The sequence below is a fragment of the Clostridium septicum genome (assembly GCF_003606265.1).
GTDB lineage: Bacteria > Bacillota > Clostridia > Clostridiales > Clostridiaceae > Clostridium > Clostridium septicum.
This window is the reverse complement of record NZ_CP023671.1, coordinates 1,095,759-1,211,101: the sequence shown is the minus strand read 5'-3', so window position 1 is coordinate 1,211,101 and position 115,343 is coordinate 1,095,759. Positions and strand designations below refer to the sequence as shown.

General features: G+C 27.6%; 88 protein-coding genes, 3 pseudogenes and 1 riboswitch (2 of these 92 cut by a window edge). Of the genes and pseudogenes, 73 read left to right on the top strand and 18 right to left on the bottom strand.

Translation table 11 applies throughout. The features are described 5' to 3' along the window. The 3 genes in view from CP523_RS05330 to srtB are tightly spaced (at most 58 nt apart) and all read left to right on the top strand, a layout consistent with a single transcriptional unit that may run on beyond the window. Window positions 1–4,851: the 3' portion of a M60 family metallopeptidase gene (locus CP523_RS05330; RefSeq protein ID WP_120140612.1), read on the top strand. It extends 234 nt beyond the left edge of the window; the window shows 4,851 of its 5,085 coding nt (coding positions 235–5,085); its start codon lies beyond the left edge, outside the window; its stop codon occupies window positions 4,849–4,851. Window positions 4,852–4,876: 25 nt separating this feature from the next. Next, window positions 4,877–5,713 carry a hypothetical protein gene (locus CP523_RS05325; RefSeq protein ID WP_066676278.1) on the top strand — a complete coding sequence of 279 codons (837 nt, stop codon included), beginning with the start codon at window positions 4,877–4,879 and terminating at the stop codon, window positions 5,711–5,713. Window positions 5,714–5,771: 58 nt separating this feature from the next. Then, window positions 5,772–6,479 (top strand): class B sortase, encoded by a 708-nt coding sequence (gene srtB / locus CP523_RS05320; RefSeq protein ID WP_207666557.1) that lies wholly within the window; start codon window positions 5,772–5,774, stop codon window positions 6,477–6,479. A 63-nt stretch (window positions 6,480–6,542) separates the two neighbouring features. Here srtB and CP523_RS05315 read toward each other — a convergent pair whose 3' ends face one another. After that, the gene (locus CP523_RS05315; protein ID WP_162925950.1) at window positions 6,543–7,268 is read right to left on the bottom strand and encodes a CPBP family intramembrane glutamic endopeptidase; all 726 of its coding nucleotides are present in this window, start codon (window positions 7,266–7,268) and stop codon (window positions 6,543–6,545) included. A gap of 22 nt (window positions 7,269–7,290) precedes the next feature. Next, window positions 7,291–7,707, bottom strand: coding sequence for a YrvL family regulatory protein (locus tag CP523_RS05310; protein ID WP_066676272.1), 417 nt, complete (start codon window positions 7,705–7,707; stop codon window positions 7,291–7,293). A 171-nt stretch (window positions 7,708–7,878) separates the two neighbouring features. Between CP523_RS05310 and CP523_RS05305 the strand changes: the two genes are divergently transcribed. From CP523_RS05305 to CP523_RS05290, 3 genes are all read left to right on the top strand, one after another. Then, the gene (locus CP523_RS05305; RefSeq protein ID WP_066676270.1) at window positions 7,879–8,682 is read left to right on the top strand and encodes a Cof-type HAD-IIB family hydrolase; all 804 of its coding nucleotides are present in this window, start codon (window positions 7,879–7,881) and stop codon (window positions 8,680–8,682) included. Window positions 8,683–8,990: 308 nt separating this feature from the next. Next, a complete protein-coding gene (locus CP523_RS05295) occupies window positions 8,991–9,575 on the top strand; it encodes an AAA family ATPase (RefSeq protein ID WP_066676268.1) in 585 nt (194 codons plus the stop codon). Between the two features lie 166 nt (window positions 9,576–9,741). Next, window positions 9,742–10,383 (top strand): histidine phosphatase family protein, encoded by a 642-nt coding sequence (locus CP523_RS05290; protein ID WP_066676266.1) that lies wholly within the window; start codon window positions 9,742–9,744, stop codon window positions 10,381–10,383. Between the two features lie 114 nt (window positions 10,384–10,497). On the opposite strand, the gene CP523_RS05285 is transcribed toward CP523_RS05290, so the two are convergent. Both CP523_RS05285 and CP523_RS05280 read right to left on the bottom strand, forming a co-directional pair. After that, window positions 10,498–11,283: a DeoR/GlpR family DNA-binding transcription regulator gene (locus CP523_RS05285; RefSeq protein WP_066676264.1), complete on the bottom strand. Its 786-nt coding sequence runs from the start codon at window positions 11,281–11,283 to the stop codon at window positions 10,498–10,500. Between the two features lie 18 nt (window positions 11,284–11,301). Beyond that, the gene (locus tag CP523_RS05280; RefSeq protein ID WP_066676263.1) at window positions 11,302–12,099 is read right to left on the bottom strand and encodes a hypothetical protein; all 798 of its coding nucleotides are present in this window, start codon (window positions 12,097–12,099) and stop codon (window positions 11,302–11,304) included. Between the two features lie 451 nt (window positions 12,100–12,550). Here CP523_RS05280 and ulaG point away from each other — a divergent pair, with 451 nt between their 5' ends. From ulaG to CP523_RS05225, 11 genes are all read left to right on the top strand, one after another. Beyond that, window positions 12,551–13,615: an L-ascorbate 6-phosphate lactonase gene (gene ulaG, locus CP523_RS05275; RefSeq protein ID WP_066676261.1), complete on the top strand. Its 1,065-nt coding sequence runs from the start codon at window positions 12,551–12,553 to the stop codon at window positions 13,613–13,615. Window positions 13,616–13,706: 91 nt separating this feature from the next. Further along, complete coding sequence (locus tag CP523_RS05270; protein ID WP_066676259.1) at window positions 13,707–14,150, top strand: PTS sugar transporter subunit IIA; 444 nt, start codon at window positions 13,707–13,709, stop codon at window positions 14,148–14,150. A 95-nt stretch (window positions 14,151–14,245) separates the two neighbouring features. Then, a complete protein-coding gene (locus CP523_RS05265) occupies window positions 14,246–15,700 on the top strand; it encodes a PTS ascorbate transporter subunit IIC (RefSeq protein WP_066676257.1) in 1,455 nt (484 codons plus the stop codon). Window positions 15,701–15,913: 213 nt separating this feature from the next. Beyond that, complete coding sequence (locus CP523_RS05260; RefSeq protein WP_066676251.1) at window positions 15,914–16,204, top strand: PTS sugar transporter subunit IIB; 291 nt, start codon at window positions 15,914–15,916, stop codon at window positions 16,202–16,204. A gap of 107 nt (window positions 16,205–16,311) precedes the next feature. After that, entirely contained in the window at window positions 16,312–17,349 is a 1,038-nt protein-coding gene (locus tag CP523_RS05255; protein WP_066676249.1) for a hypothetical protein, read from the top strand. Window positions 17,350–17,385: 36 nt separating this feature from the next. After that, window positions 17,386–18,078: an L-ribulose-5-phosphate 4-epimerase gene (araD, locus tag CP523_RS05250; RefSeq protein WP_066676247.1), complete on the top strand. Its 693-nt coding sequence runs from the start codon at window positions 17,386–17,388 to the stop codon at window positions 18,076–18,078. A gap of 21 nt (window positions 18,079–18,099) precedes the next feature. Beyond that, window positions 18,100–18,951: an L-ribulose-5-phosphate 3-epimerase gene (locus tag CP523_RS05245; RefSeq protein WP_066676245.1), complete on the top strand. Its 852-nt coding sequence runs from the start codon at window positions 18,100–18,102 to the stop codon at window positions 18,949–18,951. 391 nt (window positions 18,952–19,342) lie between these two features. Beyond that, complete coding sequence (locus CP523_RS05240; RefSeq protein WP_066676243.1) at window positions 19,343–20,149, top strand: transketolase; 807 nt, start codon at window positions 19,343–19,345, stop codon at window positions 20,147–20,149. 13 nt (window positions 20,150–20,162) lie between these two features. Then, window positions 20,163–21,089, top strand: coding sequence for a transketolase family protein (locus CP523_RS05235; RefSeq protein ID WP_066676241.1), 927 nt, complete (start codon window positions 20,163–20,165; stop codon window positions 21,087–21,089). Window positions 21,090–21,243: 154 nt separating this feature from the next. Next, the gene (gene fsa / locus CP523_RS05230) at window positions 21,244–21,894 is read left to right on the top strand and encodes a fructose-6-phosphate aldolase (RefSeq protein ID WP_066676240.1); all 651 of its coding nucleotides are present in this window, start codon (window positions 21,244–21,246) and stop codon (window positions 21,892–21,894) included. 162 nt (window positions 21,895–22,056) lie between these two features. Further along, window positions 22,057–22,140, top strand: a riboswitch (cyclic di-GMP riboswitch). A 70-nt stretch (window positions 22,141–22,210) separates the two neighbouring features. Then, window positions 22,211–22,654, top strand: coding sequence for a hypothetical protein (locus tag CP523_RS05225; RefSeq protein WP_066676238.1), 444 nt, complete (start codon window positions 22,211–22,213; stop codon window positions 22,652–22,654). A gap of 306 nt (window positions 22,655–22,960) precedes the next feature. On the opposite strand, the gene trxB is transcribed toward CP523_RS05225, so the two are convergent. Then, a complete protein-coding gene (trxB, locus tag CP523_RS05220) occupies window positions 22,961–24,631 on the bottom strand; it encodes a thioredoxin-disulfide reductase (RefSeq protein ID WP_066676235.1) in 1,671 nt (556 codons plus the stop codon). 119 nt (window positions 24,632–24,750) lie between these two features. Next, the gene (gene ahpC / locus CP523_RS05215; protein ID WP_066676233.1) at window positions 24,751–25,314 is read right to left on the bottom strand and encodes an alkyl hydroperoxide reductase subunit C; all 564 of its coding nucleotides are present in this window, start codon (window positions 25,312–25,314) and stop codon (window positions 24,751–24,753) included. Between the two features lie 334 nt (window positions 25,315–25,648). Here ahpC and CP523_RS05210 point away from each other — a divergent pair, with 334 nt between their 5' ends. From CP523_RS05210 to CP523_RS05190, 5 genes are all read left to right on the top strand, one after another. Continuing rightward, a complete protein-coding gene (locus CP523_RS05210) occupies window positions 25,649–27,244 on the top strand; it encodes a peptide chain release factor 3 (RefSeq protein WP_066676231.1) in 1,596 nt (531 codons plus the stop codon). A 320-nt stretch (window positions 27,245–27,564) separates the two neighbouring features. Further along, window positions 27,565–27,876: a DUF6442 family protein gene (locus CP523_RS05205; RefSeq protein ID WP_066676229.1), complete on the top strand. Its 312-nt coding sequence runs from the start codon at window positions 27,565–27,567 to the stop codon at window positions 27,874–27,876. 5 nt (window positions 27,877–27,881) lie between these two features. Beyond that, a complete protein-coding gene (locus tag CP523_RS05200; protein ID WP_066676227.1) occupies window positions 27,882–28,091 on the top strand; it encodes a helix-turn-helix transcriptional regulator in 210 nt (69 codons plus the stop codon). Window positions 28,092–28,332: 241 nt separating this feature from the next. Then, window positions 28,333–28,749 (top strand): MaoC family dehydratase, encoded by a 417-nt coding sequence (locus tag CP523_RS05195; RefSeq protein ID WP_066676225.1) that lies wholly within the window; start codon window positions 28,333–28,335, stop codon window positions 28,747–28,749. Between the two features lie 219 nt (window positions 28,750–28,968). Next, entirely contained in the window at window positions 28,969–30,366 is a 1,398-nt protein-coding gene (locus CP523_RS05190) for a sigma-54 interaction domain-containing protein (protein WP_120140610.1), read from the top strand. A 202-nt stretch (window positions 30,367–30,568) separates the two neighbouring features. Here CP523_RS05190 and CP523_RS05185 read toward each other — a convergent pair whose 3' ends face one another. From CP523_RS05185 to CP523_RS05170, 4 genes are all read right to left on the bottom strand, one after another. Further along, window positions 30,569–32,380 carry an ABC transporter permease gene (locus CP523_RS05185; protein ID WP_120140609.1) on the bottom strand — a complete coding sequence of 604 codons (1,812 nt, stop codon included), beginning with the start codon at window positions 32,378–32,380 and terminating at the stop codon, window positions 30,569–30,571. Further along, window positions 32,377–33,060, bottom strand: a complete 684-nt coding sequence (locus CP523_RS05180) for an ABC transporter ATP-binding protein (protein ID WP_120140608.1) — start codon at window positions 33,058–33,060, stop codon at window positions 32,377–32,379. The genes CP523_RS05185 and CP523_RS05180 overlap by 4 nt, the downstream gene beginning before the upstream one ends. A 72-nt stretch (window positions 33,061–33,132) precedes the next feature. Next, window positions 33,133–34,170 (bottom strand): sensor histidine kinase, encoded by a 1,038-nt coding sequence (locus tag CP523_RS05175; RefSeq protein WP_120141046.1) that lies wholly within the window; start codon window positions 34,168–34,170, stop codon window positions 33,133–33,135. Between the two features lie 8 nt (window positions 34,171–34,178). After that, a complete protein-coding gene (locus CP523_RS05170; protein WP_066676217.1) occupies window positions 34,179–34,865 on the bottom strand; it encodes a response regulator transcription factor in 687 nt (228 codons plus the stop codon). A gap of 454 nt (window positions 34,866–35,319) precedes the next feature. On the opposite strand from CP523_RS05170, the gene CP523_RS05160 reads away from it, so the two are divergent. The 3 genes from CP523_RS05160 (at window position 35,320) to CP523_RS05150 (ending at window position 44,354) form a co-directional block, all read left to right on the top strand. Next, on the top strand, window positions 35,320–36,867 hold the full coding sequence (locus tag CP523_RS05160) for an acyl CoA:acetate/3-ketoacid CoA transferase (RefSeq protein WP_066676215.1): 1,548 nt from the start codon (window positions 35,320–35,322) through the stop codon (window positions 36,865–36,867). Between the two features lie 98 nt (window positions 36,868–36,965). Then, window positions 36,966–38,141 carry an L-lactate MFS transporter gene (locus CP523_RS05155; protein ID WP_162925949.1) on the top strand — a complete coding sequence of 392 codons (1,176 nt, stop codon included), beginning with the start codon at window positions 36,966–36,968 and terminating at the stop codon, window positions 38,139–38,141. A gap of 549 nt (window positions 38,142–38,690) precedes the next feature. Beyond that, window positions 38,691–44,354, top strand: a complete 5,664-nt coding sequence (locus CP523_RS05150) for a beta-N-acetylglucosaminidase domain-containing protein (RefSeq protein ID WP_120140606.1) — start codon at window positions 38,691–38,693, stop codon at window positions 44,352–44,354. Window positions 44,355–44,704: 350 nt separating this feature from the next. On the opposite strand, the gene CP523_RS05145 is transcribed toward CP523_RS05150, so the two are convergent. Together CP523_RS05145 and CP523_RS05140 are read right to left on the bottom strand one after the other, a co-directional pair. Further along, complete coding sequence (locus CP523_RS05145; RefSeq protein ID WP_066676212.1) at window positions 44,705–45,538, bottom strand: Cof-type HAD-IIB family hydrolase; 834 nt, start codon at window positions 45,536–45,538, stop codon at window positions 44,705–44,707. 141 nt (window positions 45,539–45,679) lie between these two features. Continuing rightward, window positions 45,680–46,264, bottom strand: a complete 585-nt coding sequence (locus tag CP523_RS05140) for a sigma-70 family RNA polymerase sigma factor (protein WP_066676205.1) — start codon at window positions 46,262–46,264, stop codon at window positions 45,680–45,682. A gap of 176 nt (window positions 46,265–46,440) precedes the next feature. Here CP523_RS05140 and CP523_RS05135 point away from each other — a divergent pair, with 176 nt between their 5' ends. The 24 genes and pseudogenes from CP523_RS05135 to CP523_RS16295 all read left to right on the top strand — a co-directional run. Continuing rightward, window positions 46,441–46,647: a DUF1659 domain-containing protein gene (locus CP523_RS05135; protein WP_066676204.1), complete on the top strand. Its 207-nt coding sequence runs from the start codon at window positions 46,441–46,443 to the stop codon at window positions 46,645–46,647. Window positions 46,648–46,668: 21 nt separating this feature from the next. Beyond that, window positions 46,669–46,887: a DUF2922 domain-containing protein gene (locus tag CP523_RS05130; RefSeq protein ID WP_066676203.1), complete on the top strand. Its 219-nt coding sequence runs from the start codon at window positions 46,669–46,671 to the stop codon at window positions 46,885–46,887. A gap of 360 nt (window positions 46,888–47,247) precedes the next feature. Next, window positions 47,248–47,787, top strand: a complete 540-nt coding sequence (locus CP523_RS05125) for a sigma-70 family RNA polymerase sigma factor (protein WP_066676201.1) — start codon at window positions 47,248–47,250, stop codon at window positions 47,785–47,787. 399 nt (window positions 47,788–48,186) lie between these two features. Next, a complete protein-coding gene (locus CP523_RS05120) occupies window positions 48,187–48,864 on the top strand; it encodes a YveK family protein (protein WP_066676200.1) in 678 nt (225 codons plus the stop codon). A 12-nt stretch (window positions 48,865–48,876) separates the two neighbouring features. Next, the gene (locus CP523_RS05115) at window positions 48,877–49,527 is read left to right on the top strand and encodes a CpsD/CapB family tyrosine-protein kinase (protein ID WP_066676199.1); all 651 of its coding nucleotides are present in this window, start codon (window positions 48,877–48,879) and stop codon (window positions 49,525–49,527) included. Continuing rightward, on the top strand, window positions 49,528–50,301 hold the full coding sequence (locus tag CP523_RS05110) for a tyrosine-protein phosphatase (protein ID WP_066676198.1): 774 nt from the start codon (window positions 49,528–49,530) through the stop codon (window positions 50,299–50,301). It begins immediately after the preceding gene. Between the two features lie 98 nt (window positions 50,302–50,399). Then, complete coding sequence (locus CP523_RS05105; RefSeq protein ID WP_066676197.1) at window positions 50,400–51,062, top strand: sugar transferase; 663 nt, start codon at window positions 50,400–50,402, stop codon at window positions 51,060–51,062. A 27-nt stretch (window positions 51,063–51,089) separates the two neighbouring features. Beyond that, window positions 51,090–52,250, top strand: a complete 1,161-nt coding sequence (wecB, locus tag CP523_RS05100; RefSeq protein WP_083089466.1) for a non-hydrolyzing UDP-N-acetylglucosamine 2-epimerase — start codon at window positions 51,090–51,092, stop codon at window positions 52,248–52,250. A gap of 29 nt (window positions 52,251–52,279) precedes the next feature. Next, the gene (locus CP523_RS05095; RefSeq protein WP_066676193.1) at window positions 52,280–53,509 is read left to right on the top strand and encodes a nucleotide sugar dehydrogenase; all 1,230 of its coding nucleotides are present in this window, start codon (window positions 52,280–52,282) and stop codon (window positions 53,507–53,509) included. A gap of 55 nt (window positions 53,510–53,564) precedes the next feature. After that, the gene (locus CP523_RS05090; RefSeq protein ID WP_227909572.1) at window positions 53,565–54,290 is read left to right on the top strand and encodes a WecB/TagA/CpsF family glycosyltransferase; all 726 of its coding nucleotides are present in this window, start codon (window positions 53,565–53,567) and stop codon (window positions 54,288–54,290) included. Window position 54,291: 1 nt separating this feature from the next. Further along, window positions 54,292–55,341 (top strand): glycosyltransferase family 4 protein, encoded by a 1,050-nt coding sequence (locus tag CP523_RS05085; protein ID WP_120140604.1) that lies wholly within the window; start codon window positions 54,292–54,294, stop codon window positions 55,339–55,341. An 11-nt stretch (window positions 55,342–55,352) separates the two neighbouring features. Continuing rightward, window positions 55,353–56,912, top strand: a complete 1,560-nt coding sequence (gene murJ, locus CP523_RS05080) for a murein biosynthesis integral membrane protein MurJ (RefSeq protein ID WP_120140603.1) — start codon at window positions 55,353–55,355, stop codon at window positions 56,910–56,912. A 1-nt stretch (window position 56,913) separates the two neighbouring features. Beyond that, window positions 56,914–57,849, top strand: coding sequence for a DUF6625 family protein (locus tag CP523_RS05075; protein WP_120140602.1), 936 nt, complete (start codon window positions 56,914–56,916; stop codon window positions 57,847–57,849). 13 nt (window positions 57,850–57,862) lie between these two features. Continuing rightward, window positions 57,863–58,303 carry a serine O-acetyltransferase gene (locus CP523_RS05070; RefSeq protein ID WP_120140601.1) on the top strand — a complete coding sequence of 147 codons (441 nt, stop codon included), beginning with the start codon at window positions 57,863–57,865 and terminating at the stop codon, window positions 58,301–58,303. 20 nt (window positions 58,304–58,323) lie between these two features. Next, window positions 58,324–60,168, top strand: coding sequence for an alginate lyase family protein (locus CP523_RS05065; protein WP_120140600.1), 1,845 nt, complete (start codon window positions 58,324–58,326; stop codon window positions 60,166–60,168). A 72-nt stretch (window positions 60,169–60,240) separates the two neighbouring features. Beyond that, on the top strand, window positions 60,241–61,563 hold the full coding sequence (locus CP523_RS05060) for a phenylacetate--CoA ligase family protein (RefSeq protein ID WP_120140599.1): 1,323 nt from the start codon (window positions 60,241–60,243) through the stop codon (window positions 61,561–61,563). Between the two features lie 33 nt (window positions 61,564–61,596). Beyond that, the gene (locus CP523_RS05055) at window positions 61,597–62,724 is read left to right on the top strand and encodes a hypothetical protein (RefSeq protein ID WP_120140598.1); all 1,128 of its coding nucleotides are present in this window, start codon (window positions 61,597–61,599) and stop codon (window positions 62,722–62,724) included. Between the two features lie 320 nt (window positions 62,725–63,044). Next, the gene (locus tag CP523_RS05050; RefSeq protein ID WP_120140597.1) at window positions 63,045–63,251 is read left to right on the top strand and encodes a hypothetical protein; all 207 of its coding nucleotides are present in this window, start codon (window positions 63,045–63,047) and stop codon (window positions 63,249–63,251) included. Window positions 63,252–63,304: 53 nt separating this feature from the next. Then, window positions 63,305–63,487, top strand: a complete 183-nt coding sequence (locus tag CP523_RS05045; RefSeq protein WP_120140596.1) for a hypothetical protein — start codon at window positions 63,305–63,307, stop codon at window positions 63,485–63,487. 121 nt (window positions 63,488–63,608) lie between these two features. Continuing rightward, window positions 63,609–64,814, top strand: a pseudogene (gene istA / locus CP523_RS05040) (IS21 family transposase). Between the two features lie 46 nt (window positions 64,815–64,860). Then, entirely contained in the window at window positions 64,861–65,109 is a 249-nt protein-coding gene (locus CP523_RS16460; RefSeq protein ID WP_279221614.1) for a P-loop NTPase family protein, read from the top strand. A gap of 88 nt (window positions 65,110–65,197) precedes the next feature. After that, entirely contained in the window at window positions 65,198–65,524 is a 327-nt protein-coding gene (locus CP523_RS16455; protein WP_279221613.1) for an ATP-binding protein, read from the top strand. 62 nt (window positions 65,525–65,586) lie between these two features. After that, on the top strand, window positions 65,587–65,772 hold the full coding sequence (locus CP523_RS05030; protein ID WP_120141045.1) for an IS3 family transposase: 186 nt from the start codon (window positions 65,587–65,589) through the stop codon (window positions 65,770–65,772). Window positions 65,773–65,819: 47 nt separating this feature from the next. After that, window positions 65,820–66,055, top strand: a pseudogene (locus CP523_RS16295) (hypothetical protein); the annotation flags it as partial. 212 nt (window positions 66,056–66,267) lie between these two features. On the opposite strand, the gene CP523_RS05020 reads toward CP523_RS16295, so the two are convergent. Then, a complete protein-coding gene (locus tag CP523_RS05020; protein WP_120140595.1) occupies window positions 66,268–68,301 on the bottom strand; it encodes a triple tyrosine motif-containing protein in 2,034 nt (677 codons plus the stop codon). Between the two features lie 253 nt (window positions 68,302–68,554). Between CP523_RS05020 and CP523_RS05015 the strand changes: the two genes are divergently transcribed. From CP523_RS05015 to CP523_RS05005, 3 genes are all read left to right on the top strand, one after another. Beyond that, window positions 68,555–71,086 (top strand): dockerin type I domain-containing protein, encoded by a 2,532-nt coding sequence (locus tag CP523_RS05015; RefSeq protein ID WP_120140594.1) that lies wholly within the window; start codon window positions 68,555–68,557, stop codon window positions 71,084–71,086. A gap of 185 nt (window positions 71,087–71,271) precedes the next feature. Then, window positions 71,272–73,782: a leucine-rich repeat domain-containing protein gene (locus CP523_RS05010; protein WP_120140593.1), complete on the top strand. Its 2,511-nt coding sequence runs from the start codon at window positions 71,272–71,274 to the stop codon at window positions 73,780–73,782. Between the two features lie 203 nt (window positions 73,783–73,985). Beyond that, window positions 73,986–75,359: a leucine-rich repeat domain-containing protein gene (locus tag CP523_RS05005; protein ID WP_162925948.1), complete on the top strand. Its 1,374-nt coding sequence runs from the start codon at window positions 73,986–73,988 to the stop codon at window positions 75,357–75,359. A gap of 354 nt (window positions 75,360–75,713) precedes the next feature. On the opposite strand, the gene CP523_RS05000 is transcribed toward CP523_RS05005, so the two are convergent. Next, complete coding sequence (locus CP523_RS05000; RefSeq protein ID WP_083089438.1) at window positions 75,714–77,186, bottom strand: dockerin type I domain-containing protein; 1,473 nt, start codon at window positions 77,184–77,186, stop codon at window positions 75,714–75,716. Window positions 77,187–77,373: 187 nt separating this feature from the next. Between CP523_RS05000 and CP523_RS04995 the strand changes: the two genes are divergently transcribed. The 12 genes from CP523_RS04995 to CP523_RS04940 all read left to right on the top strand — a co-directional run bounded on the left by CP523_RS04995 (window position 77,374) and on the right by CP523_RS04940 (window position 98,207). Continuing rightward, entirely contained in the window at window positions 77,374–78,300 is a 927-nt protein-coding gene (locus CP523_RS04995) for a cohesin domain-containing protein (protein ID WP_120140591.1), read from the top strand. Between the two features lie 23 nt (window positions 78,301–78,323). Next, window positions 78,324–80,249 carry a glucosaminidase domain-containing protein gene (locus tag CP523_RS04990; RefSeq protein ID WP_120140590.1) on the top strand — a complete coding sequence of 642 codons (1,926 nt, stop codon included), beginning with the start codon at window positions 78,324–78,326 and terminating at the stop codon, window positions 80,247–80,249. Window positions 80,250–80,433: 184 nt separating this feature from the next. Then, window positions 80,434–81,432, top strand: a complete 999-nt coding sequence (gene galE, locus CP523_RS04985; RefSeq protein ID WP_066675718.1) for a UDP-glucose 4-epimerase GalE — start codon at window positions 80,434–80,436, stop codon at window positions 81,430–81,432. A gap of 417 nt (window positions 81,433–81,849) precedes the next feature. Continuing rightward, window positions 81,850–82,527, top strand: a complete 678-nt coding sequence (locus tag CP523_RS04980; protein WP_066675720.1) for a YveK family protein — start codon at window positions 81,850–81,852, stop codon at window positions 82,525–82,527. A gap of 27 nt (window positions 82,528–82,554) precedes the next feature. Beyond that, the gene (locus tag CP523_RS04975; protein ID WP_066675721.1) at window positions 82,555–83,205 is read left to right on the top strand and encodes a CpsD/CapB family tyrosine-protein kinase; all 651 of its coding nucleotides are present in this window, start codon (window positions 82,555–82,557) and stop codon (window positions 83,203–83,205) included. A gap of 296 nt (window positions 83,206–83,501) precedes the next feature. Further along, a complete protein-coding gene (locus tag CP523_RS04970; RefSeq protein ID WP_066675723.1) occupies window positions 83,502–84,059 on the top strand; it encodes a VanZ family protein in 558 nt (185 codons plus the stop codon). 598 nt (window positions 84,060–84,657) lie between these two features. Then, window positions 84,658–86,793 carry a leucine-rich repeat domain-containing protein gene (locus CP523_RS04965; RefSeq protein ID WP_120140589.1) on the top strand — a complete coding sequence of 712 codons (2,136 nt, stop codon included), beginning with the start codon at window positions 84,658–84,660 and terminating at the stop codon, window positions 86,791–86,793. A gap of 501 nt (window positions 86,794–87,294) precedes the next feature. Beyond that, on the top strand, window positions 87,295–90,810 hold the full coding sequence (locus CP523_RS04960) for a beta-N-acetylglucosaminidase domain-containing protein (RefSeq protein WP_120140588.1): 3,516 nt from the start codon (window positions 87,295–87,297) through the stop codon (window positions 90,808–90,810). A 145-nt stretch (window positions 90,811–90,955) separates the two neighbouring features. After that, complete coding sequence (locus tag CP523_RS04955; protein WP_066675729.1) at window positions 90,956–91,369, top strand: hypothetical protein; 414 nt, start codon at window positions 90,956–90,958, stop codon at window positions 91,367–91,369. A gap of 535 nt (window positions 91,370–91,904) precedes the next feature. Beyond that, the gene (locus CP523_RS04950) at window positions 91,905–93,191 is read left to right on the top strand and encodes a hypothetical protein (RefSeq protein WP_120140587.1); all 1,287 of its coding nucleotides are present in this window, start codon (window positions 91,905–91,907) and stop codon (window positions 93,189–93,191) included. A gap of 174 nt (window positions 93,192–93,365) precedes the next feature. Further along, window positions 93,366–93,905 carry a hypothetical protein gene (locus CP523_RS04945; protein WP_120140586.1) on the top strand — a complete coding sequence of 180 codons (540 nt, stop codon included), beginning with the start codon at window positions 93,366–93,368 and terminating at the stop codon, window positions 93,903–93,905. A gap of 393 nt (window positions 93,906–94,298) precedes the next feature. Next, complete coding sequence (locus CP523_RS04940; RefSeq protein WP_120140585.1) at window positions 94,299–98,207, top strand: glycoside hydrolase family 84 protein; 3,909 nt, start codon at window positions 94,299–94,301, stop codon at window positions 98,205–98,207. A gap of 178 nt (window positions 98,208–98,385) precedes the next feature. Here CP523_RS04940 and CP523_RS04935 read toward each other — a convergent pair whose 3' ends face one another. Beyond that, on the bottom strand, window positions 98,386–98,721 hold the full coding sequence (locus tag CP523_RS04935) for a DUF3784 domain-containing protein (protein WP_066675734.1): 336 nt from the start codon (window positions 98,719–98,721) through the stop codon (window positions 98,386–98,388). A 519-nt stretch (window positions 98,722–99,240) separates the two neighbouring features. On the opposite strand from CP523_RS04935, the gene CP523_RS04930 reads away from it, so the two are divergent. The 4 genes from CP523_RS04930 (at window position 99,241) to CP523_RS04905 (ending at window position 108,337) form a co-directional block, all read left to right on the top strand. Then, complete coding sequence (locus CP523_RS04930; protein WP_162925947.1) at window positions 99,241–99,600, top strand: hypothetical protein; 360 nt, start codon at window positions 99,241–99,243, stop codon at window positions 99,598–99,600. Window positions 99,601–99,862: 262 nt separating this feature from the next. Continuing rightward, window positions 99,863–103,630: a beta-N-acetylglucosaminidase domain-containing protein gene (locus CP523_RS04925; protein ID WP_120140584.1), complete on the top strand. Its 3,768-nt coding sequence runs from the start codon at window positions 99,863–99,865 to the stop codon at window positions 103,628–103,630. A gap of 1,632 nt (window positions 103,631–105,262) precedes the next feature. Then, a complete protein-coding gene (locus CP523_RS04910; protein ID WP_066675746.1) occupies window positions 105,263–105,679 on the top strand; it encodes a hypothetical protein in 417 nt (138 codons plus the stop codon). A 219-nt stretch (window positions 105,680–105,898) separates the two neighbouring features. Beyond that, complete coding sequence (locus CP523_RS04905) at window positions 105,899–108,337, top strand: S24 family peptidase (RefSeq protein ID WP_120140583.1); 2,439 nt, start codon at window positions 105,899–105,901, stop codon at window positions 108,335–108,337. Between the two features lie 273 nt (window positions 108,338–108,610). Here the strand turns inward: CP523_RS04905 and CP523_RS04900 are convergent, their stop codons facing one another. Next, a complete protein-coding gene (locus CP523_RS04900) occupies window positions 108,611–109,063 on the bottom strand; it encodes an immunoglobulin-like domain-containing protein (RefSeq protein WP_120140582.1) in 453 nt (150 codons plus the stop codon). A 123-nt stretch (window positions 109,064–109,186) separates the two neighbouring features. Here CP523_RS04900 and CP523_RS04895 point away from each other — a divergent pair, with 123 nt between their 5' ends. Together CP523_RS04895 and CP523_RS04890 are read left to right on the top strand one after the other, a co-directional pair. Further along, the gene (locus CP523_RS04895) at window positions 109,187–110,209 is read left to right on the top strand and encodes an IS6 family transposase (RefSeq protein WP_120140473.1); all 1,023 of its coding nucleotides are present in this window, start codon (window positions 109,187–109,189) and stop codon (window positions 110,207–110,209) included. Window positions 110,210–110,844: 635 nt separating this feature from the next. After that, window positions 110,845–112,177 (top strand): annotated as a pseudogene (locus CP523_RS04890) (aerolysin-related pore-forming alpha-toxin). Window positions 112,178–112,347: 170 nt separating this feature from the next. On the opposite strand, the gene CP523_RS04885 reads toward CP523_RS04890, so the two are convergent. Continuing rightward, window positions 112,348–112,638 (bottom strand): hypothetical protein, encoded by a 291-nt coding sequence (locus CP523_RS04885; protein WP_066675759.1) that lies wholly within the window; start codon window positions 112,636–112,638, stop codon window positions 112,348–112,350. 102 nt (window positions 112,639–112,740) lie between these two features. Here CP523_RS04885 and CP523_RS04880 point away from each other — a divergent pair, with 102 nt between their 5' ends. Beyond that, window positions 112,741–112,926, top strand: a complete 186-nt coding sequence (locus CP523_RS04880; protein WP_120140581.1) for a hypothetical protein — start codon at window positions 112,741–112,743, stop codon at window positions 112,924–112,926. Between the two features lie 186 nt (window positions 112,927–113,112). Here CP523_RS04880 and CP523_RS04875 read toward each other — a convergent pair whose 3' ends face one another. After that, a complete protein-coding gene (locus CP523_RS04875; RefSeq protein WP_066675761.1) occupies window positions 113,113–113,394 on the bottom strand; it encodes a hypothetical protein in 282 nt (93 codons plus the stop codon). A gap of 248 nt (window positions 113,395–113,642) precedes the next feature. Here CP523_RS04875 and CP523_RS04870 point away from each other — a divergent pair, with 248 nt between their 5' ends. Next, complete coding sequence (locus CP523_RS04870) at window positions 113,643–115,010, top strand: PTS transporter subunit EIIC (RefSeq protein ID WP_120140580.1); 1,368 nt, start codon at window positions 113,643–113,645, stop codon at window positions 115,008–115,010. Between the two features lie 79 nt (window positions 115,011–115,089). Beyond that, a protein-coding gene (locus tag CP523_RS04865; protein ID WP_066675764.1) for a DUF871 domain-containing protein crosses the window boundary here: on the top strand, window positions 115,090–115,343 show its beginning. 817 nt of this gene lie beyond the right edge of the window; only the first 254 of its 1,071 coding nucleotides appear in the window; it begins with the start codon at window positions 115,090–115,092; its stop codon lies beyond the right edge, outside the window.

The following is a 115,343-nucleotide window of genomic DNA, read 5'->3' as shown; positions in this document are numbered from 1 at the left end:
GAAGTAATTACTATTCCGTTAGGAAATAATAAAGCAAATAGTAGTAACGGAGATATTACCTATGAAACAAAAACTTTAGGATATAGCTTAGATGAGATATCAGAAGGTGATGTATATTACTACAACACATTAATTGAAAATATACCAGTTGGAGTTTATACATTAGAAGTTAATGGAGAGGGGTTTGCCCCAATAATATTAAAGGAAAATATTGAAGTTAAGTCTTATTCTAAAAGAATTTATATATCTAATGATAGACCAGTTGCTTTAAAAGTTGATGTTGATGGAGATAGTAAGACAACTAAAAATGATTATGATTTAGTTTTAAATAATATTGGTACAAATAATACTTTATATGATTTTAATAGAGATGGATTAGTTGATATTACTGATTTAGCCTATGTTAATGAAAGTATAACAAAAGAAGTTATAAAGGATGTATCTATAGTGGATACTAAAGCTATAGTAGATACAAGTAAAGTAAACATAGTTGAAGCTGAAAGTAAAGGAAATATAATTGGAGAGGTAGCAAGTATCTTTAATGATTCTGAAAAAGGAATTACTTTAGAACCTGATAAAAATTCAGAAGCTCAAGTATCAATAGCTCTTCCTAATATACGTTCTGAGCAGGTATCACTTGATGTTAAGGGAATAGCTGCAGGGCAGGTTTTAGTTGAAACAGATAATGGACAAGTGATAGTACATAATATAGGAGAAAGTTTTGCTGTAGAAGCTAGAAGTGTCAAAGCTAAAGAGAGTGAAAAGGTTGTAATTAATTTAGGTAAACAAGTAGCAGTTAAAAAAATTACAATAAAAGTATCAGCAACAGATCCAACTAATAATAATCTTGCAGAAATAGGTAAAGTTGAATTTGTAAATGACATATATAAAGAAATACCAAAGGTTGAAAATACAGCACCTACTATAACAGAAGTAGAAACTTCAGATTCAGAAATAAAACTTAAATGGACAAATCAAGTTAATATTGATGGATATGAAGTTTGTTATAAATCACCAAATGGTAAAGATACTACTGAGAAAATAGCTAAAAGTGGGACAAACTCTATAGCATTAAAGGAAGTAGAAAACTTTACAGAATATGAAGTTAAGGTAAGAAGCTATAGTGGTGATGATTGGAAAGGTGATTGGTCAGAAGTTGTAAAGGCTACTCCAGCACCTAAAAAAGCTCCAGATGCACCAGAAAATATTATTATTACAGGAGACTATAAGTCTTTAAATATATCTTGGAAAAGTATGAAAGGTGCAGAAGGATATAATCTTTTCTATAGAAAGAAGGGAGAAAGTGATTATAAAAAGGTAGAAAAAATCACAGGAACATCATATCAATTATTTAATTTAGAAGACGAAGTAGAGTATGAAATATATTTAACATCTTATAATGCTTTTGGAGAAAGTGGAAAGTCTAAGGTGTATTTAGGTGCAACTGTAAGTCTTAAAGGACCTACAATTACAGAATATAATCTTATAAATAGACCAAAAGAAAACTTTAAAGCAGGAGAATCTCCTACAGAAGGAATAGTTAATGTTGAATATCCAAATTACAGCAATAAAGAGCATCCAAATGGTGTTGAAAAATTTGCAGTTGTCGATAATGATTATACAACAAGCTGGACATCAACTACATGGAATACAAGTCATGGAACAGGCCCATTAGTTACTTTTGATAAAGAATATACAATGGATACCGTAAGACTTGTTACTCGTTTAGATAATGGATATGGCGGAGCTGCATATGATTATGTTCCAATTAGATATTATGATAGTGAAACAAATAATTTTGTTAATATGAATGGACGATATATTCAAAAAACAAGTAATGGAAAAATATATTATGAAATAAAATTCCCTAAACCTATTACAACTAACAAAATTCAAGTTTGTTTAAGAATACATCCGGCATACGTCCCTCTATCTAGTATAAGTGAAGTTAAATTTTATAAATATGATAGCATCGAAGATGATGTAAGAAACTTGTTTACAGATGATTTACTAATAGATATAAAAGATGATGTAACTCAAGAGAAAATAAATAACCTTAGAGAAAGAGCTAATACAAAGGATAGTGTAAGTGGAGAATATCATCCAAATCAAAATATAATTTTAGAAGAAATACAATTAGCAGAAGATATTTTAAATGATAAAAACATTGATAAAAATATATTAACTGTTAATCAAAATATCAATAATTGTGGAAATAATTTAGGATTAAAAAATGACTATCAATCTTTAGGATATACAGCTAAGGCTGGTGATGAAATAGTAGTTTATGTTGGAACAGAAGGTAATATATTACCAGAGTTAGCATTTACTCAACATTATGCTGAAAGTGGAAAATTTATTAAAACTATTAAGTTAAATAAGGGTAAAAATGTAATAGAAGTACCTGAAATAAGCAACTTAGATGTTGAGAAAGGTGGAGCTATTTATGTAAGATATCCAAGTGCATCACCATCTAATAATCCTATTAAAATAAGAATAAGTGGAGCAAAGAAAATACCACACCTTAATGTTTATGGAAAAATAAATGATAGTAGCAAAGAATCAGAAGTTAAAGAGGAAATTAGACAATATATTAGAGAGTTAAAAGATCATGTTGAAACAATGAAGGATGAGTATCCTAAAATATTTACTAATAAATCTAATAATGAATATAGATATGATGATGCAACTAGTATATTAAATGCAACTGATATTGAAGGAGATAAAGTAACTCTTAATATGCCAGCTAAAGCAATTTTAGAAGGAATTACAACAGGTTTATCTAGTGAAGATGAAGAAGTAGATAGACTATATAATAGCTTATTAGCATGGGAACAACTTTTAGATTTAAAATACGCTGAAAGAGGAGTAGCTGAAATTTCAGATTCCGATAAAAGACATTCAATTCCAAAAAGTCGTCTTCATGTTAAATATCAAAGAATGTTTGCAGGAGCATTTATGTACGCTTCAAGTCATCATGTGGGAGTTGAATATGGCTCAGTAGCAGCTCTTGTAAAAGGAGTTCCATATACATTTAATGAAGATGGTACAGTTAAGGATTCAGGACAATTATTTGGATGGGGAATAGCCCATGAATTAGGTCACGTTACAGAAATACCTGGAATTGCAAAAGCTGAAGTTACAAATAATATAATAGCTCTTTTAGCTCAAACATTAGATGACAAATCAAAATCAAGATTAGAAAATGACGGAAGATATGATGATGTCTATAGAAAGGTTACATCTGAAACAGTGGGACTTCCAGGAAATGTATTTGTTCAACTAGCTATGTTCTGGCAATTGCATTTAGCTTATGATGAGAATCCAACTGCATTAATGCTAAGAACAGATAGAGATAATGACCATAATAATGATTCTTTTTATGCAAGATTATCAAAGATAGCTAGAGAAGCAACGAATGAAGATAAGGGAGAAAACATGGAACAAAACCTTATAAGATTTGCTTCAGATGCAGCAAAGAAAGATTTAAGGGATTTCTTTAATAAATGGGGAGTAATTGCAGATAGCAGTACTCTAGAGTATCTTGATTCAAAGGGATATGAAAAAGAAACTAGAGATATTCAATATTTAAATGATGAAGCTAGAAGAAAGAAATTAGAGGGAGTAGAGGCTATGGCTTCTGATACAAAAGTAAAAGCTTCATTAGAATATGATGACTCTACTAAATCTAAGAAAGTTGAACTAACTTTAGGGACATATAAGGATAGCGATAAAATCCTTGGATATGAAATATACAGAAATGGTAAAGTAATAGGATTTACTACAGAAGCTTCTTACAATGATTATGTATCAGTTAATAATAGAGTACTTACTTATGAAGTTGTTGCATACGATTATAATTTAAATAAGACAGAAAAAGTTACTTTAAATCCAATAAAAATATCTCATGATGGTAGTTTAACTAAAACATCATGGAGTATTAATAGTAATATGAAATCGTTAGAAGATGTAAATGATGAAAATAACACAACAGGGCCAGTTTCAAATCCATCAATAGAAAAAATTAAGGATTATGATAATAGTACAATCTATAAAGGGTTAAAAGAGACAAATGAAAATCCTTATTTAATAGTAGAACTAGAAGAAATGCAAAATATAGTTGGATTTAAATATACAGCTGGGGTAGAAGAAGGAAAATTATCAGAAGATACTATTAAAGATTATGAAGTTTATGTAAGTAAGGATAAAGAAACGTGGACATTAGCTAATAAGGGACAACTTAATGTATCAGTAGATAAGCCAGAAGAAGTAATTTACTTTAATAAAGAAGGTTCTTCAGGAGGTAAGCAACTATGGGCATATGATACAGCTTATGTTAAAATTGTTGCGCCAAGAGCTAAGGGCATTTCAATGGCAGAGCTTGATATAATAGCACCTCCTGGTGATAATATTGACTTAAAAAATAATGGAATTGGCAAGTTATCAGAGGATTTTGTATATGGTAAAAATCCAGAAGATTTAATACCTAAAGGATCAATAGTATTTACTGGTGAATATAGAGGAAATCCTGTATTTAACGCAATACTTTTAAGAGATAGAGATAATAATGTACTTTCAGGAGAACAATTACTATTTGCGGAAATACCTGAAAATGGTGATTTAGGTGAAATAAGTAGTGGTACTTGGATATTCTTTATAACTCCAGAAAATTATAAGGAAATTGGACAATTACCAAATGATATAAGAGCAGAGTTATACAGAGTTAATGATGCAGAAACATCAGAAGGTCAAAGGTTAGTAAGTGATACATTATATGTAGATATTCCAGAGGAACTACCAGAAATGTCTATTGATGGTGGAATAATTCCTGAGAATATGAAAACTAACTAAAACAAAGTAGGAAAAGGAGGCAAATATGAAAAGGATAATAAAAGGATTAGCAATATCTTTAGTAGCTGGAGTTATATTTTTATCTCCTGTAAGATCAGTTAGTGCTTCAACTGGTATAGTTTTAGAGAGAGTAGAAAAGGAAGCTAATGTTGTAGAAGTATCTATTGATAATTTTAATTATGAAGCAAAATCATTTCAGTTAGAATTAAAAATTGTAGGTGATGTAACTTTAGCTGATTTAAAGTGGAGTGAAGCTTTAAATAAAAGTGTAGTGAATAAAAATTATATTTATAATAAAGATAAGAACACTATAAATATTTATGTAACATCAAAGGAAAACTTAGTTGAGTTTAGTAAATTACCAGTTTGTACTTTAACAGTTAATGGAGAGGCTAACACAACTTATAACATAGTTAGTGGGAAATCTTTTAAATATATTTATTCTAATAAAAATAAAGAGGGAAAAATAGATGAAATTCCTTCAGATTCAGAAGTGAATTTTAATTATGTTTATAAAGATAATAATACAGAAAAACCAGATGGAAGTGAAAAACCAGATGGAACAGAAAAGCCTGATGAAGGGGAAAAACCTAGTGGAGATGAAAATCAAGAAAGTGATGGGAATTTAGAAAACCAAGGAAAGCCTGAAAATACAGGGGGACAAGGAAATTCATCAGAGAATGGAAATTCAAATAGTAATAACTCTTCAAATAAATCAGAAGTCAAGAATGAAGATGAGTCAAAAGATTCAAAAGGGTTATATACAGGAGATATAATAGGTGCAGTTGTAGCAATATCTGGAGTATCTTTAGCAGGAGCCTATGTTTTTAGACCTAAGAGAAAAAATGAATCTAAAAAATAAAGGATATAATAAAATTCTCAAGAGAAAACTATCTTTACTAGAATATATAAGATTTTTTATGTTTTTTATATGTTTAGTCACCTTTGTAATATCATCATTTATTATAATAAAAAGATTAGTTGAATATAGGGAAAATAAAAAAGTATATAATGAGATGAGAGTGTACTCACCAGAAGTTATGAAAGATAATGAAAGTAATAAAAGAGGGTTTTTAGAAGAGGATTTTAAAAAACTTAAGGATATAAATAGTGATATAAAAGCATGGATAACTATACCTAATACAGAAGTTAATTATCCAATAACACAAGGAATCAATAATGAATACTATTTAAATCATAATTTTAAAAAGGAAAAAAATAATGGAGGCTCTATACTTATAGAATATGATAACAAAACTCCTTTTAATAAAGGTAATACTGTAATACATGGACATAATATGAAAGATGGAAGTATGTTTGCTGATTTACTTAAATTTAAAGAAGAAAATTTCTTTAATAATAACAATAAAATATATATTACATTAGAAAATGAAGTAATTGAATATGAAATTTTTTCTATATATGTTGAAGAGTTAGACAAAGAACATTATAATAACCAGTTCTATTATAATGGAGATTATATTAGGTATTTAAATGATTTAAAATCTAAATCCATATTTAATAGTAATGTAGAGTTAAAATCAGATAAGGATATAATAACATTGTCCACATGTGATTTTTCAATACATGATGGTAGATTAATAATTCATGCTATAAGAAATAATTAAATAAATTTATAAATAGAGTCTTTAGGAAAAGCAAGTAGATGAACTACTTGCTTTTTTTATGTGTTATTTCTTATATAAGAAATAACTTAAAGTAAGTCCAATTATACCTATAGAAAGTAAAATTACTATATTAGTATTTGTCATTAAAGTTTGGAATATTAAAACTAAAAGATTATAAATAATATGAAGTATTATAGGAAAGGTTAAATTATCAGTTTTATAATATATATAGCAAAATACAATTCCTGATAATGTAGCAAGAAGGCTTTGTGCTATATAACCACTAACAGCTCCATGAAGAAAACCAAAAATTAATCCTTGAACTATAATTGCAGTATATACATTTACAGATTCTTTTAATTTTAAAAATATAATTCCTCTAAAAAGTATTTCTTCAATTAGTGGAGCAAGTAAAATTAAATGAAATATAGCAAGTATATTAAGATTTGCATGCAATATTTCTGTACCTTGAGATGTCTTTAAAGAAATATTATTTAAGCTAGTATATATACAAAAGTAACTTATGGAAAATATAAGTATTAAAAGAATAGATCTACTAGTTATTTTTATTTTATTTATTTTTACATAGCGAAATAAATTTTTTTTCTCTTTTTTCAATAAAATATAATAAATAAAAAGAGTAGAGATTAAAGCAATAAAAACACCTAAATCATTATTTTTTATATCAGTAACATATTGTAATATTCCTACAGTTATATTAACTAAATATAGTATGAAAATATATTTTAATATATAAAAGAAATTTTTAAAAAAGTTTTTTGTTTTCATAAATAACACCACCATTTATACGCTACTCTTCTAACTTTTTATTTAAAAAGTAACCTATAAAATAGTAGGCTATTGAAAATAAAATTATTGTTAAAACAGGCATATGTATTCCACTTATGCTAGAGCTTATAAGTCCAAGAATTAAAATTTGTATAGGAACATCCATGAAAAAATAAAGAATATTATATTGAATGTCACTAAGATCTTTAACTTCTTTTATTGCAGTTGCAAGAGGTTCAAGTATATTGTCTATAATTAAATCAACAACAAAATAAATAATAAAAAATTTTATTAATACTTTTATTGAAGAGTATTTAAGACCAAATAGTAACATTAAGGTTCCACCACAAAAAAATGAAATAAGAAAAATTATTAATAACAAAAGGCTTGAAAATATTGCAAATATAATTAAATCTTTTAATTTATGTTCTTTCTTCATTTGTTCCTCCAGCTAAGCTCTAAGTCGTTTATAAATTTATATGATTATTATAACATAATAGGTAAAAAAGATTTATTAGAATTATCTAGGAGAAGTTTTGTCTAAGGAATATAAGAATGGTATAATAGGAAACAATGGCTTAATATTTACATAAGATTTTAGGAGGATTAAATGAAGGATTGTAAAGGAATAGTATTTTTTGATGTAGATGGAACTCTTATAGATTGCTTTAAGGGGATAAGTGCTCCTACTGAAAGTACAAGAAACTCTATAAAGAAATTAAAGGAAAATAAATTTTTAACTATACTTGCAACTGGAAGACCTAAAAGCTGTATTGATGAAAATTTACTTAATCTAGGTCTTGATGGTTACATAGCTTCCAATGGAGCATATGCAGATTTTAAGGAAGACATAATATTTGATTATCCTATAGATAATGAGAAACTTAATGAAATATTAGATTACTTTAAAGAAAATAATATTGATTATATGTTAGAAGGCCATGAAATGAATTATATTTCAAGTTATGAAAATAAGAAATTAATGGATTTACTAGAGGGTGCAAAACTTAATATGGATTATATCACTGATAAGTGGGATAGAAGTAAAGTTAAGACAAGTAAGATAATAATAGTTAATAATGAAAATAATGAAATTTTTGAAAAGGTATCTGAAAAGTATAAGGATGGTTTTACATTTATGAAGCATCCAATGGGTGTTTCTTTTGAAATGTATTTAAGTAAGTATACTAAAGGTTATGGAGTTGAACAATTAGTAAATAAGTTAGGTATAGATATGGACAAGACCTATGCTTTTGGTGATGGTGAAAATGATATTGAAATGTTCCAAGTTGTAAAACATGGAATTGCAATGGGTGGATATCATGAAAAGCTAGAAGCAGTTGCTTATGACTTTACAGAAGATGTAGAGAATGAAGGAATAACAAAGGGATTAGAAAAATTAGAGTTAATCTAATATCATACTTTTTTGATGTAATTAACTACAATAAAATATTAAATGAGAATCTTAAAAAGCATATATATAAAGAAGGGAAAATAATCTTTCAAAAGTAGTAGTAGACTAAGTTTAAAGGGAAAGTTTCTACTTATTATACATTGAAATAAATGGCGATGATTGGTATAATATAATCTCCAATAAAAATGAAAATTTTGACGAATATTAAAGTGATTCTTAAATTTAGTGTTGGTTTTTGTAGTAAGGTTGTTTATAACTAGATTTTTGATGAACTTATAAATTTTATGGAAATCTGGAGGGGGAAACCAATGCCAAAAAGAATAGCTATTTTAGGTGGACCGAGATGTGGTAAAACTACATTAATACAACAATTATACGTAGAAATGAAAATCAGAGATTTAAATGTAGGAGTTGCTACTGAATATAGTACGGATTATCTAAGAGATAAAGGGATGATAGAAACTATATCAGAACAATATGGAATATATTTAGGACAACTTCATATAGAAGAAAGTCTAAATTCTTTTGATTATGCATTAACTGATTATGCTACATTTGTTCCTTACATATATGGAAGATTTATGTTGGGGGATAAAAAGAGAAGTATTAAAGAAATAGAAATATTAAAAGACCTTTATGTTCTAGCTTTAAGAGATTTACCTAAATATGATCATATATTCTTTGTACCAAGAGAATTTGGATACTCAAAAGATGGAGTAAGATGGCAAGATGAAGAAATAGCAAAGGCTGTAGATAAAGCTATTTTAAGTTTCTTAGAAGCTGAAAATGTGAACTATACAGTAATAACTGGATCAACTAAAAAGAGATCAGAAAAAATTCTTGAAATAGTTGGAATAGTTGATAAGGAAGAGAAAAAAGTAGAAGATAAATAGAATTAAATATAATAGTTAATAAATCTGGTACATTTTAGATAAATTATGCTTTAAATTAGGTGTATATCTTTTATGTATCAGATTTATTGCATTTAATTATAGAAAGATAAATAAGGGAGGTGACTTTAGTTAGGGTATTTTAGAAAGGCTTTAACTAAGGGAAATAATGACTAAATTATATTTAACAAGACACGGGGAAACAGAATGGAATATTCAAGGTATAATGCAAGGATGGGGAGATTCTCCTTTAAGTGAACTTGGAATTAAGCAAGCTGAATGGTTACAAGAAAGAATAAAAGATACTCCTATTGATGTAATATATACAAGTCCTATAGGTAGAGCATACAATACTGCAAAGATAGTTAGAGGAGATAAGGAAATAGAAATAGTTCCTCATGATGGATTAAAAGAAATTAGAGTAGGAAATTGGGAAGGATTAAACCAAGAAGAGCTTAAAGAGTTAGATATAGAAAATTATGATAACTTTTGGAATACACCATCTAAATACATACCAACAGGTAATGGCGAAACATTTATGGAAGTTAAGGAAAGAACTTTTGCAGCAGTAAATGAGATATTACAAAAAGAAAAGGGGAAAAATATTTTAATAGTAACTCATACAGTTGCTTTAAAAACATTTTTAGTAGCTTTAGAAAGTAAAGATATAGATACTTTGTGGGAACCACCATTTATTAAACAAACAAGCCTTACAGAAATAGATTTTAATGATGAAGGATATGAATTTGTATTAACAGCATGTATGAAGCATCATAAATATTCTAAAAAAGAATATAACGAATTTAAATAAAATATATTATAAAAAAGTAAGCCTGGAATATAGAAAGAGTACTTTAACTCTATATTCTAGGCTTTTTAAATATAATAAAGATAATCTAGCTTAGTAATAAGTCTACTTGGGTTTTTATTCCGTTTTTACGGTTTTAATAATTACACCTTTATTATTTAGAAGGCTTAATTGATTTGGATCAGCATATATATCAGTAACTAAATGTGAAATATCACTAATTAATCCACTAGAAAAATTATGTTCCTTTCCCACTTTAGAACTATCTGCAACTATTATTTTTGCACCGGTACATCTTCTTAACATAGTTTCATTTATTGTTGTTTCTTGAAGAACAGAAGTACCTATACCATATTCAGCACTAATTCCACTTACACCAAGAATACATTTATCTGCTGTTATTTTATTTATAATATGGGTGGCAAAGTCTCCAACCATAGTCTTCTTTCTTTCATTAACCTCTCCACCAGTTAAAACAAGCTCTACATTTGGTGATTTTGCAGCAACTAAAGCATTACCATTATTAGTTATAACAGTAACACGTTTATTTTCTAAATATTGAAGAGCTAAAAGAGCAGTAGAACTAGAATTAATAAATATAGTATCACCATTTTCTATTAAGCTAGCTGCATATTTTGCAATAGCTTCTTTTTGAGATAAATATTTATTAGAAGAATCAAGTAAGGAAGGATCATCATTTAATGCTCCTTCTATTAAAGTAGCTCCACCATAAAATCTTTCAACTATTCCCTGATCTTCGAATAGTTGAATGTCTCTTCTTATAGTAATAGGTGAAACAGATAATATTTTTGACAATTCATCTGTTTTTATGGTTTTGTTCTCTTTTAAATATTGTAGTATTGCCTGTTGCCTTTTATGAACAATACCTTTAGCGTGTTTCATAATTTCCTCCTAATAACATTATAGATTTTTAATTAGCTTTGAAGCTTCTTCTGTGGCATGCATTTTGTTACCATTAGATAAGACAAATTTTAAGTTTTTTTCAGCTAGATTTTTATCTTTTGTTTCAATATATAGCTTAGCCACTAGTAAGTGGTAATTTACTTTTTCGTGCATATTCATATTTTCAACTGAAACTGCTTTAAAAGCCTTTTTACTATCTTTAAATTTATTTAATAATAACATATAATGACCGGTTATTTCATCCCAAGAAAACACTGGTAATACTCTTTTTCTTCCTATTTTAGCGTTTTCAAGTTTCATTACATGTTCATAATAAACTTTTGCATTATCTATGTCATTAAGTGATGCATAAGCAAAGAAGTAGAAGTAATAATATACAAGTAGTAAATCAAGAGAAGTAGAAAATGACTTCTTTCCTTCTTTATCTAAATACTCTATTATTTCTTTATACTTCCCCATATCTTTAAGTAATAAAAGCTTAAAAACTCTATTTGATGATTTAAAACCTTTTAAATAATCATATTTTTCAAGTTTTTTCATGATTCTTTCAGCTTCAATTGGATCACATAATTCAATTAAAGTATAAATTGCCTTATCATTTAATTTTTTTAAAACTTCATATAAGAAAGCAAAAGAACCAAAGAATATTAATATTACTCCGTATAGAACTTTAACTGATGTATTTTCTGCATTGATTATTAGGTAACATAAGTAAACTAAGAAAATTATATAGAAAGTAATACTTAAACCAAATTTTCCTTTTCTACTTAAAGAGTACCACTTTGCTCCATTCATAAGATACCTCCTAAAATATAGCTAATTAATAAGCTAGAATGTAAGTTATTTTATTTATATGTTCATTATACACCTTGCAAATATAAATAATCAATAATGAAACAAACAAAATGAACAAAAATATTAAGAAACGTTCATAAAACATAATTTAAGGTTAATTTGTCGGAGTTTATTGAAAAATTGATAATAAAAGGTTTACATAAGTGAAATTAATGTGGATTTTATAGTGAAAACATATACAAAAACTTAAATATTCATAAAATTTAAAATAATCTATTGAAATAAATTAAAAAATAGATTACTATAAAGGTACAACGAAACGATAAAAACGTTCAAAAAAATAAAAACAAAAAACAAAAATAATTAATGCTTAAAAAATATGATGTTTTGAATAAATAAAATCAATCAAAACATTCAAAATAATCTTAACGGTGGATGAGGAGGAGAAAAAATGTCAAAAGTAGATGAAATAACAAGAGAATCATGGGTGTTAGGAACTTTTCCAGAATGGGGAAGCTGGCTAAACGAAGAAATTGAACAAGAAGTAGTAAAACCAAATACATTTGCAATGTGGTGGTTAGGATGTACAGGCATATGGCTAAAAAGTGAAGGTGGAGCAAACCTTTGTATAGACTTCTGGTGTGGAAGCGGTAAAAGAACACATGCTAACCCATACATGGATCCACAACACCAAATGTCAAGAATGTGTGGAGGTAAAAAATTACAACCAAATTTAAGAGTTGCACCATTTGTGTTAGATCCATTTAGAATCAGAGAAGTGGATGCTGTAATTTCAACACATGATCACAATGATCACATTGATGTAAATGTTGCAGCAGCAGTATTAAAAAATTGTGATGAAAAAGTACCATTTATAGGACCACAAGCTTGTGTAGATAAGTGGATAGGCTGGGGAGTTCCAAAAGAAAGATGTATAGTTGTAAAACCAGGAGATACAATAAAGATAAAAGATGTAGAATTAGTTGCTTTAGAATCATTTGATAGAACAGCACTAATAACATCACCACCAGAAGGAAACTTAGTTGGAACAATGCCAATAAATATGGATATTAAAGCAGTTAACTACTTAATTAAAACAACTGGCGGAAATCTATATCATAGTGGAGACTCACATTACTCAAATTACTATGCAAAACATGGAAATGAACATAAGGTTGATGTAGCGTTAGGATCATTTGGTGAAAATCCTAGAGGAATTACAGATAAGATGACTTCATCAGATATCTTAAGAATGGCAGAAGCTTTAAATACACAAGTTATAATTCCATTCCATCATGACATATGGTCAAACTTCCAAGCAGATACAAATGAAATTAATGTGTTATTTGAAATGAGAAAACACAGACTTCAATATAAATTTGTTCCATTCATTTGGCAAGTAGGAGGAAAATTCACTTTCCCAACTGATAAGGACAATAGAGAATATCATTATCCAAGAGGATTTGATGATTGTTTCTCAAAACCAATAAATACTCCATATACATCATTCCTATAAAATCAAATTTGGAATTGAATTATAGGTAATAACTAGGATTTTAAAACTAAGAGATAATATATTAATCAATATACTAGGGGGAATAAGTTAAATGTTTAATGAGTTATTAGAAAAAAATAGATATTCATTCCATGAAGGTTTTGACAATTGGGAAGATGCTGTAAAGGCTGCATGTCAGCCACTTATAAAAGAAGGTGCTATTCTTCCTAGCTATGTAGATTCAATTATAAGATGTGTAAATGAATATGGTCCATATATAGTTATAGCACCTAATATTTGTATTCCACATGCACAAGAAGGAACTGATGGAGACGTTAAGACAACTTCAATTTGCTTCATGAAAACAGAAAAACCAGTACATTTTAGTGAAGACCCTGAACATGATGCAAGATTATTCTTTGTATTAGCATCAGAAAATAGCGAATTGCATCTACAAAATCTTACTGAGTTAGTTGGATTAATATCAGATGAAGAAGTAGTAGAAAAGTTATTAAATGCTAAATCAGTAGAAGATCTTAAAAGAATTAAAGGGTAAATAAGTTTTTTAGCTCTCCCTACCAGGGGGAAGGGAGAGCTTTAAATAAAAAATTATGATAATTACTAAAAAATCAAGAAGGTGAGGATGGTAAAATGGATTTTTTTATTAAAATTTGGGAATTCTTTCAGGTAAATATTCTTACTCAACCGGCATTTTTTATAGGATTTATAGTACTTTTAGGCTATTTACTATTAAGAAGACCTATTTATGAAGCATTTGCAGGATTCGTTAAAGCTACAGTTGGATATTTAATATTAAATGTAGCAGCAAGTGGATTAGTTAATAACTTTAGACCTATACTTGCAGGACTTAAAGACCGTTTTAATTTAACAGCGGCAGTTATTGACCCTTATTTTGGTCAAACAGCAGCACAATCAGCTATTGAAGGAATAGGAAGATCTTTCTCATTAATGATGCTTGTTTTACTAGTAGCATTCCTATTTAACCTTGTATTAGTATTTTTCCGTAAGTGGACTAAAATACGTACTGTATTTATAACAGGACACATTATGGTGCAACAATCATCAACAGCACTTTGGATATTACTGTTCTGTTTCCCACAATTACAAGATACTAAAATAGTAATTATGTTAGGTTTATTACTAGGAACTTACTGGTCAGTATCAGCTAACTTAACTGTTGAAGCATGTCAAGAGCTTACAGAAGGTGGTGGATTTGCTATAGGTCACCAACAAATGTTTGGTGTTTGGTTAACAGATAAAGTTGCAGGTAAGTTTGGTAAGAATAACAAGAAGATAGAAGATTTAGAACTACCAGGATTTCTTTCAATCTTTAATGATAACGTTGTCGCAACTGGCGTATTAATGTTACTATTCTTCGGAATTATAATGGCTATCTTAGGACCAGAGTTATTACAAGAAATTGATAAGTCATTTAAACCAGAAAGAAACTTTTTCTTCTACATAATGGAAAAATCATTTAATTTTGCAGTTTATTTAAGCATATTACAACTTGGAGTTAGAATGTTCGTATCAGAACTTACTGAATCATTCCAAGGTATATCAAATAAATTATTACCAGGTTCAATGCCAGCAGTTGACTGTGCAGCTGTTTATGGATTTGGACATCCAAATGCTATAACAATAGGATTCTTATTTGGAGCACTTGGACAATTTATAGCAATATTAGGACTTATAGTATTTAAGAGTCCAGTATTAATAATAACAGGTTTCGTACCAGTATTCTTTGATAATGCTACATTTGCAGTATTTGCAAATAGAAAAGGTGGATTAAAGGCAGCAATTACAATACCTTTTGTAGCAGGTATGATTCAAGTTTTAGGAGGAGCTTTCTCAGCACATTTCTTCCAATTATCACAATATGGTGGATGGCATGGAAACTTCGACTGGGATACACTTTGGCCACTATTTGGTGTAGTTATGAAATATGGTCAATACTTTGGTGTAGCAGCAGTAATAATATTTATGTTAGCTATTCCACAAATCCAATATAGAAAGAATAAAGAAAATTACTTTAAAATAGCTGAAGATTATGAATCAGTAGTTAATGGAGAAACAGCTGTTTAAAAGTTAATAAAATGTTCCATGGGTGTAGGTGAATGGTATTTAAAAGCCATTCACCACCAACTTAAAATAAAAATCTTAATTAATAGAAATCTATTAATTAAGTAAGTTTTTCCTAAATGGAGAAACTTACTTAGTTAATAAAAATAATAAAATTTTTAAATAATAATGTTAAATAAAAAAATAGAAAATATTTGAAATTTTGGAGGTATGGTTATGTTAAAAGTAATAGCAGCATGTGGAAATGGTATGGGATCAAGTCAAATAATTAAAATGAAGATTGAAAAGATCTTTAGAAAACTAGGAGTTCAAGTTTCAATACATCATAGTAGTGTTGGAGAAGCAAAAACTCAAGCTTCAAATTATGATGTTGTATTTTGTTCAGAAGCATTAAAAGGAAACTTTGCTAATGCAGAAAAAAATGGAACTAAGATAATAGGTCTTAAGAATCTTTTATCAGAACAAGAAATTGAAGAAAAAATTAAAGAGCATGTAATACAAAAATAATATATAAAGCAAGTTTGAGATTTACAAAAGTACAGAGTTGTAAATCTCAAACTTTAACTTTGAAAACCACTAATTAGAGTTATGGGGAAATAGGAGGAGAAATTAAAATGAAAATTGAAAAGAAGTTTTTAACAAATTTACACAGATGTTATGCTACATCAAGCACAGTTATAGATAATGAAAGAAAGATACTAATAGCAACTGAAGGTGAAGGTGCATGTTACATGTATTCAGGAGATGACTTTAAGCAATCTACAGTTTGGGATGGACCTGGTGGAACAATGTCAATGATACCTGTGCCTGGAAAGAATGGAGACTTTTTAGCAGTTCAAAATTTCTTCCCAACATTCCAATCAGAAAAGGCAACAATAGTGTGGGCAAAGCCAACAGAAAATGATGGCTTTGAAGTTAAAACAATATTAGATTTACCATATGTACATCGTTTTGATATTTTAAAGGCAAATGGAGTTAACTATTTCTTAGGAGCTACTCTTTGCACAACAAAGACATGCAAGGATGACTGGTCAGATCCAGGAAAGATTTATGTTGGAGTAATTCCAGAAGATTTAAATCAACCGATAGAATTAAAGGTTATAAAAGAAGGTCTTACAAAGAATCATGGATATTGTAGAGCTATGTGGAATGGAAAAGAAGTTGGAATGGTTACATCACAAGATGGTGTATTTGTTGTAACTCCACCACAAAATGAAAATGAAGACTGGACAGTAGAACAAATTATGGATAAGCCTGTAAGTGATATTGCAGTTGTTGATATTGATGGAGATGGAGTAGATGAATTAGTAACAATTGAAGAATTCCATGGTAAAAACTTTATAATAAATAAAAAAATAGGGGATAAATACGAAGAAGTTTATAAATACCCAAAAGACATGGATTTTGGACATGTTGTTTGGGGAGGAAAACTTAGAGGTGTACCAACAATAATTGGTGGATATAGAAGAAATGAAAAAGAATTATTCTATATACAATGTGAAAGTACAAATCCACTTAAGTTTAAGGCTACAACAATAGAAGCAGGGGTTGGACCTAGTAATGTTGCTGTATTAAATGAAAAGGATAGAGATATTATAATTTCTGCAAATCGTGAATTAGGGGAAGCAGCATTATACATCGTTACTGATTAGTAATTTAGAAAAACTAAATGGATGGGAGTGAATTAAATGTTAGAAGAATTAAAACAAAAAGTATATGAAGCTAATATGCTTCTTCCAAAATATAATTTAATTACTTTTACTTGGGGAAATGTTTCAGGAATCGATAGAGAAAAAGGCCTTATAGTAATTAAACCATCAGGTGTTGAGTATGATGTTATGAAACCAGAGGATATGGTAGTTGTTGATATGGAAGGAAATGTTGTTGAAGGAACTTTAAATCCATCATCAGATACACCAACTCATGTTAAATTATACAATGAATTTAAAGAAATTGGAGGAGTTGTACATACTCATTCAAAATGGGCAACAGTTTTTGCTCAAGCAGGTAGGGGAATAAATCCATATGGAACAACTCAAGCTGATTATTTCTATGGAGAAATTCCTTGTACTAGAGATATGACTAAAAATGAAATTGAAAATAATTATGAATACAATACTGGTGAAGTTATTGTTGAAAGGTTTAAAGATTTAAATCCTAAATATATGCCAGCTGTACTTGTAAAAAATCATGGACCATTTACTTGGGGGAAAGATCCATTTGAAGCAGTTCATAATGCTGTAGTTTTAGAAGAAGTGGCTATGATGGCATTTACTACAGAAATGATAATGAACTCAGGTGTTAAAGCAATGCCAAATACTCTTTTAGATAAGCACTTTATGAGAAAACATGGGCCAAATGCTTACTATGGACAAAAATAAAAATAAGCAGAGGTGTATTTAATGAAAGAATATACATTAGGATTATATGAAAAATCAATGCCAAACACTTTAACTTGGAAGGAAAAGTTAACTTGTGCAAAGGAAGCAGGTTTTGATTTTGTTGAAATAAGTATAGATGAGACTGAAGAAAAGCTTTCAAGGCTTTGTATGTCAAAAGAAGAAAGATTTGAACTTGTAAAAACTATGTGTGAAGTAGGTATTCCAATTAGAACTATGTGCCTTAGTGGACATAGAAAATTTCCTCTTGGAAGTTTAGATGAAAGTGTAAGGAACCGTGGCATGGAAATCATGGAGAAGGCTGTAGAGCTTGCTTGTGATTTAGGAATAAGAATTATTCAATTAGCTGGATATGATGTTTATTATGATGAATCTACAGAAGAAACTAAAAAGTTATTTGCAAAAAATTTAAAAATAGCTGTTGAAATGGCTGCTAAAAAGGGGATTATTCTTGCCTTTGAAACTATGGAAACTGAATTTATGAATACAGTTGAAAAAGCTATGAAGTATGTTAATAACGTAAATTCACCATATTTGCAGGTATATCCTGATTGTGGGAATATCACAAATGCAGCAGTAGCATATAATAAAAATGTATTAGATGACTTAAAAACAGGAAAGGGACACATAGCAGCAGTGCATTTAAAAGAAACTGTCCCTGGAAAGTTTAGAGAAATACCATTTGGTACAGGACATGTAAATTTTGAAGATATAATAAAGACTTCATGGGATTTAGGTGTTAGAAGATATGTTGCAGAGTTTTGGTATGTAGGAAATGATAATTGGAAAGAGACATTAAAAGAAACTAAGAGCTTTATGGACGAAAAGTTTAAAAAAGCCCATACTCCCAATTAGGGAATAACATAATTTAAAACTCCAATTAAAAAGCAGAAACTACTAAAACTTTATGTCTTAGTAGTTTTTGTCACTAAAAGATAAATATACAGTTATTGACTATATAATAATGAAATTTTAGATTTAGATAACTTCATTATAAAAAATATTTAAATAAAATTAAAAAAATATTATAAGGATTTTAAAAAAATAAATCTTTTAAATCCTTTGAAATATAAGGAGTTGAGAGGATACCGGTTAACTAAATAGCTTTATAGACAAAATTAGAGTTTATGAATTTTTGTTGAAAAGATAATGTATTTTATGTTAACATCTACCTGTAAGGCTATTAGAGGTATTCAAAATGAGAATAATTTAAATCAAATTGCTCAGATGAGTGAAGGGAGAAATTATGAATAAAGAGTTATTAATTAACAAGTCAAAAGACGTTAGAAAAAATATTATCGAAATGATATATGAGGCTAAATCAGGTCATCCAGGTGGATCATTATCATGTGCAGATATAATTACATATTTATACTATGAAAAAATGAATGTGGATGTAAACAATCCTAAGGCTGAAAACAGAGATAGATTTGTTTTAAGTAAAGGACATGCTGCGCCAGCACTTTATTCAGTATTAGCAGAAAAAGGATTCTTCCCTAAAGAAGAATTAAAGCACTTAAGAAAAATGGGAGCTTTATTACAAGGACATCCTGACTCAAAGCATGTTCCAGGAGTTGATGTTTCAACTGGTTCATTAGGTCAAGGTATATCAAATGCTGTAGGTATGGCTCTTGGATTAAAGACACAAAAGAGCGATGCTAAGGTTTATACAGTTCTAGGAGATGGAGAATTACAAGAAGGATTAGTGTGGGAAGCATCAATGGCTGCTGCACATTATAAATTAGATAATTTAGTTGCTGTTGTTGATTTCAATGGCTTACAAATAGATGGAAAAAATGAAGATGTTATGACAATTGCACCAGTAGATGAAAAGTTCAAGAGCTTTGGATGGAATGTTATAATATGTGATGGAAATGACTTCGAAGATATAGATAGAGCTTTCAATTCATTAGCAGAAGGAAAGCCAAATCTTATACTAGCAAGCACAGTTAAAGGTAAGGGTGTTTCATTTATGGAAAACCAAGCTGGATGGCATGGTCAAGCACCAACTGAAGAACAAAAAGATCAAGCTTTAGCTGAGATTGCTAAATAAGGAGGAATAAAAAATGGGAAAAGCAACAAGAGAATCATATGGAATGGCGTTAGTTGAATTAGGAAAGGAAAATGAAAATGTAGTTGTTTTAGATGCAGACCTTTCAAAATCAACAAAAACAGCAGATTTCAAAAAAGAATTTAGTGATAGATTTTTCAATGCAGGTATAGCTGAACAAAACTTAATGGGAATGGCAGCAGGTCTTGCAAATGTTGGAAAAGTTCCATTTGCAAGTACATTTGCAGTTTTTGCATCAGGTAGAGCTTTCGAAGTAATAAGAAACTCAATCTGCTATCCAAAGGTAAATGTTAAAATAGCAGCAACTCATGCTGGTATAACAGTTGGAGAAGATGGTGGATCTCACCAATCAGTAGAAGATATAGCACTTATGACTTCACTACCAAACATGACAGTTATAGTTCCTGCAGATCATAGAGAAGCTATGGCAGCTGTAAAAGCAGCAGCAGAAATGAATGGACCAGTTTACTTAAGATTTGGAAGATGTGCAACAGAAGACATCTATGATGAAAACTATAAGTTTGAAATTGGTAAGGGTTCACAATTAACAGAAGGTAATGATGTAGCAATTATAGCTACTGGTATGTTAGTTGCAAAAGCTTTAGAAGCAGCTAAGGAATTAGAAGCTGAAGGAATAAAAGCTAGAGTTATAAACATAGCTACTATTAAACCAATAGATAGAGAATTAATAATAAAAGCAGCTAAGGAAACTAAGGGTATAGTAACAGCTGAAGAACATTCAGTTATAGGTGGTCTTGGAGCTATGGTTTCATCAGTAGTTTGTGAAGAATGCCCAACAAAGGTTAAGAAGGTTGGAATACAAGATACATTTGGTGAATCAGGTACTCCAAACGAATTAATGGAAAAATACGGATTAACAGCTGCTGAAATAGTAAAGGCTGCTAAGGAAGTATTAAAATAGTATTTTAATATAGTATTTTAATATAGTATTTTTAGGGAAAAATAATATTAAGCTTTTTAAGTAAGTTAACGGTATCTATGATGCCGTAACTTACTATAAAAAATAAATTGAAATAAATATTTTTAATATTCAGAAAAATTAAGGAGTGAATGAAATGAAATTATTCGTAGATACAGCTAATGTTGAAGATATTAGAAAAGCTAATGACCTTGGAGTTATATGTGGTGTAACTACTAATCCATCATTAATAGCTAAAGAAGGTAGAGATTTAAAGGAAGTTATAGATGAAATATGCTCAATAGTTGATGGACCAATTAGTGCAGAAGTTATGGCATTAAAAGCTCCTGAAATGATAGAAGAAGGTAGAGAACTTGCTAAACTTCACAAGAACATAGTTATAAAGATACCTATGTGTGAAGAAGGATTAAAAGCAGTAAGCGTATTATCAAAAGAAAACATAAAGACAAACGTAACATTAATATTCTCACCACTTCAAGCTTTATTAGCAGCTAGAGCTGGTGCAACTTACGTAAGCCCATTCTTAGGAAGATTAGATGATATCGGAAACCCAGGAATAGATTTAGTAAGAAACATAGTTGAAATATTTGAAATACACGGAATAGAAACAGAAATAATTTCTGCAAGTGTTAGAAATCCAATGCACGTTTTAGATGTTGCTTTAGCTGGATCACACATTGCAACAGTTCCTTATTCAGTAATAGCTCAAATGACTAAGCACACTTTAACAGATGTTGGAATGGCTAAGTTTATAGCAGATTACGAAAAGGCTTTTGGAAACAAATAGTTTTTAGCTAGATAGAATTTTAGAAGATAACTTTAAGGTTATCTTCTTTTTTTAATTAAAAAATATTATACAGAAAATATTAATAGAAAGCACTTTACATTTAAAAAAAATCATTTATAATGAAATTATTATCTATAGGGTATATTTTCCATTTTTAAATTAAATGTAATAAGAATCATTGAATTATACTTTGTATTTGGGCACTTGAAGTGTAAGGAGATAGTAGTGCAACCCACTTATTTAGGATTAAATTTTCTAATATAGGTTGGTTTTTTATGTTTTTATGATAAGTATAAAATATATAAGGGGTAATGGTATGGGAATAAGAAGAAAAAGAAGTTTAGTAGTTTTATTTTCTATAATTTTTATATTTTGCTTTAGCAATTTTAGAGTAGTAAAGGCGGAAATAGAAAATGATATTAAAAAAGAATATTATAAAGTAACAACTGTAGATGAATCTAGAACTAAAGAATTTGAACAAGAATCTTATAAAGGAATTATAAATAAAGAAGATAACTATAGTAATTTAATTAACAAGTCAGATAAGATAAGTAAAAATACATTTTTAAGTGTTTTTAATAATAGAGATAAAGAAAAATCAACTGATAAAATGAATAAAAGTGAAAATATTAATAAACTTTTACAAAGTTTTGGATTACCCTCAACGGGAATAGAGGATTCATATATAATTATTACAGTTGTAATAGCAATAATTATTGTTAGTTCAGTAATGTTTAAAGAAAAGAAAGATAAGGCTTAAAATAAGGTAAAAGTTTTAAAATGAGATAGTAATAACTTTTAAGTTAAAATAAACTAAATATTTTAAAGGATAGTATAAGATGCATTAAGTAATAAGAAATTAACAATGAAAATTGATACCAATGTAGCTTAAACAATTAATTCAATACAAATAAAATTAGAAGAGTTAATTGATAAAAACTATAAATAACGTATATAAAAAATAAATTTAGCTTCTAAGGAAAGCTAATAAATATAAAAAAGGATTTAAGTTTAATAGCTTAAATCCTTTTTTTGTTTTGGGTAATATATGGTAAAAATCTTTAACTTAAATAATGTTTAATATTTCATCTAATTTTTTAGCTCCAAAGTAAACTTCAGAATCATTTACTATTATCGCTGGTACACTCATAAGTTTATACTTAGTTTTTATTTCATCAAAGTTTGCTAAATCTAACATTTCAGTTTCTACATTAGGATTTTCAATTGCTATTCTTTGTGCAGAAACAACTACATCAGGACAAAGGTGACATGATAAAGATACACATACCTTTATATTGGTAGCTTTATTTATAGATTTAATTTTTTCTAAGTTATTTGGATCTATAGGTTGACCAGGGCCTGCTAAATTATATATTGCAAGTATAAAGGAATTTAATTCATGTCCTCCTGGAACCCCATGGAACTTAACACCACTATAATTATTATCTTTATCAAGTAAAGCAACTACAGGGTACTTATCAGCATTAATTTTTTCCTCAATAGACTTAGCTTCATTTTTAATATAGACTTCTGCTTTAAGTTTATCAGAAAGATTAGCTATATCTAAAACTAAATCTCTTAGTTCAATAGATTTTCCATTGTTAGGATCAACTATTGTTACAAGAGTAATAGGATTTTCTATTTTAGATAAAATAGATGATAATTGAGTTCTTAATGTATCATTTAATAAGTGGCTTTTACCATTAAAAGATTTTTTTACATTATTAGTAGTGGTTTCATTGCTTTCTTTTTTCACAGGGGCTTCATAGGTAACTTCGTCAGCAATACCTAGTCTTTCTTTTTCTTCAAATATGTATTTTTCAGCATCAGTAGCAGCAATAGCTCCATCTGCAACAGCAGTAACTACTTGTCTTAATGATTTAGGTCTCAAATCACCAGCAGCATAAACACCTTTAATGTTAGTTTGCATATTTTCATCAGTTATTATATAACCAAAGTTATCTAGTTCTATATGATTTTTGAATACAGAAGTTTGAGGAACATAACCAGCAAATATAAATATACCAAAGGTTCCATCTTCTTTTGGTGGGAAGTATTCAGATTTTTCATAAGTTACATTATTAATTAGTTTAACTGAGCGTAATAAATCATCACCAATAGCTTCAACTACTTCTGTATTAAATTTAATATCTATTTTAGGATGAGCTTTAACTTTATCTCCAATTGATTTTGCACAAGTGAAATCAGGTTCTCTAGCTATTATTGTAACCTTTTTTGCAAATCTAGTTAGATATATAGCCTCTTCACAAGCTGCAAATCCGGCACCAATAACTAATACTTCAAGACCTTTAAAAAATTCACCATCACATGTAGCACAGTAAGCAACACCTCTTCCAGCAAATTCTTCTTCACCAGGGAATCCAAGCTTTCTAGGAGTAGCCCCTGTAGCTATAATTACAGCTCTTCCTTTAATTTCACCTATATCAGTTTTTAATATTTTAACTTCATTTGATAAATCTACATCATTAACTTCAGCTCTTTGAAATTTAACACCAAAATCTTCAGCTTGTAATCTCATTTCTTCCATTAATTCATGCCCTGAAGTTTTTCTAATTCCAGGATAATTAACTATTTCAGATGTTTTAGTAATTTGACCTCCAGGACTAGATTTTTCTATTATTAAAGTATTAAGCTTTGCACGGGTTGCATATATACCAGCAGAAAGTCCAGCAGAGCCAGCACCAATTATAACCAAATCAAAAATTTTATCATTCATTAAATTAACTCCTCCTTCATATCAATTCAAAATAAAATTAAAACTTTTATTCAAAAATCTTAATTTTGTTTTGAAAATAAAGCGTGGCTAAATAGCCACGCAATAATTATGTTTTTAAATTATAGTTTACCTACTAAATCTAAGCTTGGAACTAAAGTTTCAGCGCCTGGAGTCCACTTAGCTGGACAAACTTGATCTCCGTGTTCAGCTACGAATTGAGCAGCTTGAACTTTTCTTAATAATTCTTCAGCATTTCTTCCAATTCCTAAATCGTGAACTTCGTAAGCTTTGATTTCTCCTTCTGGATTAACAATGAAAGTTCCTCTTAAAGCTAAACCTTCTTCTTCAATCATAACATCAAAACCTCTAGTAAGATTTCCTGTTGGATCTCCAAGCATTGGGTATTGAATTTTAGCTATTGTTTCTGAAGCATCAGCCCATGCTTTATGAACAAAGTGAGTATCAGTAGATACTGAATAAACTTCACATCCAATTTCTTTAAACTTTTCATAGTTATCTGCTAAATCTCCTAATTCTGTTGGGCAAACAAATGTAAAGTCTGCTGGATAGAAGAAGAATACTCCCCATTTACCTTTAACATCAGAAGTTGTAACCTCTGTAAAATCTCCATTGTGATATGCTTCAACCTTAAATTCTGGTATTTGTTTTCCTATTAATGACATATTAAATCCTCCTAAAAATACATTTTCATAATTGATAATTCCTATCAATTTATCTTATGTATTAATAATAATTATTATTTAATAAAAAGTCAACACTTTTTTAGAAAATAATTATTATTAATTAAAATTACTTAAAAATTAACTTAAATATTAATTTTATATATACATATAAATGATAAATTTTTAAGGAAATAAGGATATTTTAGTCAATGTTCAAAATACTATTGCTTTTTTTAACTTATACTTTTAACTTAAGTTATATTGGGTTATAATCAATAATTAGGGATATAATTTAGAATACAAAATAGAGTACATATTTAAGGAGGAAAATGCTTTGGCAGATTATATAAAGGAAATAGAAAAAAGAAGAACCTTTGCTATAATATCTCACCCAGATGCAGGTAAGACAACATTAACGGAAAAGTTCCTATTATATGGAGGAGCTATAAGACTTGCAGGGTCAGTTAAAGCTAGAAAGGCTTCTAAACATGCAGTATCTGACTGGATGGAAATTGAAAAACAAAGGGGTATTTCAGTTACTTCATCAGTTATGCAATTTAACTATAATGATCATTGCATTAATATATTAGATACACCAGGTCACCAAGATTTCTCAGAGGATACATATAGAACTTTAATGGCTGCTGATAGTGCTGTTATGGTTGTAGATGCTGCTAAAGGGGTGGAAGATCAAACAAGAAAACTTTTCCAAGTTGCATCATTAAGAGAAATGCCAATATTTACTTTTGTAAATAAGATGGATAGAGAAGCAAAAGATCCATTCCAATTACTAGAAGATATAGAAAGTGAGCTTGGGATTAAAACCTATCCAATGAACTGGCCAATAGGTTCAGGTAAGGAATTTAAAGGTGTTTATGAAAGAGATAACAATAGAATAATAGCTTTTGATGGAGGAGATCACGGTCAAAGTGAAGTTCAAGCTATAGAAGGAGCTGTAGATGATCCTAAATTTAGAGAGATTTTAGGAGAAGCTCTTCATGATAAGTTAATGGAAGACATTGAACTTTTAGATATAGCTGGAGATGATTTTGATATAGAAAAGGTTAGAACAGGAGAATTAACACCAGTATTCTTTGGTTCTGCTTTAACAAACTTTGGTGTTGAACCATTCTTAGAGCATTTCTTAGAAATGACTACAGCACCTTTATCAAGAAACTCAAGTATAGGAGAAATAGATCCTTTTGATGATAAGTTCTCAGCTTTTGTATTTAAGATACAAGCAAATATGAATAAAGCTCATAGAGATAGAATTGCATTTATGAGAATATGTTCAGGTAAGTTTAATAAAGGTGAAGATGTAATGCATATGCAAGGTGGTAAGAAGATTAAGCTTGCGCAACCACAACAATTTATGGCTCAAGATAGAGAAATAGTTGAAGAAGCGTATGCAGGAGATATAATCGGGGTGTTTGATCCAGGTATATTCTCAATAGGAGATACATTATGTTCACCTTCAAAGAAATTTAAATTTGAAGGAATTCCAACATTTGCTCCAGAACATTTTGCTAGAGTTAGACCTGTAGATACAATGAAGAGAAAACAATTCGTTAAAGGTGTTACACAAATAGCTCAAGAAGGTGCAATCCAAGTATTTAAGGAACTATACATAGGTATGGAAGAAATAATAGTTGGTGTTGTAGGTGTTCTTCAATTTGAAGTTTTAGAGTATAGATTAAAGAATGAATATAATGTAGATATTAAAATGGATAGACTTCCATTTAGATATGTTAGATGGATTGAAAATAAAGATGTTGATGTTGAAAAGTTAAACTTAACATCAGATGCTAAGAAGGTTAAGGACTTAAGAGATAGAAATATTATAATATTCCAAAATGACTGGGGTATTAATTGGGCATTAGAGCACAATAAAGGTCTTATACTTTCTGGTGTAGGAAAAAGTGAAGAATAAAAAATAATAGAAGAATAAGAAACTCGTATATTTGATTTTAGTAACATTATTTACTTTTATCAAATATGCGAGTTTTTTTAGTATTATAATTTATTGCGATGAAAGTATTATTAAATTTTTTCTATTGTAAATGAAATAATATGAAAATAATTAATTTCTCTAAATAGTTAAAGGAAAGGCTGTCTATGTAATTAAAACAGGGTTAAGCTTACTTAACTAACTTTGCAAAGAAAACTTTGCAAAGTTAATTGACAAGTAAACTTGGTATGATATAATAAAAAATACCAAGTTTACTTGGTATAAAGTGGGGAGGTAATTATATGAATAAAGAAGAGATTTTAAGTAAGAGCCGACAAGAAAATAAAGATGAAGGTGTAGAGTTTATTGAAAATGAAGGACGTAAAGTAGGATATAATGTATTTTGTATTGTATTTATTTTTATTGTAGTATTTAATTCATTTATTGGAGAACAAAGTTATGCAGTATTTGCATTGTTTTCAGTATTCATGGCTGGGGAGTCTATTCCAAAGTATAAATTAACTCATAAAAAGATAGATCTTATAATAATGATAGTTAGTGCAATTGCAGCAATTATTTCATTAGTAAGTTTTGTATTAGCATCATTGAGGTAAAAAGAATGAAAGAAGAATTAGTATTAAAAAATCGTTTAAAGGAAACTCGTGCTGAAAGAAAATTATCCCAAACACAGCTTGCAGAGATGGTAGGGGTTTCACGTAACACAATTAGCTCTATAGAAACAGGACAATTTAATCCAACTGCTAAACTTGCTCTTATTTTATGTATTGCATTAGATAAGAAGTTTGAAGAACTATTTTATTTTCATTGATAAAGTTTAATTTATCTAAATTAAAAAGTGTAAAGTAAATTAAATATACATGTAAACAAAATAAACATCTTTTATGAGTAACCTTCTTATAAAAATTAATTTGATTTAACGTTTTATAAAAGACTTATATTTAAAATAAACCATTTAAATGTAAATTTAATGAATTAATTAAGTGGCACAATATTTGCTTTAAAAAATTAGTAGAAACTATAATCAAAAAAATTTTTTAGGAGGTTTTAGTATGAGAGGGTTAAGACTTAATGAATTAAAAATAGGTGATAAGGATTTTTTTCAAAAAACTATAAGTGAATCAGATGTATATTTATATGCAGGAATAACAGGTGATTTAAATTCAGCACATATTAATGAAGTTGAAGCTGAAAAAAGTATGTTTAAGGGAAGAATAGTACATGGGATGCTTACAGCTGGATTAATATCTACTGCTTTAGGTATGAAGTTACCTGGACCAGGAACAATATATCTAGGACAAGAATTGAAATTTACAGCGCCAGTTAGATTTGGAGATACAATAAAAGCTGAAATTGAGGTTATAGAAAAGAATGAAGAAAAAAATATAATTAAATTGAAAACAACTTGCACAAATCAAGATAATAAGATTGTCTTAACAGGAATTGCTACAGCAATGCCACCTAAATAAATTAATTTTTAACACAGTTGTTTTATAGTAAGAAATATTTTCAAGTCTTTTAGAGAATTATTGGAAGGCAAGAAAATATTTCTTTTATTTTAAGTATTTAATTATATAAATTAAATAAAGTTAGCTTTATAATTTTAGTAAGAGTTAAATGATTTATTCTATATAGATGTATAAATTTATTAAGTCTATAATAAGGTGGTTTCAGGAGGCGGGGGATTTATGGAACTTATGAGAGATGGTGTGTATTTTGATATTCTTAATACAATAATGGATTCAGTTAATGAATGGGTAGTTGTAGTTAATAAGGATGCTAGAATTACAATGATGAGTAAATCGTATAAGGAGTTTCTAGGTGATTTTACTCCAGAGGGTAAACTTGTAACAGATGTAATAGAGAATACAAAAATGCACGAAATAGTTAAAAGTGGCAAGACCATAGCAGGAGATATTCAATATATAAGAGGAAATAGAATGATTGCTATAAGAGTTCCAATTAAGAGAGATGGAGTAGTTATAGGTGCCGTAGGTAAAGTAATGTTTAAGGATATCAGTGATTACTATTCTTTGGGAAAGCAAATAGCAAAATTAGAAAGAGCTGTAGAATATTGTAAAAGTGAATTAGGTCATGAAAGAGCAGCAAAATATTTCTTCTCAGATATAGTAGGTAAATCAAAAGAAAATCTCAAGGTTAAAGAAATAGCATTAAGAGCAGCAAGAACAAAATCTAATGTTCTAATAATTGGGGAAAGTGGAACAGGAAAAGAACTTTTGGCTCATGCAATACATAATGCAAGTGATAGAAGAGGAAAGCCATTTGTAAAGATAAATTGTGCAGCCATACCTGGAGAGCTATTAGAATCAGAGCTTTTTGGATATGAAGAAGGAGCTTTTACAGGAGCAAAGAAGTGTGGAAAAAAAGGAAAATTTGAATTAGCTAATAATGGAACAATACTTTTAGATGAAATTGGAGATATGCCTATGGCATCTCAAGCAAAATTACTTAGGGTATTGCAAGATAGAGAAATAGAAAAGGTAGGAGGGAATATTGTTAAAAAAATAGATGTAAGAGTTATCTCTTCTACTAATAAAAACCTAAAAAAAGCTATAGAAGATGGTACATTTAGAGAAGATTTATATTATAGATTAAATGTTATAAATATTAAAGTGCCGCCTTTAAGAATGAGAAAAGATGATATAGACGCATTAGTTAACGTATTAAGAAGGAAAATTGCTGATAAGCTTGGAATATATGTGGAAGGTATTTCTAAAGAGGCAATTAATATTTTAAAAGATTATAATTGGCCAGGAAATATAAGAGAACTTGAAAATGTTATTGAGAGTTCAATAAATATGCTAGAATCAGATGTATATATTGGCAAAGACCATTTACCAGAAAAGCTTATAAGAAGTAGTAAGAGTATTTATATAAAAAGTAGTGAAAAAAAGTTTTTAAAAGATATAGTTGCAGAAGTTGAAAAGAAGGTAATATTAGATTGTCTTAATAGTGTTCAATGGAATAAGAATAAGGCAGCTAAAATCTTAGGAATAAGCAGAGTTGGATTATATAAAAAAATAGAATATTATAATTTAATTGATGATAACTTTAAATACATGTAAATAAAGTATGCACTTTAAGTAAATATAATAAAACCGCCAGTGTAGCATAAAACTACAAGGCGGCTTTGCTATATGATGTAAGAAAGTATAATAGATTATGTGAGTGAAAATATATCTGCTCTGGGACAGATTTTTTCTTTTGCCGTCGTCAGGCAGAATATAGAATATTTAATTAAATTTTTTTCATCCTTCAATAAGGATATTATAATTCATTTATAGTTTCCGTTACTGATATATTTCTAATACGTTTTGACGGAGTGTAGACAGCAGCAATAGCAGCTACAAAAACAAACAAAAGAATTATCGTTAATGGAATAAGGGGTACACTCCAAGTAGCGTAGCTGAAATGAGATGTAATAAGAATGGTATATAACATCTTACTAATAAATAATCCAATTACACAACCGACGATACAACCAGATAAAGCATAGGTAAATGCTTCAGCAGCTATCATTTTAGTAATTTGATGTTCGTCCATACCAACAGCACGCATGGATCCATATTGCTTTATTCTTGCAGATACACTCATAGAAATACTGTTCATAATATTTAATACAGTAACTAAAACAATAATTGCTAAAAATCCATATACAAAGAATAAAAATGCCATATATGTGCTAGTAGTACGCTGATCACGTTGGTCACTAAATGTGTACTCTCCACCAACTACATTGCGAATTGCTTCTACATTCTCGTCTGTTACATTTTTTGTGGTTTGTATCATGATAAGTGAATAATTATTTATACCAGTTAGGCGTTTAAAGGTTTTTCCAGAAGTAATGATAGTTGTTTTTCCGTTTGTATTGCCATCACTGCTAAATAGGTCAAATTTCAATAAACCTGCAATTTCAAGTTCCTCATTTCCTACTTGTATTTTATCGCCTATATTTAAAGAACTATCCTTATCCCAAGTTGCAAGTACATAATTAGTGTTTCCATACACTTTTGAAATATCGCTACCTTTTTTAAGCTGTTTATCCTTAGTAAGGCAATCTAAATCAAAATCATCATAGGATATAATGTCAATCATACTTGGCGGCGTATTAGCTTTGTTTAATTGTGCTGGCATATCAAGATAGTTCCTACGACCAAAAACATGTTCTACCCCTTCCATGTTACTAATTTTATCAAGTAACTCACTGTCTATAGAGTTTGAATTTTCATTACTTGAAATATTGATGTCAGAAGCATTAGATAACTGAGGCATAAGGAAATCAACGAATTCTATTAAAACAGAAAAACTCAAAAAAAGTATAATACTAAGCGCAAAGGAACTTGTTATAAGTATCAAATTTTTCTTTGCTGATACTGCATGATGAATACCAAGGGCAATTTCAATTTTTGAAAAATGTGTATTCACACCATGAGTTATATTTTTTATGTTTTCTGAATTACCTGATACTGCTGTTATAGGAGATACTTTAGCAGCTCGTTTAGCAGGAACGCCTGCAGCAATGAGAACTGTAACAATTCCAACAATAATTCCACTAATAATACCAATTAGGCTGATTCCCAAAACAGGCATATCAGAAAACTCTTCTCCTACAAGAAAGCGTAATGAAGCACATAACACCCATGTGATTATAATTCCAAGTATAACACCTATGGGAACTGCAGTTTTGCACCAATTAAGAGATTCCAGTCTTACAAAACGGATAATTTGTGGTTTACTCATTCCAATACATCGCATCATCCCAAAGAATTTTGTCCTTTGAGCAACGCTACTGTTTATGCTGCTTGAAATCATAAGTACTCCTGAAATAAGTATCAGAACAAACAATACTAAAGCAGTAGAATATAGTGTCTGAGCCATTCCATTGCTGCTCAATCCTTGAAGTGATTCACTGCCATGCTTGCTTAGTAACTTTGCTTTCTCCATTCTAACACCCATGTCTGCCATGCTGAAAACAGACGTTACCAAAAGTACGGCAAAGATGATACACAGTAGCGTCATACGGTTTTGTCGTTTATGTACTTTTGCAGAAATTGGAATTAGGCTTAGATAGCTTTTCATTCACGGCACCTCCCAAAATCGGTTAATACGCCATCTGACACTTGTAGTATTCTATCTGCGGTTTGTGAGATACTTCGACTATGGGTAATCATAACAATAGTTTGTTCATATTTTTTTGCAGCTTCTTTTAGTAAAGTAATTACTTCGCTGCTATTTTGTGTATCTAAATTACCTGTTGGCTCATCGGCAAGGATAAGTGATGGTCGCGTAATAAGAGCACGGCCTATGGCTACACGTTGCTGTTGTCCCCCAGATAATTGACTTGGTAAGTGATGGCGGCGTTCTTTTAGATTAAGCACCGTAAGTAATTCTTCCAAGTATTTTTTGTCAGGCTTCTGATAATCAAGTAATAAAGGGAATATAATATTCTGCTCAACACTCAATTCTGGAATTAAATTAAAGCCCTGAAAAATAAATCCGATATTTCTACGACGAAAGATTGTTAAGTTGCTGTCTTTCATTGCAAAAATATTTTTACCGTCAATAAATACTTTACCGGAACTTGGAGTATCAAGAGCACCTACCATATTCAAAAGTGTACTTTTTCCAGAGCCAGATTCTCCAACAATTGCCACAAATTCACCTTTTGGAACGGAAAAAGTAGCATCTTTTAATGCGTGTACAGCAGATTCACCACTGCCATAAGTTTTAGAAATTGATTTAACTTCTAATAAATTCATATAATAAACACCTCTTTCTGTCTTGATATGGAAAGATTATCACATCAATACTACTGCAAGATGACATATATCCTACAATTTTGTAGGAATTAAAAAGTTCATTGTAAAAACTGTACCAATGCCTAATTCGCTGTTAACCTCAATTGTTCCCCTGTGTGCTTCAACAATAGCCTTTGTAAGTGAAAGCCCAAGTCCGATGCCTTGAGTATCTTTTGAAAAGCGACTACGATAAAATCTTTTAAAAATATGATGTAAATCCTCTGGATAGATACCATAGCCATTATCTTTTATGGTAATTTGAATAATAGACGCAAACTGTTTCCATTCAATAGAAATAGTATTACCTTTCTCTGTATGGTCAAAGGCATTTTTTACAATATTACTGATTGCTTCAATCATCCAGTTACGGTCGCATAATAAAGTGTGGGTATCATTACCGGAAAGATATAGTTTCTTTTCTTCTTGCTCTGCACGATATAAAAAGTGCCTTTCGATACTGCTCATCATTTCAGATACATTTTCTATGTTTTTTTCTATCAAGATTGTTCCTGCATCAAGTTTTGTGATTTTTAAGAGGTTTTGTACAAGAGTTTCTATTCTGTCAAGCTCTTGCTCTGAAAGATTATTAAATTCCTTGATTGTTGGTAAGTCTTTTGATTCTTCCTGAATAATTCCGTTATATATATTGAGGGCAGCAAGTGGGGTTTTTAGTTGATGGGAAATATCAGATATGGTATCTTTCAAAAACTTTTTTGCTTTTTTCTCATTTTCAGCGTGGGCGTTTAAAATGGAAACTAAAGAATTTACTTCATGGAATAGCCTATATAGCTGCCCCTCATCATTACATTCAATTCGTGCATTTTCATTTCCTGAAATATATTCTTTAATTTGTGTTACGGCATTTTCCATAATTTTATTTTGTTCCTTAAAATACTGATACACAACTGCTAATATGAGAATACCCATGGATAAGGAAGATACAAGTACATATAATGCTGTATTTTTTACATTCAAACTTATAAAGACAACAGAGAGTAGCCCAAAGGCTATGATAAATAGTAGGATCCAACAAAAGAGTAATTTGATTTTTTTATTTACTAGTATTTTCATAGCACACCTCAATTTATAGTATTCCATTTGTACCCCATACGACGAACTGTTACTATTTTTTGTGGTTGACCGGGGTTATCTTCAATTTTTGTGCGAAGTCTACGGATATATACAGTAAGGGTATTGCTATCTATATATTTTTCATCACAATCCCAAAGTTTGCTTAAAATCTGTTCCGGTGAAAGAACAATATCCGGGTTTTCTATAAAAAGGCATAACAATTTATATTCGCTGGCAGTTAAGTAAATTTGTATTCCATTATTATAGACTTCTCTTTTTAATAGTTGTACTTTTATACCATTAGAGTTTAATTCTGTATCTGCTTCATTAAAATTATCGCTTCTGCGAAGCAGAGCATTAATCCTTGACAGAAACACCGCCAGTTTGAAAGGCTTTGTTATGTAATCATCGCCACCTATATCAAGCCCCATGATAATGTCCGTTTCTTCATCAGCCGCAGTAAGAAATATAATTGGCACTTTTGATGTTTTACGAATGTATTTACATAAATCATAACCGCTGCCATCAGGAAGTGATACGTCTAAAATAACTAAATCATATTTCCTGTCCATCCATAATTTTTTCGCTTCAAGGCTTGTACGTGCAATATCTATTTCGTATCCTTGCTTTTTAATAGCAAAAGATAAACCATTTATTAAACTTAAGTCATCTTCAACAAAGAAAATACGTTTCATTTATTTTCACCCTCTTTTATTTTTCTACCAGTATGCCGTCAGTCAACAGGCTTTAGAATCATTTGGTATCAACCACATTCCACTAAACTTTGCCATGACGGGTATGTAGTTTTCCACCCGTAGTTTCTTTACTCGTCTTTTAGAAATGCCCCATTTCTTCAGCCATTATGGGGAAGATATAAACTATAAAATTTTTTTCTTACGGCTTTTCAATTTTCTCCAATATACAATTATATGCGGTTAGCTGAATAAATACAATAAATGGAATAGGAATTTATTATATTTATAATTGCTCTTATTACTATCTATAAATTCTATTACTTAATCTAATTTTTGTTGCAAATATGGTTATAGCTTTTTTATATTTCATTGTTTTATTAGATTATTTTTTATTTAAATTTTGGCATGGTAATTGCTTGTAATATATTACATAAAAGGTTAAGGAGGTAATTTTATGTATAAAGTAAAAACACTTAAAGAGGCTATAAATATGATTAAAGATAATTCTACAGTAGCAGTTGGTGGATTCATAGGTGCAGGTCATGCAGAAGAAGTAACATTAGGAATAGAGAAAGAATACTTGGAAAATGGTCATCCAAGAAATTTAACTCTTGTTTATGCAGCAGGTCAAGGGGATTCTAAGGAAAGAGGATTAAATCACTTTGGATATGAAGGTCTTGTAAAAAGGGTTATAGGAGGACATTGGGGGTTAGCACCTAAGCTACAGAAACTAGCTATTGAAAATAAAATAGAGGCATATAATTTGCCACAAGGAACAATAACTCATTTATTAAGAGATATAGCGGCAAAGAAAATAGGTACTTTAACTCATGTTGGATTAAAAACATTTGTAGATCCTAGAATTGAAGGAGGAAAACTAAATAGTAAGACTACTGAAGATATAGTTAAATTAGTTGAAATAGATGGATGTGAGAGACTTTTATATAAAGCTTTTCCAATAGATGTTGCAATAATTAAAGCAACTTTTGCTGATGAAAGAGGGAATTTATCTTTACAAAAAGAGGTAGCTACATTAGAAGGATTATCTATGGCTCAAGCAGCTAAAAATTCTGGAGGAATAGTTATTGCTCAAGTTGAAAAGGTTGTCAAATCAGGAACATTAAAACCTAAGGAGGTTAAAATACCAGGAATATATGTTGATGCTGTTGTAGTATCTAATGGAGAAAATAATATGCAAACTTTTGGAGAAAAATATAATCCTGCTTTTAGTGGGGAAGTTTTCATTTCATTAGATGGAGAAAATAAAATGTCATTAGATGAAAGAAAAATAATATCAAGAAGAGCAGCTATGGAAATAACACCATCATCAATAGTTAACTTAGGCATAGGAGTACCAGAGGGAGTTGCAGTAGTAGCAAATGAAGAGAAAATAGGGGATACTATGGTACTAACAGTTGAATCAGGACCAATAGGAGGAACACCAGCTAGTGGTTTGAATTTTGGTGCTTCAAGTAATGCTGAATGTATAATAGATCAAGCTTATCAGTTTGATTTTTATGATGGAGGAGGATTAGATATAGCATTTTTAGGACTTGCTCAATGTGATAAGAAAGGAAATATAAATGTAAGTAAATTTGGCCCTAAAATAGCTGGATGTGGAGGATTTATAAATATAACTCAAAATGCTAAAAAAGTAGTTTATTGCGGAACATTTACTGCTAGTGGATTAAAAATAAAGATTGAAAATAATGCTTTAGTAATTGAAAAAGAAGGTAAGATAAAGAAATTCATAGATAAAGTTGAGCAAATTACATTTAGTGGTGAATATGCAAGTGATTTAGGAGAAAAAGTACTTTATGTAACAGAAAGAGCTGTTTTTGAACTTGGAAAGAGAGGACTAGTTCTTACTGAAATTGCTCCAGGTGTAGATTTGAAGAAAGATATAATAGATCAAATGGAATTTAAGCCTATAATATCTAATAATTTAAAACTTATGGATAAAAGAATTTTTAATGAAGAGCCTATGAATTTAAATATATAAATAAAATATAAACTGGAATTTCTAACATTTTAAATAGTAAAAAAGCTAAGGCATGTATTTAGTCTAGTAAAATATTATTAAGTTAAGGAGAAATGTTTATGAAAAATAAAAATGGGCTTATAGTCTTAATTGCTTCATTAGCAATCCAATTAGTAATGGGAACTATATTTATGTGGAGTTTATTTAATATACCTTTTGTTGAAAAGTTTGGTTGGGAAAAGGGGGCAGTTGTATTTACATTTTCAATAATGATATTTTTCTTTACATTTTCAGCTATATTTGGAGGTAGGTTACAAGATAAATATGGACCAAGGAAAATAGCAACTCTTGGAAGTATTTTATTTGGTGCTGGAGTAATTCTTTCAAGTACTGCAACAACAGTGTGGCAATTATATATTTACTATGGAGTTGTAGCTGGGATAGGAGCTGGTTTTGTATATGTTTGTCCAGTAGCTACCTGTGTTAAGTGGTTTCCAAATAAAAGAGGTTTAGTTACAGGTCTTGCTGTAAGTGCTTTTGGAGTTTCAGCACTTGTATTTAAGCCTATTGCTATTCATTTTATTAATGTTGCAAGTGTTCCAGGAGCATTTTTATACTTAGGAGCTATATATACTTTACTATCAGTTGTATCAGCTCAATTTCTTTTTTTACCTGAAAAAAATAATTCTAGTAGTGAGAAAAAGAATAACATTCAGGAAGATAGTAATAATGTAGAACTTAAAGATATGCTTAAAGAGGTAAAATTCTACGTTTTAGCTATGATGTATCTCTTTGGAGGAACAGCCTGTTTAACAGTTATTGGACTAGCTAGAGATATTGGTGTTGATTTAGCTAATATAACACCAGAAGCAGCAACAAATGCAGTAGCTGTAATATCATTATTTAATGCAGGAGGTAGACTTTTATGGGGGGCTGTTTCAGATAAACTTGGTATAGAGAAATCAGTAGGGGTAATATATCTTATAATGACTTTGTCTATGGCTTATACTGCTTTTGGTGATTTACAAGGAAATAAATATTTTATAGTTCTAGCCTTTATGGCAATAAGTTATGGTGGTATGCTAACTATATTTCCAACAATAATAGCTGATTATTATGGAACTAAAAATTTTGGAGTTAATTATGGAATAATCTTTGCAGTTTATGGATTAGGTGCTGTAATTGGACCTATGACAGCAACTGCTATTGGATTAAATTTAACATTTGTAATTTCAACTATATTATGTTTTATAGCTGTTATAGGAGCAACTTATATATTTATGAAAAGTATGTAACTAATTATGGCTAAGTTAAATTGCTCATAAATGTAAGAGAAGTTTATCTAACTTATATAATTAGTTTATTAAAAAGAGTCTATATAAAATAACTTGTTTCTGAAAGGTTAATTTATTCGTTAGAAAATCAGGATAAAATGCTTAATTAAAATAATAAAGCTAGTAGAAATTTTAAGTTCTACTAGCTATTTTTTTTGTATTATAATTTAACCTTATTTAAATTAATAAATGTAGTGTGTGAAAATAGGTTATTTATAGATTGTTTTTAATTAGTTATATAAACTGTTATAGAATATATTATGCTGAAAATTATCGAAAAATAACCATATAATGATTTATATGGTTATTGTGTAAAAAAATTACTAATGTTACAATAGTAGAAGATATGACTTATAATTGTTAATACATTATAAAATATTATATTAAATAATTAATTTAATAAAAAGGAGGGGAAAAGAGAAGGAAACAAATAAATTCAAAAAGTAATTCCACAAAAGATAACAATATTTAAGATATGTTTAAATTAAAGTTATACAAAGGGGGATATTTATGGGAAGAAGAATAAAAAGATTTATTTCTCTTATGGTTGTAGGGGCTATGACATTTGGCACTATATCAGGTTCAGTAGATGTTTCAGCTATAACCGGAGAAAAAGAAAATAAATCAGTAGAGTATGAAATCTATCCTAATCCACATGAAGTTAATTATTCTGGTGGAGAATTTGAAGTTGGTACTGATGTAAATGTTGTTTATGAAAATGGAATAGATGTTTATACTAAAAATCGAGTTGAACAAATATTAAATAGTAAAAACATTAACTTATCAATTTCAAATAAAATAGTAGAGGGAAAAACTAATATTTTAATTGGAATTAATGGATCAGGAGAAGGGGTAGACACTTACTTTAATGAAAACGTATCGCATCAAGAAAACTTCTTTGAAAAGTTAGATTCAAATATAGTTTATGTTAAAAATGGAGTTATTGGAGTATTAGGAAATAATACAGATAGTACATTTTACGGCGTAACTTCATTAAAACATGTATTTAATCAATTAGAAAATGGTATGATTAAAAACTTTAGAATTAATGACTATGCAGATGTAAAGTATCGTGGATTTATAGAAGGATATTATGGAAATCCTTGGTCTAACGAAGATAGAGCTGAGCTTATGAAATATGGTGGAGAATATAAAATGAATCAATATATATTTGCACCAAAAGATGACCCTTATCATAACAGTAAGTGGAGAGAGCTTTATCCAGCAGATGCTTTAGAAGGCGTAAAAAAATTAGCTCAAGTTGGTAATGAAACTAAAAACAGATATGTATATGCATTACATCCATTTATGCATAATGCAATTAGATTTAACACAGAAGAAAATTACCAAGCAGACTTACAAATAATTAAAAATAAGTTTTCTCAATTATTAGGGGCTGGAGTTAGACAATTTGGAATATTGGCAGATGATGCAGGGGTTCCAGCACAAGGTGCACAAACTTATGTTAAATTATTAAATGATTTAACACTTTGGTTAGAAGAGCAAAAGGAAACTTACACAGATTTAAAGACAGATTTAATATTCTGTCCAAATGACTACATGGGTAATGGTGGTTCAGCGCAATTAAAAGAAATAAATAAAGCTGGAGATAATGTTAGCATAGTAGTTACTGGAGGTAGAATTTGGGGAGAAGTAGATCAAAACTTTGCAACTAACTTTAAAAATAATATTGCTTCTGAAGGACATGAAGGTAGAGCTCCTTATATGTGGATTAACTGGCCATGTTCTGATAATTCAAAGCAACATTTAATAATGGGAGGTAATGATACATTCTTACACCCAGGAGTAACTCCAGGTTCAGTGCAAGGTATAGTTTTAAACCCAATGCAACAAGCTGAAGCTAATAAATCAGCGTTATTTGCAAATGCAGATTATGCATGGAATATTTGGGAAACTAAAGCAGAAGCAGATAAAAACTGGGAAGCTTCATTTAAATACATGGATCATGGAACAGCTGAAGATACAGATTCATCAAAGGCTTTAAGAGAAATAAGTAAGCATATGATAAATCAAAATATGGATGGCCGTGTTACTGCATTACAAGAATCAGTAGAATTAGCTCCAAAGCTAACTGCTTATAAGCAAAAGTTTGAAAGTGAAACAAATACTAAAGCAGATGCTGAAGAATTAATTGCTGAATTTACTAAGTTAAAAGAGGCCGCATCATATTACAAAGAAAATCCAGGAAATTCCAGAACAAGAGATCAAATTATATATTGGTTAAATTGTTGGGAAGATACAATGAATGCAGCAATTGGATATTTAAGAGCTACTATGGCTATTGAAGATGGAAATAATGATGAAATATGGACAGAATACTCAAATGCAAAAGCAGCACTTGAACAATCAAAGACATATACTTTCTGGTATGTAGATCATTATGAAAGGGCTGAAGTTGGTGTTCAACACATTGTGCCATTTATAAACTTTATGGAACAAAACGTTGGAAATATTGTTTCATCAATAATAGATCCTAATAAGGTTATAGCAACTTATATAACTAATCGTACAGATAAACCTTCAGGAGATATTAAAAATGTATTAGATGGAAATACTGCAACTGAAATAGTATATAAAACGCCAAATACTATTAGTGAAGGAACTTATGTTGGAGTAAAATACAGTAATCCAATTCAATTGAAAAATGTTCAATTCTTAATGGGGGCTGCAGCAAATCCAAATGATACAATGTCAGAGGCTAAGATACAATATACAGAGGACGGAAAAGTTTGGACAGATTTAAATGAAGAAGTTTATACAAATCCTAAAGATGTTAAGGTTGAAGGGTTAGACTTAACGGTAAAAGGTATTAGAATAATTGCAACAAGAAATAAAGGAAATACATGGCTTGGAGTTAAAGATATTGTTGTAAATAAGGAAGAAGGTAATGGCGGAACAAATGAAAGTCCATTAACTCATACTTTAATTAGAACAGCAGGATGGTCCATATACGGTGGTGGAAATGAAAGTGCATTATTCGATAATAATGATAGCACAAGTGTATGGTATAAAACTCATGCAGAAGATTTAACTCATGTAGGAGATTATATAGGAGTAGACTTAGGTGAAATTGTAGAAGTAGGTAATGTTCATTTTGTAGTTGGAGCAGGTGATTCAGATAAGTGGACTGAATATAAATTAGAGTATTCAACAGACAATAGCACTTGGACAACTTTTAAAGAATATAATTCAACAGCTGGTAAAGATATCATTAATGAAAACTTACATGGAGCACAAGCTAGATATGTAAGACTTACTAATATGAGAGAATTAAATAAGTGGGTTAAATTCTCAGAAATAAGAATTGAAAGAGTTAGAAATGAAGAGATTGGAGACACTAAAAACATTTATACTAATGTTGATTCAGGGATAAAATCAACTTCAACAGATTCATTAACTAAATTAATTCCACAAAATAATATTACACTTAATGCTGGCGAATATATAGGAGTTAAGCTAAATCGTATTAAAAATATAAGCAGAGTTACAGCTAATATTTCAAATATGGATGGATTAAGATTAGAAAGTTCTATGAATGAAATCGAATGGAATGCAGTAGATACTTCAAATTTAAAGGATGCTCGTTATATTAGATTAATTGCAGATAAGACTGTAACATTTAATGTATCAGCATTTGAAGTAGAATCAAATGAAGTATATCCACCATCTTTATTAAGTTCTTATGTAGAACCTCATAATGGGGAAAATCCAAAGTTAGCCTTTGATGGAAACTTTAATACATCAGTTAAGTTTGGGGGACCTCCTAGAACAGATAGTACTATAGTGTATGATTTAGGACAAACTAGGAATATCAATAATATTAAATATGCAGTATTAGATACTGAAGTAGATCATATTCGTGATGCTAAAATTCAAGTATCATTAAATGGAGAAGAATGGACAGATGCTATAGTTATTGGAGATGGAGTTGAAAATACAAATAATTTTGATGCAAAACCAGGCGAAAATGGATATAAGCATGGTAGTGTATCAAATGGAATAATTCCAATATCACATAGTTATGTAGAAGGTGAAAACTTAGATTTACAAGCTAGATATTTAAGAGTATTATTTACAGCAGCAAATTCAGGACGTTGGTCTGTAATAAACGAAATACTAATAAATAATGGTGAATATGTAAGAACTGAAAATAATCCAACTTATACTTCAAATCCTATTGAATTAAAAGGATTTGAACCAGGAAAAGTATCAGATGGAAACTTAGCTACTGCATATAAGCCAAATACAAATAATGGAGCTATAACAAGTGGAAGTTTCACATATCGTTTATCAGAAAAGACAGATATTAAGAAGATTAATATTGTTCAAAGTGGAAGTTCTATTTCAAATGCTAAGGTAATGGTTAGAACAGGCTATAATGAAGCAGGTGAACCAGTATGGAATGAGCTTGGAACATTAGATAAGAGCTTAACAGAATTATTAAATCCTAAGTTTGAAAATATATTTGAAATAAGAATAGATTGGGAAGGAGTAGCTCCAACTATTTATGAAATAATTACAATAAATAATTATGAGTTACCAAATTCTGATGAATTAAAGTCTAAGTTTGATGAGCTATCTCTTCTTAATGGAGATAACTATACAGCTGAAAGCTTTAAAGTATTAGAAGATGCATTAAAGATAGCTGAAGTAGTATTAAACAATAATAATGCATTACAAAGTGAAATAGATGAAGCTTTAGCAGGTCTTATAGCTGCAGAAGAAGGCTTAGTATTAAATATTGTTGATGGTAGTGGGTTGCAAGAACTTGTTGATTCATGCAATTTTGTAGAAGATAGATATACAGTATCTTCTTGGGTTGTTTATAGTGAAGCGTTAAACTCAGCAAAAGAGATTTTAGCTGATTTACAAAATACTACTCAAGCAGCAGTTGATGAAGCTAAGGTTAACTTAGAAAAATCAATTGAAGGCTTAAAGGAAAGAGCAACATTTACACTAGGTTTAGAAATTGCTGTAGATGAAGCAAATAAAATTACAGATGAAGAAATAGATAAATTAATTCCTGTAGTAAAAGACTTATTCTTAAAGGAAAGAGCAAAATCTATAGAAGTTCTAGAAAGAGCTAAGAATAAGGATGCTACTCAAGAAGAGGTAAATGATGCTTTTGATAGCTTAAGTAAAGCAATGCAATATTTATCTTTCTATAAGGGAGATAAAACTAGCTTAATAGCATTAGTAGACAGAATTAGCAAGTTAGATAGCAAAGAATATATTAAATCTACATGGGATAAATTGGTGATAGAATTAGAAAAGGCTAATGTAGTTATAGCAGATGAAAATGCATTAGAATATGAAGTTGCTGAAGCTTATGAAGATTTAATGAAGGCATTCTTAGATTTAAGATTAAAGCCAAGTAAGGAAAAATTAGAAGATTTAATAAATAAAACTGAATCATTAGAGAAATCAAATTACACAGAATCAACTTGGCGTGTTGTAGATGAAAAACTACAATTAGCTAAGAAGGTAATGGATAATGAAGATGCTATAAAGGAAGAAATTTTAGAGGCATATAAAGAATTGGAAATAGCAGTAAATAATTTAGTAGATATTCAAGAGTTAAAGAAGGCTATAGAAGAAGGCGAAAAAATTAACTTAGATGGATACACTAAAGACTCTGCAAATGCTTTACTTTCAGCTATGGAAGCAGGAAAGAAAGTTTTAGAAAATTCAAGTGCAACAAAGGAAGAAATTCAAGCTGCAATAAAAGCTATTAATGATGCTAATAAAGCTTTAGTTAAAAAAGCTGATTTAACTTCATTAAAAGAAATTATTGAAAAGGCTAAAGAAGTAATAAATGGAGAAGATAAGTATACATCTGAATCATTAAATGCTCTTAAGGAAGCTTTAGAAAATGCAGAAAAACTTATAGAAAATGAAAATGTTACAGATGAAGATGTACAGAAGGCTATAGATAATATAATTAAAGCTATAGAAGCTTTAAAAGAAAAAGAACAAGGAAGCACAGGACAACCTGGAAATGGAGAAGGACAAGGAAGTTCTAGTGGTGGAAAACCATCAGGTAATTCAAGTGGAAACTTACCTAATGCAGGTGGAACTCCAGCAGTTGCAGTAGCATTAATGGGATTATTAGCTATAGGTGCTGGAAGCTGTTTAAGAAAAAAGAATAAATAAGATTTAAAAGGAGTTGTCTCAAAACAACTCCTTTTTTATATAAAGTAGAAAATAATATATATAAGCTATTATAATTATTTTTATTGCAATATAACCATTGTTTTTCTTCTTTTTAGTTTATTTAATATAGATATATTAGCAATAAGACTTATTACATATATTAAACTCATAAACCATCTTTCAAATGAAGTACCTATTAGTAGTTGGTTAAAGATAGAAATAAAAGTAAGGGGAATTGCTAAGTCAAAAGAAAATATAAAAAATATAGTAATATTTTTAGTCCATTTTATTTTAATGAATTAAGACCAGCCTTTTTTAGAGTTAGTTTATCTAGCATAGTTATATCCTTTCTAAAGAACGAATTTTTCAATTACTTTAGCAACACCACTATTTAGATTAGTATCAGTTATAAAATCAGCTTCTTCTTTTACAATATCAAGTCCATTGCCCATTGCAACTCCAAGACCTGCATATCTTAGCATAGACAAATCATTTTCAGAATCACCAATGCAAATCACATTTTCAGGAGATAAACCAAAGTTTTCAGCTAATTTTTTTACTGCATTTCCTTTTGAAGATGTTCCAAGCATTACTTCGAAATTTTTTGGGCTTGAACTAACTATATGTAGTTCATCTTTAAATTTTTCCTTTAACTCTTCTTTAGCTTTAAAAAGAGCATCTATATTTTCTTCTTCAATAGTAATAGCTTTTAAAATTTGTCCGTTAAAATCATCTATATATTTAGTTAAATCTTCAGATATGATAAACTTTATTTTTTGATCATCAGGTAAATTTTTATTCATAATAGCATAAGCATGATCTTTAGGGACTTCTGTTTCTCTTAAAACTGTATCAGAAGTATTTAAATTAACATGAAGTCCATATTTTCTAATTATAGAATAAACCTCATGCAATATTTTTGCAGGAAGTGGGTTTTCAAAAATAGGTTTGTCAGAATTTTTTTCACGAACATAAGCTCCATTAGACGCTATAACAGGTGCATCCACTCCAATTAAATCAGAGTAATACTTAGCAGAACAAAAAATTCTTCCAGTAGTAATTGCAACTTTAACCCCTTTTTCAGTAGCGGCTTTAAGTGCTAATTTATTTTCATTACTTACTTTATGGTTATCATCAAGTAATGTTCCATCCATATCAATACATATTAATTTATAGTTACTCATATTAAAGTAATCCTCCTTAAACTTTAGTATATTAATTTAAATAATTTAATTGTATATAAATAAATTTATAGAAAATATTGAAAATTTAAAATTAGAAATATTATCTAATTTATATTATAGCAAAAGAATAAATTTTTCATATTAAAAAATTTTTATATTAAAAGATAAGAAGTTTCTTAGTTTATCCAAACTTTGCTTTTTTATACGGGTAGCATAATAATAATCTTTTTTCATTTCCTTGCAATAACTTGTTAAGGTTCTTTTATCCTTTCCTAAATAGATAAATGTTATTAACTCTAATTCTTCTTTATTAAGTTTAGATAAAGCAAGATTTAATTCTAATATATCTGATTTTTCAACAACTTCATTTTCAATATTATTTGCAGCTGGAAGAAAGTCAATAAGGCTTAAATCTTCAGTGGAATTAAAATCTAAACTGCATATTTCATTATATCTAACTTCTTTTCTACAAAGATATCCAAACCCATTTTTTACACTCCAAAATACATAAGAAGAAAAACTATTGATATTTTTATTAATATCAAACATATATATTGCTTTAATTACATTAAGTACACCAAGTTGTATAAGATCTTCAAAAGTATAGCTTTTTAAATAAACTTTTTTAGCTTCCTTTAATACTAATGGATAAAATAAATTTATTATTTCTTCTACTGAAGAAGTATTTCCTTTTTGAGCAGTAGAAAGCAATTCACAAAAACACATAATATATCCTCCTAATTTATTATTTAAATAAAATTTAAAAACCCCTCTACATAATAAATACGCAGTAAAGAGAAGTTTTTTAGAAAAAATAATAAAAAATTTAAATATATTTTTTATTAAAAAAAACCTTAAAAAAATTATTAACTGCATATTTATTAAGTGTAGGAGGTGATAACATGGCAGTTACAAAAAACTTAATAAAGAATACATTAAAAGTTGGTTATGAAATTGGTGACAAAAAAAAGAATCAAAGCTTCAAGAACATTTCATCTGAAGCTAGTGATGAAAACTTAGTTAAGCTAAGTGATGAATTAGACAAAATAATAGAACATTCAATAACTAGCATTAAAAAAGAGCAAGTTTTTGAAATTTTAAAAGGTTAATAAAGAAAGGAGGTAATTTTTATGGCAACAACAGTTGTAATGGGATTTAAAGATCCAGTGGATAGAACAGTTAGATTATCTGTAAGAGATGTAAAATCAGATGTAAATGATACTGAAATTAATGCATTAATGGATAAGATTATAGAAACAAAAACTATAGAAACAGAGGCTGGAGCTTTAGCAAGTAAGGTAAAAGCTGAAATAGTAGTTAGAGAAGTTACTGAAGTTAGTATGTCTTAATTTAAAAAGTGTCTGTAACCTAGAGTTACAGGCATTTTTTTATTCTTTAGGAAATTATATTAACATCCAAATTGCAGATAACTTAATAATGATTTTGAAGCTAAATAAGTTTACCTAAAGAATATAAGGTATGTATTTAGTAGTTTCTTGTTATATAAGATTTATAAAGAGGATATAGTGAAAAAAATCCAAGGTTTAAAAGTGGACTTGCTAATCTTTAAATTTAGTTATATAAATAACTTTCAATATTTAAAAGTAAATAAATTGTAAATGGTAAAAGAATTCATTCCATAAAGAGGGGTAAGTTGTTATAATATATTTAGAACGTTTGTTCTAAATATTAGGGAGGTTGAGAGAAAAATGAGAGAGTTATTAAGAAAAGCCAAACTTGGTGATAAAAGAGCTAAAGAATTAATTATAATTGCTTGCAAGCCCCTTATTATAAAAAGTTATATGTCAATTAATATAAAAAACTTTGAAAAAGAAGATATAGAGCAAATATGTGTAATGGTTGTTTTAAATGTTATAGAAAAGATAGATTTAGAAAAGGAAAGGCTATTTTTTGCATATTTAAAAAGATCTATAAACAATAAGCTTATAGATTTAAAAAAGAGATGTGATAAAAACATAATTTATATTGATAATAAAGAATTATCAGAGAATAGAATGTTAAAAGTGGAAACTCTAGAAGAAGAAGTTTTGAAAAGAGAGGTTATTAACAGATTAAAAAATATAGTTTTAAGTTTTTCAAAGGATGAGAGAATATTATTTGAAATGGTTTATATAAATGGTGAAAAACTTACTAGCTATGCCGATTTTATGGGAATAAACTATTCAGATGCTTATAAAATGAAAGTGAAAATTAGAAAGAGTATAAGCAGTTATTATATGGAAAGATAATTAAAATAATAATAATAATAAAGTAAATGGTCAGAGTAGTTATACTCTGGCTTTTTTTGAATAAAATTATTTGATTTTAGAAAGCAAAAACAAATAATTACTAAAAATATAGGCTGAACAAATAAAGGCACAAAAAGTTGAAAAATATTATAAAATAATAAATTTATATTAAAATCGGCGAAAAAATTAAAAATAATATTAAATTTAATAAAAAACTGTGGAAAATAGTAAAAACAAACGTATATATTAAAATAATTAAATAAAACTTTGAATAATACTATAAAAAATGTTCGAAAAGTGTGGTAGAATTATACGTGGAAGATAAGGTATGTACTGGAATAATTACAAACAATTATCGACAAAAGCAATTATTTATTATAGTTCGGGAGGTTTATTACATTGGAAGAACAAACGATAAGGGTTCAGGATTTATTTGATGCTTTAAAGAAGAGGTGGAGGTTAATTGTAATAATTACTTTGGTATCTGTTATTCTTGCATCAATACTAAGCTTTTTTATAATAAAACCACAATATGAAGCAAGCACTAAGATATTTATAGGGAAAGAAGATACAGAGAGTCAAGGTTATAATCAAAATGATGTACTTATGTACCAAAAACTTATGAAGACATACTCAGAAGCTATAAAAACTAAGGATCTTGTATCAAAAGCATTAGATAAAGGAAATATAAAGTTAGATGAGAGTAAAGTTTTAAAAAATTTAACTGTAGTTCCTGTTGCTGATACACAAATACTTCAAATAAAATTTAGAAGTAAAAATAGAGAAGAGGCAAAAAATGTTATAAAGGTAGTAACAGATCAATTTATAGCTACATCTAAGGAGTTAGTACCAAACGGAAACATAAAGATAATAGAACAAGTTTCTTTACCAGAAAAACCAGTAAGTCCAAATAAAAAGATGAATATAGCAATAGCATTCTTATTAGGCATTATGATAGGAACAGGCTTATGTTTATTGCTTGAATTTATGGATAATACTTTTAAAACTAAAGAGCAACTTGAAAGAGAGTTAGATATACCAGTAATAGGTGTAATACCGAAAGTGGAAAATGAGTAAAGGAGATTCAGTATGTTAATAGTAGAAAAACAGCCTAAATCTATAGCAGCAGAAAACTATAGAACATTAAGAACAAATATACAATATTCTTCTTTTGATAAGGACTTTAGGGTTATAGTAGTAACAAGTTCTGAACCAGGAGAGGGAAAGTCAACTACATCAGGGAATCTTGCGTTATCACTAGCACAAGGCGATAAAAAAGTAATACTAATAGATTGCGATTTAAGAAAGCCCTCTATACATAAAAAGTTTAAAATATCAAATACGGTAGGATTATCAGATGTTTTAATAGGAAAAGAAGACATAATGTCAATAACAAAAAAACGTGGAAATAATTTAAGAATACTAACTTCAGGAAAAATACCACCTAATCCATCAGAAATGTTAGCTTCAAAAGTAATGGGGAAACTTTTAGAAGAATTAAAAGAAAGATTCGATTATATAATCCTGGATACTCCGCCAGTTCAAGCAGTTACAGACTCACAAATACTATCAACAAGAGCTGATGGTACTATACTTGTAGTTAAAGCAGAACAAACAAAAAGGGATTCAGTAAGTAATGCAATAAATCTACTAAAAAAAGTTAATGCCAATATAATAGGAACTGTATTAAATGGAGTAGATAATAAACAAAATCAATACTATTATTACGGTGAAAGTTAAATGATAGATTTACATTCGCATATTATTTATGGAATAGATGATGGATCTAAATCTAAAGAAATGACTTTAAATATGCTAAGAAAAAGTGTGGAAACTGGAACAAGAAAAATAGTTGCAACTCCACATTTCTTTCCAGGTAGATATGAAGTTAAGTCTGGAGACGTAAAAGAGTATGTAAAAGAACTTAATGCTTTAACTAAAGAAAATGGTATAAATATAGAAATATATTCAGGACAAGAAGTTTATTATACTGAAAATATTCTTAAATATTATAATGAGGGGTTAATAGGAACAATAAATAATACAAGGTATATGCTTATAGAATTACCTATGAGAAACTTTTCAAGAACTAATGTAATAAATGATATTTATGAACTTCAGATAAAAGGGATAATTCCAATAATAGCACATCCAGAAAGATACAAACCTTTCATAGAGGAACCAAGACTTATAAATAAACTTATAAGAGAAGGTTTCTTATTTCAATTAAATACGGGAAGTATAACAGGGATGTTTGGAAAGAATGCTAAAAAAACTGCTAATATATTCTTGAAAAATAAGGTATATAGCTTTATAGGATCAGATGCTCATAGAGATGTAAAGAGAAATACTGATATGAGTTTAGGGCTAGAAGCAATAAATAAAATAGACAAGAAGTATCTATCAGAAATCAATAGATGGTCTGAGGATATGTTATTAAATAAAGATGTTGAGTTTGGTGGAAATATTATAGAAAAGAAAAAAAACTTTATTCTAAGATTATTTTCAAGGTAATAGTTTTAAAAATTATATAATTAAATTTTTAAATTTAAAGTAATTATGCAATTTTGTAACATATTTTGCTAAATTTAGAAATTTGGGGGGTGAATAAGATGGAAAAAATAGAAAATGATAATGCTGAGTTAGTAATTCAAGATACTATAGAGAAACGACATTTATATACAATAATTAAGAGAATAATAGATATACTAGCCTCAATAATAGGATTAGTTCTATTAAGTCCATTTTTATTGATAATTGCCATTTTAATAAGATTAGAATCAGAAGGACCAGTGATATTTTCCCAAAAAAGAATAGGGCTAAAGGGAAAAACATTTAACATGTATAAATTTAGGTCAATGGTAGTAAATGCAGAAGAATTAAAAAATAATTTAGAAAAAGAAAATGAAATGTCAGGACCTATGTTTAAAATAAAAAATGACCCTAGAGTTACAAAAGTAGGAAAGTTTATAAGAAAAACAAGCATAGATGAAATTCCACAACTAATTAATGTTTTAAAGGGAGAAATGAGCTTGGTAGGTCCTAGACCTAGTCTTCCAAAAGAAGTAAAAGAATTTGAGCCTTGGATGATGAAAAGACTAGAAGTAAAGCCAGGTCTTACATGCTACTGGCAGGTATCAGGAAGAAATAATATTGGTTTTGAAGATTGGATGAAACTAGATATTAAGTATGTAAAAGAAAGAAGTGTTTTACTAGATATAAAGCTTATTTTAAAAACTGTTACTGTATTATTTGGTGATGAAAATGCATGCTAAAAATTAAATGGTGAGGAAGTGAACGGTGTGAAAAAAATAAAAGTAATGAGCATATTTGGTACAAGACCAGAAGCAATTAAAATGGCACCTTTAGTTAAAGAATTAGATAAAAGTGAAAATATAGATTCTTTAGTATGTGTTACAGCTCAACATAGAGAGATGCTAGACCAAGTTTTAGAACTATTTGATATAAATCCAGACTATGACATGGATATTATGAAAGAAAAACAAACTTTAACTGGAATAACAAATAGAGTTTTACAAGGTTTGGAAGATATTTTTGAAGAGTCAAAGCCAGATATGATTTTAGTTCATGGTGATACAACAACAACTTTTGCAGGAGCCTTAGCAGCATTCTATAAGAAAATAAAAGTTGGACATGTAGAAGCCGGTTTAAGGACTGGAGATAAATATTTTCCGTTTCCAGAGGAGATGAATAGAAAACTTACTGGAGCTATGGCAGATTTACATTTTGCTCCTACTAATGGATCAAAGAAGAATCTTTTAAGAGAAGGTATATCGGAAAGCGATATTATAGTTACAGGAAATACTGTAATAGATGCAATGGAATTTACAGTAGAAGAAAACTATGTATTTGATAATAAAGAGTTAAATAATATAGATTTCAAAAATAAAAAAGTTATTATGGTAACTGCTCATAGAAGAGAAAACTGGGGTGAGGGAATAGAAAATATATGTACTTCACTTAAGAAAATAGTAGAAGAAAATAATGATGTTGAATTAATTTATTTAGTTCACTTAAATCCTGTTGTAAAGGACGTAGTTGAGAAACATTTAAAAGGAATGGATAGAGTACATTTATTATCACCATTAGATACTAAGGAAACTCATAACTTAATGAATAAATGTTTTATGGTAATGACAGATTCAGGTGGCTTGCAAGAAGAAGCACCTCATCTTGGAAAACCAGTTTTAGTACTTAGAGATGTAACGGAAAGACCAGAAGCTGTAGAAGCGGGAACAGTTAAATTAGTAGGGACAGATAAAAATACGATAATTAATGAGGCTAATTTATTAATAAGAGATAGTAAAGCATATGAACTTATGAGTAGATCAGTAAATCCATATGGAGATGGAGAGGCTTCAAGAAGAATAGTACAAGCAATTGAAAAGTATTTTGGAAGAAATAATGAAAATGTAGATGAATTTAATCTAATAAAAAATTAATGGGAATTTAAATAGAGGAGGAGACTAATATGAGCGTATTAAATATTATAGGATTAGGATATATAGGATTACCAACTGCACTAATGTTTGCAGCAAATGGAGTAGAAGTAGTAGGAACTGATTTAAATACAAAATTAGTAGATACTCTAAATAGAGGGGAATTAACATTTGAAGAAGAAGGCTTAGAAAGTGTATTTAGAAAGGCTTTAGATAATGGAATAAAATTTAAAAATGAATATGAAGTAACAAATAGATACATAATAACAGTTCCAACTCCATACATAAAGCAAAGTAAGAAAATAGATGCAACATATGTTATAGCAGCTACAAAGCAAGTTATGGAAGTTTGTGAACCAGGGACTATACTTGTTATAGAATCAACAATTTCTCCAGGAACAATAGATAGATTTGTAAGACCTATAATCGAAGAAAAAGGATTTAAAATAGGGGAAGATATACATTTAGTACATGCTCCAGAAAGAATAATACCAGGAAAAATGGTGTTTGAATTAGAGAATAATTCAAGAACTATTGGAGCAGATAGCAAAAAAGTTGGAGAAGAAGTTAAATCATGGTACGAAAGATTTTGTACTGGTGAAATAGTAGTTACAGATATAAAGACTGCTGAAATGAGTAAAGTTGTAGAAAATACATTTAGAGATATAAATATAGCTTTTGCTAATGAATTAGCTAAAATGTGTGATAGAGAAAATATGAATGTATATGAACTTATAAAAATAGCTAATAAACATCCAAGAGTTAATATACTACAACCAGGTCCAGGGGTTGGAGGACACTGTATATCAGTAGATCCATGGTTTCTAGTTGGAGACTATCCAGACATAGTTAATGTAGTTTTAGGTGCAAGAGAAGTTAATGATGGAATGCCTCAATATGTATTTGATAAAATTCACGAAATAATGAAAGAAAATAACATTAAGGATTATTCAAAGGTTGGATTATATGGAATGACATATAAAGAAAATGTTGATGACTTAAGAGAAAGCCCAACATTACAATTATTAAGTATCTTTGAAAAATATAATATAGACAATGTTAAAGTATATGATCCATGTGTAAAAGAGAAGAAATTTAAAAATCAAGTTGAAAATATAGACACTTTCTTAAAGGATATAGAATTAGTAGTAGTTTTAGTATCACATGATGAAATAAAAGAAAATCAAAAATTATTAACTAATAAGATTATTTATGATACTAGAAATATAATACAATCTGGAAATAAAGTATATAAAATTTAGATAAAATATTATTTTATATTTTACTTAAAAAGGAATGGTTTTGATGGAGAATAGAGTGAGATTTATCAATACATATGTTAATGCATTGACAATGGATGAAACATTAAATAAGATAGAAAAATATATAATCAATAAAGAATATGTTCAACATGTTGTTATAAATGCATCTAAAATTAATCTTATGCAACAAGATTCTACACTAACTGAAATAATAAATGAATGTCCTTTAATAAATGCAGATGGACAATCTATAGTATGGGCATCAAGAATATTGGGGAATAATGTACCAGAACGAGTTGCCGGAATTGACATTTTTACTGAATTAGTAAAAATATCAGCAGAAAAGGGGTATAAACCTTATTTTTTTGGTGCTAGAGAAGAAGTTGTAACAAAAGTAGTAGATACATTTAAAGAAATGTATCCAGAGTTAAAAGTAGCAGGTTATAGAAATGGATATTTCAATGATGAAGATAGTATAAAAATAGCAGAAGATATAAGAGATTCAGGGGCAGATATACTTTTTGTAGCTTTTAGTTCACCAATGAAAGAGTATTGGATAAAAGAACATATGCCAATAATGAAGGTTCCTTTTGCCATGGGGGTAGGAGGAAGTTTTGATGTTGTTGCAGGAAAAACTGCAAGAGCTCCAAAATGGATGCAAAAATCTGGATTAGAATGGTTTTATAGATTCGTTCAAGAACCAAGAAGAATGTGGAAAAGATATATAATAGGAAATTTTAAATTTATTAAATTAGTATTAGCAAGTAAAAAGGCGGTTTAAGATGAATATTTTAATGGTAGGTCCATCTATCAAATTACAAGGGGGAGTAGCTACGGTAGTTAGTAATTATCTTAATAGCAAATTAAGTGAAAGTTTCAACATAAAGTATATTCCTACTGTGGATGGAGATAAAAAAATAGGAAAAGCTTTTGCAGCGGTTAAAGCTTATATCATCATATTATTAAATCTTATATTTAACAATATTGATATTGTTCATGTGCATATGGCTTCAAGAGGAAGTTTTTATAGAAAAAGTCTAATAATATGCTTAGCTAGTTTATTTAACAAAAAAATAGTTATACATTTACATGGAGCTCAATTTAATGAGTTTTATCACATGGAATCAAATGATAATGAGAAAAGAAAAATAACAAATATATTAAATAAAGCAGATGTAATAATAGCATTAAGTAATAAGTGGAAAGAAGATTTAACTAAAATTACAAAGGCTAAAATTGTAGTTATACATAATAGTGTAAATTGTTGTAAGCATAATATGTATAAAGTAAACTCTAAAAATATTATTTTCCTAGGCAGAGTTGACGAAAGAAAAGGAGCATTTGATCTAATAGAAGTATCTAAAAATATATTTAAAAAATATCCAAGATATAATTTGCTTTTATGTGGAGATGGAGACTTAAAAAAAGTTAAGAGTTTTATAGATGGTATGGATTTAGCTGAACATGTTAAGGCTTTAGGCTGGATTTCAGGAAAAGAAAAAGATGATATTATGAAAGATGCAGTGATTAATATACTTCCATCATATAATGAGGGACTACCTATGTCAGTTTTAGAGGCCATGGGGTGTGGAATACCTACAATAGCATCAAATGTAGGTGGTATTCCAGATGTCATTAAAGATAATATTAACGGCTTTCTTATTATTCCAGGAGATAAAATTAATTTAGAGGAAAAAATTTGCAAATTGTTAGAAAATGAAGAACTTAGAATTTCAATGAGTGATTTAGCATTTAAAACAGTTTCAGGTAAATTTAATATAAATACTAATATAGCAGAAGTAGAAAATTTATATAATTTTCTTATAAATTAAAGGTGTAAGAAATGAGAGATAAAAAAAATAGTACTATATTTATAACAATAACATTAATTATATCTAATGTGCTTGTAAAATTTTTAGGTTTAGCTAGAGATGTAGTTTTAGCTAATACATATGGAACATCTATGTATAGTGATGCTTATATTGTGGCAAATAATATACCAGTAGTTATCTTTTCTATAGTAGCAGTTGCTATTTCTACTGCATTTATTCCAATTTATTCAGAGATAAAGGAGAAATATGGAGAAGAGAAAGCTTTAAAATTTACAAATAATTTTATAAATATAGTATTAGTAATTTGTTTAATTATTACTATATTAGGAGAATTATTTCCAGCAGTATTAGTAAAAGTATTTGCTTATGGCTTTACGAATGAAGCATATGAATTAACACTTAATTTTACTAAAATATTAATACCTACTATAATTGTTACTGCATTGATGAGTATTTCAGGATCTTACCTTCAACTAAAGGGTGACTTTATACCAATATCATATGTAACTATACCAAATAATTTAATTGTAATTATATCCATATATATAGCTTATTATAAAGGCTCTCCTTACATACTAGCTATTGGGACAAGTATTGCAATAATAAGTCAAATAATATATTACTATCCATTTATGAAAAGAAATGAATTTAAGTATGAGTTCTATATAAACTTAAAAGATGAGCATTTAAAGAAAATATTAATTATGATAATACCAGTTTTTATAGGTACTGCTGTTAATGAAGTAAATGTAATTGTAGATAGATCCTTAGTATCGGGATTAGAGCAAGGTAGTATAGCTTCATTAAATTATGCTTCTAAACTGACAGGGTTTATTACTGGAGTTTTTATAGTTTCTATTGTTACAGTAGTATATCCTAAAATGAGTAATTTAAGTGCTAAAAAAGAGTTTGAAAAATTAAACTGTTATTTAAAAAATGTATTAATAGTAATATCACTTTTGCTTTTACCAATAACAATAATGTGTATTTTTTATTCAAAGGATGTAGTACAGATTATATTTGAAAGAGGATCATTTGACTCAAAATCTACTTATATGACTGCTATGGCATTATCTTCCTATTGTATTGGATTAATAGGAATTGGATTTAGGGAAATATTAACCAAAGCATATTTTTCTTTAAAGGATACTAAAACACCTATGATAAATGGAGCTATAGGGGTGGGAGTAAATATAATATTAAATATAATATTAATTAGAAAGATTGGGTTTATTGGTTCAGCATTGGCAACAAGTGTAACTGCAATAATAACAGTACTATTATTAATTAATAAAATACAGCTATCAATAGGTAAGATTTTCGATAAAGAATTTAATATAAATTTACTTAAGATATTAATATGTTCTTTTATATCTGTAGTAGGTTGTAATTTAATATACAGAAATATAAATAATGATACAAGCAATATTATCCTACATTCAATTCTTTTAATGATAGTAATTATTATAACATTTGTTATATATATAATATTATTAGTATTATTTAAAAATGAAGAAGTTATTAAGTTTAAGGATTTATTATTAGATAAGATTAAGGGAAGGAATTTTTAATATGAAAAATAAAGTTGCAATTATAGTTGCTTACTTTGGTAAACTACCAAATTGGTTTCAATTGTGGTTAAATTCTTGTAGATTTAATAGGAACTTTACTTGGATTATATTTACAGATGATAGTACTAAATATGAGTATCCGGAAAATGTAATTAGGGAGTTAATAAGCTTTGAAAGTATAAGAGAATTAATATCATTAAACTTAGATCTTGATATAAACATTCAAGATCCTTATAAAATATGTGACTTTAAAGTAGCATATGGTTATATATTTAGAGATTACTTAAAGGAATATACACATTGGGGATGTTGTGATATAGATATGATTTTTGGTGATTTATCGAAGTTTATAAATGATGAGATACTAGATAAAAATGATAGAGTATTAAATAAGGGACATTTGATGATTTTCAAAAATACTGAATTTGTAAATAAAGCATATGAATTGCCATATTCGGGAGAAAACTATAAGTATATTTTAAAATCTAAATATCACTATGGATTTGATGAAAGTGCAGGATTAGATAAAATATATAATGAAAATAAATTATCACAGTATATTCCTAAGGATACAATTATAGCTGATATAGATTTTTCAAAATATAGATTTACAGTAAGAAATGTAGAAAATTATGACAATCAATACTTATATTGGGATAATGGTAAAGTTTATAGAAAATATATTAAAGATTCAAAAGAATATGAAGATGAATTTGCTTATATTCATTTTCAGAAGAGACGTCTACAAATTGAAATAAAAGATAATAGTAAATACTTATTTTATCCTAATGCTATAAGAAGTATAAGTGATGATTTGAATTTATATGAATTAAATAGAAGTGGATTTTTATCTGAATTTAAAACAAAAATTAGATATGCAAAAATTATATTTAATCAGAAAAGATATAGATTAATTCATTGGAAATTAAAGTTGTAGAAGGGGGAGAAAGATGGATATTTACAAATTATATAGTATATCACGAAAATTATATGAAAAGAAAATTCCAATTATACCCAAATTAATAAAGGGTTTAATTAGAATAGTATTTTCTTGTGTGATTCCTTTTACAGCAAAAATAGGAGAGGGAACTAAAATAGGTTATCAAGGCTTAGGAGTAGTTATACATTCTAATAGTATAATAGGTACTAATTGTGCTATTAGTCAAGGTGTTACAATTGGTGGTACATCTAAGAAAAAGGGGGTTCCTATAATAGGAAACAATGTATATATTGGAGCTGGAGCTAAGATCATAGGACCTATTACAATTGGAGATAACGTTGTGGTTGGAGCAAATGCAGTTGTATTAAAAGATGTACCTAGTGGATGCGTTGTTGTTGGTATCCCTGCGAAAATTATAAAAACTAATATACTTATGTCAGATTATAAATAGTTAATTAAAGAAGGTAGTATATGAAGAGATTAATTTGGTTATTTAACAGATTGAAAGCTATGAGTATAAAAGAAATACTATATAGATTAAAGAAATATTGTGTTAAAAGAATTAATAAATTAAGATATAAAAAGGAATTTCAAATTAATAATTTATTGAAAGAAAATATTGATTTGAAGAAAATAGATAAAAGAATTGATAAGTTTTGGCTTAATCCACAATTGATAACTACTAATTTGAAAAATCACAATCTATATTGTGCGTTTGGAAAAGAAGTTGATATATTAAAAAACATAAACTGGCACGCTGGGGTGTATTCTGATTGGGAAAAAAATAAATATTCATTGGATCTAGATACTAAATTTACAGATGATATAGGAGATATACGATATAGTTGGGAAATAAACAGACATCATTTCTTTCCGTATTTAGCATTATTATATATACAAACTAATGAAGAAAAGTATTTTTCTTTATTAGAGAAGCATTTTTATGATTGGATAGAAAATAATCCATTTCTTAAGGGTATAAATTGGATGTCGCCTATGGAAATATCAATAAGAAGCTATCAATGGCTTATAGTATATTATCTTCTCAAAGATAAAAATAAAGATAAATTTAGAGTGGATGTTATTAAATCAGTTATATTTTCTAATAAATATGTATCAGAGAATTTATCTAAATACTCTTCAGCTAATAATCACTTGATATTAGAGGCCTTTACCCTTTCTATAGTTGGATATGCTATACAAGATGTATATAAACAGGATTGGTTTAAAAAAGGTTATGATATATTAAAATATGAAGTAAGCGTACAAAATTATGATGATGGAATAAATAAGGAACATGCTTTACATTATCAAGCTTTTGTTAATGATGCTATTCTTCAATATAACTTTATTTTAAGAAATATAAATGAAGAGCCTATATGTGAAAAGATAATAAAGAATTCATTAGCATTTATAGGAATGATAAAAGCTCATAAATTGAACTTTGATTATGGAGATAGTGATGATGCTAAGATAATATCATTTAATTTGAATAAAGTTAATTACTATAAATATTTGTTAGAGTTAGGTTCTATGTATTATGAGGAAAAATTTATAGAATTTAATGAGATATCACCAGAAGTTCAATTTATAAGTTGCAAAAATAAAATAATCAATATGAAAAATTTTCAATATGACAATGCTAAACTATATAAAGAATCAGGATACTTAGTAATAAATAATAAAAATAATACGTTATTAATGGATGTTGCAGAGTTAGGATTTGGTTCTATAGCAGCACATGGTCATTCCGATGCTTTATCTATAATTTATTATAAAAATGATAATCCTGTAATAATAGATTCTGGAACCTATATTTATAATGTAGAAACAAAAATGAGAGACTATTTTAGAAGTACAGAGGCACATAATACATTAACATATAATGGATTGAACCAATCTGAAATAAAAGGTCCATTTTTATGGGGAAAAAAGGCAGAAGTAGAAATAAAGGAATATATATATGAAGATGATAGGGTTATAATTAAAGCTGCTCATAATGGATACAAGCCTTTAATTCATAACAGAGATATTGAATATATATTATCAAAAGAAGAATTGATAATAAGAGATTATTTTGATGACGAGTGTAGTGTTAATTTTATTTTAGATAGCAGCTCAAGGGTAGAAAGAATAAATGATAATGAAATAGCAATATTTTCTAACGATAGTAAAATATTTTTTAAGAGTAATTTTAAAATTAAAATTGAAAATACTATTATATCTAAAGAATTTATGTGTATAGAGGACACTAAAAAGATAGTTATTAATAAAGAATCTAATAATGATAATTATATAGAGACGATAATTAAATAACAATTAATGAAATATAATTTATAAAAAAAATTAAAAATCTATAGCACATAAATTAAATTTTATGGAGGTAAAATGAAAGGGAAAATATTAAAGAAACTTAATGAAAAAACCCCTGATTTTCTTAAAAAAATATTAAGTAAATCTATAAGAAAAAAAGTAATAGAAAATAGTGTTTTTATGAAGACATTAGAAGAAATAACTAATTTTGAACAATTAGATGAATCAGATAAAGAAAAAATACATTTGGAAAAATTAAAGAATGTACTTATATATGCATATGAGAACACAAAGTACTATAATAAAGTTTTTGATAAAATTGAATTTAACCCCTATGAATTTAAAGATGTTAATGAAATCAAAAGAATTCCTACAATAGATAAACAATTTGTATTAGATAATTTTGAAGACTTAATTTCTAGAGAAGAAATAGATTATTATTTAGCTTATACAGGTGGAAGTACAGGAAAGCCATTAAAAATATTATTAGATACAGATTCTATATATAAAGAAAAAGCTTTTGTTTATAATTATTGGAGTAAATTTGGATATGATTATAAAAACTCAAGAATAATAACATTAAGAGGATTGGAGTTCAACGGAAAGATATATAAGTATAATCCTATTGATAATCAGATAGTATTAAATCCATTTATTTTAAATGAGAATAATGTAGAAGATTATATTAAAATAATAAATAAATTTAAACCAGAATTTATGCATGGTTATGCATCAGCAATTTATAATTTATGTAGAATTTTAAATAAAAAGAGTTTAAAATTAAATGTAAATATAAAAAGCGTTTGTTTTGTTTCGGAAAATGTAGATAGTGGAGAGAGAGAGTATATAGAAAAAACACTAAATTGTAAAAGTAATATCTTCTATGGACATTCAGAAAGAATAGTTTTTGCTGAATATGAAGATAGTACATATAAGTTTAATAGTCTATATACGCATGTTGATTTATTAGAAAGCAATAAAGAAAATATATATAACATAGCTTGTACTGGATTAATAAATAAAAAAATGCCATTAATAAATTATGTTCCAGATGATAAAGTTATAATTAGTGATGAAAACATTAATATTTACGGGCATTGGGATAAAGAAATGCTTGTTGGTAAAAATAATGAATTAGTTTCTATGGCATCTATAAATTTTCATAACGAAGTATTTAAGAAAATTAAGTTATATCAATTCGAACAATTTAAAAATGGGGAAGTATTTTTAAATATAGTAGAAGATGAAATATTAACTGAAAAAGATAAGTCTGAGATTATTAATACGATAAATAAAAAACTAAAAAATGTTATTGATATTAAACTTAAAATTGTTGCTAATATACCATTAACAAATAGAGGAAAGTATAAAAAAATACTTCAACATATAAGTCAATAAAGGTTGTTGAAGTTTAGAAAGGTAGCAAGAAAAATGAAATTAATTGCACAAAAAAAATCAGTATTTTTTTATCTTCTTTTTTTTATAATATTATCTATAGCCAAAGGAATGGGAATGGATAGTGGAGATATGGCATTTATTCTTATAGGATTATTTTCAGGAGTATTTTTATTAACACATGTTTTAAGTCAAGGATATACTAGGAGAGAGTTAGTAATTATATTTATTTTTGTTACTCTTGGGATAGTAACATTAATATTTTCTAAGAAAATAACTGTACTTATTACAATAATAGCAATAGTTTTTGCTAAAAATATTCCTCTTAATAGATTAATAGAAGTAGTTTTTAAATTTAAAATCTTAACTTTTATTGTTACTATAATTCTTAGTTTATTAGGAATAATAGAGAATAATAAAAGTTTTAGATTCATGGAGAATGGTGATGTTATAACAAGATATTCGTTAGGGTTTCCCCACGCAAATGTAACATATTTGAATTTTTTTATAATAGTTCTATTATATTTATACATATATTATGATAAAGTTAAATTAAGAAATTATGTAGTTATCTTGTTCCTATCAATGTTATTATATAAAATAACTGATAGTCGTACGGGTATTATTTCTGTCATTATATCATTGATAATACCAATAGTATTGAAAAATAAAAAAATTATTAAAAATGCAATTACAAGAAAAATTATAATTTTTCTTCCAGTAATTTGTGGAGGATTTAGTGTTTTTTCAGGTATTTATTATTCAAGTGGAAATTTAGTACTACAAAAAATAAACCAAGCATTAACGGGAAGAATAGAGCTAGCAAGTAAATTTTTATCTTTATATAAAATAAAACCTTTTGGTCAGGTTATAATTGAAGGTAGCAATTTAAATGGATCATACCTTAGAATCGATAATGGTTATATAAGTTTATTACTAGCATATGGTATTGTTAGTTTTATAGTATTTATAATTTTAGAGACGAAGTTACTAAAAAAATATATGTTAGATGAAAGATATAGAGAAATATTATTAATAGTATCTTTTTTAATTTATGGAATAACAGAAGTATATATTTATAATATATTCGTTAACATATCATTGATTTTTTTATGTGAACTATTATATAAACCTGTAAGTGATGAAAGGTATTTATCTACATAGGTCATCAATAAAAATATATCTTTTTATGGAAAGTTAACTATTTATAATAAGATAAAAAGAGTCTGTATCAAAATAAATTTTGATACTTAGCTGAAAAGAAAAGGAAGTTCGAATTGGAACTTCCTTTTTTGAGCATAGTATATATATGAAAAATTTCACAAAAAATGTGATACCTATGGTGTTAGTATAAAATAGTGGACACAGCAAGTGGAACTAAATAAAATTATACTTAGTTAAGAAAGGATGTGTCCATTATGGGAAAGGGCAGAAGATACACTCAACAATATAAAGATATGATAGTAGATTTATTTAAGTTATGAATGAGCTTAGCAGAGTTAAGTAACGAATATGGCATTGCAAAATCAACAATCAATTGCTGGATTAAAGATGTAAAAGAAATTAAAGTAGATGAAAATGAAGTTATGACACTAAAAGAAGTTAAAGAACTAAAAAAAGAAATGGCAAGGATTAAAGATGAAAATGAAATATTAAAAAAAGCTATGGCCATATTTGCAACAAAAAATTAGATGAAATAATAAAATTTATAGATAGCAATAAGAAAAAGCATGATATCAAGACTATGTGTACCGTTCTAGGCGTAGCCAGAAGCACATATTATAAGTGTTTTGATAAAATCAAATCTGTAAGAGAAATAGAAAATAATGAGGAATTAAAAGCAGCTATTATAAGGATATATGAAGATAATAAAGGTATATATGGTGATCCTATGATTCATCATATCCTTGGTACAGAGGGATTTTAATTATCATTAAATCATACTATCAGAAATGGTTGGTGCTATTTAGCTTCAGTTCTTGACTTACACTCTAAAAAATAATTAGATACGCTTTCGATAAGAGAATGACTAATGATTTAGTTCAGAAATTAAGGTTAATAATTTAGAAGATCTTCATAAATTAAAAGTAATTATGGAGGTAAATAATTTGAAAGTTAATAAAAGTCAAATTGCAAGAGAGCTTGGTATGGATGTCCGTATCGTAGGCAAATATTTAAATGGATATGTTAAGCCATCAACGCGAAATAGAAAATCACCAATTGATGATTTTAAGCCTATTATACAATCTCTTTTAAGTGAAGAGTCAATTCAAGTATTTTATTATAAACGTGTTCTGTGGAAATATCTTAAAGATAACTATGGCTTAGACTGTGTACAATCCTATTTTAGAAGATACATATCTAACAATGTTGAGTTTAATGATTATTTTAAACGTAGAAAAAAGGATTACATATCTAATAATTCTACTATTAGATTCGAAATGGGTAAAGGCCAACAAGCACAATTAGATTGGAAAGAAAATATTGATTTTGTTTTAAGTAATGGTGCTGTTATTAGAATAAATATTTTTGTTTTAATACTTTCATATTCAAGATTTAGAATTTATAGATTATCATTAGAAAAAACTCAAGATATATTATTTTCATTTTTAAATGAATCATTTGAAGTCTTCGACGGTGTTCCTAAGGAAGTATTAACCGATAATATGAAAACTGTTATGGATCAATCAAAGGCAGCCTATCAAAGTGGAAAGGTAAATAATAAATTTCAACAGTTTGCTGATGATTATGGGTTTAGAGTCCACCCCTGCATAACAGGTAGGCCGAATACTAAAGCTAAAGTAGAAGCGCTAATGAAATTACTAGATGATATTAGAGCTTATAATGGTACTCTCAACTTTGATGAATTGCATGAATTAATTTCAAAACTTAATGATAGAATTAATGGGATATGCCATGCTTCAACTGGCAAAATTCCTGTTCTCCACTTAGAAAAAGAAAAAGATTTCTTATTTGCGCTTCCAACAGAACAAATAAGAAATCAATACAACATCATAACTACAAGTGGTAAGGTTAATAGCCAAAGTATGATTTCTTATAAATAAAACCAATATTCTGTACCACCAGAATATATAGGCAAAAAACTTAAACTGCAAGTATATGATAATCAACTACATTTGTATTATAGCACAAATTTAGTTACTATCCATGAAATTAAAAATCAAAAATTAAATTATCATAATAATCATTACTTACAGATTAGTTCTTTAACATTTAAAAATCCTAAATATTAAATGAATGAAATAGCTAAAAATAATTTGAAAATGATAGGAGAAATATATGGTAACTAATAGTGCGTATATGCAATTAATTAATAATTTAGAGTATCTAAAACTAAAGCAAATGGTTAATCATTTAGATGAAGTTATTGATTTTTCAACAAAAAACAATTTATCATTTGTTGATACTCTTATAAAACTTACATCTCATGAAATAGATTGTAAAAAAGCAAATATGATTAGATCAATGGTTAAGGGAGGAGCATTTCCCTATACTAAAGAACTTAAAGACTTTAACTTTAATTTTTAACCAGGTATAAATAAGGATCAAATATTAGATTTTACATCATTACGATTCTTGGAGGCAAAAAAATATTGTATTTTTAGGGACAAGCGGTGTGGGAAAGACTTACTTGTCTACTTCTATAGGTATCGCTGTCGCGCAGCGAAGATGTAGCACATACTTTATTATTATAGATGAATTAGGATATTTACCTATAGATAAGGAAGATTCAAAATTATTTTTCCAGCTTATAGATATGCGCTATGAAAAGAAAAGTACCATTATAACTACTAATATAAATTTTAATGCTTGGGATGAAATATTTTGTGATCCTATAATAGCTAATGCTATTTTAGATAGAGTACTTCATCATGCTCATGTAGTTTCTATTACTGGAAATTCTTATAGATTAAAAGATCATTTTAATTTTGAGGAGAACTAAAAACTACACTCTTAAATGATTAAAAACTTAAAATATTAACTTGACATTTATAAAATGCTTGCATAGAGTTTTTTCATTCATCTATAAAGAAGGAAGAGAAATACATAAATACATATTGTACCTTTGAAGAAGTTAATATAGCTATATTTAAATATATTGAAGGATGGTACGACAGAAAAAGGATACACTCTTCCATTAATTATATGACTCATCATCAATGTGAATTATTAGCTAGAAGTGTAGCATAAAAAAAGTTTGACTTTTTATGTCCAAGATATTGACATAAGGACAAACATCAAAATCTGGTTATATATCTGAAATTACAATATACCAATGTGAAAATTGTAATGATTGTCCTTATAAGAATAACTGTACTAAAGCAAGATTATAGTTTTAGGAGATTTTTATTAAGAGGTAAGAAAAATATAAAAATAGAATTTCTACTTCTTTGCTTACGATATCAAAAAGTTGTTTAATAAAACAATGATAAATAGAAATAAAATATTATTACATGAAATGAAAATAGCGTAAAGTTATAATTTTACAAATAGGAGGTAATGTTACTACCTTATATTTGTTGTGCTTTAAAGTATTAAATATAGCAATAATGACTGTAAATATTGAAAAAAACATAAAAAAAGACTGTCTACGTAAATGATTAAAAATCATTTGCGAGACAGCCCTTTTTTGTTTGGATAATTTCAAAAATAATTAATAAATTATAATTTTAAAATTATCAATTATTAATTAATTGTATAATTCATAACTTTTGAAGAATCTAAAGCTTTATTTGAATTAATATCCTTTGCATAAACACTAACTCTATAATTACCATTCTTAGAAGAATTCCAAGTAAAAGTATTAGATTTATCATAGTCTCTTACCATCTTCCAAGAAGAACCATCAAATATCCAGAATTGATAAAGGACAGTAGAACCACCAGAAGCTTTAGCGGTAAACTTAATAGGAGTACCCTTAGCTTGAGGAGCTGACTTATCAGAAGTAATAGAATTAACTACGACAGGATCAACTTTAGCAATAGAGTCAACAATGTTATAATTCATAGCTTTTGAAGAATCTAAAGCTTTATTTGAATTAATATCTTTTGCATAAACAGTTACTTTGTAATTACCACTTTTAGAAGGATTCCAAGTAAAAGTATTAGATTTATTATAATCTCTTACCATCTTCCAACCATTACCGTCAAATATCCAGAACTGATAAAGTGCAGTAGAGCCACCAGAAGATTTAGCAGTAAAAGTAATAGAAGAGCCCTTAACTTGAGGAGCTGATTTATTAACATTTAACTCAGTAACTTTAACTGGATCAACTTTACCAATAGAGTCAACAATATTATAATTCATAGCTTTTGAAGAATCTAAAGCTTTATTTGAATTAATATCTTTTGCATAAACAGTTACTTTATAATTACCACTCTTAGAAGGGTTCCAAGTAAAAGTATTAGATCTATTATAATCTCTTACCATCTTCCAACCATTACCGTCAAATATCCAGAACTGATAAAGTGCAGTAGAGCCACCAGAAGATTTAGCAGTAAAAGTAATAGAAGAGCCCTTAACTTGAGGAGCTGATTTATTAACATTTAACTCAGTAACTTTAACTGGATCAACTTTACCAATAGAGTCAACAATATTATAATTCATAGCTTTTGAAGAATCTAAAGCTTTATTTGAATTAATATCTTTTGCATAAACAGTTACTTTATAATTACCACTCTTAGAAGGGTTCCAAGTAAAAGTATTAGATCTATTATAATCTCTTACCATCTTCCAACCATTACCGTCAAATATCCAGAACTGATAAAGTGCAGTAGAGCCACCAGAAGATTTAGCAGTAAAAGTAATAGAAGAGCCCTTAACTTGAGGAGCTGATTTATTAACATTTAACTCAGTAACTTTAACTGGATCAACTTTACCAATAGAGTCAACAATATTATAATTCATAGCTTTTGAAGAATCTAAAGCTTTATTTGAATTAATATCTTTTGCATAAACAGCTACTTTGTAATTACCACTCTTAGAAGGATTCCAAGTAAAAGTATTAGATTTATTATAATCTCTTACCATCTTCCAACTATTACCGTCAAATATCCAGAACTGATAAAGTACAGTAGAGCCACCAGAAGATTTAGCAGTAAAAGTAATAGAAGAGCCCTTAACTTGAGGTGTTGATTTATTAACATTTAACTCAGTAACTTTTACTGGATTACCTAGTGATGATATTGATTTTTCTTCACTTGCATAAGCAATAGCCGTTTCATTAGAATTTACAAGTTTAACTCTAACATTATTTCCATTTACTTTTAAATCATCATTCTTTGTAGTTGTTTTAAGATTAATAGCACCTGCTTTTAAAATTTTTGCTTTTATAACAGCTATAGTTCCATTACCCTTTACGCCGTCTTTAATACCAGTCAATGTAAAGACAAGGTTAGCTTGTCCATTTTCTATCTTTTCAACAGGAGTTTGGACTTTTTCACTTCCAAATATGCTTCCAGTTTTAATACTTTGTACTTCTAATAATGATTTATCATACAGAAAATCTACTGATCCTCCATAAAGATTTGAAATGTTTGAAATATTTACTAAAATATCTACTATATTTCCTATTTTAGTTTCACCTTTTATTGAATATGTAAGTTTTGCGTTTTCAGCTGCATGTGTTTTTACAACATTTATACTAGCAATTTGAAATAACATTGCAAAACACAACATAAGTGAAATCTTTTTTAAGTTGTTTAATAGTTTAAATTTCATATTAAGCCTCCTTTAAAATTTTAAATTATGAATATATTTAACATTATATTATAATAAAATAAATATTTCCATAAAAATTAACAAATTATGAACTAATAATTAATAAAAAATGAATAAATTCATTTGTTACTTATATTATCGGAATTTAATAGAAAATATTTAATTAAAATATTAAAGAATAATATATATTAAACGAAAAAGTTAATAAAATTTACTTTATACTAACGAAATAAATAAAATTAGGGGGATAAAAATGGAAAATAGGAAATACAAAAAGATCTTAATATCACTTTTTATGACATTTTTTATTATCATAGGAAATTTTAGTACTTATGAAATTTATGCAGAGAATTTTCAGTATCCAAAAGAAGAAGGTTATTTAGGAGTAGACGTCTATAATTCAGCTGAAATAGATAGACAAGCATATCAGAGATATAGTATCCCAGATGAAATAAATAATATTGTTATATTTATTAGATTTAAAGGAGAAAGAGAGTTTGTTAATAAAGATAGTATTTCAGTAATAAATGATATTTATAATGGAGACGACATATCATTAAAGGCATATTTATCAGATTTAACTTATGGAAGAGTAAAGTCTAGTACTACTTTTTATCCACTAAATTCAGAAAATAATTATTATTCTTATGAGGCACCTCACTCTAGAGAGTATTATAAGAAAAAGTCAATTAAAAATCTTCAAGGATATGAAAATAATTCAGAGAGATTTACAAGAGAAAATGAACTGTTAGTTGAAGCTACAAATAGTATTTCATCACAAGTTAATATTCCAAAAGAAAAGCTAGATTATAATGGTGATGGTGCTATAGATAATGTAACTTATGTTATAAGTGGATTACCTGAAGGGCATGGAGATTTATTATGGCCACATAAAACAACGTTAAGTAATACAGCTTACATAAATGGAAAAAGGATAGGTGAGTATAATATTTTACTTCAAGGAACTGCTAATACTGGAGTTATGGGGAAGTATACTAGATTAGTTGGGGTAGTTGCTCACGAATTTTTACATACATTCTATTTTCCGGATTTATACAGATATAATAATTCCTCAGCTAATCCAGTTGGTAAATGGGATATAATGGCTAGTACTGCAAGAAATCCACAATTACCACTTGTATATACAAGACGTATTTATGATGGTGGAGAAGAGATACCTGAAATAACATCAGATGGAGAATATAAGATAAGTCCATCAAACTCAAGTAATAAGGAAGATACTATAGCATATAAAATAAAATCTTCTTTATCAAAAGATCAATATTTTGTAGTTGAGTTTAGAAAAGGTGATGATAAGTGGGATAAAGTTTTAAATATAAATAATCCAGGACTATTAGTTTATAGAATAGATGAATCAGTATCAGCTTTTAATGGTAATAAACTTGGACATCCAGATCATATTTATGTATTTAGACCAAAAGCAACTTCTCCTGAGGCAGCAAACGGTGATATAGATGAAGCATTAATTAGTCCAGGTTTAGGAGAAACAAAGATAGGTAAAGTATCTAGTGGATCTGCTTTTGATAGTGATACATTATATTTTCAAAATGGATCAAATAGTGGAATAGAAATATATGATATTAAATTTACTGATGATGGAAATCTTGATTTTAAAGTTAAGTTTCCAGAAATAGAAGGAGAGGGTTCAAAAGAAAAACCATTTATAATAAAAACAGCAGATCAGTTTAATAATATAAGAAATAATTCAAATGTTTACTATAAATTAGCTAATAATATAGATATGTCAGAAATAGAAAACTTTTTACCAATAGAAAAGTTTGATGGGAATTTAGATGGACAAGGATATACTATAAAGAACATAAAGATAAATAGACCAACAGAAGAAGCATTTGGGATATTTGGTTACATTTCTAATAAAGCTGTAGTTAAAAATATAAATTTTGAAAATGTTAATATAGTAGGAAACCGTATGATTGGTGGAGTAGCTGAAAGAAATGATGGGGAAATAGAAAACATTAAAATTAGTGGTAGAGTACTAGCTAATAGAGATTATGTTGGAGGCTTAGTTAATAGTAATGGCGGAAAGATAATAAATAGTATTTCAACTGTTGATATAACTGGTGGAGACTATATAGGTGGAATTACTGCTAACAATTATTATGGAACTATTGAAAATAGTGTGTTTGGAGGAAGTTTAAAAATCACAGAAGGTAATAAGGTTGCAGGAATAGCTGCAAGAAACTATGAAACAGTAAGTATAGTAAAAAATAGTTACTGGAATGTAGAAAAGTCAAAAGTTGAAGTTGGGGCAGTAGAAGGTGATGGAGATTTAACAAAAGGAATGATAGGAGTTAAATTAGAAGAAAATGTACAAGCTAATGTAGGAGGAAAAACTACATTTAATATAACTTTAATAGGAAATCCAGAAGACACTAAATTAATTAATGGAGAGTTTAGGTCTAATAATAAAGAGTTAATAAACACCATTAATATAGTAGAAAAAAATAATAATAGGATAGAGTATAGTTTTGTACCTGATAAACCAGGGAATGTAAAGCTTACTTATGGAATAAATATTGAAGGAAATACTTTTAATATAGATACTAATGTAAATATAAAAAATAACTTCTTAAAAGAAGATATAAATAAGGATGGGGTAGTAGATATAGAGGACTTATCATTAATAGCTGTAAAGTATAATGTGAAATCAATAGATAATGGATGGGATTCAAAATATGATTTGAATGGTGATGGAATAATTGATATTTTAGATTTAGTAAAAATATCGCATATAATTAATTAATCAGCAAAAGTAAATATGAAAATTCATTTATATAGGTCTTTTATATAGAAAATATTGTCGATTTTAAAAAAATATTCTTTGAAAAACAGATAATATAGTATATAATAGTAATTAATTAACATTTTGTTAACAAATAATTAATAAATGATTAACAAATTAAAAAATATTAGTAAGGAGAGCGATTAATGAAGAGAAGATTTATAGCAAGTATAATAATGACAACATTATTAGTTAGTAATTTTTCACCTGTAATTAGGAGTGGAGCAGAGACTTTAACTGAAAACATAGGAGAAATTAAAATAGAAGAGGTAAATTCTGATTCTAAAAGTGAAGAAATAGTTAATATTCCAGACCCTGCTTTTAAAAAGGTTATAAATGGATGTATAAATCAAAGGGATGATGCTGATGTACCAAAATGGAAATTAGCAAGTATAAAATCAATATGGGCAGCCAATAGTGAAATAAAAAGCTTAGAAGGAATACAATATTGTCCAAATTTAGAGGAATTAACTATATACGGAAATGATATAGAAGATATAAATGGACTTTCTAATTTAAATTTAAGGATTTTGAGAATTGGTGGTAATAAAATAAATGATCTAAAACCAATAAGTAAAATGAAGAATATGGAGGAATTAGATGTAAGTAGTACCAATATTACAGATATAACTCCATTAAATGAATTAACCAATTTAAATGAACTAGATATTTCTCATAATAAATTAAAAGATTTAAAAGATTTAAATATATTAAGTAATTTTAAAAAGCTTAAATCTTTATTTATGAGTAGGTTAGAAGCTGATAATATACAATCATTAAGTGAGCTTAAAGATTTGGAAAAATTACGTATAGATGAAAATAATATAAAGGATATATCACCATTATTAGGATTAAAAAATATGAAAAATTTAAATTTTGAATATAATGATGTAGAAGATATATCAACATTAAGTTCTATGCCTAATTTAGAAAAAGTATCAGCAACATATAATGAGATAAAAGATGTATCACCAATAAAATCATTATCTAAGTTATATTGGATAACATTAGATAGAAATAAGATAGCTGATATAACGTCTATACAAGATAACAGTAATTTTAGACATATAAGATTAAATGATCAAAGAGTAACATTAGATGCAAAAGAATTTAATAATAGTATAGAAATTGAAAGTCCAATAAAGGTAAAAGATAAAAAAGTTAGATTGGACGGGGTATCAAATGAAGGAGAGGTTAATGAAGATACGAATTCTATTAAATGGGATAATTTAAATGATTCTTCAATAAAAGAGTTAAGTTTTGATTTTAGTACAAGAATAATATTTAGAAAAGCTAATGTTATATTTTCGGGAAAAGTAGTACAACCTATAGAATTAAAAGAAAAAGCTGAAGTTAATCAAAAGAAATTAGCTGAAGTTGATCAGAAGAAATTAGTTGAGGAAAGAATAAGAATTGCAAGAGAAACTGTAAGTATCCATGATGATAATTTAAGAAGAGCTCTAAATAAACAAATAGGTGGAAATGAAGATGAGTCGAGATTATCTAGGGCTAAACTTAAAGAAATAAAAGAATTAGTTATAAGCGATACAGAAATAAAAGATTTATCTGGAATTGAAAATTTAACTAATTTAACTAGTTTAACTTTAAGTGGAAATGGATTAACAGATATAACTCCATTAAAGAAATTAACAAAGTTAAATGAACTAAATATAAATAACAATAAAAATTTATATAATATAGAGGCATTAAGTTATTTAGTTAATTTAGAAAAAGTAATACTAAATAATAATAAAATAAGTAATTTAAGACCTTTACTTAGGTTAGATTCCTTAAAACATTTAGAGTTAAATGGTAACCAAGTAGCTGATATTGATATATTAGCAGATTTAAGAAAACTTGAAGTGCTATATTTAGATAATAATCGTATTGATAATGTGGGATCTTTATCAACTCTTACAGAGTTAAAAGAACTTAGTGTTAATAATAATAGAATATCAACTGTATCATCTTTAGGGAATTTAACTAATTTAGTTATGTTAGGAATTTCAAACAATAATATAGATGATATATCATCTATAAGTAGCTTAATAAAATTAGAAAAATTATTAGCAGCAGGAAATAACATAAGTAATTTAGAGCCACTTAAAGATTTACAAAAATTAAGTTTTGTAGAGTTAAATAATAATAAAATAAGTGATGTTACTCCAATACAAAATCTTAAAGTTTTAGAAAAGGCAAATTTAGAAAATCAAAGCATAAATTTAGAGCTTAAAAAAGTTAATAGAAGATTGGAATTAGATAATCCTATTAAAGCAAAAGATACTTATATAATTGCTAAAGATCTATCTCAAGATGGATATATGGATGAAGTGTACAATACTATAAGATGGAATTATGTACCTACATATATAGATGATGTAAGATTTAAATTTAATCAAGAGATAAATATTGCAAAGGGAAAAGCTACATTCTCAGGAGAGGTGGTACAACCTGTAAGATATGATAAGTATTTATTAAATAAAAAGTTAGATTTAAATTCCGATGGAGTAGTAGACATTGAAGATTTATCTAATGCGGCTTTAAAATATAATTTAAAAAGTACTGATGCAAAATGGGATGAAAAAATAGATATAAATGGTGACAAAATAGTTGACATATTTGATTTAATTAAAATATCAAAATACATTGATAAATAATTATAAAGAAATAGGGTATAAGCAATGTGAATGTTTATACCCTATTTTACTACAATAAATAGGATGAAGCTTGAAATAAGAAGAGGGGTAAATGAAGAAAAAATTTATACAGTTAAAATGAAAGGGGGTGTAATCAATAACTTTGTTTATACCCTATATATTTTACTAAAAAATAAAAAAATTTAATGAAGGAAGAAAAATATATGAAGAAAAAATTAGCAATAAGTATTATCTCAACTTCAATTATATTTATAAATATATTATTATCAACAAAAATATCTGCTGATAACCTAAATTTAAAAGAAAATTTTGGACAGGCAACAGGGGATATAGTAAATGCTGTTTCAGAAGATGGGTATGTAGATATTCCAGATATTACTTTAAGAAAGTCATTAAATAAAGCTCTTAATCAAAATGAGGATGATAAAATATCCAAAAGAAAACTTGAAAAATTAACAAAATTTTATTCTATGTTTGGAGAAGTTTCAAATTTAGAAGGAATACAATATTGTACAAATTTAAGAGAGTTAAATTTACAAGTAAATAAAATAAAAGATATAACTTTGTTAGAGAATTTAACAAAGCTAAGATCTTTATCACTAAATGTAAATGAAATAGAAGATATATCTCCACTATCAGAATTAAAGGAATTAAGAGAGTTGTATATAGGATATAACCAGATAAAAGATTTAACTCCTTTAAGTAACTTAGAAAATTTAAAGGAATTATCCATTGGAAAACTTCCTATAGATAATATAGAAGCAATAAAGAATAAGCCTTATTTAATGCATTTATCTTTAGATAGCAATAAATTAAAAGATTTGACTCCTATAAGGACTTTAAAAGATTTAAGAAGTATAAGTATAAGTTCTAGTAATGTTGAAAATATAGAATTTTTAAAAGACTTAGAAACTGTAACTTGGGTAGATTTACATAATAACAATATAAATGATATAACAGTATTAAAAACTTTACCTAATTTAAGTGGAGCAGTTTTAAATGATAATAACATAGCCGATATATCTCCTTTAAAAGATTTACAAGATTTAGAGTTAGTTTATGTAGATAATAATAATATAGCAGATATAACACCATTAAAAGATTTAACAAATTTAAAGAGAATAAAGGTAGATAATCAAAAAGTAATATTATCAAGTAAAGAAGTTAATGGAAGAGTTGTAATAAAAAATCCACTTAAACATATGAATGGATATGGAAAGGTTAAGGGGTTAGATAATAATGGAGAAGTAAATGAAAGTAATACATATATTAGTTGGAATAACATAAAAGACGATACCATAAAAAATCTATCTTTTGATTTTAACGAAGAAGTAACTTTAGGGAGGGAAGAAATTCCTTTTTCAGGAAAGGTAATTCAACCAGTAAAATTTAATTCAAATGCAATAAAGCTAGAGGATATAAATAAAAATAGTGTTGTAGATATAGATGATATGGCTATTATAGCAAGTAAATATAATAAAAAACATTCAGATGAAAATTGGAATGAAGATTTTGATTTAAATAAAGATAGTATTATTGATATCTTAGATTTAGTTATTGTTTCAAAATCAATGTAAAATACTTTAATAAATTAAAATAAGGGAATTTTTTATTGAGAGAAATTAATCAAATTAGGATAAATCAGAAAATAAAAATGAAGAAAAACAAGAACTTACTAAAAATAATGAAATAAAAAATGAAAGTAGAAAAACACTTCCTCAAACAGTAACTCCAAATATTTTAGGATATTTAGGAACTACAGCATTGATTTTAGGTTTTGTATTAACAAAAAGAATAAAGAGATAAAAAAAGCAACTAATAAGAATATATAATCTTATTAGTTGCTTTCTATTTAAATAATTTCAAAAATAGTTTTAAAAATAATTAGCAAATTATAGTTTTGAGATTATCTTTATTTTTATAAACTAAAATTAAATTGATTTAGATACAGGAACCATATCTAATACATCTATGAAATTATCTGAATTTAAATCAAAGCTTTTATTAAAGTTACTGTCTGAAGATGATTTATTATATAATGTTGAAATAAGAGATAAATCTAAAATATCAACTACTCCATCACCATTAACATCTTTAGGATCTTTTTTAACAGTAGGTTCTTCTTTAGCAATAGCTATTGTTTTAGTCTTGTCCACATTATTATCGCTATATTTAATATTTAAGTTATTATCTTTTATGTATAAGCTTGAAATGTTTCCTTTAAAATCAGCTACTTTTTCGATTGAATTATCAGCTAAACTAAGCTTTGATACACTATAAGTAGGCTGAGGTGCTGGATATAGCCATACATATGAAGCATAATAAATACTATTATTGTCATCTAATCCAACTAAGTTACTTCCAGAGAAATCAGATTTTACTGTTTTATTATCTCCACCAGTTAAATTACTAGAATAAAGTTTTTTATTATCAACATAGAATATTCTATCATTAACTCTTGTTGTGTTATAGCTATTAGCTTTCCTTAAAAAGTCAAAGTCAGTGCTTGTACCAACTGGGTATTTACTTTGATCCCATTGGTGTGACTTTGCCATTTCTGCATTTGAAAGGTTAAAGTAACTATAGTTTAATTTGTTACTTTCAGGTACAGGGTCATCCCAAGTAACATCCATTTGATAATATTTACCACCTATTTTTACATAATTCCATGCGTGAGCCATTTGATTACTTATTATAACACCACATTCAATACCACATTTATTTAATAACAGTTTCATAGCCTTTGAATATCCATCACAAACAGCAACTTGGTTAACTAAAGCACCGTAAGCAGTATGGGATATAGCTGGAACTGTATTTTTATTATAATTTTCACTATCATAAGTACAGTTTTGAGTAATATAATCGTGAATTATAAATTGTTTTTTTACTTCACTATATGAATCATCTATAAGATTATTCATAACATAATTAACTTTTTCATTAAGTTCATTTTTCATTTTTCCTATAGTTGCATTATCATAATTGTAGTTAACCATTAAAGTGTATTGTCTTAATTTACCATCACGAGGGCTTGTAGAGTAACTACATCTTATAGAGTTATCTGCGTAGAATATGTCTGGATGCTCAGCTAAGACATCAAAAAATAAATTCATTGCTAGATTTTTATCAGTTCCCATATAATCAGTAAATGCACTTAAGTCTATTTGAGGTTTAAGAGCTAATAAATCTTTGTATATTGCTTCCTTAATAAGTACTTTACCATCAACACTAGCATAAAGAGTAGGAGCCGTAATAGGCTCAGAAATTTCTTTGTAATCATCAAAAACAACAGATTCAGTATGAACTTCTAGAGTTTCTGCTGATGTAGCAATGCTAAATGTAAATAGGTTTAAGATTAAAGTAGTCATTAAAAGTTTACATAAATTTTTAATTTTAATCATCTCCCTTTTATTAAAATAAAATGTTTTATATGTTAATTATACCTTATTATGTATAATAAAGTAAAATTAAATAAAGTTGTAAAATAAATGTGATATTAATGAAAAATATGAAAAAAATATGATATAATTTGTTAGTCGAATAAATTAACAAAAAGTTTATAGTTTTAAGAAAAAGGGGGACTAAATTTTGAAAAAAATTCTAACTTTGATGGTAATGTTCTTAACTATTTCCACTATTTGGGTATATGCAGAGACAAATACAGACATTAATTTCAATATTGATGGTGAAGTTTCTAAAGGGAAAGAAGTTACAATAAACATAAATGTGGACAAGGCAGATAGACTTTATGGATTATCTGTAGATTATACATATAACCCCGAAGAGATAAAAGTTACTTCAATTCAAGGGGCAGGACTGATTAAAGAAAGTAAAGATAATTTCTTTGAAGCTGGTGGAGAAACAGCAAAGGATGGAAATATAGCAAATTATCAAATGACTTTTACAGGAGAAGTTGATGGTATAAGTGGTTCAGGGACTTTAGTTACAATAAAAGCAGAAGTTTTAAAAGATACAAACTTAAATTTAACAGAAGACAATATGAAAATAAAATTAATAGGTATAAATAAAGATTATAAAGTTTCAAGAATGGATTTCAATTTAAAAGAAGTAAAAGAAGATAAGAAAGAAGAGACAAAGGAAGAGTCAAAAGAAGAAAATACAGAAGATTCATCTAAACCAAAAGAAGAAAATAAAAATTACAAAGTAGATAAGGCTTCAGATAATGAATTAAAAGAAGACAAGCCAACTATAGTTAAAAAAATATTAAAATTCTTTGGTGTTAATAATACTAATACACAGCTTCAAGAAGAAAAAAACGATAATATTAAAGAAGAGAATTCAAAGAAAGATACTTCAGATGAAAGCAAAAAAGAAAGCAAAGATAATACAGAAGATAAAAATGTAGACACTAAAAAACAAGATAAAGATAAAGAAAATAACAAAAATACAAGCAGTATGTTACCAGTAGGGGTAGGTGGTGCAGTAATAGTTTTGGTGGCTGCTATAGTTATTTTTAAATTAAAAAATAAAAAGGGAAATAAAGGTGAATTTTAATTTAACAGAAGGGAAGTAAAGTTATGAGAAAACTTAAAAAGCTGTTATCATTAATTTTAATAGCTACTTTTATATCACCGACAGTTAATATTTTTGCAGAAGAAACAAAATCTCAAGGAAATGAAGATATTAAAAAATATGAAGAAGTAAAAATTGGAGACTTTCAGTATTTTAGTCCAAGTTATTCTGTGGATGAAAAGCCAGAAGTTAAAAAGAAACTTGAAGAAAGCAAAGAAATAAAGGTTTTAAAAAAAGAAACTACAGCAAATTTTGAAATTGCATTAGCTTATAGTGATGGAAGCTACAAGTATGTAGAAAATGCCAATACTTTAAAGGAAGCAATAGATAAAGCAGATAAATTAGAAACTAAGAAAGAAGAACTTGAGCATCATGAAGGAGAGATAATTCCAACAGTAATTAATGCTGGAGGACAAGCCGTCTATTCAACTAACTCAATGGGAAGAATATGGAAACATAGAGACGGTAAGCCAGAAGCCAGCAATAACTATTTAACATATATTTATTCAAATCCAGAGTTAAGCAAACAGTTCACATATATAAATCAAGGATATATAGATGATGTACCTATTATAGAAGATATAGGTAATGCAGCTAAGGTTCAAGTAAATGGATATAATGGCTGGGTAAATAAAAATCAAAGTTCAAATGATTATGATTTAGTGGTAGTTCCAATAAATCAAGTAACTAATCCAAGTTGTTATTTAGTTAAAAATGGATTCTTATATCACTTTATATCTAATAATATGACATCTTATGAGGGTAATGGTTATTCAATAAAGGTTGGTAAAGCACCTTCATACTTAACACCAGGAAAAGATTATTATAGTTATGATGGAGTGTATTTTTATGATGGAAATACAATATCAGAAGGGCTTAATAAATTAATAACAGATTTAAAAAGTAATACAAAGGGAAGAGCTGTAAATTCAAGCTCACCATACTATGCATACTATCAATACCTACCATTTAGAACTAAGACAAACTATACAGCTTCACAATTAAACTCATATATAAATAGAAATGCAAAAGCTAATAGTAAGCTTAGAGGATTAGGTGATGTATTTATAGAAAGTCAAAATAAGTATGGGGTAAATCCGTTATTAATGTTAGGAGTAGCAATAAACGAGTCAGCTTTTGGAACTTCAAATATAGCATTAACTAAAAACAATTTATTTGGTATTGCAGCATATGATTTTAGTCCAGGAGAAAGCGCAAACTCATTCCAAACTCCAGGGGATTCAGTAAGAGAATTTGCTAAAAACTATATTTCTAGAGGATATGCAGATCCAGCTGATTGGAGATACTTTGGAGGATATTTAGGAAATAAAGCTCTAGGAGCAAATGTAAAATATGCTTCAGATCCATACTGGGGAGAAAAAGCTGCTCAACATATACTTGATATAGATTTTGAACTTTCAGGTGGAGATTTAGATGACTTAACAGATTATGATGCTTATCAACTTGCAACATATACAGGAGCTAATACAGTTACAAATCAAAATGGAGAGCTTATATATAATATAAATCCAACCGTTAGTGGATGGGGTGGATATTCAGGAAATATAGTTGCACTAACATATGGAGAATCAAATAATTGGGGAGAATATGAAGTATTTCCAGATAGAACTACAGCTTTAGACGATGGTGGAGATGAAAATAAATTCCATGGAAATTATGATTGGAATAACAGAGGATTTATAAAAACTAATAATGTTAAATTTATAAATACACCCAGTAGTCCATTTATACCAGGATATGAAAAAAGTGATGTAAATAGAAATGGGAAAACTGATATAGAAGATCTATCTAAAATGGCTGTAGAATATAATTCAACAAGTGCTAGTAGAGGATTTAAAAGATATTTAGATTTAAATAGTGATGGAATTGTAGATGTATTAGATTTAATTAGTATTTCAAAGAAGTTATAAAATTCATAAATATATTAGATTATGTAAAATATTAAAAAGAGAAATTTGTGTAGAATTTCTCTTTTTAACATTTTGTAAGGCTTTAATATTAAAGTTGAATTTGTAGAAAACTTAAAGATAATGTTATAATAAACGAAGCATTTAATATAAATTTTAAATTGTTAATACAAATGGAGGGGAAAATATGGCGATATTAGTTTCGGGTGGAATGGGTTACATAGGTAGTCATACAACTATAGAACTTCTAAATGAAGGACATAAAGTTATTATTGTTGATAACCTATACAATAGCAATATAATGGTTAAGGATAAAATTAAAGAAATAACAGGGAAAGAACCTAAGTTTTATAAAATAGATTTATTAAATGAAGATGATGTTGAAGTTGTTTTTAAAGAAAATAATATAGATGCAGTTATTCATTTTGCAGCATTAAAGGCTGTAGGGGAATCAGTTTCAATGCCTCTTGAGTATTATAATAATAACTTAACTAGTACATTAGTTTTATTAAAACTTATGAAAAAGTATGATGTTAAAAATTTTGTGTTTAGTTCTTCAGCAACTGTGTATGGGGAGTCGGAAATAATACCAATACCTGAAAATGCCCCTCTTTCAGCAACTAATCCTTATGGAAGAACTAAGCTTATGGTAGAAGATATTCTAAGGGATTTATATAAAGCTGATAATTCTTTTAATATAGCTATTTTAAGATACTTTAATCCTGTTGGAGCACATAAAAGTGGTCTTATAGGAGAAGATCCAAAAGGAATTCCTAACAATTTAATGCCATATATAACAAAGGTAGCTGTAGGAGAATTAAAAGAACTTAATATATTTGGAGATGATTATGATACAGTAGACGGAACTGGTGTAAGAGATTATATACATGTAGTAGACTTAGCTAAAGGACATTTAAAGGCATTAGAGAAATTAAATGAAAATCCAGGGCTTGTAACTTATAATTTGGGAACAGGAAAAGGATATAGTGTATTAGAACTAGTTAAAGCTTTTTCAGAAGCTAGTGGAGTAGAAATACCTTATAAAATAGTTGGCAGAAGACCAGGAGATATAGCAACATGTTATGCAAACCCAAGTAAAGCTAACAGAGAACTTAACTGGGTAGCTGAAAAAGGAATTAAAGAAATATGTGAAGATTCTTGGAGATGGCAAAGTAAAAATAATTAAAAATAAAAGATATAATAATTTTATTAAGTAATATATAGTAATAATTTTTAAATTATATAAATAGAAAAAGAGATATTTAGATATGTTATATTTAAAATATCTCTTTTTTATTTGTAATATATGTATATCTTTAATGAGAATTCAAAAAAAATCGTAACAGAAAATTCGACAAATGAAACAATGGTTATTTGTAGAAATCTATTATTTCAAAGGTTAAATTTAAAAAAATGAAATAAAAAATTAATAAGTATAATTCATATTTTAATAAATTTAAAAACATAAATGAAATAATAATATATAGAAAAATTTTTAGAATGTTAAATGATAGCAATGAAATATCATATTTATTCACAAAAGCATAATTTATGATATAATTTTTATATAATTTAATAAATAAAAAATAAATGGGGGGCAAAGGTGGAAAAGGAAATAAATTTGATAGATTTAATTAAATCTTTAAAAAAGAGATGGAAAGTTATATTAGTTACTACTTTACTAACAACAATATTATCAGCTCTTATAACCTTATTTTTAATTAAACCTAAATATGAGACTAAGGTTAAATTATTTATAGGAAAAGAGGAAACAGCACAAGAAGGTTATAATCAAAATGATATATTGATGTATCAAAAATTATTGAAAACATATTCAGAAGTTATAAAAACAAGAGATTTAATTAATGTAGCAATATCAAAAAGTAATGCTAATGAAACTACTGGAGATGTACTTAATAATTTAACTGTTGTACCTGTTTCAGATACACAAATTCTTGAAGTTAAGTATAAAAACAGTTCACCAGAAATTTCACTTAAGTTAATTAATGCAATTACAGATGAATTTGTAAAACAATCTACAGATTTAGTTCCAAATGGAAATGTAAAGGTATTAGAAAGTGCTTCACTTCCAGAAAAGCCAGTAAGCCCAAATAAAACCATTAATATATTAATATCATTTTTATTAGGTTTAATGGTTGGAGTTGGAATAGTATTTTTACTAGAATTTTTAGATAACTCTTTTAAAACCAAAAAACAAATAGAAGATGAATTAGATATTCCTGTAATAGGAGTTATACCAAAATTTTTAGATGAAAAATAAGAGTGAATAATAATTGGGGGGCATTTTATGTTAATAGTGGAAAATAAGCCAAGGTCTGTGGCTGCAGAAAGTTATAGAACATTAAGGACAAATATACAATATTCATCTTTTGATGAAGAATGTAAGTCTATAGTAATAACAAGTTCTGAACCTGGGGAAGGAAAATCAACAACAGCAGCAAATCTTGCATTATCATTAGCACAAGGCGAAAAGAAAGTAATTTTAATAGATTGTGATTTGAGAAAACCATCTATACATAAAAAATTTAAAATATCAAATTTAACTGGTTTATCAGATGTATTGATAGGACAAAAAAAGCTAATTCAAGTTTTAAAAAGGCATGGGGACAATTTACTTTTACTAACTTCAGGAAAAATACCTCCAAATCCTTCAGAAATGTTAGGATCAAAGGCTATGAAGAATCTATTAAAAGAACTAAGAGAAAACTTTGATTACATAATTATAGATACTCCACCAGTACAAGCTGTAACAGATTCTCAAGTTTTATCAACAGAAGCAGATGGTACTTTACTTGTAATTAAAGCAGAGAAAACTAAGAGAGATTCAGTTCATAACTCTATAAATTTACTTAGGAAAGTTAATGCAAATATAATAGGTACTGTTTTAAATGGAGTAAATAATAATAGTGAAAACTATCATTATTATGGGGAAAAGTAATAATGTATTGATATAATATGAAAATTTAATAATATATAATTAATTATATAAAATAGTATAAAAAATTAAAATTAAATATGTATAAAAGATAATAAATGTGGTAAGTATTATAATATCTTATTTAATAAAGAGCTTATATAAACCACCCTTTTAGTAATAATTAATAAAGTTATAACTAAATTATAGTTATAACTTTATTTTTTTATGTTTTTTATTATAAAATTAAAAGTGATTTTAAAGCTTAAAAGTAATATAATAGAAGATGTTACAAATACAAATCTAGTAAGGAGTGAGTTATGAAAAAAATAGTCATGGGAATTTTGGTTATTGCCTCTATAGGATTTATATTTTTAAATTCTAGTCAAAATGGGCAGAAATCAAATAGCAGGAGCAAATCGATAGTTTATACTATAATAGAAAAATTCTCTAATAATAGCGAAGATGCCTTTTCCAGTAATGGAGATTGTAAATATAAAGCCAGTAAGTTAAATTTTATTATAAGAAAGATAGCTCATGGATTAGAATTTCTTTTATTAGCAACTGTAGTTAGTGTTTTTTTAAGTACCTTAGGCTTAAAATTAAGAGAAATTATTACATATTCATTATTTACTGTCTTATTTCTGGCAGTAATGGACGAATTTTATCAATTATATATTCCTAGTAGATATTCCAGTGTAAAAGACGTTTTAATAGATTTTACCGGTGGATTTGTAGGAACGATTTTAACTTGTATTTGCATAAACATATTTAAAGAAATTAGGCGCAAGAAAGAAAGACAGAGAATGAGAATAAGAAGGGAAAGAAGAATGAGAAGAAGTTTGAAGGAAGAAAAATATAAACCAGAGGAAATATAAGAAAACATTATGTTAATAAAATGAAAATATTCAAAAAAAAGGTTTATGATTTTAGAGATTTAATGTATAATTTAATTATGGAAATTTTCTTAATTAAAGATTTTCATAATTAAAATATATTAACATTAGCTTCCTAAAGAAATACTTTAATATTAAGTATGTTAGTATTAACTTCCTAGAAAAATACTCCCTTATCAGGGGGTATTTTTCTATTTAAAATCTTAAAAGTGTGAATTTTTTGGAAATCCACTTCAAAATGTTTACATTAACTTGTCCACTATAGTATAATTAACACAGAGCAGTGATTTACTATAACAGCTAATTTTTGCAGAGATATTTTGTATTTATATAAAATATCTCTATTTTTTTACCTTTTTCATATAGATTACTAATATGATTTATATAGGAATTAAAGTAATATTATGTATTAGTTAGTATTTTAATGGTACTATTTCCATTAATTTTACTTTGAAAATAAAAATAAAAATTATTATAATTAACTGGAAGTTCACAGAAAGTTAATTTATTGTTAATAAAATATACAAAAGTAGCAATTGTTAATATGTGATGAGAAATATTCAAAGTAAAGGAGACGTATATGAAAAAAAGAATACTAACAGTTATATTGGTAATGGCATTAGGTTTTTCTTGTGCTATGCCAACATTAAGGACTTTAGCAGATGTTAATGGGAGAGGTAATGAAGATATTAATTTTTTAGGTGAAAATTATATCTTTAATAGAAATGGTGTAAATATTCCTGATCCAAATTTAAAAAAAGCCCTAAATAAAGCTTTAGGTCAAAGAGAAGATGATGAAATATCAAAATACAAGTTATCTAAAATACAGGAATTGTACATAGCTAGAAGTGAAATATCTAATTTAGAGGGAATACAATATTGTAAAGACTTAAGAATATTAGATTTACAAAATAATAATATTACTGATATTAGTTTATTAAGCAACTTAACAGAGTTAAGAGATTTATATATAAACCTAAATCCAGTAGAAGATATAACGCCTTTAAAAAGTTTAAAAAGATTAAGAGATTTATTTGTAAATGCAACTAATATAAAAGATATATCTTCATTAAGTAATTTAACAAATTTAAAATACTTATTAATGGATTCAAATAAAATAACAAATTTTGAATCAATAAAGAATCTTGAAAATCTACAAGTACTATATATAGGTGGAACTAATATAAAAGATATTAGTGTAGTAAATAATTTGAAAAATTTAGAAGTATTATCTATAAATAATACAGAAGTGTCTGACCTAACACCATTAAAGTCATTAAAAAGATTAACTTGGTTAAGATTAGATAGAAATAATATAAGTGATATATCAGTTTTAAGTGAATTGCCTCAATTGCAAGAAGTTACTTTAGATGATAATAAAGTTAGTAATATATCAGTAATTTCTAAATTAAATAATTTAAAGACTTTAAAATTAAAAAATAACAATATAAGTGATATAACACCTCTTAAGGATTTAAAAGATTTAGAAAGTGTAGTGTTAAGCAATCAAAAGATAACTTTAAAAAATAAAGAGATTAATGAAAAACTTTTAATTAAAAATCCTATAAAAATTATTAGTGGAAATGGACAACCTAAAGATATATCTAACCAAGGTATGGTTAATGAAGATAATACTTTAATTACATGGAATAATATAAAAAATAAAGAGATAAATGAGTTAACTTTTAACTTTAATGAAAAGGTTAAGTTAGGGGAAAAGAATATAGAGTTTTCAGGTAAAGTATTTCAACCTATTACTTTTAATCCAGATATAGAGGATGAAAAAGAAGAGGTTAAGGAACTTGAAGAAAAAAATTCTGTTAAAGAATCTGAATATATAAAGGCAGAAGAAAAGAGAAAAGAAGGACAAGCAAGTCAAGAAGCTAAAGCTGAAGAAGAAACAAATCAACAAGTTAAAGTTGAAGAAGAAACAAATCAACAAGTTAAAGTTGAAGAAGAAGTTAAACCAGAAGAAGCAATAGAAACTACATCAGTAGTTAAAGAAAAAATTAATCCAGAAAATGAGAAGATTAAAGAGGAAGATACTACTGAAGTGTTAAAAGATGAAACACCATTTGAGGGGGAAACTCAATTATATGATGAGACTCCAATAATTGAAGAAAATAAATTTACAGAAGAAGTTAATCACAAAGATACTTTAATAGATAGAATTGATACAGAAGTTTTAGCTAAAGATGAAGCTTTATTGGATTATGATTCAGTAAATAAAGATGTAGTTGAAAAAGTTCTGGAGAAAGAAGTGGAGAAATTATCTGAAAAAGAAGAAGTTAAAAAAACTGTTGTTGATAAAACTTATGATTTGAAAGAATCAGCAAATAATGCAATAGAAGTTGCAAGGAATGTTAATGATGTTATTGAAAATGGTGTAGCTTTAAATACAGAAATATCACAAAAAGAGGTTCAAGAATTTAGTACAATTGAAAGCTCTGAAGCATCATTAAATACTTCAGCTAAAAAAGTAGAAGAAAAGTTATTAGCGGAAAGTAATAAAGAAAGCTCAAATAAAATAGCAAAAAAAGAAAAGGCTATAAATGAAGCTACTAATAAAGAAAAAAAGAATAAGAATAATATAGAAATTGAAGCAGAAGAAAAAGATGGCTCTGAAGGTTTATTAAAAATAATATTTGGATTTTCTGCAGTAGCAATAGCAGCGATTATAGGAATTATTTTCACTTTAAAAAGAAAATTTAATTAATAAATAAAAATATAATAACAAAAAGCATTTTCTCCAACTTGAGAAAATGCTTTTTGTCTACAATCTGTATCCTTTTCATTAGAAAAGGATATTTTTTCATTTTTTAGGAATTTATATTAATATCTAAATTTTAAATAACTTAATAATGGTTTTAAAACAGTATGTAGGCTTAAGGAATAAAAAAATAAATAAAGTACATATGCCATAGATTTTTATAAGATAACTTTAAGAAAGTACATATGAGGGAAAAAATCCACAAATCAAAAGTTACCTTAGTGAAATTTTTTATACTTTTTTAGTTGTGATAATGATTAGAAAAATAAATAATGTAAATTTATTAACAAAGTGTAAAATATGTAATATATAGGTTTTTAATGTGGAAAATCTAGTATATAATTTGTTAGGCATAGCAAATTATTCAATATAATTACATAATATGACTTATATTGTAAATGAATTGTTATGTATCATTTTACTTAATATAAAGGAGGCATTATATAAATGAAGTTAGAAGCTAAGAAGTTAAAATGGCTTATAGCTAAAGCTATGACGGTAATTATGTTCTTTTCATTATTACCAAATGTATTTGTTCAGAAAGTACAAGCTACAGAAGTTGGAGGGGTTGCTAATTATGAAATATATCCAATTCCTCAAAGTGTAGAATATAACGATGGAAAGTTAAATATTAGCCAAGAAGTAAACGTTGTATTTGAAGAAAATATTGATGAAGCTACAAAAAACAGATTGTTTGAAGTATTAGCTATTAAAGGTATTTCACATGAAGTAACTTCTGAAATAAAGAATGATAAAACAAACTTTATAGTGGGAATAAATAATTCAAATGGAGTTGTAGATAATTATTTTAATGAAAATAATTTAGCTGATGATTCTCACTTTGAAAATATGGATTCTCATATAATATCAGCAAAAGGAAATGTAGTTGCTGTATTAGGTAAGGATACTGATTCAGCTTTTTATGGAATAACAACTTTAAAACATATTTTTAACCAAGAATCAGGAAATGAAATCCGTAATTTATTAATTAAGGATTTTGCTAATGGTCAATGGAGAGGATTTATTGAAGGATATTATGGTATTCCTTGGAGTAATGAAAACCGTAAAAGCTTAATGGAATTTGGTGGAGACTTTAAAATGAATGCATATATATTTGCACCAAAGGATGATGAATATCATAGCCTTAAGTGGAGAGAATTATATCCAGAAGAAAAGTTAGCTGAAATTAGAGAAATGGTTGAAGTTGGAACTAAGACAAAGAATAAATTTATATGGACAATTCACCCGTTTTTAAATGGTGATTCAGCTATGAGATTTGATACTGAAGAACATTATAAAGAAGATTTAGGAATTATAATTGCTAAGTTTGAGCAATTATATGAAATTGGTGTACGTCAATTTGGTGTACTTGCAGATGATGCTGAAGGTGATGAATCAAATCAAGTAAAACTTATGAAGGACTTAGAAAAGTGGCGTTTAGAAAAAGGAGACATATATAACTTAATATTTGTTCCTAAGGTATATACAAAAGAATCAGCTGGTGGAAATGTAAATAACCCATACTTAAATACAATGCGTCAAATGCCAGAAACAGTTGATATTATGTGGACAGGTGACGTAATACTTGGTTGGGTAACTAAGGATACTTTTGATTTCTTTAAAGAAGCAGTAGGACGTGAAGCATTTATGTGGTTAAACTGGCCAGTAAATGATATTAATAATAAACGTCTATTAATGGGTAAAGGTCAAATGTTAGATCCAACAGTTACAAACTTTAAGGGAATTGTAACTAACCCAATGCAAGAAGCGCAAGCTTCAAAACCAGCATTATTTGCAATTGCAGACTATGGTTGGAATCGTGCAGGGTTTAATGTAGATAAGAGCTGGGAAGATTCATTTAAGTATATTGATAAAGATGCAACAGAAGAACTATACACATTTGCAAAACATATGAGTGATCCAGCACCTAACTGGCATGGATTAGCATTAGATGAATCAGAAGAAATTAAACCAATAATTGAAGAGTTCACAAGAATGTTAAGAGCAAATGAATCTATTTTAGAATATAGCAATGTAGTACTTGCTGAATATAATGAAATTTTAGATGCAACAATTAACTTTGAAAATAAATCTAAAAATGAATTAATGAAAAAGGAAATTAAACCTTGGGTTGATTCATTAAAAGCATTAGCAGAGTCAACAATTGCATATATAAATTCAGCTATTGAATTTGAAAAGGGTAATTATGAAAAAGCTATGATTTACTATGGTGAAGGTGCTGATAAGTACACATTATCAAGAAGTTATAGAATTGACCTTATTAATGACAGAAAGGCAAGACCAGAACCAGGAACAAAGCGTTTAATTCCATTTATAAAAGATTTATCAAAGGTAGTTGGGGATAAGATTGATGGAGTTATAAATCCAGATGTGGAAAAGTTAACTTTACGCCCATACACAAACATGGGACCTTTATATGATGGACATATTTTTAATATAGCAGATGGAAATTCAGCATCAAGAATTTGGATACGTAATGGAGCTAAAGAAGGGGACTATATGGCTGTTGAATTAAGTAAGGAAACTGAAATTAACAGTATTATATTTGAACAAGGTGAAACTACAACTGGTAAAGAAGCATTTAATTACGGTAAGTTCCAATACTCAATGGATGGGGAAAACTGGACAGATTTAAATGGAGAAGAATATGGACCTCAACTAAATAAAATAGTTGTTGAAGGTTTAAATGTTAAAGCTAAACATGTAAGATTTATACCAACTGGTGAAATTAAGGGAAACTGGATTTCTGTAAGAGAGTTTTCAATTAATAAAGATAATGAAGAGAGTATGATTAAAGAAGCTTATACAAATGTTGACTCATTAAAGAAAAATAATGTAAGTATTGTATCAGATAAAGCTACACTTACAGGGGTAGAAGGTGCTACACTTGCAGAAAATGATTATATTGGTATTAAGCTAAATAAAATCAGAGAAATAACAAAAATCATAGATGATTATACAAATAATGATAAAGTAGTTTTAGAATCATCAATTAACGGTGTTGAGTGGACAGAAGTAACAGATTTAAATAGAGCTATAGAAGGGCGTTATGTTAGAATAATCAATAAGTCTAAGGATACAGTTAACATTAATATTAATAATTTAGAACTTCAATGTTCTGATAAGAAAGTAACTTTTGTTACTAGACCAAGTGCAGAAGCAAAGTTTGAAGCAGAATATTTAATAGATGGATTAATAAACACAACATTTAAACCAAGTGTAAATGCTCCAAAGACAGGAGAATTAGTTTATCGTATTTCTGATGAAACAAATATTAAAAATGTTACAGTTATACAAAATCCAAGTACAATTTCAAATGCAGTAGTATCTGTAAGAACTGAAAATGGTTGGTCTGATCTTGGAGAGTTAGGTAACAGCTTTAACGCTTTTGATACAGCTTCTTTAGGAAATATATTTGAAATTAAGATTGCATGGGATGGTATGGCACCAATACTTCATGAAATTGGATTTTCAAGAGTAGGAGAAAGTAATGAAATAAATAAAGAGGAATTAGCAAAGGTAATTGCTAAGGCAGAAAATCTTAAAGAAGAGGACTATACAAAAGAAACATGGACAAATCTAGAAAAATCATTAAAGTCTGCTAAAGAAGTAATGACAAAAGAAGATGTAACACAAGATGAAGTTAATAGTGCAGTGGAATCTTTAAATAAAGCAATTTCAGAACTAGTTAAAAATCCAGGTACTCCAGGCGGAGATAACAACAATGGTGGAAACAACGATGGTAACAATGGCGGAAACGGTGGAAGCAATAATGGAGGAACTACTGGTGGTGGAAATAATTCAGGTAACACTGAACCAGGAAAGGGTAATGGAAACTTACCAAACACTGGTGGACAATCAGCAGCACTAGCTCTTTTACTTGGTACAGCATTTGCAACAACAGGTACATTAGTATTTAAAAAGAAAAATTCAAAAAGATAGTTAAAAAAGGTGAATTCAGTAATATGAATTCACCTTTTTTACGTATTTATATACTATAATAATGTACTATTTTAATAATAAGAAGAATACAATAGGTAAAAATAGGAAAAATGCAAAGTGAAAATATAAAGAAAAAGAGGTTAATATGATTAAACTGAAAGAAGATTGTATAACTAATATATTAAAAGAATATATTAAAGATAATAAAGAGTATATAAAAAAAGAAGCTGGAGAATTTATTATAAATAAAGCTAGTATTAATGACTACGATTTTATGAGATGTAAGTATAAGTTAGAAAAGCTAAAGATAGAAGAAAAATTAGATTTAATTAATTTTGCTTTTAAGTATTCTTATATTCTATTTAAAATAATAGAAGAGGATATAATAGATAAAAAAGATTTAATAAGCGTGAAATTTGCATTTTTTGAAACAAAATTTGCAATTATAGAGTATTTAGCTATGAGAGAATCAGAGGAAGATTTAAAAAGTAAAATAAAAAGAAGTTTTAATGATCTTAAAATTTCTAACGATGTTATAAAAGCAATAGAGAATATATAAAAGTACACTTGTATCTGAGTGTACTTTTTTTATTGGAAATATATAAATAAAAAACGTACAAAAAAAAACGACAAAAAGATATAAATGTTAATTTTGAATTTTAATAAAGAAATATATTGTATTAATTAATTAAAAAAAACATAATATATTTTTTTTTTATGTATGGAGTTTTTTTTGGAATAAAAAATAAAAATTTAATATTAATAAATAAATTGATAAAAATCATATAAGAAAAAAAAGGTATAGAAAATTTACAAATTTTCATATTATGATATACTCTACTTTGTAATTATTAAAATCTAAAAACAAAAATTATTAACAGACAGTAAATATTAAGGAGTGGAGTTGGTTGTTTAAAAAGTATATTGATAATTAGCTTAAATATTTTGTAAAGATAATATTTATACCTTTATAAATTTATCTATATAGAAATAAAAAAATAATAAGAGAGAATATATTTTATCACATATAAATATTTAAGTTATCATCTGAAAAATTTACTTTATGTTAAAGACTTATTGAAGGAGAGAATTTTATGATTAAAATCAAAGTGAAAAAAATTATTTGCGCAGCTTTAGCAAGTGGAGTATTAATAGGAGTTACACCAGCGTTGAATATTGTTGCAACAACAAATGAAGTCATTGAGGACTCAAATTTAACAGAAGAACAACTAGAACAATTAAACTATGCAATAGAAGAAATGAAAATAGCAATTGATCTAGTGGATAATGCAGACTTTACAGATGGAACAAGCTATGAAAGAATGGTAGCTTTTGCTACAGCTTCTTTAGACAGAGTAAGAGGTTTAGAAATAAATAATGAGCATGTAGAATGGATTGAAGAATCTGGAGATGAAGTAAGAGATTTAACTTACAGAATAAACAGAGTGTTACACGCAATAAAAAATGTTGAAATAGTATTTTCAGAAGATAGACAAGATACTGTAGAAAATAAAGAAAATGTTATAAACACATTAAACCTAGTATTAACTCAGGAAATGGAAGTAGGAATTCTTAATAATGCAACTTTAAGATCTGCTGTTAATATATTACATATGTATAATGGGAAAATAGATAGTCCAGATGTAGAGAAACCAGGATTAACAGAAGAACAACTAGAACAATTAAACTATGCAATAGAAGAAATGAAAATAGCAATTGATCTAGTGGACAATGCAGACTTTACAGATGGAACAAGCTATGAAAGAATGGTAGCTTTTGCTACAGCTTCTTTAGACAGAGTAAGAGGTTTAGAAATAAATAATGAGCATGTAGTATGGATTGAAGAATCTGGAGATGAAGTAAGAGATTTAACTTACAGAATAAACAGAGTGTTACATGCAATAAAAAATGTTGAAGTAGTATTTTCAGAAGAAAGACAAGATACTGTAGAAAATAAACAAAATGTATTAGATACATTAAAATTAATTATAAGTCAGGAGGAAACTTCGGAAATATTAAATGAATACACAATAGAATCTGCTAAGAATATATATAAGCATTATTATGCAATACTTAATTTTGGAGATGGATCATCAGATGATGATATGCTATATCCAGGTATAGGAGAGAAACCAGAAGAAGGACAAAAACCAGAAGAAGGTGAAAAGCCGGAAGAAGGTGAAACGCCAGAAGGAGGAGATAAATCAGAGTCAGGAATTTATACACCTACTGACTTAGGTAATAATGATGCAAAAGTTTCCTCAAATAAACAAGAAAATAGCACTGAATTACCAAAAACAGGAGCTGAGACTACATCATTAGCACTAGGATTTTTTACTACATTATTAGGTTTAATTACTATTAAAAATAATAGAAAATAGTTAGTTGTTAAAAGAGATATTATTAGATAAGAATGGTCTAAATATACTTATATAATTTAGTGAAATTATTTTGTAAATATTTTTAGAGTTAAATGTAGTATTAACTAATAATTCTAAAAAGGACTTGTTTATTTAGTATATTTCTTTAATATAAAAAATAAAAGGGAGAATTTTATGATTAAAATCAAGGTTAAAAAAATTATTTGTACAGCTTTAGCAAGTGGAGTATTAATGGGAGTTACACCAGCATTGAATATTGCTGCAACAACAAATGAAGTTATTGAAAGTTCAAATTTAACAGAAGATCAACGTGAGGAACTAAATTATGCAATAGAAGAAATGAGAATAGCAATTGATTTAGTGGATAATGCAGATTTTACAGATGGAATAAGCTATGAAAGAATGGTGATTTTTGCTACAGCTTCTTTAGACAGAGTAAGAGGTTTAGAAATAAATAATGAGCATGTAGAATGGATTGAAGAATCTGGAGATGAAGTAAGAGATTTAACTTACAGAATAAACAGAGTGTTAAATGCAATAAAAAATGTAGAAATAGTATTTTCAAAAGAAAGACAAGATACTATAGAAAATAAAGAAAATGTTATAAATACATTAAACTTAGTGTTAACTCAAGAAATGGAAGCAGGAGCCCTTAATGATGCAACATTAAGATCTGCTATTAATATATTACACAGTTATGCAAATAGAATTTAATTAAGAAGTTTTATTCTATATATACTAAAGAGGAGCTATTTATAATAGCTCTTTTTTGGTTAAATAATATTGTTAATATGATGTGAATTTTCTGAAAACAGTACATAAAAAGGTTTACATAACATTATTTAGCAAGTATAATAATTGTAGAGCATCTATTACCATAAACAGGGATATCCTTAATTTTTTTATATATATTACCTTTTTCTGAATTTTACATTTCTATTTTACTTATGAAACCAATGGGTATTTTTGTTTTTGGTATAGATTTCATATTTTTAGTAATGTTATTTATTATAACAAAGTAGCTAAAAAGTTTAAATTACATTATAGGTCTTTTATGCCTTATGTTTTTTAAGTTTTTAGCTTTTTATTTTGTAATGGGGGTATTTTATGATTAAAAAGAAACTTGCAAAGAAATTAGGGCTGGCATTAACTTTAATATTATCTTTAAATTCAACCTTAGCAATTAGTGTATATGCAACAGGTGATATTGCTAAGGAAATTGCTAATGCAGATGTAGCAGAAAGTATGAAGATTATGCCAATGCCTAAGGAAATGAACGTAATAGGTGGTATAGTTAATTTAAATGACTCTGTAAACATAGTTGGAGGAGATAGTGCTGATGCTTATGCAGTTGAGTTGTTAAAGGAGATATTAAAGAACTTAGGTGTTACTGTAAATGAAACTATAGTAGATGGAGCAACTACTATATACATAGGGGAAAGTAATGACAATTTAGTGGAAATGGATAATGCTTTAATTGAAATGGGAGTAACAGTAGAAAATAAAAATAATCCTGAAAGCTATATTCTAGCTACACAAGATAGCGAAAATGGGGATAAAATAGTTATTAGGGGACATGGTGAAACTGGAACTTTTTATGGGGTACAAACTTTAAAGCAAATTGTAAATAAGGATAAGACTTTAAGTGAAATTGTTGTTAAAGATGAACCGAGTATAGCTTTAAGAGCTGTAGTTGAAGGGTTTTATGGAACACCTTGGACTCAACAAGAAAGATTAGATCAACTTAGGATGTATGGAGAATATAAGATGAACGCGTATATATATGCTCCTAAATCTGATCCATACCATAGAGAAAAGTGGAGAGAACCGTACCCAGAATCAGAGCTTGCTAGAATGCAAGAGCTTATTCAAACTGCAGATGAAAATAAGGTTGATTTTGTTTTTGCAATTTCACCAGGACTTGATATAAGGTTTCAGGGGGAAGAGGCTGAAGATGATTTCAAAGCTTTAATTAATAAGGCACAAACTTTATATGATATGGGAGTTAGAAGGTTTGCTATTTTATGGGATGACATAGAAAATAATGATGGCGCTAAGCAAGCAGAGGTTTTAAATAGATTTAATGATGAGTTTATAAAAACTAAAGGGGATGTTAAATCCTTAATAACTGTTCCAGTTCAATACTGGGGAAGTGCTATGTTTGATGGAGATAATCCAAAGGAATATACAAAGGCATTTGCAGAAACATTACAAAAAGATATAGAAGTAATGTGGACTGGTAATGATGTTATTCCTCCTAATGGAGTAAGTAATATTGATGCATCTAAAGTTACAGATGTTTATAAAAAGAAAATGATGCTTTGGTGGAATTATCCTGTAAATGATTATATGGAAAATAAGTTAGCTTTAGGTCCAATTTATGATTTAGATAAGAATTTAGATAACGAGATTTCAGGATTTATAGTTAACCCAATGAGATTTGCTGAAGCTTCTAAAATATCTACAATTACTGGAGCTGACTATGGATGGAATACTAAGGGATATGATTATAATAGATCTTGGAATAATGCTATTGAAATAGTTGGTAAGGATGGGGCAAATGAACTTAAGGAATTTGCAAATCATTCAACTAGATTAGATACAGGAAGACCAGATTCTCCAGAATTAAATGATTTAATTAATAAAATGTGGGAGAAGTTTGAATCAGGACAAGATGTAAGTAATGATTTAAAAGCATTAAAAGATGAGTTTAATAATATGATTAAAACTCCTAATGCTTTACGAGAAAAGCTTGATAATGAAGCATTGCTTTCTCAAATTCAAGATCACTTAGTAAAGTTTGAAGAGTATGGTAGAGCTGGTATCAAGTCTATAGACATGTTGGAGAAAGTTATAGCTAATGATATGCAAGGTAGCTGGAATAGAAAGTTTGATGGAATAAAGAGTTTAAGAACTTTAGATTCTATGAATGCAACTATAGCAAATAAAGTAGTAGATCCATTTATAAGAAAAGCTCATGAAGTTGCAACTAAGCATTTTAATAAAAATACAACTATATTAGAAGAAAAAACTTATAACTATACTCCTATTGGAAATATAAAGGATCATAAATATACTGAATGGTTTATTTCAGAGGAAACTCATGTACCAAAATACATGTTTGATGATAACAATAATACAGGATTTTGGTCAGAAGGAAATCTTAATAAAGATGAATATATAGGTTTTGATTTAGAAGAAGTTACTGATATAAAAGATGTTTATTTATCAATGGGTAGAAGTGAACAGGACAATGATGTAATAACTAATGGAGTAGTTGAATACTCAATTGATGGAACTAATTGGACAGAGTTAAAGGTAAACAGTGGGGATAGGGAGTTAGTTGTTGAAACTAATTTAAAAGCACGATATTTAAGATATAGAATGGTTGAAAATTCTACTAATAGACTTTATGTAAACAGTTTTAAGATTAATACTAATAAAACTGTGGAAAAAAATGTTTCTAATGTGGATTTATCTGAAGTTTTTATAGAAAAATCATCAAATGATTATGATAAAATTGTTTCTTTAAAGAATATAGGAAGGGTATCTTTAAAGGAAGGAGATTATATAGGTTTTGGATTAAATGATGTTAATAATGTAATAGGATTAGAAACTATTGGTGAATTAAATTCAAATGATTTTGTTGTTGAGTATTCATATGATAATCTTCATTGGGAGAAGATTTTAGATGGATCAGGTTTTAACAGTGAAAAACCAGTTGTAGGTAAGTATTTTAGAATTAGAGCTTTAAAAGATACTTCTGTTAATTTAGAAGAGTTAAATGCTACTATTGAAGGATATACAGCTTCAACTGTAACTACTAATAGACGTATAAGTACAAACGGAAATATACATCCTAATTTTGTAGTGGACAATGATTATGGAAGTTCCTTTGTTTGTTCTGATACTATAAAGGAAAATGATTTTGTTCAAATTGATTTTGGTAAGGTTAAGAATGTAAGGGATATTAGCCTTATACAAGGACCAGGTGGAGACTATATTAATGGAAATATAGAATATTCTTTAGATGGTGAAAGTTGGACAAAGGTTGGAGAAGTTCAAGGAACTGATACTTTAATAAAAGATTTAGATATAGAAGCTCAATATGTAAGAGTTTTATCAAGTGGATATAAAGATAGATGGTCAAGAGTTAGAGAATTTACTGTAAATACTACAATTAAGGAATATAAAACAGTAGCTTCAGCAGAGGGAACTTATACTGATAGAACTGAAAATACTAGAGATGGTAATTTAAATACTGCATATATTCCAAATAGAGATATTGTAGCTGGTGATTATTTCTTATACAGAATATTTGATGGTAAGTTAACTTCAAAAGTAACTATTCCTCAAAGTTTTGATAATCTATCAGGAGCAAAGGTAACAGCTCAAACAGTTAATGGTGAAATTTTAGAACTTGGAGTTTTAGATAAAGATTATAATGAATTTGTGTTAAATATTCCAAGACAATTAGTATCTGTTAAGCTAACTTGGGAAACTAATGCAGGAAAACCAGAGATATTTGAAATTAAGCCAACATTTGTTTCTTTATCTTCTATTATGGAAAATATAAATGATGCAATGGCTGATGCAGAAAAAACTTTAGTAGATAATCCAAATAAGAAAAATGATGAAAGAGTGGCGTTAGAAGAGAGCTTAAGTAATATTAAGAAGGTACTTAGCAATGAAAATGCTAGTGAAGATGAAAAAGTAAGAGCTTATGAAGACTTGATTAATAAGACAGAAAGCTTTAAGAACTCTAAAGTTGACCCTGAAAAACCAGGAACTGGAGATTCAGATTCAGAAGAAGGAAATGGATCAGGCTCTGGAAATAATGGATCAGGCAATAATAATTCAAATTCTGGAGGACAATCTTATAATGGTGGAAATAGTGATGATGATAAAGGAAACCTTCCTATAACAGGAGCAGCAGTAGGGGTTACAGCATTAGGCGTAATGGGAAGTTTAATGGCTTTAGCAGGAACTGTAATGAGAAAAAAGAAGAAAAAGTAAGAACTTATTAATAATTTGTGAAGTGTGGGAAAAGTACTACAGAAATGTTAAAAAATGATATATAATAAGAGTGTGAATCTATTCAATGTTTAATATTATTATCAACGAAAAGTACCATGAGGAGTAGTGGCCTCGAAAAAAATACACCTATTAGGCTCAGGTGTATTTTTTTTGTCTTTTAAAGTTTTTTATATTTTGAAAATGCTTTATCTAAATCTATATGAACATTTTTAAAGAAGAGGATTAGCCAAATAATTATTGCTATTATTGCACAATAGTTACCTATGAAATATGATGCAATTGCTCCTAACAGTAGAATTATGCACCAAAGAAAAAGTGAGTTTCGCATATCTATGCTCATTTTCTTTTTATCATATTTTTCTCTTTCTTCTTTAGGAATGGTATTAAAACCACTAATGAAGATTGCCGCATTTTCTTTAAATAGGGCAAAAATAGCTGAGAAGATTCCGAAAAGTATTGAAAGTGTTAAACAGGTTATTGCACCTATATTCATAAAAATCATCTCCTTTTATATATAAAATTAATTCTATATAAAATAAATAATACTTATTTATTGGGATATAATAACATTAGTATATTTTTATTATACATATATTTGGGTAATTTTTACATATATAAATTAAATAAAAATATAGCATATATTAAAAACTTAAGCTTTGGATTTGTTTTAAATAGTTTTAGTTTATTGTTGTTGAAATAATTCATATTAGTTTAGAACAAAATACAATTTAAAAATAAATAAATTTAAGTACGATTTGTAAATTATTATTAGAATTATTTACAAATAAATACACCTATAGTAAAATGAAACAAATTAATGAATTTGGGGTTTTATTAGAATTTTAAGTATATTAGAAGGGAGAGAAGTTGAATTTTATAAAAGGATAGTAGTTGTTTTATTATTTAATATGGGATAGGTGAAGGGTTTTTGATTAAAAAGAGGAGTTTACATGTTATTTTTGGGGGACTGACTATATGTATTTTATTTTGCTTTAATTCTATATATTGTTCTATGAAATGTTCTAGTAAACTTAAGCTAAACTGGGGAATTAAATTACCAGATGGATATATTGAGATTTATGAAAAGAAAAAGGAAAAGAATTTTATTAGTGTTGAGGGAAGATATCATATATATGAATATGATGATATTAGCGAAGTTAAAGAAGCTTTAGAATGGAGAGCAGGAAAGAATGAGGACTTTGAAGATTCTATGTTACAGTCTCTAGAGGAGCTTAATATTTCAAAAAGGTATTTTCCGGATTTTACAGGAAATTATAAGTATTATGTAGCAGAAAAGACTAATTTATCAAAGTTATATATTATATTTGCTGAAAAATTTAAGATTATAAATATTGTTGAAAAGTTTTCTTAAAATACTTAATATAAACTTTACATAATGTTAATAATAAAGTATAATTAAGTCGAAGAAAATATTTACAGTAAAGGATATATTTATAGGATTGTAATTTAAAACTAAATACAGTAGGATTTATATATTTTTCTTTTAAATATGTCTAATAAGCGTGCTATTTTTATATGGAAGCATAAGCTAAAGGACTTAAGGTTAAAGGTACTTTTATAAGTATTTTTATCTTTAAGACCTTTAGCTTTTTATTATTTTTAGGAGGGTTTTTATGTTAAGGAGAAGATTGAGTAAGAAACTAGGGGTAGCATTAGCTGTTGCATTATCTATGAATATAACTACAACAATTAATGTTCAAGCTACAGAGGGGATAAGGAATTTAATTTCAACTCCTGAAAGGGCAGATAGATTTAGAGTTATGCCAATGCCTAAGGAAATGAATGTTTTAGATGGGTTTGTTAATTTAAATGATTCTGTAAATGTAATTGGCTTAGATAGTGCTGATATTTATGCAGTTAATTTATTAAAGAATATATTAAAGGATTTAGGAGTTACTGTTAATGAAACTTTTGTAGGTGGAGCTACAACTATATATATAGGTGAAGATAATGACAACATAGAAGAAATGAATAATGCTTTAGTAGAAATGGGAGTTTCTATGGAGGATACTGCTAATCCAGAAGGGTATATTTTAGCAACTGAAGACAATGAAAATGGTGATAAAATAGTTATTAAAGGAAATGGAGAAACAGGAACTTTTTATGGAGTTCAAACTTTAAAGCAAATTATAAATGAAGATAAGACTTTAAGTGAAGTAGTCGTAAAAGATGAGCCTAGCATAAAATTAAGAGCTGTAGTTGAAGGTTTTTATGGAACTCCTTGGACTCAAGAGGAAAGATTAGATCAAATTAAAATGTATGGAGAATATAAGATGAATGCTTATATATATGCGCCTAAATCTGATCCATATCATAGGGAAAAGTGGAGAGAGCCTTATCCAGAATCAGAGCTTGATAGAATGAATGAGCTTATACAAACTGCAAATGAAAATAAGGTTGATTTTGTTTTTGCTATTTCACCAGGACTTGATATAAAGTTTCAGGGGGAAGAGGCAGAAGCTGATTTTAATGCTTTAATTAATAAAGCACAAACTTTATATGAAATGGGAGTTAGAAGCTTTGCTATCTTATGGGATGATATAGGAAATGATGAAGGAGATAAACAGGCAGAAGTTTTAAATAGGTTTAATAGTGAATTTGTAAAAGCTAAAGGTGATGTTAAGCCTTTAATTACAGTTCCTAAAGAATATTGGGCAAGTTATATGTATGAGCAAGATGGACAAACTATAAAGAAATATACTGAAGATTTTGCAAGTACTTTAGATAAAGATATAGAAGTAATGTGGACTGGACATGATGTTATACCTCCAAATGGTGTTTCTATGGATGATGCTAATAGGGTAACAGATATTTACGGCAAGAAAATGTTGCTTTGGTGGAACTATCCAGTTAATGATTATAAAGAAGATAAACTTGCTTTAGGACCTATATATTCTTTAGATAAAAATTTAGATGATGAGATATCTGGGTTTATTGTTAATCCAATGAGATTTGCAGAAGCATCTAAAATTTCAACTATTACTGGAGCTGATTATGGTTGGAATACTAAGGAGTATGATTATAATAGGTCATGGAATAATTCTTTGGGGATAATTGGTAAGGATGCAAAAGAGGAATTAAAGTCTTTTGCTAATCATTCAACTAGGTTAGATACAGGAAGACCTGATTCACCAGAATTAAATACACTTATAGAAACAATGTGGGGAAAATGGGAAAAGGGTGAAGATGTATCATTTGAATTAGATATATTAACTAAAGAGTTTAATAATATGAAAACTATACCTGAGAAATTAAGAGCAAATCTTAAAAATGAAAAGTTACTAAATCAAATAGAAAATCATCTAGTTAAGTTTGGAATGTATGCAGATACTGGTTTAACTATTGTTGATATGCTTAAAAATATAAAAGAAGATAATATGATAGGATTCTGGAGTAATAAGTATAGTGGAACTAAATCTTTATTAGAATTAGATTCAAAAAAAGAGCTAATAGGTAATTTAGTTATAGATCCATTTATAAGAAAAGCTCATGAAATAGGAAATGAGTATTTTGATAATAAGACTACTTCACTTAAAGACAAAGTTTATAATTATGAGTATTTTGGAAATGTAGAACATAATGAATATGAGCAGTGGTACATGCCAAAAGAAACTCATAATCCAAGTAAGATGTTTGATGAATTATTAGATAATGGTTTCTGGTCAAAGGATGTAATAAAAGAAGGGGATTATGTAGGCTTTGATTTAGGAAAAGTTCAAAAGATAAAGAATGTTTACTTATTAATGGGTAAAACAGGATATGATAATGAAATATTATTAGATGGAGTATTAGAATATTCTAATGATGGAGTTAACTGGAGAGAAATAGCTTCTAATTCAAGTAATAGAGAAATTTTATTTGAAGGTAATATTGAAGCTAGATATATTAGATATAGAGCTACTAAAGATAGTGAAAATAAATTATTTGTAAGAGATTTTAAGATTAATGTAAATAAAACATTAGAAAAATCTCTAGGAAAAATTGATTCCTCTAAGGCTAAAATAAGCAAGGGAACTGAGGGTGATGAAGAATTTATAGAGTTAAGTAATATTGGAGAGGTAACCCTTAAAGCTGGTGATACTATTGGTATTTCATTAAATGATATAAAAAATGTTGTAGCATTAACTACTACTGGTGAATTTAAAAATGAAGATTTTATAATTGAAAGTTCATTAGACAATAGAAGCTTTAGCTGGGAAGAGGTTTCAAGTGGAAGCTCATTTAGAAAAACAAAACCGGTTATAGGAAAGTATTTTAGAATTAGAGCTTTAAAAGATACTAAGGTTAATTTAGAAAGTATTAAAATTCATACAGAGGGAAGACCAGAAATTACAATGACAACTAATAGACCAATAAATCCAGAGAGACCTCATAGACAAGCTATTTATGGAGATGATTATGATACTGGAACACAACTTGTAACTACTCCATTTATACAAGAAGGAGATTATATTCAAATAGATTTAGGAAAAGTTATTAATGTAAGAGATATAAGACTTCTTCAAGGACATGATGAAGATTTTATAAATAATGGTATTCTTGAATATTCTGTAGATGGTGAAAATTGGACTAAGATAGATGTTGCTTTTGGAAGTAATGATATAGTTGTTAAGGATTTAGACATTGAGGCTAGATATTTAAAAGCAACTTCAACTAAATATAGAGATCGCTGGATAAAGGTAAGAGAATTTACTGTAAATAATCTAACAGAAGAGTATTTAGTTAAGGCTACTGCAAAAGGAACTTACGTAGATAGAGCTGAAAATACTAGAGATAATAATTTAAATACAGCATATATTCCAAGTAGAGATATAGTAGCTGGAGATGAGTTATTATATAGAATTTTAGATAATAAGTTATCTTCTAAGATAACAATAGTTCAAGGAATAGAAAATATTTCAGGGGCTAAGGTAACTGCTGAAAACTCAAAGGGACAGTGGATAGAACTTGGAAGTTTAACTGAAGGGTATAATGAATTTAATTTAGAAGAATCTACAAATATTGTTGCTGTTAAATTAATATGGAATGATAATATTGGAAAGCCTGAAATATTTGAAATAAAGCCTACTTTTGTAGCTGAGGCATCAGAAGGTAATGGAGAAAATCCAGGAGATAATAATGGCTCAGGAGATAATGGAAATCCAGATGGTTCAGGTAGCCCAGGCAATGGTGGAAATGGCGATAATTTAGGAAACGGTGGTAATACTGAAAATGGAGAGAATACTGATGGACAAGGCTCAGGTTCTGGAAATGCCAGTGGAGAAACTGATGGAAAAGGAAATTTACCTACAACAGGAACAGCAGTTGGAGTAACAGCATTAGGAGTAATAGGTTCAGCTTTAGCAGCAGTAGGAGTAATTCTTAGAAGAAAGAAAAAATAGACTTATCTTGATTATAACGTATTTTTTAATAAATAAGGAGTAACTTTAAAGACAGTTACTCCTTATTTAAAATAAAAATCTATAAATCATAATTAGTTCCTTTCATATATAGGTTAGATTTAAATTAATTTAAAAGGTTTAACAATTATTTTTTTGTTGTCCGTATTTTTTGGTTATGGATAACATTTTAATTAAGTAAGAAATCGTGGTAATAGAAGTAAGTGTTGTAAGTATATTTATTGACAATATATTAAATAGAGATAATAAACCTAAAATAATATAAATAGAACCTACAAATAAAAATAAAATATTCATATAATGAAAGTATTTTTGTTTATCTATAAATTTAGAAGGTAATGATTTTTGTTTCTCGTAATGATTTATTAGAATAAGTAAAGAGAATATAAGACCTAAAAAAATAACAAGATATGGGATGTAGTACATAATAATATTTCCTCCTTTATTTTAAGCTGTCATTAAATACGTCATCTCTCCTTTATTAGTGAGATTATTAATTAGTGCTACTTTTCCAGTATGTAGGGTAGTATATAAAATAATAGAATAAAATTAGAAGTTTAAGCTCTATAAAGTAAAATTATGGATAACTGTATATAACCATTTATTCTATTTATATACAAATTATAGCATCGAATACTAAAGAGTGTTAACAAAATATTAATCATTAGTATAAATATTAGGAAAATAAATATTATTTTATATATATTTGATAAATAAATAAAAATAATATTTAAAACATATAAAATACTGATAAATTATTAATAAAATAAAAATCACCTAGTAAGATTAAATATTTTTACTAGGTGATTTTATTATATATCATTGTATTATTTAATTTTAATAAAGTACAAATTATATTTTTTTAGAACTAGCTATTTGGAGATAGTTTCTTCTAATAAAAAATTAAATATGTAGTTGCCATATGTATATGTATATGTATATTATTACAGATATTATTTCAATAAGAATATTAATTGAAATAATATAATGCTTTCTTTCTCTAAATGCCAGAATACATGGAATAATACTAACCAAGGTTAATGGCAAAATAGTAATAGGTAAAAACTCAATAAATGATGGAGAGATATTAATAAGTAAAAGAATAATAAATATAATTTCCCAAAACTTAATAGTTTTAATTAAGTTTTTCATAAATAGGTTTCCCCTTTTCTTCAACGTTCTATAGAATAATTTTTATTGATAAATAAACTTCAGATAAAATATATAAATTTTATATATTAATTTAGATTTAAAAGAATTTTATATAGGGTTATTTTATCATAAAATGGATATAATTACTATAATTATACAAGTAGTATTTAATGTGAAAGAGAGAGTTATTTATAAATTATTAAATGATATCATTGACTTCTAAGTTAAATAAATATAAACTTAACATAAGTTAACAAATATTAAATAAAATGGATTATAATAATTTTTTTAGAATTAGTCAATAATTAGATACATATATAAATAATGACTTTTCTAGAATATTTAATTTATTTTTATAGATAAAATGAAATCTTTTGAAAATGTTATTATTTCTTAATATTAAATAAATTAAAAATTAAGATTTTTAATGTAAACTCTCTTATAAACAAAAGGAGGAGCATTATGGAAGCTTTAATGAAAATAAATAATATAAAAGAGGCTTGTAGTAAATATGTGCTAAACTTTGATGGGGAAATATACGAAACAAATGATGAAAAATCTATAATACAAGGAATGGATAACACTTATTTAGAAAGTAATGACAATAATCTTTTATTAGAAAAAAGAATTTATTTAGCTAAAAAGATTTTGTTATACTCAATAATGCTTAATTTAAAGGTTGAAATACACAATGGTAGTGAAAAGCTTGAAGAGAATTATAAAGTAGATAAAGATAATTCAGGTAATGAAGTTTATTATGAAGAGCCGGATATAATTCTAAATGTAGAAGATGAAATTTCCATGTTTAAAGGAATTAATAGCACTAGCTTTGCATCAGTTTATAAAAAGAATGATTGTGGAGAATATGAATTAATTTAATATGAGAGTAGTTAAATTAGTAAAGTCAATGCTTTAGCATTGGCTTTTGTTATTTTTATTTCTTAAATAGATTAGATAATAAAAAAGTTTTTTTGTATAAAAAATTAATTTAATATTTATTTTTATAAATAAATTTGGATATAAATATTTTATTTTACAACTTATAACATGATATAGTAGAATATTTACTATAAGTATCAAGTATAAAGAGAGGTAAATATGCAACTAAATGTGGAACAAAAAAGAATTATAGAGAGTAAGCCAAATGGGCCTATGTTAATTAAGGGAGTAGCAGGTTCGGGAAAGACTACGGTTGCTGTAAATAAGATTCCATTACTATTAGAAAATTATTGTACACAAGATGATGATAATGTTCTAATGGTAACTTATAATAAATCACTTTTAAAGTATGTATTATTTATATATGAAAATATAGAAAAAGAATATGATCAGAAAAGTTTTTTCTGGGAGAATAACAATAAAAAATTACGTATACAAAATGTAGATGCTTTAACATATTATTATTTTAAGCAGTATGTATCTAAATATAAGTTAAATTTAAAATTAAGCAATAGAAAAGAGGCTCAACAAGCTTTAATTGATGCTATAACTACAGTATCTAAAAAATTTCCAGATGTTAAAATAATAGACACTAAATTTTTAGACTTTATAAAAGAAGAAATACTTTGGATAAAAGCTTGCAACTATATGGATTTGCATGAATATCAAGGGGTAGATAGAATAGGAAGAGTTTCGAAGTTAAGCTCAGAGGGACCTCAAAAGCTTAGAAAGAATTCAGAACAAAGGTATGCTATTTATCAGGTATTAGAACAATATGATGAAAATCTTAGAAAAATAAATAGATTGGATTTTCAAAGTATAAATTTAATGGCATTAGAGCAGGTTAGGAAAAAGCCACTTAAGAAATATACACATATATTAATAGATGAAAGTCAAGATTTATCTAAAGTACAGTTAGAGTTTTTAAAAGAGTTATATAATGAAAAGCCTTATTCAAGCATAACTTTTATTGCTGATATTGCACAAAGTATATATTCACAATCTTGGCTAATTAAAAATAGATCATTTACTAGTATAGGGTATGATATGACAGGTAAGTCAATTTCACTAAGTAAGAATTATAGAACTACTACTCAAATTGCACAAGCTGCTTTTAGTTTAATAACTAAGGATGAAGAATTAATTGTAGATGACAATTTTGTTAAGCCAAGTCTTATAGACAAGCAAGGTAAATATCCTATATACATAAATTTCAAAGATGAAGCATCAGAAGCAAGTTATGTTGCAGATCTTATAAATAAAAAATTAAAACATAAATATAAACTTAATGATATTGTTATTATTCAAAGAAGAAAAAATCAATTAAAAGAAGTTCAAAAGTATTTACAAAAGGAAGGAATTCCAACATCTATATTTCAAAGTAATGAAGAGTTTGATTTTTTAGAAGAAGCTGTTAAATTAGTTACAATGCATTCTATTAAGGGGTTAGAGTTTAAGGTAGTAATAATGATTGGATTAAATTCTAATATAATTCCAAGTTTATCTAGAGTTCGAGATTTAGATGATGCTAAAATGTTAGAATCTAGAGAAAGAAAGTTAATGTATGTTGGAATGACAAGGGCTACAGAAAGGCTATATATGACTTCAAGTGGAAATCCAAGTAAGTTTATAAAGGATATAGATTATAAATTTTTAAGGATAAAAGAGGACTGTTTAATAAGAAGGGTATATAGTGTTGATATAAATGATTATTTATTTAAAGAAGAAATTAATGATATATATTCAGATGAAGAACGGGTAAGACAGTGGATATTAAAAGAGCTAAATGAAGTATATAAATATCCATTAAATTTAATAAACTTAGAACATAAAATAAACATAGGTTCTAAATTTGGACTAGCTGATATAGTAGTTAATACTTATAGAAAAAAGGTAAAGTTACCGTACATATTAATAGAAGTTAAAAAATGGGGAGATGGAGTAGCGTCAGCGTTATCACAGTTAAAAAGCTATATGGCTAATTGTCCAGATGTTCAATATGGAATTGCAACAGATGGAAATGAAATTATCATAATTAATAAAGATTTAGAAGAAATAAGTGATATACCTAAATTTGATAGATCAATGCTTCCATCAACATTAGAAAGTATAGAGTATATAGATTTAAAAAAGCGTATCTCAAATAGTTTTATAAAGGACTCAACTGGGATAGGTGAAATATATATTGAAGAAAATGGAGCGGAGAGAAAAGTTACAAACTTAACTCATATTCCAATATATAATGAAATATCAGCTGATATGCCAATACTTATAAATAGCGAATTTCAAGGTAAATATAGTATTCCATCAGAGTGGATAGGAAATAATGAAAATTTATTTATTTTAAAAATAAAAGGTGAATCAATGATAAATAAAAAAATAGATGATGGAGATTATGTAGTTATAAATAAACAAAATATGGCTGAGATTGGCGATATAGTGGCAGTTGATATAGCAGGAGATGCTACTTTAAAAACATATAAAACTATGGGGGGAAAAGTTTTACTTATGCCTGAGAATGATGACTATGAACCAATTATGTTAGAAGAGAATCAATTTAGTATTATTGGTGTTGCAGTTGGAGTTATTAAGGAGTAGTTATAAATATAATTATATACATTAAAAATTTATATTAAATAAAATTAAAGTTATGATGATTTTAAAAAGTTATCATAACTTTTTATGTTTTATTGGGAACTTCAATTATGTTTAATAGGCTACTCTTTTAGAATAGCCTTATTATATTTAGCTAAAAGTATAATATATAGACATATTTTCGCAATAATATATTTGCTTTTAAGAAAGATGGAGATGTAGTAAAATATATAGAAGAAAATTTGGACATGATAAACCATCACCGTATATTATTTACTATTTCTTTATATTAAATAAACCTGATACAACTGTTTTTGAATCATCAAGATAAAAAGTTTTAAGTATACGGTACTTACCATCTGGCAAATCAGAAAAATACTTAGATAATTCTATTTCTTCATTAGACTCACTATTTCCATTTAATATCATTGAAATTTCTATAAACTCAGGATTTTTATGGAAGGGTATCTTATACCAATTATCATCTAATTCCACTTCTAATTCAAAATCAACACCATAAAAGTATTCATATTTTGTTTTGTTTTTTAAAACTAAAGTAATATTTTCTTTTGAAGATTTTATAGGATCTTCTTTTACTGTTGCATTTATAGTATCATAATCCACAACAATATTTGATGGTTCTAAATCTGAAATATTTAAAGTTTTGCTTGAACAGCCATAAAGAATAAACATCAGTATTACAATACTAAGGATATAAATTTTTTTCATATTACCCCCTCCATTTAAATCACCGATCTGTTAAGTTATATGAACATTGCTCTTCTCAACCCAAGGAAATACAATAGGTTTGCAAGACTAAATAATACCCCCTTCGAAAAGGAGAGAAGAACAATGAGCAAAACTAATATAAAATGCCCACGCTGTAATTCTGATAAACTATATAAGTTTGGTATGAATAAGCAGGCTAAACAAAAGTATCAATGTAAGCAGTGTAAGCGCCAATTCGTCCTAGGCGACGGTGACGGACGTCCTAAACTAAATAATCCTAAATGTCCTAGATGCGGTAAGGGAACTTACTTACATCATGCATATAAACATTACAATCGCTATAAGTGCAATAACAAGAAGTGTAATCACATAATAGTAAAACATCACACCACCAATATTGATACAGCTTCTAGTGAATTAGTTAGTGGTTCCCTTTCAATGAAAGGAATGCGTTTTCCGCTACATGTAATACTAACTGCATTAACACTATATTTTTTAAATAATTCATCAACAAGAGCCATTTCTCAATTCTTGATGATTAACTCTGGAATTAAAGTATCTCATGTCACGATAGCCAGTTGGACTAATAAATTTGCACCTTTCTTTAAACAAAAGGCTGATAAATTTAAAGCTAGTTTAAACTTACAATCTGACGATTGGCACGCTGATGAAACAGTAGTATTTATTAATGGTGAAAGATACTACCTTTGGTTAGCTATTGATTCAGAAACTAGATTTATTTTAGCATTTCATTTAACTAAATCTAGAAGTTCTGATTCAGCATACGCATTGGTAAATGAAGCTAAAAAATTTGGTGAACCAGCTAATTTTATAACTGATAGATTACCTTCATATAATGAAGCCGTGGCTACGCTATTGCCCAATACAACTCATATTCCTGTAGCTCCAATGTCTAGTGATACAAATAATAATTTAATTGAATCATTTAATAAAACATTTAAAGCCTGGTATAAAACCAAGAAAGGATTCAACTCTTTTCAAAAAGCTAATAACCTTATATATTTATTTATCTTTCACTATAACTTTATTAGACCACATGGATCATTAAATAACTGTACTCCAGCAGAAGTTGCCGGCTTCGCCAGCGATAGCTTTGCTAAAAACTCTTGGTTTTCAGCATCTTAATTAAATTTAATACCTTTGATTAACCTGCAAAAAATCAATGCTATTGTAGGCTTATTTGCCATACAATAAAACATTCAAACTTATATAATTTTCAAAGAGCAAGTAATTCTATGAAAAATCAAGCTATTTTTTCATATCAACTTAACAGATTCTAAATCACTTTTCTTTTAAGAACATATAATAATTGGATTATTAATTACTTTGATATAATTATTATACATAATTTTATATGTATAATTCTAGTAATTATGTAAAAAAATAAATTTAATTTCGAAATCACATTTCTTTTAAATTAAAAACTTCCCTATATACGTAAAGTAAGAAAAAGTATCAGTATTTGAAAAGTTATAAATAAAAATCATATTTACAGAACTTAAAAATGAACTTTATATGAACAAAAGCATAATAGTATTAATAATATAATTATCATTATGTTAACAATGTAGCCATAAATTTACTAAATAATATTTAAATGTTATAAATTAATGAAAAATATATATTAATATTATATTTAGTATGAAAAATGAGAATATTTATCAAACATATATGTACAAAATGTTAATAATATGTTAATATTTTGATAACATTTATTATATAATAAATTATTTATTTTAAAATTAAAGGGAGGGATATTTATGTCAAAAAAATCTTTTGCTAAAAAAGTAATTTGTACATCTATGATTGCAATTCAGTGTGCGGCAGTAGTACCACATGTACAAGCTTATGCACTTACAAATCTTGAAGAGGGGGGATATGCAAATCATAATAATGCTTCTTCAATTAAAATATTTGGATATGAAGACAATGAAGATTTAAAAGCTAAAATTATTCAAGATCCAGAGTTTATAAGAAATTGGGCAAATGTAGCTCATTCATTAGGATTTGGATGGTGCGGTGGAACGGCTAATCCAAATGTTGGACAAGGTTTTGAATTTAAAAGAGAAGTTGGGGCAGGTGGAAAAGTATCTTATTTATTATCTGCTAGATACAATCCAAATGATCCTTATGCAAGTGGGTATCGTGCAAAAGATAGACTTTCTATGAAAATATCAAATGTTAGATTTGTTATTGATAATGATTCTATAAAATTAGGTACACCTAAAGTGAAAAAATTAGCACCTTTAAACTCTGCTAGTTTTGATTTAATAAATGAAAGTAAAACTGAGTCTAAATTATCAAAAACATTTAATTATACAACTTCTAAAACAGTTTCTAAAACAGATAACTTTAAATTTGGAGAAAAAATAGGAGTAAAAACATCATTTAAAGTAGGTCTTGAAGCTATAGCTGACAGTAAAGTTGAGACAAGCTTTGAATTTAATGCAGAACAAGGTTGGTCAAATACAAATAGTACTACTGAAACTAAACAAGAAAGTACTACATATACTGCAACAGTTTCTCCACAAACTAAAAAGAGATTATTCCTAGATGTGTTAGGATCACAAATTGATATTCCTTATGAAGGAAAAATATATATGGAATACGACATAGAATTAATGGGATTTTTAAGATATACAGGAAATGCTCGTGAAGATCATACTGAAGATAGACCAACAGTTAAACTTAAATTTGGTAAAAACGGTATGAGTGCTGAGGAACATCTTAAAGATTTATATAGTCATAAGAATATTAATGGATATTCAGAATGGGATTGGAAATGGGTAGATGAGAAATTTGGTTATTTATTTAAAAATTCATACGATGCTCTTACTAGTAGAAAATTAGGAGGAATAATAAAAGGCTCATTTACTAACATTAATGGAACAAAAATAGTAATTAGAGAAGGTAAAGAAATTCCACTTCCTGATAAGAAGAGAAGAGGAAAACGTTCAGTAGATTCTTTAGATGCTAGATTACAAAATGAAGGTATTAGAATAGAAAATATTGAAACACAAGATGTTCCAGGATTTAGACTAAATAGCATAACATACAATGATAAAAAAATTGATATTAATTAATAATATATAATTATAATTTATTAAAATATGCTTCTCTATACTTTATATTAATATTTAAAGTATAAAAACTAACAAAATCTCACTTAGTAGGTAGAATTGTATAAAAACAAATCTACCTACTATTTTTTTATTATTTAGTCGTTACACTAGATATTTTATATAACTTATATAAAAGTTTAATTATTTAAAAACTGATAAAATCTTTAAAATAAAGGATGTAACTATAATTATCCCAATAAATAGTGGAATGACTTGGAATAAAAGTTTGCCTAATTTTATACTATTAAATGAAGGAGATATTATTTTAAAAGCTAAAACATAACTTAAAATAGCAACTATTGAGAAGGTAAAAGATAATTTTATAGTAGTATTCTTTGACAATAATTTTTCTAAAGAAATAATAAAAATAGAAACTATAATATAAAAAATAGAATTTATAAAAGAAACTTCTCTTCTAGCTGATTTTTTCATTATGATTACCTCGTTCTTTTAAATTTATAAATATTTAGCTTATTTACAAATTATATCATAATAATATAGAAAATGTAAAATGATTTTCTGGATAAGAAACTAATGCTTTTATGTGAATTCATGGGTAAATTTATGTTTGTTAGTGCATTCTGTATAGGATTATTTATTTTAAGTGATATTTTAATGATGAGTATATTATCTAATATTGAAATTACTTTATTGGTTGTTTCAATAATTTTTGTTATAATATACGCAAAAACAGGAAATAGATTTGAAATTAAAAAATAACCAGTAGAATTTAAAATTTCTACTGGTTTTATTATTTTAGTTAGATATTTTATTTTAAGCCTATAAAGGGTAAATCGATCTTATAGGAAAAGTTATTTTAATTTAGCTCCTTTTTATCTAGATAATTTAAGTGAAAATATTTATTGATAAAGTTCTTTTAATATTTTAAAATCTCATTTACTTAAATTACTCATCTATTTTTTCTATTACTAATTGTTGATCTACAACTACAGAACTAATTGTTGCATCTAAAGGAATCTTATATTTGTCTAAAGCTGGTCCCAATAATCTAAGGTGTACTCTAAATAGTGAATCATTAATTTTTAAATATAAATAAAACTTTTCAGATTCATTTACGATTTCAGTAGTATAACCTAAATCAGTAAAATAGTTTTTACAAAACATTTCAATTTCATGTTTACTTTCTAACTTACTCTCTGGATATAGGACATATTTATTTTTTAACATTGTAGCACCCCCAAAAATTAAAATTTATTTTTAGAAATATTAGTTATATTTATAAAGGTACGTAGTATTTATTTTATTGTAGAAAATATCTCTATATGTAAATTATAACATAAAATTGGAAATAAAGTGTTTTTTTACTGTAGATATTATTTAATATAAATTCGTGAATTTTGTAATAAAAGTTTTGTATTTAAATATATTTTAGTAAGTAGCAAAGTTTATATAAAACGAAAGGAATGTGGGATATTATGACAAATCAAGAAATTGCAAAACTGCTAGTTGATTTTGTTGGTGGAAAGGAAAATATCAAGTCCGTTAGTAATTGTATGACTCGTTGCAGATTGGAGCTTAAAGATTCTTCTAAAGCTGATATTCAAGGAATTAAAAATTCGGAAGGAGCTTTAGGTGTTGTTGAGGTTAAGGGGCAGTTGCAGGTTATTTATGGTCCTGGAAAGTCTAATAAGGTAACAGAAGAAGTTAAAAAGATTGTTGGGCAACCAGTGGTTATAGGTAAGGAAGCTGTTATTAAAACTAAAGCTGAATTAAAGGAAAAAAATAATACTAAGTTTAAAAATTCTCTTAGGAAAATAGGAAATATTTTTATTCCATTAATTCCTTTATTCGTAGCATGTGGTTTAGTGCTTGCAATAAATAATATAGCTGGTGTTTATTTTGGGGAAGTTTATAAGGAAACAACAGCAGCACAAATTATTGGTCTTATAGGAAATGGTGTATTTGCCATTTTACCAATATTAGTTGGTGTAAATGCAGCTAAGGAATTTGGTTCTCAAATGCCAATGATGGGTGGAGTTCTTGGTGGTATTTTATCATCATCAGCTCTTGCAAATATAAATCTTTTTGGAAAGGAATTAACTCCAGGTAGAGGCGGTATTATATCTGTAATTTTAGTAGTTTTATTAGCTTCTTTTGTTGAGAAGTATTGTAGGAAGGTTGTTCCTGATATTTTAGATTTATTTGTAACTCCATTAGTTACACTTACTATTTCTGTTTTGGCAGCATTATTTATTTTACAACCAGTAGGCGGATTTATATCTGATGGTATAGGAACTATAGTAGCTGAAACTGTAGCTTCTGATAATATGATAGTTGCAATTTTCTCAGGAGCATTATCAGGTGGGTTATTCTTACCTCTTGTTATGACAGGAATGCATCAAGCATTAACTCCAATACATGCTGATTTAATAGCTAATGTTGGATATACAGTATTACTTCCAATTTTAGCAACAGCAGGTATGGCTCAAGTTGGAGCAACATTGGCAGTAGTTAAGAAAACTAAAAATAAAGGTTTAAAGAAAACTGCAAAGAATGGATTAGTACCAGGATTTTTAGGAATAGGAGAACCTTTAATATATGGTGTAACTCTTCCACTTGGAAAACCTTTCTTAGGAGCTTGTCTAGGAGCAGCTGTAGGCGGTGCAACAATGGCAGCACTTAAAGTTGGAGCAGTAGCTATGGGAGTTTCAGGTTTACCTTTAGCTTTATTAATTTCAGATGGGAAGATGTTTGTATTTTTAATAGGTGTATTAGTATCTTATATAGCCGGATATATTTTTACTGCATTATTAGGTTTTGAAGATCCTGTTGATGAAGAATAATTTTATATTCTTTAGGAAATTATATAAATATTAGGGATGCTTATTTTTAGCATCCCTTATTGATTCTAGGGGGAAGGACATGGCTAAAGGAATATCAATTTATTTTGGATTAGATTATACGTTAGAAAAAAACTTAGAGTATTTAGATATTGCTAATAATTATGGCTTTAAGGAAGTATTTACATCTCTTCATATTCCAGAAATGGATTATTCAGAGGTAGTAAGAGAGTTTTGCCTTGTGGTAGATAAAGCCTCAGCATTAGGAATGGATATAACAGCAGATATATCACCAAAGGTATTTAAATTTATTGGAATAGAAGATGACTATGAATA

Excerpts from the sequence above, each read along its gene's own strand:
- CP523_RS05325 (WP_066676278.1), top strand. The coding sequence starts at position 4,877 with ATGAAAAGGATAATAAAAGGATTAGCAATATCTTTAGTAGCTGGAGTT.
- srtB (WP_207666557.1), top strand. The coding sequence starts at position 5,772 with ATGTTTTTTATATGTTTAGTCACCTTTGTAATATCATCATTTATTATA.
- CP523_RS05315 (WP_162925950.1), bottom strand. The coding sequence starts at position 7,268 with ATGAAAACAAAAAACTTTTTTAAAAATTTCTTTTATATATTAAAATAT.
- CP523_RS05310 (WP_066676272.1), bottom strand. The coding sequence starts at position 7,707 with ATGAAGAAAGAACATAAATTAAAAGATTTAATTATATTTGCAATATTT.
- CP523_RS05305 (WP_066676270.1), top strand. The coding sequence starts at position 7,879 with ATGAAGGATTGTAAAGGAATAGTATTTTTTGATGTAGATGGAACTCTT.
- CP523_RS05295 (WP_066676268.1), top strand. The coding sequence starts at position 8,991 with ATGCCAAAAAGAATAGCTATTTTAGGTGGACCGAGATGTGGTAAAACT.
- CP523_RS05290 (WP_066676266.1), top strand. The coding sequence starts at position 9,742 with ATGACTAAATTATATTTAACAAGACACGGGGAAACAGAATGGAATATT.
- CP523_RS05285 (WP_066676264.1), bottom strand. The coding sequence starts at position 11,283 with ATGAAACACGCTAAAGGTATTGTTCATAAAAGGCAACAGGCAATACTA.
- CP523_RS05280 (WP_066676263.1), bottom strand. The coding sequence starts at position 12,099 with ATGAATGGAGCAAAGTGGTACTCTTTAAGTAGAAAAGGAAAATTTGGT.
- ulaG (WP_066676261.1), top strand. The coding sequence starts at position 12,551 with ATGTCAAAAGTAGATGAAATAACAAGAGAATCATGGGTGTTAGGAACT.
- CP523_RS05270 (WP_066676259.1), top strand. The coding sequence starts at position 13,707 with ATGTTTAATGAGTTATTAGAAAAAAATAGATATTCATTCCATGAAGGT.
- CP523_RS05265 (WP_066676257.1), top strand. The coding sequence starts at position 14,246 with ATGGATTTTTTTATTAAAATTTGGGAATTCTTTCAGGTAAATATTCTT.
- CP523_RS05260 (WP_066676251.1), top strand. The coding sequence starts at position 15,914 with ATGTTAAAAGTAATAGCAGCATGTGGAAATGGTATGGGATCAAGTCAA.
- CP523_RS05255 (WP_066676249.1), top strand. The coding sequence starts at position 16,312 with ATGAAAATTGAAAAGAAGTTTTTAACAAATTTACACAGATGTTATGCT.
- araD (WP_066676247.1), top strand. The coding sequence starts at position 17,386 with ATGTTAGAAGAATTAAAACAAAAAGTATATGAAGCTAATATGCTTCTT.
- CP523_RS05245 (WP_066676245.1), top strand. The coding sequence starts at position 18,100 with ATGAAAGAATATACATTAGGATTATATGAAAAATCAATGCCAAACACT.
- CP523_RS05240 (WP_066676243.1), top strand. The coding sequence starts at position 19,343 with ATGAATAAAGAGTTATTAATTAACAAGTCAAAAGACGTTAGAAAAAAT.
- CP523_RS05235 (WP_066676241.1), top strand. The coding sequence starts at position 20,163 with ATGGGAAAAGCAACAAGAGAATCATATGGAATGGCGTTAGTTGAATTA.
- fsa (WP_066676240.1), top strand. The coding sequence starts at position 21,244 with ATGAAATTATTCGTAGATACAGCTAATGTTGAAGATATTAGAAAAGCT.
- CP523_RS05225 (WP_066676238.1), top strand. The coding sequence starts at position 22,211 with ATGGGAATAAGAAGAAAAAGAAGTTTAGTAGTTTTATTTTCTATAATT.
- trxB (WP_066676235.1), bottom strand. The coding sequence starts at position 24,631 with ATGAATGATAAAATTTTTGATTTGGTTATAATTGGTGCTGGCTCTGCT.
- ahpC (WP_066676233.1), bottom strand. The coding sequence starts at position 25,314 with ATGTCATTAATAGGAAAACAAATACCAGAATTTAAGGTTGAAGCATAT.
- CP523_RS05205 (WP_066676229.1), top strand. The coding sequence starts at position 27,565 with ATGAATAAAGAAGAGATTTTAAGTAAGAGCCGACAAGAAAATAAAGAT.
- CP523_RS05200 (WP_066676227.1), top strand. The coding sequence starts at position 27,882 with ATGAAAGAAGAATTAGTATTAAAAAATCGTTTAAAGGAAACTCGTGCT.
- CP523_RS05195 (WP_066676225.1), top strand. The coding sequence starts at position 28,333 with ATGAGAGGGTTAAGACTTAATGAATTAAAAATAGGTGATAAGGATTTT.
- CP523_RS05190 (WP_120140610.1), top strand. The coding sequence starts at position 28,969 with ATGGAACTTATGAGAGATGGTGTGTATTTTGATATTCTTAATACAATA.
- CP523_RS05185 (WP_120140609.1), bottom strand. The coding sequence starts at position 32,380 with ATGAAAAGCTATCTAAGCCTAATTCCAATTTCTGCAAAAGTACATAAA.
- CP523_RS05180 (WP_120140608.1), bottom strand. The coding sequence starts at position 33,060 with ATGAATTTATTAGAAGTTAAATCAATTTCTAAAACTTATGGCAGTGGT.
- CP523_RS05175 (WP_120141046.1), bottom strand. The coding sequence starts at position 34,170 with ATGAAAATACTAGTAAATAAAAAAATCAAATTACTCTTTTGTTGGATC.
- CP523_RS05170 (WP_066676217.1), bottom strand. The coding sequence starts at position 34,865 with ATGAAACGTATTTTCTTTGTTGAAGATGACTTAAGTTTAATAAATGGT.
- CP523_RS05160 (WP_066676215.1), top strand. The coding sequence starts at position 35,320 with ATGTATAAAGTAAAAACACTTAAAGAGGCTATAAATATGATTAAAGAT.
- CP523_RS05155 (WP_162925949.1), top strand. The coding sequence starts at position 36,966 with ATGAAAAATAAAAATGGGCTTATAGTCTTAATTGCTTCATTAGCAATC.
- CP523_RS05150 (WP_120140606.1), top strand. The coding sequence starts at position 38,691 with ATGGGAAGAAGAATAAAAAGATTTATTTCTCTTATGGTTGTAGGGGCT.
- CP523_RS05145 (WP_066676212.1), bottom strand. The coding sequence starts at position 45,538 with ATGAGTAACTATAAATTAATATGTATTGATATGGATGGAACATTACTT.
- CP523_RS05140 (WP_066676205.1), bottom strand. The coding sequence starts at position 46,264 with ATGTGTTTTTGTGAATTGCTTTCTACTGCTCAAAAAGGAAATACTTCT.
- CP523_RS05135 (WP_066676204.1), top strand. The coding sequence starts at position 46,441 with ATGGCAGTTACAAAAAACTTAATAAAGAATACATTAAAAGTTGGTTAT.
- CP523_RS05130 (WP_066676203.1), top strand. The coding sequence starts at position 46,669 with ATGGCAACAACAGTTGTAATGGGATTTAAAGATCCAGTGGATAGAACA.
- CP523_RS05125 (WP_066676201.1), top strand. The coding sequence starts at position 47,248 with ATGAGAGAGTTATTAAGAAAAGCCAAACTTGGTGATAAAAGAGCTAAA.
- CP523_RS05115 (WP_066676199.1), top strand. The coding sequence starts at position 48,877 with ATGTTAATAGTAGAAAAACAGCCTAAATCTATAGCAGCAGAAAACTAT.
- CP523_RS05110 (WP_066676198.1), top strand. The coding sequence starts at position 49,528 with ATGATAGATTTACATTCGCATATTATTTATGGAATAGATGATGGATCT.
- CP523_RS05105 (WP_066676197.1), top strand. The coding sequence starts at position 50,400 with ATGGAAAAAATAGAAAATGATAATGCTGAGTTAGTAATTCAAGATACT.
- CP523_RS05095 (WP_066676193.1), top strand. The coding sequence starts at position 52,280 with ATGAGCGTATTAAATATTATAGGATTAGGATATATAGGATTACCAACT.
- CP523_RS05085 (WP_120140604.1), top strand. The coding sequence starts at position 54,292 with ATGAATATTTTAATGGTAGGTCCATCTATCAAATTACAAGGGGGAGTA.
- murJ (WP_120140603.1), top strand. The coding sequence starts at position 55,353 with ATGAGAGATAAAAAAAATAGTACTATATTTATAACAATAACATTAATT.
- CP523_RS05075 (WP_120140602.1), top strand. The coding sequence starts at position 56,914 with ATGAAAAATAAAGTTGCAATTATAGTTGCTTACTTTGGTAAACTACCA.
- CP523_RS05070 (WP_120140601.1), top strand. The coding sequence starts at position 57,863 with ATGGATATTTACAAATTATATAGTATATCACGAAAATTATATGAAAAG.
- CP523_RS05065 (WP_120140600.1), top strand. The coding sequence starts at position 58,324 with ATGAAGAGATTAATTTGGTTATTTAACAGATTGAAAGCTATGAGTATA.
- CP523_RS05060 (WP_120140599.1), top strand. The coding sequence starts at position 60,241 with ATGAAAGGGAAAATATTAAAGAAACTTAATGAAAAAACCCCTGATTTT.
- CP523_RS05055 (WP_120140598.1), top strand. The coding sequence starts at position 61,597 with ATGAAATTAATTGCACAAAAAAAATCAGTATTTTTTTATCTTCTTTTT.
- CP523_RS05050 (WP_120140597.1), top strand. The coding sequence starts at position 63,045 with ATGAGCTTAGCAGAGTTAAGTAACGAATATGGCATTGCAAAATCAACA.
- CP523_RS05045 (WP_120140596.1), top strand. The coding sequence starts at position 63,305 with ATGTGTACCGTTCTAGGCGTAGCCAGAAGCACATATTATAAGTGTTTT.
- CP523_RS16460 (WP_279221614.1), top strand. The coding sequence starts at position 64,861 with ATGGTAACTAATAGTGCGTATATGCAATTAATTAATAATTTAGAGTAT.
- CP523_RS05020 (WP_120140595.1), bottom strand. The coding sequence starts at position 68,301 with ATGAAATTTAAACTATTAAACAACTTAAAAAAGATTTCACTTATGTTG.
- CP523_RS05015 (WP_120140594.1), top strand. The coding sequence starts at position 68,555 with ATGGAAAATAGGAAATACAAAAAGATCTTAATATCACTTTTTATGACA.
- CP523_RS05010 (WP_120140593.1), top strand. The coding sequence starts at position 71,272 with ATGAAGAGAAGATTTATAGCAAGTATAATAATGACAACATTATTAGTT.
- CP523_RS05005 (WP_162925948.1), top strand. The coding sequence starts at position 73,986 with ATGAAGAAAAAATTAGCAATAAGTATTATCTCAACTTCAATTATATTT.
- CP523_RS05000 (WP_083089438.1), bottom strand. The coding sequence starts at position 77,186 with ATGATTAAAATTAAAAATTTATGTAAACTTTTAATGACTACTTTAATC.
- CP523_RS04990 (WP_120140590.1), top strand. The coding sequence starts at position 78,324 with ATGAGAAAACTTAAAAAGCTGTTATCATTAATTTTAATAGCTACTTTT.
- galE (WP_066675718.1), top strand. The coding sequence starts at position 80,434 with ATGGCGATATTAGTTTCGGGTGGAATGGGTTACATAGGTAGTCATACA.
- CP523_RS04975 (WP_066675721.1), top strand. The coding sequence starts at position 82,555 with ATGTTAATAGTGGAAAATAAGCCAAGGTCTGTGGCTGCAGAAAGTTAT.
- CP523_RS04970 (WP_066675723.1), top strand. The coding sequence starts at position 83,502 with ATGAAAAAAATAGTCATGGGAATTTTGGTTATTGCCTCTATAGGATTT.
- CP523_RS04965 (WP_120140589.1), top strand. The coding sequence starts at position 84,658 with ATGAAAAAAAGAATACTAACAGTTATATTGGTAATGGCATTAGGTTTT.
- CP523_RS04960 (WP_120140588.1), top strand. The coding sequence starts at position 87,295 with ATGAAGTTAGAAGCTAAGAAGTTAAAATGGCTTATAGCTAAAGCTATG.
- CP523_RS04955 (WP_066675729.1), top strand. The coding sequence starts at position 90,956 with ATGATTAAACTGAAAGAAGATTGTATAACTAATATATTAAAAGAATAT.
- CP523_RS04950 (WP_120140587.1), top strand. The coding sequence starts at position 91,905 with ATGATTAAAATCAAAGTGAAAAAAATTATTTGCGCAGCTTTAGCAAGT.
- CP523_RS04945 (WP_120140586.1), top strand. The coding sequence starts at position 93,366 with ATGATTAAAATCAAGGTTAAAAAAATTATTTGTACAGCTTTAGCAAGT.
- CP523_RS04940 (WP_120140585.1), top strand. The coding sequence starts at position 94,299 with ATGATTAAAAAGAAACTTGCAAAGAAATTAGGGCTGGCATTAACTTTA.
- CP523_RS04935 (WP_066675734.1), bottom strand. The coding sequence starts at position 98,721 with ATGAATATAGGTGCAATAACCTGTTTAACACTTTCAATACTTTTCGGA.
- CP523_RS04930 (WP_162925947.1), top strand. The coding sequence starts at position 99,241 with ATGAAATGTTCTAGTAAACTTAAGCTAAACTGGGGAATTAAATTACCA.
- CP523_RS04925 (WP_120140584.1), top strand. The coding sequence starts at position 99,863 with ATGTTAAGGAGAAGATTGAGTAAGAAACTAGGGGTAGCATTAGCTGTT.
- CP523_RS04910 (WP_066675746.1), top strand. The coding sequence starts at position 105,263 with ATGGAAGCTTTAATGAAAATAAATAATATAAAAGAGGCTTGTAGTAAA.
- CP523_RS04905 (WP_120140583.1), top strand. The coding sequence starts at position 105,899 with ATGCAACTAAATGTGGAACAAAAAAGAATTATAGAGAGTAAGCCAAAT.
- CP523_RS04900 (WP_120140582.1), bottom strand. The coding sequence starts at position 109,063 with ATGAAAAAAATTTATATCCTTAGTATTGTAATACTGATGTTTATTCTT.
- CP523_RS04895 (WP_120140473.1), top strand. The coding sequence starts at position 109,187 with ATGAGCAAAACTAATATAAAATGCCCACGCTGTAATTCTGATAAACTA.
- CP523_RS04885 (WP_066675759.1), bottom strand. The coding sequence starts at position 112,638 with ATGAAAAAATCAGCTAGAAGAGAAGTTTCTTTTATAAATTCTATTTTT.
- CP523_RS04880 (WP_120140581.1), top strand. The coding sequence starts at position 112,741 with ATGCTTTTATGTGAATTCATGGGTAAATTTATGTTTGTTAGTGCATTC.
- CP523_RS04875 (WP_066675761.1), bottom strand. The coding sequence starts at position 113,394 with ATGTTAAAAAATAAATATGTCCTATATCCAGAGAGTAAGTTAGAAAGT.
- CP523_RS04870 (WP_120140580.1), top strand. The coding sequence starts at position 113,643 with ATGACAAATCAAGAAATTGCAAAACTGCTAGTTGATTTTGTTGGTGGA.